Source organism: Asticcacaulis taihuensis, assembly GCF_900100255.1.
In the GTDB taxonomy this organism is placed as follows: domain Bacteria; phylum Pseudomonadota; class Alphaproteobacteria; order Caulobacterales; family Caulobacteraceae; genus Asticcacaulis; species Asticcacaulis taihuensis.
Window position 1 is genome coordinate 172,806 of sequence record NZ_FMTS01000003.1, and the last position, 115,343, is coordinate 288,148.

At 60.5% G+C, this 115,343-nt stretch carries 95 protein-coding genes and 1 tRNA gene (2 of these 96 cut by a window edge); 50 read left to right on the forward strand and 46 right to left on the reverse strand.

The window, feature by feature from the left end:
- Together BLO49_RS09805 and BLO49_RS09810 are read right to left on the reverse strand one after the other, a co-directional pair.
- On the reverse strand, positions 1 to 1,114 hold the 5' portion of the coding sequence (locus BLO49_RS09805) for an ABC transporter substrate-binding protein (protein ID WP_090647732.1). 26 nt of this gene lie to the left of the window's left edge; only the first 1,114 of its 1,140 coding nucleotides appear in the window; it begins with the start codon at positions 1,112 to 1,114; its stop codon lies off the left edge, out of view.
- Positions 1,111 to 1,713 carry an ANTAR domain-containing response regulator gene (locus BLO49_RS09810; protein ID WP_090647734.1) on the reverse strand — a complete coding sequence of 201 codons (603 nt, stop codon included), beginning with the start codon at positions 1,711 to 1,713 and terminating at the stop codon, positions 1,111 to 1,113. Before BLO49_RS09810 ends, BLO49_RS09805 begins: the two co-directional genes overlap by 4 nt.
- Before the next feature lie 162 nt (positions 1,714 to 1,875).
- On the opposite strand from BLO49_RS09810, the gene BLO49_RS09815 reads away from it, so the two are divergent.
- A complete protein-coding gene (locus tag BLO49_RS09815) occupies positions 1,876 to 2,976 on the forward strand; it encodes an ABC transporter ATP-binding protein (protein ID WP_090647737.1) in 1,101 nt (366 codons plus the stop codon).
- Here BLO49_RS09815 and BLO49_RS09820 read toward each other — a convergent pair.
- Positions 2,960 to 4,483: a tryptophan halogenase family protein gene (locus BLO49_RS09820; protein WP_090647740.1), complete on the reverse strand. Its 1,524-nt coding sequence runs from the start codon at positions 4,481 to 4,483 to the stop codon at positions 2,960 to 2,962. The genes BLO49_RS09815 and BLO49_RS09820 overlap by 17 nt on opposite strands.
- Positions 4,484 to 4,507: 24 nt before the next feature.
- The gene (locus BLO49_RS09825; protein WP_090647743.1) at positions 4,508 to 5,869 is read right to left on the reverse strand and encodes a GH1 family beta-glucosidase; all 1,362 of its coding nucleotides are present in this window, start codon (positions 5,867 to 5,869) and stop codon (positions 4,508 to 4,510) included.
- 146 nt (positions 5,870 to 6,015) lie between these two features.
- Between BLO49_RS09825 and BLO49_RS09830 the strand changes: the two genes are divergently transcribed.
- The 11 genes from BLO49_RS09830 (at position 6,016) to BLO49_RS09880 (ending at position 23,754) form a co-directional block, all read left to right on the forward strand.
- Positions 6,016 to 7,497: a glucoamylase family protein gene (locus BLO49_RS09830; protein ID WP_090647746.1), complete on the forward strand. Its 1,482-nt coding sequence runs from the start codon at positions 6,016 to 6,018 to the stop codon at positions 7,495 to 7,497.
- Positions 7,497 to 8,768, forward strand: a complete 1,272-nt coding sequence (locus BLO49_RS09835; protein ID WP_090647749.1) for a sugar ABC transporter substrate-binding protein — start codon at positions 7,497 to 7,499, stop codon at positions 8,766 to 8,768. The genes BLO49_RS09830 and BLO49_RS09835 overlap by 1 nt, the downstream gene beginning before the upstream one ends.
- Positions 8,765 to 9,658, forward strand: coding sequence for a carbohydrate ABC transporter permease (locus tag BLO49_RS09840; RefSeq protein WP_220083721.1), 894 nt, complete (start codon positions 8,765 to 8,767; stop codon positions 9,656 to 9,658). The genes BLO49_RS09835 and BLO49_RS09840 overlap by 4 nt, the downstream gene beginning before the upstream one ends.
- Positions 9,655 to 10,476, forward strand: a complete 822-nt coding sequence (locus BLO49_RS09845) for a carbohydrate ABC transporter permease (RefSeq protein ID WP_090647752.1) — start codon at positions 9,655 to 9,657, stop codon at positions 10,474 to 10,476. The genes BLO49_RS09840 and BLO49_RS09845 overlap by 4 nt, the downstream gene beginning before the upstream one ends.
- Entirely contained in the window at positions 10,473 to 11,183 is a 711-nt protein-coding gene (locus BLO49_RS09850) for a carboxylesterase family protein (protein WP_090647756.1), read from the forward strand. Before BLO49_RS09845 ends, BLO49_RS09850 begins: the two co-directional genes overlap by 4 nt.
- A 5-nt stretch (positions 11,184 to 11,188) precedes the next feature.
- Positions 11,189 to 13,459, forward strand: coding sequence for a glycoside hydrolase family 3 N-terminal domain-containing protein (locus BLO49_RS09855; protein ID WP_090647759.1), 2,271 nt, complete (start codon positions 11,189 to 11,191; stop codon positions 13,457 to 13,459).
- 187 nt (positions 13,460 to 13,646) lie between these two features.
- Complete coding sequence (locus BLO49_RS09860) at positions 13,647 to 15,167, forward strand: tryptophan halogenase family protein (RefSeq protein ID WP_090647761.1); 1,521 nt, start codon at positions 13,647 to 13,649, stop codon at positions 15,165 to 15,167.
- Between the two features lie 419 nt (positions 15,168 to 15,586).
- Positions 15,587 to 16,606, forward strand: a complete 1,020-nt coding sequence (locus tag BLO49_RS09865) for a LacI family DNA-binding transcriptional regulator (protein ID WP_090648282.1) — start codon at positions 15,587 to 15,589, stop codon at positions 16,604 to 16,606.
- Between the two features lie 87 nt (positions 16,607 to 16,693).
- The gene (locus BLO49_RS09870; RefSeq protein WP_090647764.1) at positions 16,694 to 19,561 is read left to right on the forward strand and encodes a TonB-dependent receptor; all 2,868 of its coding nucleotides are present in this window, start codon (positions 16,694 to 16,696) and stop codon (positions 19,559 to 19,561) included.
- Between the two features lie 78 nt (positions 19,562 to 19,639).
- Complete coding sequence (locus BLO49_RS09875; protein WP_090647767.1) at positions 19,640 to 21,907, forward strand: glycoside hydrolase family 3 N-terminal domain-containing protein; 2,268 nt, start codon at positions 19,640 to 19,642, stop codon at positions 21,905 to 21,907.
- 2 nt (positions 21,908 to 21,909) lie between these two features.
- Entirely contained in the window at positions 21,910 to 23,754 is a 1,845-nt protein-coding gene (locus tag BLO49_RS09880) for a family 43 glycosylhydrolase (RefSeq protein ID WP_170828284.1), read from the forward strand.
- On the opposite strand, the gene BLO49_RS09885 is transcribed toward BLO49_RS09880, so the two are convergent.
- Entirely contained in the window at positions 23,751 to 24,425 is a 675-nt protein-coding gene (locus tag BLO49_RS09885; protein ID WP_090647769.1) for a DUF6445 family protein, read from the reverse strand. The two genes, BLO49_RS09880 and BLO49_RS09885, sit on opposite strands and share 4 nt — an antisense overlap.
- 193 nt (positions 24,426 to 24,618) lie before the next feature.
- Between BLO49_RS09885 and BLO49_RS09890 the strand changes: the two genes are divergently transcribed.
- The 3 genes from BLO49_RS09890 to BLO49_RS09900 all read left to right on the forward strand — a co-directional run bounded on the left by BLO49_RS09890 (position 24,619) and on the right by BLO49_RS09900 (position 28,382).
- Complete coding sequence (locus tag BLO49_RS09890) at positions 24,619 to 26,943, forward strand: TonB-dependent receptor (protein ID WP_090647771.1); 2,325 nt, start codon at positions 24,619 to 24,621, stop codon at positions 26,941 to 26,943.
- A 148-nt stretch (positions 26,944 to 27,091) separates the two neighbouring features.
- Positions 27,092 to 28,198 carry a glycerophosphodiester phosphodiesterase gene (locus BLO49_RS09895; RefSeq protein ID WP_170828285.1) on the forward strand — a complete coding sequence of 369 codons (1,107 nt, stop codon included), beginning with the start codon at positions 27,092 to 27,094 and terminating at the stop codon, positions 28,196 to 28,198.
- A 108-nt stretch (positions 28,199 to 28,306) separates the two neighbouring features.
- A tRNA-Lys gene (locus BLO49_RS09900) sits at positions 28,307 to 28,382 on the forward strand.
- Between the two features lie 168 nt (positions 28,383 to 28,550).
- Here BLO49_RS09900 and BLO49_RS09905 read toward each other — a convergent pair.
- The gene (locus tag BLO49_RS09905) at positions 28,551 to 28,880 is read right to left on the reverse strand and encodes an EF-hand domain-containing protein (RefSeq protein ID WP_090647773.1); all 330 of its coding nucleotides are present in this window, start codon (positions 28,878 to 28,880) and stop codon (positions 28,551 to 28,553) included.
- 207 nt (positions 28,881 to 29,087) lie between these two features.
- Between BLO49_RS09905 and BLO49_RS09910 the strand changes: the two genes are divergently transcribed.
- From BLO49_RS09910 to BLO49_RS09925, 4 genes are all read left to right on the forward strand, one after another.
- Complete coding sequence (locus BLO49_RS09910) at positions 29,088 to 29,612, forward strand: RNA polymerase sigma factor (protein ID WP_090647775.1); 525 nt, start codon at positions 29,088 to 29,090, stop codon at positions 29,610 to 29,612.
- Between the two features lie 130 nt (positions 29,613 to 29,742).
- A complete protein-coding gene (locus BLO49_RS09915) occupies positions 29,743 to 30,732 on the forward strand; it encodes a FecR family protein (RefSeq protein WP_090647777.1) in 990 nt (329 codons plus the stop codon).
- Between the two features lie 4 nt (positions 30,733 to 30,736).
- A complete protein-coding gene (locus tag BLO49_RS09920; protein WP_139159661.1) occupies positions 30,737 to 33,094 on the forward strand; it encodes a TonB-dependent receptor in 2,358 nt (785 codons plus the stop codon).
- 202 nt (positions 33,095 to 33,296) lie between these two features.
- Complete coding sequence (locus tag BLO49_RS09925) at positions 33,297 to 33,494, forward strand: hypothetical protein (RefSeq protein ID WP_090647781.1); 198 nt, start codon at positions 33,297 to 33,299, stop codon at positions 33,492 to 33,494.
- A gap of 75 nt (positions 33,495 to 33,569) precedes the next feature.
- Here BLO49_RS09925 and BLO49_RS09930 read toward each other — a convergent pair whose 3' ends face one another.
- From BLO49_RS09930 to BLO49_RS09950, 5 genes are read right to left on the reverse strand one after another with little or no spacing between them, the layout of a single operon-like run.
- On the reverse strand, positions 33,570 to 35,609 hold the full coding sequence (locus tag BLO49_RS09930) for a protein-disulfide reductase DsbD family protein (RefSeq protein WP_090647782.1): 2,040 nt from the start codon (positions 35,607 to 35,609) through the stop codon (positions 33,570 to 33,572).
- Positions 35,606 to 36,511 (reverse strand): FAD:protein FMN transferase, encoded by a 906-nt coding sequence (locus BLO49_RS09935; RefSeq protein ID WP_090647784.1) that lies wholly within the window; start codon positions 36,509 to 36,511, stop codon positions 35,606 to 35,608. The genes BLO49_RS09930 and BLO49_RS09935 overlap by 4 nt, the downstream gene beginning before the upstream one ends.
- On the reverse strand, positions 36,511 to 37,884 hold the full coding sequence (locus BLO49_RS09940) for a DUF3570 domain-containing protein (RefSeq protein ID WP_170828286.1): 1,374 nt from the start codon (positions 37,882 to 37,884) through the stop codon (positions 36,511 to 36,513). The genes BLO49_RS09935 and BLO49_RS09940 overlap by 1 nt, the downstream gene beginning before the upstream one ends.
- The gene (locus BLO49_RS09945; protein ID WP_245678972.1) at positions 37,875 to 38,108 is read right to left on the reverse strand and encodes a DUF4266 domain-containing protein; all 234 of its coding nucleotides are present in this window, start codon (positions 38,106 to 38,108) and stop codon (positions 37,875 to 37,877) included. The genes BLO49_RS09940 and BLO49_RS09945 overlap by 10 nt, the downstream gene beginning before the upstream one ends.
- On the reverse strand, positions 38,098 to 38,574 hold the full coding sequence (locus BLO49_RS09950; protein ID WP_090647792.1) for a TlpA disulfide reductase family protein: 477 nt from the start codon (positions 38,572 to 38,574) through the stop codon (positions 38,098 to 38,100). The genes BLO49_RS09945 and BLO49_RS09950 overlap by 11 nt, the downstream gene beginning before the upstream one ends.
- A 175-nt stretch (positions 38,575 to 38,749) precedes the next feature.
- On the opposite strand from BLO49_RS09950, the gene BLO49_RS09955 reads away from it, so the two are divergent.
- A complete protein-coding gene (locus tag BLO49_RS09955) occupies positions 38,750 to 39,289 on the forward strand; it encodes a chalcone isomerase family protein (RefSeq protein WP_170828287.1) in 540 nt (179 codons plus the stop codon).
- On the opposite strand, the gene pdeM is transcribed toward BLO49_RS09955, so the two are convergent.
- Complete coding sequence (gene pdeM, locus BLO49_RS09960; RefSeq protein ID WP_090647797.1) at positions 39,290 to 39,964, reverse strand: ligase-associated DNA damage response endonuclease PdeM; 675 nt, start codon at positions 39,962 to 39,964, stop codon at positions 39,290 to 39,292.
- On the reverse strand, positions 39,948 to 42,404 hold the full coding sequence (locus BLO49_RS09965; protein WP_090647799.1) for a ligase-associated DNA damage response DEXH box helicase: 2,457 nt from the start codon (positions 42,402 to 42,404) through the stop codon (positions 39,948 to 39,950). The genes pdeM and BLO49_RS09965 overlap by 17 nt, the downstream gene beginning before the upstream one ends.
- A 43-nt stretch (positions 42,405 to 42,447) precedes the next feature.
- Here BLO49_RS09965 and BLO49_RS09970 point away from each other — a divergent pair, with 43 nt between their 5' ends.
- Both BLO49_RS09970 and BLO49_RS09975 read left to right on the forward strand, forming a co-directional pair.
- A complete protein-coding gene (locus BLO49_RS09970) occupies positions 42,448 to 43,455 on the forward strand; it encodes a ligase-associated DNA damage response exonuclease (RefSeq protein ID WP_090647802.1) in 1,008 nt (335 codons plus the stop codon).
- A complete protein-coding gene (locus BLO49_RS09975; RefSeq protein WP_090647806.1) occupies positions 43,452 to 45,029 on the forward strand; it encodes a cisplatin damage response ATP-dependent DNA ligase in 1,578 nt (525 codons plus the stop codon). Before BLO49_RS09970 ends, BLO49_RS09975 begins: the two co-directional genes overlap by 4 nt.
- Positions 45,030 to 45,047: 18 nt before the next feature.
- Here BLO49_RS09975 and BLO49_RS09980 read toward each other — a convergent pair whose 3' ends face one another.
- The 3 genes from BLO49_RS09980 to BLO49_RS09990 all read right to left on the reverse strand — a co-directional run bounded on the left by BLO49_RS09980 (position 45,048) and on the right by BLO49_RS09990 (position 49,966).
- A complete protein-coding gene (locus tag BLO49_RS09980; protein WP_090647809.1) occupies positions 45,048 to 48,236 on the reverse strand; it encodes an alpha-L-rhamnosidase in 3,189 nt (1,062 codons plus the stop codon).
- A 120-nt stretch (positions 48,237 to 48,356) separates the two neighbouring features.
- On the reverse strand, positions 48,357 to 49,202 hold the full coding sequence (locus tag BLO49_RS09985) for a hypothetical protein (RefSeq protein ID WP_090647811.1): 846 nt from the start codon (positions 49,200 to 49,202) through the stop codon (positions 48,357 to 48,359).
- Positions 49,203 to 49,423: 221 nt separating this feature from the next.
- Positions 49,424 to 49,966, reverse strand: a complete 543-nt coding sequence (locus tag BLO49_RS09990; protein WP_090648291.1) for a glutathione peroxidase — start codon at positions 49,964 to 49,966, stop codon at positions 49,424 to 49,426.
- 93 nt (positions 49,967 to 50,059) lie between these two features.
- On the opposite strand from BLO49_RS09990, the gene BLO49_RS09995 reads away from it, so the two are divergent.
- From BLO49_RS09995 to BLO49_RS10005, 3 genes are read left to right on the forward strand one after another with little or no spacing between them, the layout of a single operon-like run.
- Positions 50,060 to 50,413, forward strand: a complete 354-nt coding sequence (locus BLO49_RS09995; RefSeq protein ID WP_090647815.1) for a DUF1304 domain-containing protein — start codon at positions 50,060 to 50,062, stop codon at positions 50,411 to 50,413.
- Positions 50,410 to 50,946, forward strand: a complete 537-nt coding sequence (locus BLO49_RS10000; RefSeq protein ID WP_170828288.1) for a GNAT family N-acetyltransferase — start codon at positions 50,410 to 50,412, stop codon at positions 50,944 to 50,946. Before BLO49_RS09995 ends, BLO49_RS10000 begins: the two co-directional genes overlap by 4 nt.
- On the forward strand, positions 50,939 to 51,559 hold the full coding sequence (locus BLO49_RS10005; protein WP_342670333.1) for a pseudouridine synthase: 621 nt from the start codon (positions 50,939 to 50,941) through the stop codon (positions 51,557 to 51,559). Before BLO49_RS10000 ends, BLO49_RS10005 begins: the two co-directional genes overlap by 8 nt.
- Here the strand turns inward: BLO49_RS10005 and BLO49_RS10010 are convergent, their stop codons facing one another.
- Positions 51,560 to 52,258, reverse strand: a complete 699-nt coding sequence (locus tag BLO49_RS10010; protein WP_090647818.1) for an SDR family oxidoreductase — start codon at positions 52,256 to 52,258, stop codon at positions 51,560 to 51,562.
- 116 nt (positions 52,259 to 52,374) lie between these two features.
- On the opposite strand from BLO49_RS10010, the gene BLO49_RS10015 reads away from it, so the two are divergent.
- Complete coding sequence (locus tag BLO49_RS10015; RefSeq protein WP_245678973.1) at positions 52,375 to 54,426, forward strand: glycoside hydrolase family 2 protein; 2,052 nt, start codon at positions 52,375 to 52,377, stop codon at positions 54,424 to 54,426.
- A 74-nt stretch (positions 54,427 to 54,500) separates the two neighbouring features.
- On the opposite strand, the gene BLO49_RS10020 is transcribed toward BLO49_RS10015, so the two are convergent.
- The 3 genes from BLO49_RS10020 to BLO49_RS10030 form a co-directional block, all read right to left on the reverse strand.
- The gene (locus BLO49_RS10020; protein ID WP_090647823.1) at positions 54,501 to 56,177 is read right to left on the reverse strand and encodes an alkaline phosphatase D family protein; all 1,677 of its coding nucleotides are present in this window, start codon (positions 56,175 to 56,177) and stop codon (positions 54,501 to 54,503) included.
- 102 nt (positions 56,178 to 56,279) lie between these two features.
- Positions 56,280 to 56,630 (reverse strand): L-rhamnose mutarotase, encoded by a 351-nt coding sequence (locus BLO49_RS10025; RefSeq protein WP_090647826.1) that lies wholly within the window; start codon positions 56,628 to 56,630, stop codon positions 56,280 to 56,282.
- Positions 56,627 to 57,649, reverse strand: a complete 1,023-nt coding sequence (locus BLO49_RS10030) for a LacI family DNA-binding transcriptional regulator (RefSeq protein ID WP_090647828.1) — start codon at positions 57,647 to 57,649, stop codon at positions 56,627 to 56,629. Before BLO49_RS10030 ends, BLO49_RS10025 begins: the two co-directional genes overlap by 4 nt.
- Positions 57,650 to 57,950: 301 nt before the next feature.
- On the opposite strand from BLO49_RS10030, the gene BLO49_RS10035 reads away from it, so the two are divergent.
- From BLO49_RS10035 to lldD, 8 genes are read left to right on the forward strand one after another with little or no spacing between them, the layout of a single operon-like run.
- Positions 57,951 to 59,126, forward strand: coding sequence for an aldose 1-epimerase family protein (locus tag BLO49_RS10035; protein ID WP_090647831.1), 1,176 nt, complete (start codon positions 57,951 to 57,953; stop codon positions 59,124 to 59,126).
- On the forward strand, positions 59,126 to 59,872 hold the full coding sequence (locus tag BLO49_RS10040) for an SDR family NAD(P)-dependent oxidoreductase (protein WP_090647834.1): 747 nt from the start codon (positions 59,126 to 59,128) through the stop codon (positions 59,870 to 59,872). Before BLO49_RS10035 ends, BLO49_RS10040 begins: the two co-directional genes overlap by 1 nt.
- Before the next feature lie 27 nt (positions 59,873 to 59,899).
- The gene (locus BLO49_RS10045; protein ID WP_090647836.1) at positions 59,900 to 61,093 is read left to right on the forward strand and encodes a CaiB/BaiF CoA transferase family protein; all 1,194 of its coding nucleotides are present in this window, start codon (positions 59,900 to 59,902) and stop codon (positions 61,091 to 61,093) included.
- Positions 61,086 to 62,189, forward strand: coding sequence for an ABC transporter substrate-binding protein (locus BLO49_RS10050; protein ID WP_090647839.1), 1,104 nt, complete (start codon positions 61,086 to 61,088; stop codon positions 62,187 to 62,189). Before BLO49_RS10045 ends, BLO49_RS10050 begins: the two co-directional genes overlap by 8 nt.
- Positions 62,189 to 62,959 (forward strand): enoyl-CoA hydratase/isomerase family protein, encoded by a 771-nt coding sequence (locus tag BLO49_RS10055; protein WP_090647842.1) that lies wholly within the window; start codon positions 62,189 to 62,191, stop codon positions 62,957 to 62,959. Before BLO49_RS10050 ends, BLO49_RS10055 begins: the two co-directional genes overlap by 1 nt.
- Positions 62,960 to 62,986: 27 nt before the next feature.
- Positions 62,987 to 63,958 carry a 2-hydroxyacid dehydrogenase gene (locus BLO49_RS10060; RefSeq protein ID WP_090647844.1) on the forward strand — a complete coding sequence of 324 codons (972 nt, stop codon included), beginning with the start codon at positions 62,987 to 62,989 and terminating at the stop codon, positions 63,956 to 63,958.
- A complete protein-coding gene (locus BLO49_RS10065; protein ID WP_090647847.1) occupies positions 63,942 to 64,742 on the forward strand; it encodes a kinase in 801 nt (266 codons plus the stop codon). Before BLO49_RS10060 ends, BLO49_RS10065 begins: the two co-directional genes overlap by 17 nt.
- Before the next feature lie 21 nt (positions 64,743 to 64,763).
- Complete coding sequence (gene lldD / locus BLO49_RS10070) at positions 64,764 to 65,894, forward strand: FMN-dependent L-lactate dehydrogenase LldD (protein WP_090647850.1); 1,131 nt, start codon at positions 64,764 to 64,766, stop codon at positions 65,892 to 65,894.
- 41 nt (positions 65,895 to 65,935) lie between these two features.
- On the opposite strand, the gene BLO49_RS10075 is transcribed toward lldD, so the two are convergent.
- The 7 genes from BLO49_RS10075 to BLO49_RS10105 all read right to left on the reverse strand — a co-directional run bounded on the left by BLO49_RS10075 (position 65,936) and on the right by BLO49_RS10105 (position 75,662).
- Positions 65,936 to 66,781 (reverse strand): fumarylacetoacetate hydrolase family protein, encoded by an 846-nt coding sequence (locus BLO49_RS10075; RefSeq protein ID WP_090647852.1) that lies wholly within the window; start codon positions 66,779 to 66,781, stop codon positions 65,936 to 65,938.
- A 139-nt stretch (positions 66,782 to 66,920) separates the two neighbouring features.
- Positions 66,921 to 67,646 (reverse strand): SDR family oxidoreductase, encoded by a 726-nt coding sequence (locus BLO49_RS10080; RefSeq protein ID WP_090647855.1) that lies wholly within the window; start codon positions 67,644 to 67,646, stop codon positions 66,921 to 66,923.
- 254 nt (positions 67,647 to 67,900) lie between these two features.
- Entirely contained in the window at positions 67,901 to 70,624 is a 2,724-nt protein-coding gene (locus BLO49_RS10085) for a TonB-dependent receptor (protein ID WP_090647858.1), read from the reverse strand.
- A gap of 636 nt (positions 70,625 to 71,260) precedes the next feature.
- Positions 71,261 to 72,544 carry an MFS transporter gene (locus BLO49_RS10090; RefSeq protein ID WP_090647860.1) on the reverse strand — a complete coding sequence of 428 codons (1,284 nt, stop codon included), beginning with the start codon at positions 72,542 to 72,544 and terminating at the stop codon, positions 71,261 to 71,263.
- 11 nt (positions 72,545 to 72,555) lie between these two features.
- Entirely contained in the window at positions 72,556 to 73,383 is an 828-nt protein-coding gene (locus BLO49_RS10095; RefSeq protein WP_090647863.1) for an amidohydrolase family protein, read from the reverse strand.
- A 3-nt stretch (positions 73,384 to 73,386) separates the two neighbouring features.
- Positions 73,387 to 74,337, reverse strand: a complete 951-nt coding sequence (locus tag BLO49_RS10100; RefSeq protein ID WP_090647865.1) for an aldo/keto reductase — start codon at positions 74,335 to 74,337, stop codon at positions 73,387 to 73,389.
- A 185-nt stretch (positions 74,338 to 74,522) separates the two neighbouring features.
- A complete protein-coding gene (locus BLO49_RS10105) occupies positions 74,523 to 75,662 on the reverse strand; it encodes a mandelate racemase/muconate lactonizing enzyme family protein (RefSeq protein ID WP_090647868.1) in 1,140 nt (379 codons plus the stop codon).
- 288 nt (positions 75,663 to 75,950) lie between these two features.
- Between BLO49_RS10105 and BLO49_RS10110 the strand changes: the two genes are divergently transcribed.
- A complete protein-coding gene (locus BLO49_RS10110) occupies positions 75,951 to 76,685 on the forward strand; it encodes a FadR/GntR family transcriptional regulator (RefSeq protein ID WP_090647871.1) in 735 nt (244 codons plus the stop codon).
- A 109-nt stretch (positions 76,686 to 76,794) separates the two neighbouring features.
- On the opposite strand, the gene BLO49_RS10115 is transcribed toward BLO49_RS10110, so the two are convergent.
- Both BLO49_RS10115 and BLO49_RS10120 read right to left on the reverse strand, forming a co-directional pair.
- Positions 76,795 to 78,315 carry a rhamnogalacturonidase gene (locus tag BLO49_RS10115; RefSeq protein ID WP_090647873.1) on the reverse strand — a complete coding sequence of 507 codons (1,521 nt, stop codon included), beginning with the start codon at positions 78,313 to 78,315 and terminating at the stop codon, positions 76,795 to 76,797.
- Positions 78,312 to 80,423: a right-handed parallel beta-helix repeat-containing protein gene (locus tag BLO49_RS10120; RefSeq protein ID WP_181444858.1), complete on the reverse strand. Its 2,112-nt coding sequence runs from the start codon at positions 80,421 to 80,423 to the stop codon at positions 78,312 to 78,314. The genes BLO49_RS10115 and BLO49_RS10120 overlap by 4 nt, the downstream gene beginning before the upstream one ends.
- Positions 80,424 to 80,636: 213 nt before the next feature.
- Here BLO49_RS10120 and BLO49_RS10125 point away from each other — a divergent pair, with 213 nt between their 5' ends.
- Positions 80,637 to 81,212: a lipid-binding SYLF domain-containing protein gene (locus tag BLO49_RS10125; protein ID WP_090647876.1), complete on the forward strand. Its 576-nt coding sequence runs from the start codon at positions 80,637 to 80,639 to the stop codon at positions 81,210 to 81,212.
- Positions 81,213 to 81,287: 75 nt separating this feature from the next.
- On the opposite strand, the gene BLO49_RS10130 is transcribed toward BLO49_RS10125, so the two are convergent.
- A complete protein-coding gene (locus BLO49_RS10130; protein WP_090647878.1) occupies positions 81,288 to 82,544 on the reverse strand; it encodes a spinster family MFS transporter in 1,257 nt (418 codons plus the stop codon).
- A gap of 135 nt (positions 82,545 to 82,679) precedes the next feature.
- On the opposite strand from BLO49_RS10130, the gene BLO49_RS10135 reads away from it, so the two are divergent.
- Complete coding sequence (locus tag BLO49_RS10135) at positions 82,680 to 83,114, forward strand: OsmC family protein (protein WP_090647881.1); 435 nt, start codon at positions 82,680 to 82,682, stop codon at positions 83,112 to 83,114.
- Positions 83,115 to 83,342: 228 nt separating this feature from the next.
- On the opposite strand, the gene BLO49_RS10140 is transcribed toward BLO49_RS10135, so the two are convergent.
- The 5 genes from BLO49_RS10140 to BLO49_RS10160 form a co-directional block, all read right to left on the reverse strand.
- Positions 83,343 to 84,779 carry an ArnT family glycosyltransferase gene (locus tag BLO49_RS10140; protein ID WP_090647883.1) on the reverse strand — a complete coding sequence of 479 codons (1,437 nt, stop codon included), beginning with the start codon at positions 84,777 to 84,779 and terminating at the stop codon, positions 83,343 to 83,345.
- A gap of 26 nt (positions 84,780 to 84,805) precedes the next feature.
- Positions 84,806 to 86,821 (reverse strand): phosphocholine-specific phospholipase C, encoded by a 2,016-nt coding sequence (locus tag BLO49_RS10145; RefSeq protein ID WP_090647885.1) that lies wholly within the window; start codon positions 86,819 to 86,821, stop codon positions 84,806 to 84,808.
- 70 nt (positions 86,822 to 86,891) lie between these two features.
- Positions 86,892 to 87,356 (reverse strand): YdeI/OmpD-associated family protein, encoded by a 465-nt coding sequence (locus tag BLO49_RS10150; protein WP_245678974.1) that lies wholly within the window; start codon positions 87,354 to 87,356, stop codon positions 86,892 to 86,894.
- 18 nt (positions 87,357 to 87,374) lie between these two features.
- On the reverse strand, positions 87,375 to 88,895 hold the full coding sequence (locus BLO49_RS10155) for a carboxylesterase/lipase family protein (protein WP_090647887.1): 1,521 nt from the start codon (positions 88,893 to 88,895) through the stop codon (positions 87,375 to 87,377).
- Between the two features lie 13 nt (positions 88,896 to 88,908).
- Entirely contained in the window at positions 88,909 to 91,254 is a 2,346-nt protein-coding gene (locus BLO49_RS10160) for a glycoside hydrolase family 31 protein (protein WP_090648303.1), read from the reverse strand.
- A gap of 179 nt (positions 91,255 to 91,433) precedes the next feature.
- On the opposite strand from BLO49_RS10160, the gene BLO49_RS10165 reads away from it, so the two are divergent.
- Positions 91,434 to 92,042 carry a glycoside hydrolase family 19 protein gene (locus BLO49_RS10165; RefSeq protein WP_090647890.1) on the forward strand — a complete coding sequence of 203 codons (609 nt, stop codon included), beginning with the start codon at positions 91,434 to 91,436 and terminating at the stop codon, positions 92,040 to 92,042.
- Positions 92,043 to 92,280: 238 nt separating this feature from the next.
- On the opposite strand, the gene BLO49_RS10170 is transcribed toward BLO49_RS10165, so the two are convergent.
- Positions 92,281 to 93,954 carry a methyl-accepting chemotaxis protein gene (locus BLO49_RS10170; RefSeq protein ID WP_090647892.1) on the reverse strand — a complete coding sequence of 558 codons (1,674 nt, stop codon included), beginning with the start codon at positions 93,952 to 93,954 and terminating at the stop codon, positions 92,281 to 92,283.
- A gap of 249 nt (positions 93,955 to 94,203) precedes the next feature.
- Between BLO49_RS10170 and BLO49_RS10175 the strand changes: the two genes are divergently transcribed.
- The 7 genes from BLO49_RS10175 to BLO49_RS10205 all read left to right on the forward strand — a co-directional run bounded on the left by BLO49_RS10175 (position 94,204) and on the right by BLO49_RS10205 (position 100,302).
- Positions 94,204 to 95,313: an S-(hydroxymethyl)glutathione dehydrogenase/class III alcohol dehydrogenase gene (locus BLO49_RS10175; protein WP_090647895.1), complete on the forward strand. Its 1,110-nt coding sequence runs from the start codon at positions 94,204 to 94,206 to the stop codon at positions 95,311 to 95,313.
- A 295-nt stretch (positions 95,314 to 95,608) separates the two neighbouring features.
- A complete protein-coding gene (gene fghA / locus BLO49_RS10180) occupies positions 95,609 to 96,463 on the forward strand; it encodes an S-formylglutathione hydrolase (RefSeq protein WP_090647897.1) in 855 nt (284 codons plus the stop codon).
- A gap of 194 nt (positions 96,464 to 96,657) precedes the next feature.
- Positions 96,658 to 96,924: a type II toxin-antitoxin system ParD family antitoxin gene (locus BLO49_RS10185; protein WP_090647900.1), complete on the forward strand. Its 267-nt coding sequence runs from the start codon at positions 96,658 to 96,660 to the stop codon at positions 96,922 to 96,924.
- Positions 96,917 to 97,216, forward strand: coding sequence for a type II toxin-antitoxin system RelE/ParE family toxin (locus tag BLO49_RS10190; protein ID WP_220083722.1), 300 nt, complete (start codon positions 96,917 to 96,919; stop codon positions 97,214 to 97,216). The genes BLO49_RS10185 and BLO49_RS10190 overlap by 8 nt, the downstream gene beginning before the upstream one ends.
- Positions 97,217 to 97,424: 208 nt before the next feature.
- Positions 97,425 to 98,012 carry a hypothetical protein gene (locus BLO49_RS10195; RefSeq protein ID WP_139159663.1) on the forward strand — a complete coding sequence of 196 codons (588 nt, stop codon included), beginning with the start codon at positions 97,425 to 97,427 and terminating at the stop codon, positions 98,010 to 98,012.
- Positions 98,013 to 98,120: 108 nt separating this feature from the next.
- Complete coding sequence (locus BLO49_RS10200; protein WP_139159664.1) at positions 98,121 to 98,687, forward strand: hypothetical protein; 567 nt, start codon at positions 98,121 to 98,123, stop codon at positions 98,685 to 98,687.
- Between the two features lie 337 nt (positions 98,688 to 99,024).
- Complete coding sequence (locus tag BLO49_RS10205) at positions 99,025 to 100,302, forward strand: hemolysin family protein (RefSeq protein WP_170828291.1); 1,278 nt, start codon at positions 99,025 to 99,027, stop codon at positions 100,300 to 100,302.
- On the opposite strand, the gene BLO49_RS10210 is transcribed toward BLO49_RS10205, so the two are convergent.
- Together BLO49_RS10210 and BLO49_RS10215 are read right to left on the reverse strand one after the other, a co-directional pair.
- Positions 100,303 to 102,384 carry a methyl-accepting chemotaxis protein gene (locus tag BLO49_RS10210; protein WP_090647911.1) on the reverse strand — a complete coding sequence of 694 codons (2,082 nt, stop codon included), beginning with the start codon at positions 102,382 to 102,384 and terminating at the stop codon, positions 100,303 to 100,305. It lies immediately after the preceding gene.
- A 90-nt stretch (positions 102,385 to 102,474) separates the two neighbouring features.
- On the reverse strand, positions 102,475 to 104,454 hold the full coding sequence (locus tag BLO49_RS10215) for a ferritin-like domain-containing protein (protein ID WP_090647914.1): 1,980 nt from the start codon (positions 104,452 to 104,454) through the stop codon (positions 102,475 to 102,477).
- A 245-nt stretch (positions 104,455 to 104,699) separates the two neighbouring features.
- Here BLO49_RS10215 and rpsD point away from each other — a divergent pair, with 245 nt between their 5' ends.
- The gene (gene rpsD / locus BLO49_RS10220) at positions 104,700 to 105,317 is read left to right on the forward strand and encodes a 30S ribosomal protein S4 (protein WP_090647917.1); all 618 of its coding nucleotides are present in this window, start codon (positions 104,700 to 104,702) and stop codon (positions 105,315 to 105,317) included.
- Between the two features lie 55 nt (positions 105,318 to 105,372).
- Here rpsD and BLO49_RS10225 read toward each other — a convergent pair whose 3' ends face one another.
- From BLO49_RS10225 to purL, 4 genes are all read right to left on the reverse strand, one after another.
- Positions 105,373 to 106,968, reverse strand: a complete 1,596-nt coding sequence (locus BLO49_RS10225) for a tetratricopeptide repeat protein (protein WP_170828292.1) — start codon at positions 106,966 to 106,968, stop codon at positions 105,373 to 105,375.
- A 59-nt stretch (positions 106,969 to 107,027) separates the two neighbouring features.
- The gene (gene grxD / locus BLO49_RS10230; protein WP_090647923.1) at positions 107,028 to 107,363 is read right to left on the reverse strand and encodes a Grx4 family monothiol glutaredoxin; all 336 of its coding nucleotides are present in this window, start codon (positions 107,361 to 107,363) and stop codon (positions 107,028 to 107,030) included.
- A 72-nt stretch (positions 107,364 to 107,435) separates the two neighbouring features.
- The gene (locus tag BLO49_RS10235) at positions 107,436 to 108,347 is read right to left on the reverse strand and encodes an aldo-keto reductase family protein (RefSeq protein ID WP_090647926.1); all 912 of its coding nucleotides are present in this window, start codon (positions 108,345 to 108,347) and stop codon (positions 107,436 to 107,438) included.
- Positions 108,348 to 108,592: 245 nt separating this feature from the next.
- A complete protein-coding gene (gene purL / locus BLO49_RS10240; protein ID WP_090647928.1) occupies positions 108,593 to 110,812 on the reverse strand; it encodes a phosphoribosylformylglycinamidine synthase subunit PurL in 2,220 nt (739 codons plus the stop codon).
- Positions 110,813 to 110,915: 103 nt separating this feature from the next.
- Here purL and BLO49_RS10245 point away from each other — a divergent pair, with 103 nt between their 5' ends.
- Positions 110,916 to 111,761: a hypothetical protein gene (locus BLO49_RS10245; RefSeq protein ID WP_090647931.1), complete on the forward strand. Its 846-nt coding sequence runs from the start codon at positions 110,916 to 110,918 to the stop codon at positions 111,759 to 111,761.
- Between the two features lie 187 nt (positions 111,762 to 111,948).
- On the forward strand, positions 111,949 to 112,227 hold the full coding sequence (locus tag BLO49_RS10250) for a DUF4242 domain-containing protein (protein WP_245678975.1): 279 nt from the start codon (positions 111,949 to 111,951) through the stop codon (positions 112,225 to 112,227).
- Positions 112,228 to 112,239: 12 nt separating this feature from the next.
- Here the strand turns inward: BLO49_RS10250 and purQ are convergent, their stop codons facing one another.
- Genes purQ through purC form a run of 3 tightly spaced genes read right to left on the reverse strand, consistent with a single transcriptional unit; the run spans position 112,240 to position 113,919 of the window.
- On the reverse strand, positions 112,240 to 112,917 hold the full coding sequence (gene purQ, locus BLO49_RS10255; RefSeq protein ID WP_090647932.1) for a phosphoribosylformylglycinamidine synthase subunit PurQ: 678 nt from the start codon (positions 112,915 to 112,917) through the stop codon (positions 112,240 to 112,242).
- Position 112,918: 1 nt separating this feature from the next.
- Positions 112,919 to 113,158 (reverse strand): phosphoribosylformylglycinamidine synthase subunit PurS, encoded by a 240-nt coding sequence (purS, locus tag BLO49_RS10260; protein WP_090647935.1) that lies wholly within the window; start codon positions 113,156 to 113,158, stop codon positions 112,919 to 112,921.
- Positions 113,158 to 113,919 carry a phosphoribosylaminoimidazolesuccinocarboxamide synthase gene (purC, locus tag BLO49_RS10265; protein ID WP_090647937.1) on the reverse strand — a complete coding sequence of 254 codons (762 nt, stop codon included), beginning with the start codon at positions 113,917 to 113,919 and terminating at the stop codon, positions 113,158 to 113,160. The genes purS and purC overlap by 1 nt, the downstream gene beginning before the upstream one ends.
- A 298-nt stretch (positions 113,920 to 114,217) precedes the next feature.
- Here purC and BLO49_RS10270 point away from each other — a divergent pair, with 298 nt between their 5' ends.
- Positions 114,218 to 114,538 (forward strand): DUF1476 domain-containing protein, encoded by a 321-nt coding sequence (locus BLO49_RS10270; protein WP_090647940.1) that lies wholly within the window; start codon positions 114,218 to 114,220, stop codon positions 114,536 to 114,538.
- Between the two features lie 20 nt (positions 114,539 to 114,558).
- Positions 114,559 to 114,738, forward strand: a complete 180-nt coding sequence (locus BLO49_RS10275; RefSeq protein ID WP_139159665.1) for a hypothetical protein — start codon at positions 114,559 to 114,561, stop codon at positions 114,736 to 114,738.
- On the opposite strand, the gene BLO49_RS10280 is transcribed toward BLO49_RS10275, so the two are convergent.
- Positions 114,739 to 115,343: the 3' portion of a 2OG-Fe(II) oxygenase family protein gene (locus BLO49_RS10280; RefSeq protein WP_090647945.1), read on the reverse strand. It continues 76 nt past the right edge of the window; the window shows 605 of its 681 coding nt (coding positions 77-681); its start codon lies beyond the right edge, outside the window; it ends in the stop codon at positions 114,739 to 114,741.

Sequence of the window (115,343 nt, forward strand, 5' to 3'; positions counted from 1 at the left end):
CGAACAACTGGTTGGCGGGCATGAGGATATTGTGCGGTTTTGCGGGAATTTCCCAGCCGGCCGGCTGGCCACCCTCGGTTTTTTCGTCGGCCAGGGGGCAATCCAGTCCCAGCGGCGCGGCGGCTTCGCGCCACAGGTCGGGCCGGTAGACGTGCCGCGCCAGTTGGTCGAAATCATGGTCGGGTGACAGCATCCCCCAGCGCACCATCTGGCCCATGAACCACTTGGCGTGACTGATCCACGGGAAGGTGGCGGTCTGCGGATCAAAGGTCAGTCCGCTGCCATCCAGCGCCAGCTCGATGGCTTTCCACGGCGCATTGACCGAAGCCGTGCGGGCCAGAATGCGGATCAGGTCTTCGCGGTGCGCAGGTGTGCTGGCCCATTGTCCGGCACGCAGCAGGGCGCGGGTGAGGGCTATGGTCGCCTCCGGATTAGCTTCGGCCCAGGCGGCACGAACCCCCAGCACCTTTTCCGGCTTGAGCGTCCAGTAATCCGGATCGGAGAAGAGAATTTCGCCATGGCCGTTCAGTTGCGCCGCCTGTGGCCAGGGCGAGCCGGAACAGAAGCCATCGATCACCCCGTCCTTGACCATGTCGGCCATGCGGGACGGCGGCACGACAATCCACTGGATCTGGCGTTCCGGATCGAGCCCGGCCGAGGCCACCCAGTGGCGCAGAACGAAATGGTGGGGCGACCAGGTGAAGGGTACGGCAAAGACCAGCCGGCCCAGACCTTCCTTGCGGCGGCGTTCGACTTCACGCGCCAGCAGACGGGCGCTGCCGAGGAGCGAAGTATCCAGCTTGCCGCCATCCTCCAGCCGTGCCTTGAGCTTGGCCGAGACCAGCACCGAATTTCCATTGGCCCCCAGGGCCATCGGCGCGATGATCCGGCCCATAGAAGGACCCAGCCCCAGCGCCGCCGCGAACGGCATGGGCGCCAGGATGTGCGCGGCATCGATCATGCCATAGGCCAGCTTGTCGCGGATGTTCGACCAGTTGGCCTCGCGGATCAGGGTGACGTTCAGGCCCTCGCTGTCATAAAAACCCAGGGCCTCGGCTACCAGGATCAGGGCGGCGTCATTCAGCGGGCTGTAGGCGATTTTGAGTTCGGTCATTGGCTGTCACCCGGTTTCAACAGATCGCTCACCGCCAGGATGTCGGCGGCCACGGCCTGGATGGGCCGGCCGGTATCCATGGCATGTTTGCGAAGGGCCTTGTAGGCATCGTCTTCGGAGAGATTGCGCGAGGCCATCAGCACGCCCTTGGCGCGGTCGATGGTCTTGCGGGCGGCGAGGTCGGCCTTGGCCTTGTCGAGATCCTTGCGCAACCCTTGAGTCACGGCAAAGCGCTGTGCAGCCACGGTCAGGATCGATGAAATGCGCTTCGGATTGAAGCCATCGACAATATAGCCGGCCACGCCGGCCTCCAGCGCCTTTGCCGTGGCGTTGTCGTCGGAGCGGTCGACGAACATCACCACCGGGCGCGGCACCTGTTCGTTGGCCACCTGCAGGGCTTCCAGCATGTCGCGGTCCGGACTTTCGCAGGCGATGATGACCATGTCGGGATCGAAATCACGCAGCATCCGCAGTTCGAAATGCCGCTCCTGGCGGATGACGGTCTCCTGGTCGCCATTATCCGCGCGAACACCCTCCGCCACCTGTTCGGCGCGGGCTTCGTCGGGATCGATGATAAGCACATTGACGGTCTTGGCCATTCGGAAAAATGTTAGCGCCTGCAAAATAAATTTGGCAAGGCTGTTTGCGGCAGCCAGGGGCTATTCCGGTAACAGTTTGATTTACATCGTTTACATGATGTGATGAGCTTGTGAATTCTCGGTTCGCCGCGTAGTCTGGCCAAAAAGGCGGGAATATACAAAGTGGCGAATGTCGCGTTAATTGGGCTGGAAAAGGCATTCGGGACGCAGACCGCCCTGAAGGGAATCGACCTGGCCATTGCCGACGGTGAATTCCTGGTCATTGTCGGGCCATCCGGCTGCGGCAAGTCCACGCTTTTGCGCGTTATTGCCGGGCTTGAGGCGCCGACCGAAGGTGATGTCCTGATCGAGGGACAAAGCGCGTTGTCGCTGTCGCCCGCCCAGCGCGGCGTCGCCATGGTCTTCCAGTCCTATGCCCTCTATCCGCACCTCAATGTACGCGACAACATGGCTTTCGGCCTACGCATGGCCAAAAGACCGGAAGCCGAAATTACGGCAGCGGTGGGCCAGGCGGCGACACTGCTGGGTATCGAAGACCTGCTTGACCGGCGGCCAAAAGAACTTTCCGGCGGCCAGAGGCAGCGCGTGGCCATCGGCCGCGCCATTGTGCGGCAGCCGCGACTGTTCCTGCTCGATGAGCCCCTGTCCAATCTCGATGCCGGCCTGCGCGTCCATATGCGCCACGAATTCGCCCGTTTGCACCGAGAACTGAAAACGACGATGATCTATGTCACCCACGATCAGGTCGAAGCCATGACCCTGGCCTCGCGCCTGGTGGTACTCAATGGCGGCGCGATTGAACAGGTCGGCACACCGATGGAGGTCTATGAAGCGCCGCGCAACCTGTTTGTGGCCTCCTTCCTTGGGTCGCCGCGCATGAACCTGCTGGCGGGGGAAATAACCGCCATAACGAAGTCGGCGGTCAAGGTCAGGCTGGTGTCAGGCGATGTGGTGTCGGCGGCGGCCGAGGCCGGCCGGGCCCATATCGGCGACCGGATAACGCTCGGCGTGCGGCCGGATGCCTTGGCCATCGGCAAGGGGGCGAATGGGTTCAATGTCACGGCCGATGTCGTCGAGACCCTGGGCGGGATGCAGGCGGTCTATGGCCTGATGGCAGGCGTCGGCCAGACGGTCTGTGCGCTTTTGCCCGGCGGTCATCCGGTCAGGCACGATGACACATTGCGATTATGTTTTGCACCGAGCGATGCCTATCTGTTCGATGCCGACGGACAGGCCTTTACCCGGCTTAAAGCGCGCGCCTGAGCAGGGCGGAAAGCGCCGCCTCATGCGTGGGCGCCGTCAGGGCCGCCTGGCGGATGCCCTCGGTGACGTCGCGCAGGATCGCACGGGCCTTGTCTTGTGGCACGAGCGCCGCCAGCGGATCGGCCGCATCCGGTACGACGCCCAGTCCGTCATAAATGGCCATCCAGCTTGCCGGTTTGAAAAAGTCGTAATAGTCGGCGAACAGCTTGCCCTGCTGGCGGAAAACCTCGCTCTTGGCAGAGAGGCTGTCCGGAATATCCATACCTGTGACATATCGCCAGAAATCCGTGTCACGGCGCGGAGAGGCTTTGTAGTGCAGGATCAGGAAGTCGCGGATTTCTTCGATTTCCCGGACCGAACGGGCATTGAAACCCTGGCTCAGGGTTGCGCAGTCCACCGTGCGCGGGAAATAATCGAAGAAGCGGAACAGGTTGGCGAAGATCAGGTGGATGCTGGTCGATTCCAATGGTTCGAGGAACCCGGACGCCAGGCCGAGCGACAGGCAGTTCCGCAGCCAGGGGTGCCGACGCCTGCCGGGCGTAAAGCGGAGCAGCCGAGGTTCGGCCACCGGCGCGCTGTCGACCGCATCGGTCAGTGTCTGACGGGCCGTCTCGTCGTCGCAGAACCGACTGGCATAGACATAGCCGTTGCCGAGCCGCGACAGCAGGGGAATACGCCAGGTCCAGCCGGCGGCGCGGGCGGTGACCAGGGTATAGGGTGCGATCGGTCGCAGGCCCTGAGTCGGCATGGCGACGGCCCGGTCGCATGGCAGCCAGTGCGACCAGTCTTCATAGTCTGATCCCAGGGTCTTCCCGATCAGCAGGCCGGCAAATCCCGAGCAATCGATGAAGAAATCTCCGGCGATCTCACGGCCATCGGCCAGCCTCAGACCGGCTATGTCGCCCTGGTCATCCTGGGTGACCTCAATGATCCGGCCCTCGATGCGCCGCACGCCCTTGGCCTCGGCATAGCCGCGCAAGTATTGCGCCACCTTGCCGGCGTCGAAATGATAGGCATAGCCTGCCATATAGAGCGGTGAGTTACCGTTCGTCGTGGGCTTGGCGAAACGGTTATGCAGCGCCAGTTGCGCCGACATGCTGAGGTCTGACAAGGGAGGGACGGGCGCTCCGGCGATCTTTTCACGCAGCCAGTGCTGAAACAGCGGCAGATTGTCTATGGTCGGCCCGAGTTCACCGAAGCCGTGGAAAAAGTCGCTGCCGGGGCCGCTCCAGTCCCTGAAGCGGATGGCCAGCTTGTAAGTGGCATCGGTGGCGTCGACAAAATCGGCTTCATCGATATTCAGGTAACGCAGCATGTCCTGAATGGAGGGGACAGTGGCTTCCCCCACGCCGATGGTGGGGATATCTTCGGATTCGACCAGGCTGACCTTTTGGGGGCCTGGCGTGCGCAACAGCAGGCGCGCCAGGCAGGCGGCGGCCATCCAGCCGGCGGTGCCACCGCCGACGATGACGAAATGATCGGCGCCGCGCGCCTGTGCTGTGCTCATCTGTTTCCCCGGAAGACATGATTGTCAGGTGGTGTCGGGACTTTCGCCAAGGCATTCACCGTGGCTGGCGATCACCTGTGAATAGAAGCGGGCGCTGTCCTTTGGTGTGCGCGCCTGCGTCTCGAAATTGACATGGACAAGGCCGAAGCGCTTGGCATAGCCCAGCGACCATTCGAGATTGTCCATGAAGGACCAGGCCATGTAGCCGCGCACATCGACGCCTTTGGCGATGGCCTCATGCAGGGCCAGAAGGTGCGTACGCAGGTAATCGACCCGTTGTGGATCGTGTACCTGACCATGGGTAGCTGCGGGCGGATCAGGGAAGGCAGCGCCGTTTTCGGTGATATAGAGCGGGATGTCGCCATAGCGTTGCCGTATCCACAGGAGGGTATCGGTGAGCCCTTGCGGAAAAACCTCCCAGTTCGTCTCGGTATAGAGGGCGCCGGGTTGACGGACGGGCATAGCCCTCAGCAGGTCATCCGCCGCGTCATGACGCACCACGGCGCGGGTGTAGTAATTGATGCCGAGGAAATCGAGCGGCTGGCGGATCAGGTCGAAATCTGCTTCCGGCCAGTCGGGCCAGGCGGGGCCGAATATCTCGCGCAAGGGTAGCGGATAGCGGCCGAGCAGGGCCGGATCGAGATATTGCTCGTTCATGTAGGCCGAGGCGCGGTGGGCGGCCGCCATGTCTTCCGGCGTGGCGCTGGTGGCATATTTCGGCTCGATATTGACCGCCAGCCCGATCTCATGCCGGCCGGTTTCCCTGTAGGCTTTGACCGCCGCGCCGTGCGCCCGCATCAGGTTATGCGAGGCGATCGGCGCCTCGAAGCGGTTGCGATGGCCGGGGGCAATGGTGCCGCGCAGATAGCCGCCGTCACTGACGACCCACGGTTCGTTGATCGTGATCCACTTTTTCACCCGGCCGTCATAAGCCCCGAACGCCACGCGGGCATATTCGGCGAACCAGTCGGCCGAGTCGCGGTTGAGCCAGCCGCCCTTGTCATCAAGCGCGGCGGGCAGATCCCAGTGAAACAGGGTGACCATCGGCTCGATACCGTGGGCCAGCAGTTCATCTATCAGGTCGGAATAGAATTGCACGCCAGCGGCATTGATCCGGCCAGTCCCTTCGGGGAGAATGCGGGCCCATGACAGGCTGAAACGATAGGCCCGCATCCCCAGGTGTGCCATCAGGGCGATGTCTTCGCGGAAGCGATGATAATGATCGCAGGCGATATCGCCATGGTCACCGTTCGCCATCAGGCCGGGGGTGTGGGCGTAGCGGTCCCAGATGCTGGGGCCCTTGCCATCGGCTGCGGGCGCGCCCTCGATCTGGTAGGCGGCGGTGGCGCAGCCCCACAGAAAGCCTTTCGGAAAGCGCCGCGACATGGCCCCCACATCCTCCGTGTTTCAAAGTTCTTATGCGGCCTTGGTAGCACATATGTCGGCGTTGACAACAAATTTGTAAGCGTTTACAGCCGGAGGTCAAGCGGACCTTGAAGGGCCGTGGAACAGGCATCAGAACAGGGAAAACAATGGTTTCGCGTAGCGGCTTCAGTCGTCGTAACTTAATGCTGGGCATAGGCGCAGCCGGCCTGCTGGCGGCCTGCGCCCGGCCGCAGACGGCACCCAAGAATGTCGAATTCGATGCGCGACTGGCTGACCTGCATCGGCGCACCTTCACCTATTTCTGGGAAACGACCGATACCAAGACCGGCCTGGCGCCCGATAACTGGCCCAATCCCGATTTCTGCTCGATCGCCGCCACCGGCTTTGCCCTGACCGCTTATGCCATCGGCTGCAAGAGCGGCTATGTCAGCCGGTTCGATGCCGCCGAACGGACGCGCACGACCTTGCGCACCTTCTGGAACGGCCAGCAGGGACCGGCCGCCGAAGGGATGATGGGGCATAAGGGGTTCTTCTACCACTTCCTGCATATGGATACGGGGCTGCGTTACAATAAGGTCGAGTTGTCGAGCATCGATACCGCCCTGTTCCTCTGTGGCGCCCTGACGGCTGCGGCTTTCTTCGATGGCAGGAACGCCATCGAAACCGAGATCCGCGACCTGGCCATAAAGCTCTATGAGCGTGTCGACTGGACCTTTATGGCCCGTGAAAATGGCCTGGTCAGCATGGGGTGGCACCCTGAACCCGGCATGAAGGACCATGATGCCAAGGGCCTGATCAATCGCAATTGGGACCGTTATAATGAAGGCATGATGATCTATCATCTCGGCATGGCGTCGCCGACCCATCCCCTGCCGGCTAAGGCTTGGGAAAGCTGGACGGCCACGCTCGATACCTGGGGGAATAATTTTGGCGAACCGCATCTCGGCTTCGCCCCGATGTTCGGTCATCAGTACAGCCATGCCTGGTTCGATTATCGTGGCATCGCCGACGCCTTTATGCGCGGCAAGGGCATCGACTATTTCATCAATTCGCAGCGCGCCACGGCGGCCCAGCGCAAGTATGCTGTTAAAAACCCAGGCGGCTTCAGGGATTATGGCGCCGATATATGGGGACTGACCGCATGCCGCGGACCGGGTTACGTGAAGGCCAAGGTGAATGGCCGCGAGGTCCAGTTCCAGGAATATGCCGCGCGGGGACCACAGACGGGCGACAAGGAGGGAATGGACGACGGCACGATCGCGCCGACCGCCGCCGCCGGATCGGTAATGTTTGCGCCCGATATCTGCGTACCAGCCATCCATGCGATGCGTGACCGCTATGGCTCTGATCTTTATGGCCAGTACGGTTTCATGGACGCCTTCAACCCCAGCTTCCCGGCAGATCTGCCGTCGAAGACCGGTGTTCACACCGAAAAGGCCGGCTGGGTTTCAAAGGAACATCTGGGTATCGATCAGGGACCGATCCTGATCGGGCTGGAAAACTATCGCTCTGGCTTCGTCTGGGATATGTTCAACAGAAGCGCCGTCACCGGTCCGCTGGTGAAGAAGGCATTTCTGGCGGCGGGCTTCCAGCCCGTGGCCGAGGCAGGGAACTGGTTGAAAGCCTGATGAGCACGGACCGGCGCAGGTTTGGACTGGCATTGGCGTCGCTAGCGGCCGCCGCGCCTGTGGCCTGCGCCAAAAAGCATGAGCCGCTGCGTATCTGGGCCATGGGGCTGGAAGGTGAGGCACTGGGCGCGATCGCCGGTGATTTCGAGGCGCAAAACCCGGCCGTTCCGGTGCGGGTGCAGGCCCTGCCGTGGGGGGCGGCGCATGAAAAGCTGCTGACCGCTTTCGCCGCCGATAATCTGCCGGATGTAATTGCGCTGGGGAACACCTGGGTATCGGAATTCGCCGCCCTTGGCGCGCTGGAACCATTGAACAGCCGCCTGTCACGGAGCAGCATCACGCCTGACCGCTGGTTCGATGGGGCGCGCAAATCGGTTACGCTCGACGGGCAGGTGCTGGGCGTGCCGTGGTATGTCGATACAAGGCTGCTGTTTTACCGCACCGACCTGCTGCAAAAAGCCGGATTTGATGAGCCGGCAAACACATGGGCCGGCTGGGACGCGCAACTGGCGGCACTTTCCGGCGCGTGCCGCGGCGGCAAATATGGCCTGCTGATGCCCTTTGCCGAATATGAACCGCTGGTGGCCTTCTGCCTGCAGGCTGACGCGCCGATCCTGATTGACAGCGATACACGCGGCGGCTTCCGCCAGCCTGGCATCCGCGACAGTTTCGCCTACGCGGCATCGCTGTATCAGCGGGGCTATGCCGCGCGCCTCACCCATTCCGAGGTGACGGATGTCTATTCGTCATTCGCGCGCGATGATTTCGCCTTCATCATCACTGGCCCGTGGAATCTGGCGGAATTCGCCAGACGCCTGCCGGCCAACTTGCAGGACCGGTGGGCCACGGCGCCGTTGCCCGGACCGCACGGACCGGGGGAGTCCTCGGCCGGCGGGGTGTCGCTGTGCATCCCGCGCGCATCGAAACGTAAGGACAGCGCCTTCCGTTTTATCGAATATCTGTGCGATCCGCAGCGCCAGGCCGATTTTTACAGGACCACGAGCGATCTGCCGGCCGACCGGGGCGCCTGGTTACGGACCAGCCTGATGCACGACCGGCGGTCACTGACCTTCTTTGATCAGCTCAACCGCACCCGCCCGCCACCGCAGGTGCCGGAATGGGAGCGTATCGCCAACGAGATGGTGGCGGCGCTGGAGCGCGTGGTGCGCGGCATCACGACGCTTGATGCCGCCTTGAAAGGGCTGGATGAATTCGCTTGGACGCTTCTGGCCAAGCGGCGCGCCATGCTCGAACTGAAGGGCGTGGCATGACGACCTTGCGCGCCTTCATGCGGGAGATATCGCCGGGCCATGTCTTCGTGGCGCCGGCCATGTTCGTGCTCAGTGTCTTCTTCCTTATGCCGGTGTTGGGTGCGCTGGTGATGAGTTTCACCGATTTCGACCTCTATGCCCTGGCCGACCTTAAAAACCTGCGATTCATCTGGCTTGGCAACTATATCAACCTGATGCAGACGCCGCTGTTCTGGAAGGCGTTCGGCAATACCTGCTATTTCGCCCTGGTCGGCGCGCCCCTATCGATCGCCGTGTCGCTGGCCATGGCCATGCTGCTCAATGTGCCGGGCGTGGGGCTCAAGGCGCTTTACCGCACGGCCCTGTTCGCGCCCTATGTAGCGACGCTGGCCGCCGCAGCGGTGATCTGGCGCTATATGCTGGATGCGCAATATGGCTGGCTCAACCAATTCCTGATCGTCATCGGCCTGCAACCGATCGACTGGCTGGGCAATCCGCACTTTTCCATGCCGGCCATCATCCTGTTCTCAGTGTGGAAGAATTTCGGCTACAACATGCTGATCCTGCTGGCGGCCCTCCAGCGCATTCCGGATGATCTTTACGAAGCTGCCCGCGTTGATGGGGCAGGGGGCTGGGAACGCTTCATTCATGTCACCCTGCCGGGCGTGGCGCCCAGCCTGTGGATGGTGGCCTTGCTCACCGTGGCCGGCTATTTCCAGCTCTTCGCCGAACCCTACGTCATGACCCAGGGCGGGCCGGCGCAATCCACTGTAAGCCTGCTCTATTTCATGTACGAGGACGGCTTCAAGTGGTGGAACCTGGGCCATGCCTCGGCCACGGCCTTTATCCTGTTTGCGGTGCTGATGGGCCTGTCTTTCCTGCGGCCGAAATCGGAAGAGGTGTTCGCATGAGGAATGCCCTCCAGAAAATATCGACCACGGGCCTGTTGATTGCCGCCTCATTCATCGCCGTCTTTCCGTTGTTGTGGATGGTGTCTATGTCCTTCATGCCGGAGGCCGAGGCCAATGCCTTCCCGGCGCGGCTGTTTCCGCACGATCCGACCCTGGCCAACTATGCCGACCTCTTCGCCCATCAGCGCATGGGCCGCTTCCTGTTCAACAGCCTGCTGGTGGCCTCGCTGGCGACGGTCCTGTCACTGGCGTTCAATGTGACCGCCGGTTATGCCTTCGCCAAGCTGGACTTTCGGGGGCGTGAGAAGTTGTTCCGCTTCCTCCTGGCGGTGGTGGTCATCCCCGGTCAGTTGACCATGCTGCCCTTGTTTTTCCAACTCAAGACGCTCGGCCTGCTTAATTCTTACGCCGGCGTGGTGGTGCCCTTCATGACCTCGCTGTTCGGTATTTTTCTCGTCAGGCAATATGCGCTCGGCCTGCCCGATGAAATGCTGCAGGCGGCGCGCGTCGATGGCGCCTCGGAATGGATGATCTTTCGTAAGATTGTTCTGCCCAACCTGTCGCCCATTATCGTGACCCTGGCTGTGTTCACCTTTCTGGCCGCCTGGAATGATTTCCTGTGGCCGCTGATCGTGCTGTCGGACGATCACAACTATACCCTGCCTCTGGCCATTGCCTCGCTGTCGCAGGAACATATCCAGGATTCCGGCATGGTCATGGCCTGTGCCACGGTCACCATCGCACCGGTGATATTGCTGTTTCTGGCGCTTCAACGCCATTATGTAAGGGGACTGCTAGCGGGCAGTGTTAAAGGATGAGAGCTTTCATTATCGCCTTGGCGGCCCTGGCCCTGACGGGCTGCGCCACGACCCGGCCGGATATGCTGGCCAGGGGCGCGACGGCTGAAAAGGTCACGCTCAAGGACGGTTCGACCGTGCAGTACATGCAGTATGTGCCGGCCAGCTATCATGGTGGCAAGATGCCGGTGATTGTCTTCCTGCATGGATCGGGTGAAGCGGGCAGCGATGTTACGCGCGTTATGGGGCCGGGGCCGTGGGCATATGCCCGCGACCATGCCGACTTCCCGTTCATCATCCTGGCGCCGCAGCAGTGGCGCGACGAGGAATGGGAACCGAAAAAGCTGAAGGAATGGTTGGATAATGTCGAGGCGCATATCCCGGCGGACCGAAAGCGCATCTACCTGACCGGCCTGTCGCTCGGCGGCGGTGGCGCCTGGGACTGGGGCATGACGCAACCCAGGCGCTTTGCCGCCATCGCGCCGGTCTCCGGTTATTCGAACCTGAAAACCCCCTGCAAGCTGACCGGTAACCATATCTGGGCTTTCCACGGCGAGGTCGACGACGTGGTGCCGATCCGCGATGAGGAAGTGCTGGTCAGCGCCGCGAAAGCCTGCGGCATCGACATTAAATATACCATCTATCCCGGCGGCAATCACAACGCCTGGGACGCCACCTACGCCAATCCGGACCTCTACGCCTGGTTCATGGATCATAAAAAGGAGTAACGCTCATGACCGCCTTTACCCCCTCCCGCCGGTTTTTCCTGAAAGGTGCCGCCGCAACCGCCGCCCTGGTGCCGGTGGCAGCGCCCGGTTTTGCCAGGGTAACGCCCGCCGCCGATCCGTTCATTGAAAAGCTTATCAAAAGCATGAGCCTTGAGGAAAAAGCCGGCCAGCTTTCGATCTATGGCGACACCACGCGCTTTGACGGCCCGCCGATCAACCCGACCTCGGAGCAGGCGCAGGGTAAGGAAAAGGTCAAGGCCGATATCGCTGCCGGTAAAATTACCGGCCTGTTCAACGGCATCGGCGTGGCCGGCGGCCGCGAACTGCAACAGGTGGCCATCGAGCGGTCGCCGCACAAAATTCCGCTGATTTTCGCCGGCGACATCATCCACGGCGTCAAGACGACCTTCCCGATTCCGCTTGGTGAATCCGCCAGTTGGGATACCGACCTGGCCATGCGCACCGCGCGGGCCGCCGCTCTGGAAGCGACGGCCAAGGGGCTGCACTGGACCTTTGCGCCGATGGTTGATGTGGCGCGGGATCAGCGCTGGGGCCGCGTCGCTGAAGGGGCAGGAGAGGATACGTACCTCGGCATCCAGTTGGCGAAGGCGCGCGTCAAGGGCTTCCAGGGTGACAGCCTGAAGGCTGAAACCTCGGTGGTGGCCTGCCCCAAGCACTTCGCGGCCTATGGCGCCGTTCAGGGCGGGATGGAGTACAACACCGCCGATATCCCCGAAACCACTTTGCGCGAAGTCCATCTGCCGCCGTTCAAGGCCGCCTTCGATGCCGGGGCGCTGACCACCATGTCGTCCTTCAACGATATCGCCGGTGTGCCCTCGACCGGCAATCATTACCTGCTGACCGATATCCTGCGCGGCGAATGGGGCTTCAAGGGGCTGGTGGTTTCGGACTACACCTCGGAAGAGGAACTGATCCTGCACGGTTTCGCCGCTGATGGCGCCGATGCCACGGCCAAGGCGATCAATGCCGGTTGCGACATGGGGATGCAGTCGGGCCTTTATATGAAATACCTGCCGGACCTCGTACGCTCGGGCAAGGTAAAGCTGGCCGTGCTCGATGAGGCAGTGCGCCGGGTGCTTTACGTCAAGAAGGCGTTGGGCCTGTTTGAAAATCCCTATCGGTCGCTCGATCTCACGCGTGAGCAGACAGATATCCGCCGGCCGGAGACCGTGGCCCTGGCGCGCGAAGCCGGACGCAAGTCGTGCGTGCTGCTGAAGAACGAGGGCAACCTGTTGCCGCTGCCGAAGTCAGGTAAAAAGATTGCCCTGATCGGCCCGTTTGGTAATGACAAGGCCAATTGTCCCGGTCCGTGGGCGGTCTTCCCCGATGTGGAATCCTGCGTCACCTGGGAGGCCGGCTTCCGCGCGGTGATTGGCGATGCCCTGACCGTAGTGAAGGGCTCGGATGTCGAGGCGCCGATCGAAGGCGGCATAGACGCGGCGGTTAAGGCGGCGAAGGCGGCCGACATCGTCGTGCTGGCCATCGGCGAGGCGGCGAACATGTCCGGCGAGGCGCAATCACGCGTCGATATCTCCATCCCCGCGCCGCAACTGGCGTTGGCCGAAGCCGTGGCCGCGACTGGCAAACCGGTGGTGGTTCTGCTCAAGCATGGCCGCGCCTTGGCCCTGACCGGGGCGGTGAAAGAGGCACCGGCTATTTTGGCCACCTGGTTCCTCGGTTCGGAAGAGGGCAATGCCATTGCCGATATCGTCTTCGGCGATTATGCGCCGCAGGGTCGTTTGCCTGTCAGCTTCCCGCAGGCGTCGGGGCAGGAACCCTTCTACTACAACCACCGCATCACCGGCCGTCCGCAGATCAGCGACGACAAGAACTTCAAGGCGCGCTACCGCGAAGTGACCAATGAGGCGCTTTATCCGTTTGGCCACGGCCTGAGCTATTCGACGGTTTCCTACGGCACCACGGCGGTCAATGCGCCCACCCTGGCGATGAATGGTCAAATCAAGGTGACCGCGATCATCAGCAATACCGGCAGCCGCAAGGTGCATGAGGTGGTGCAGCTCTATATTCACGACAAGGTGGCCTCGATGACCCAGCCGATCCGGGCGCTGAAAGGCTTCCAGCATTTCGATCTGGAGCCGGGCCAGAACACGACGGTTGAATTTACCCTGACGGCCGCCGACCTCGCCTTTGTTCATCCCAACCTGAGAGCCTCGGCCGAAGCCGGCCGGTTCGATGTCTGGATCGCGCCGTCTTCGACCGGCGGCACGCCGGCTTCGTTTGATTTGATAGCTTAATCAAGGAAAGGGTTTATCCACAGATTGCACAGATTAACACAGATTAAGAGGGCGCCTGCGCCGTTCGGACCAATCTTCAAAGGTATGTTTTCGTGTCCTCTCAGGTGAAGGCGCTGACGCGCTTAAACCTTAATCTGTGCTAATCTGTGCAATCTGTGGATTCTCTTAAAATTCAGCACGGGGCCACATGACCAATCCTCCGATCAAAACCATCACCATTGTCGGCGGCGGCACAGCCGGCTGGATGACGGCCGCCTTGCTCTCCAAGCTCCTGATGGGGCGTTACGATATCACTCTGATAGAATCCGAGGAGATCGGCACGATCGGCGTGGGGGAGGCGACCATCCCGGCCATCAAGGTTTTCAACGAGATGCTGGAGGTCAATGAAGCCGAGTTCCTGAAGGCGACGCAGGGCACCTTCAAGCTGGGGATCGAATTTGTTGGCTGGCGTGATGGCCCGCACGACCCGGCCGACAGCTATATCCACGGCTTTGGCAAGATCGGCATAGACCGGCTGTGGCTGCATACGCACCAGTTCTGGCTGAAGATGCGCGAAAAAGGCGCGGTCAAACATTTCGATCATTACGCCATCTGCTGCGCCGCCGCCCGCAAAGGGCGCTTCACGCCGCCCGATCCACGGCGCGGCCCGCCGGTCAGCGATCTCGATTACGCCTATCATTTCGACGCCTCGCTTTATGCCCGTTACCTGCGGACTTTAAGCGAAGGACGGGGCGTGAAACGGATCGAGGGGCGGATTACGCAAGTGAATCTGCGGCCGGAAGACGGCTTTATCGACACGCTTACCCTGCAAAACGGGCACTCGATCGGCGGCGATTTATTTATCGACTGTTCCGGTATGCGCGGCCTGCTGATCGGCGAGGCACTCGGTATCGACTATGAAGATTGGAACGAATGGCTGTTGTGCGATCGCGCCTATGCCGTTCCCTCGGTCAATCCGGCCCAGATTACCCCTTACGTTACCTGCACGACGCGCGATGCCGGCTGGCAGTGGCGCATCCCCCTGCAACACCGCACCGGCAATGGCTATGTCCATTCGAGCGGCTATACCGATGATCAAACGGCGGTCGATACCCTGATGTCCACATTGGGCGGGCCCGCCCTGGCCGAGCCGCGCCTGGTGAAGTTCCGACCCGGCAAGCGGCATAAATCATGGGAAAAGAACTGCGTCGCCATCGGGCTTTCGGGCGGCTTCCTGGAGCCGCTGGAATCGACCAGCATCCACCTGATCCAGACCGGCATTTTGCGACTGTTGTCACTGTTTCCGGGGCAGGGTTTCAATGCCGCGGATATCAGCGAATACAACACCTATACCGATGACGAATACCGCGACATCCGTGACTTCATCATTGCCCACTACAAGGTGACGAACCGCGAGGATACGCCGTTCTGGAAGTACCTCAAACATATGCCGGTGCCGGAGTCGCTCGCCCGCAAGCTCGACCTGTTCCGCTCGTCGGCGCGATTCTTCAAGCGTGGCGCGTTCGAACTGTTCCGCGAGGAAAGTTGGGTGCAGGTGCTGTTGGGGCAGGGGATGACTGCCGGCTACGACCCCAATGTCGACCTGCTGAGCGAGGCGGAAATGATCGGTTTCCTGCGCGATATCGAGGCAGTGATCGACGGCAATGTCAACGCCATGCCGACGCACGACGCCTATATCGCCCGCTATTGCCCGGCGCCGAAAGTGTAAAAAAGAACCCCGCCGGAACAGGAACGGCGGGGCTTAGGGCGCATTCGCTGATAGGGCGGCAGCGTCTGCGTGTCTCTGGTTTGGTGTCCCGTTTTGTTACTCTGGCGCAACACTTGCGCGGTGTTTAGCCGGGATCTGTGGGCGGAACCGGATCGCAAAGGGTAGGGTGTCGGGAGTTGGCCTTGGTTACGCTTTTTATATTCCCTTTAAATTCAGCATATTGATCTGTTTGTTGAGCGTGACTTCAGGCGATTTTACGCCAAAATTTCGTGATCACAAGCGCCAATGTAAGCGCTTGCATAATCGTTGACAAGCGAAATGTAAGCGTTTACGGAGTGGCGTTATACGAGATGCTGCCGCCTTCCTGCCGTGTTTTACCGTGCGGACGGGGAGGCGAAATAACCACCACAGGAGAGATGATGCGGCGCGCCACGCTGAACGATGTTGCAAAGGAAGCAGACGTGTCGATCGCCTCGGCGTCGCGGGCCATCAACGGCCTCGACAACGTCGCCGAAGGGGTGCGGACGCGCGTGCTCGAAGCCGCCGCCAAGCTCAAATATATCCCGCATGGCGGCGCGCGCTCACTAGCCCTGGCCAGGACCAATACCATCGGCCTGCTGCTGCCGGATATCTATGGCGAATTCTTCTCGGAAATCATTCGCGGCGTCGATGTGGCGGCGCGCGCCAGGGGGCTGCACCTGCTGGTGTCTGGCTCGCATGGCGATGTCAAGGAAGCCGTGGCGGCGATCCTGGCGATGTCCGGCCGTGTGGATGGCCTGCTAGTGATGTCGCCTTTTGTCGACTCGCAGGATCTCGGCGCCGTGTTCCCGGTCAGCCTGCCGCTGGTCACCATAGCCAGCCGAATCGGTCAGTCGGGCTACGGCGCCATTACGGTCGATAACTATGCCGGCGGTAAACTGGCGGTCGAGCACCTGCTGGCGCAGGGCTGCACACGGCTGGCCCATATCAGCGGGCCGGAAAGCAATTTCGAGGCGCAGGAGCGCAAGCGCGGCTTCGCGACAGCGGTGGCGACGGCCGGTTCAAAGATCGCACCTGTCACCATTCATGAAGGTGATTTCACCGAGGAGAGCGGTTTCCGCTGCGTGAAGGACATTCTGGCGGCGGCCGATGGTGGCGCGCCCCTGCCGGACGGGATTTTTGTCGGCAACGACATGATGGCCTTAGGCGCCCTGTTCGCGCTCAAGGAAGGCGGCCTGTCGGTGCCGGATGATATCGCCCTGGTCGGCTTCGATGACGTGCCGATCGCGCGCTTCGCCCAGCCAGCCCTGAGCACCCTGCGTGTCGGCGTTTACGAGCTGGGCCGGCGCGGCCTGGAACTGCTGGCCGACGCGCTGGCGAACCCGGACGCCGAACCGGCCGAGGGCATAGTGATTTCACCGGAACTGGTCATTCGGGAAAGCAGCAAACGAACAGGCTGACCACCACACACGGGCTGAAACCTCAAGTCAAAGGCGGGGTTTCAGCCGGCACCAAGCACGACACACATATCTGTGGGAGGAACGATAATGAAATCTACAACGAAATTCCGGCTGGTCCTGGGGGTGTCGATTCTGGCGCTCACCGCCACGCTTGGCGGCGCTGCCATGGCGGCGGATTTTTCCACGGTGCAGGGGCATGTGGCCTCGGCTCAGGCGGGCGATACCGTCACAGCCACCGACACCAATACCGGCGCTGTCACCACCGGCAACGTGCGCCCTGACGGCACCTATGTCATCGTTGGCCTGCGCCCCGGTAATTACAAGATCGCTGTCGGCGCCACAGTTCAGGAAGTGACCCTGGCGGTGGGTGAAACCACCACGCTCGATCTCGATGCTGCCGCGGCCGCCGAACCGACCGCGACCATCACCGTCGTCGGCCGCCGCCGCAAGGAAGTGCGAACCTCGGAAGTGGCGACCAGCGTCTCGCAGACCCAGATCAACAGCCTGCCGCAGAACGGCCGCAACTTCCTGAACTTCGCCGCCCTGGCCCCCGGCGTGGCGGTGACGCCCGACGCCGAAAACAAGCAGTTCCGCGCCGGCGCCACCTCGGCCAACCAGGTCAACGTTTTCATCGACGGCCAAAGCCAGAAGAACCAGGTGCTGCAGGGCGGCACGATGGGGCAGGATTCGTCGCGCGGCAATCCGTTCCCGCAACTGGCCATCCAGGAGTTCAAGGTCTCGACCCAGAACTTCAAGGCTGAATACGAACAGGCGGGCACGGCCATCATCTCGGCTGTCACCAAGACCGGCGGCAACGAGTTCCACGGCAGCGCTTTTGCGACCTACCAGTCCAAGGACATGATCGGCCAGCCCTACTATCAGCGCAGCCAGCCGAAAGGTGACTACCAGAACACTGAATACGGCGTCGATATCGGCGGGCCGATCATCAAGGATGTGCTGCACTTCTACGCGGCTTATGAGCACCGCAAGGACCAGCGTCCGACGGATGCCGTCAACATCACCCTGCCGGGCTTTGAATCGGAAAATGGCGTTTATGCCAAGAACTTCCAGGAAGATCTCTATTTCGGCAAGCTGACCTGGACGCCGAACGAAATGAACACGGTCGACGTCTCCTTCCAGGACCGCGAAGAAGACGATGTGCGCGGCTTTGATCAGTTCACCGCCTATTCGCACGGCAATACGCTCGATCAGTATGTTCGCCAGGGGCTGATTTCGTGGAAGTATCGTGAGGAAAATATCCTCAATGAAATGACATTGGAATACCAGACCTATCACTGGCTCCAGACCCCTCTGACCGACGCGCCGGGCCAGACCATCATCAACAGCGCGACTGATTTCGGTGTACGGGCCACCATCGGCGGTGCCACCTACGCCCAGGAAAAGGGCCAGGACAACACTACTTTCCGTGACACCATGACCTTCACCGGTCTGGACTGGCATGGCCAGCATGTCATCAAGGCGGGCGTCAAGCTGGCGCTATATGAATACATTGCCACTGAGGCCGATCACTTCAATCCGGAGTTTTTCTACCCGGCCGATACCTATACCTATGGCGCATCGAACAATGTGCCCGTGCGCGCCATCATCGCCGATGGCAATCCGGTCGTCACGGGCAAGAACAACCAGTGGGGCCTGTTCATTCAGGACGACTGGACGGTTGATGATCACCTGACGCTGAATCTCGGCGTGCGCTGGGATTATGAAACCAACATGCTGAACGACAAGTTCGTCACCGATCCGGGCGTGGCGGCGACCCTGCGCGGCTGGGCCAATTTCAAGGCGGCTGGTTTCGATCCGGAAGACTATATCAGCGACGGGCATAACCGTAAGCCGTTCGGAGGCGCTCTGGCGCCGCGCCTTGGCTTCTCCTATGACGTGCATGGCGATCGTGATCTGGTGATCTTCGGTGGTTACGGCCGCTACTACGACCGTACCATCTATGACGACGCCCAACTGGAAACGCGCCGCACCCAGATTCATGTCGTGACGCTGAACATCAATCCGGAAGGCACCGTCGATACCAATCCGAATGACAACAACATCACCTGGGATCCCGCCTACTTCACGGATAAAAACGCGCTGATCGCCGCCGCCAAGGCCACCGGCCAGAAGGGGGAAATTTTCGCCCTCAACAACAACACCAAAGTGCCCTATTCGGACCAGTTCAATCTGGGGGTCCGCAAGCAGTTTGGTGATATCGCCACCAGCCTGACCCTGGCCGATATCGAGAGCAAGGATATGTTCAGCTTCGTGCTGGGCAATCGTAATCCGGATGGCTCCTGGTGTACCTACGGACCGCAATATGCCTGCCAGCCCTGGGGCTATGGCCTGCCGGGCTACGGCAACTTCATTATCTCAACCAATGACCAGCAGGCCAAGTACCAGGCGCTCTACCTGACGATGGACAAACCCTATACCCGTGCCTCGCACTATGGCTACAGCGGCACCCTGACCCTGACCAATGCCAAGGCCACCGGCCATAACGACCGCTTCATCTTCGACTATGCCATGCCGCACGATTCCGGCTGGCACGGCGCCGAGGGCGTCGACAAGTGGCGCTTCGTCGGTACCGGCATTGTTGACGGGCCGTGGGATACGCAGGTTTCGGCCTTCGTTACCCTGGCTTCGGGTGGCCCCTTCGATTACATCGATGCGACTGGACCGGCGGTGCGCATCATTCCGGGCGGCATCTATCCGAAGGACAAGATCGCCTATCAGAATGTCGATCTGCGCGTCTCCAAGGACTTCGACCTGCCAGGCGGCCAGACCATCACGCTGGAAGGGCAGGTCTACAACCTGTTCGATTCCGTCAACCGCACCTATTCCGGCTGGAGCGGCGGCTTTAACGGTGGCTCTGGCGCGACCGGCGCGGGTGACAATAACACGGTCGGCTCCGCCCGATCCTATCAGGTCGGCCTGCGTTACAAGTGGTAAACGCTTCCTGATGAGTGCGTAAACTGGAGAGGGGAGAGCCTTGGTTTTCCCCTCTTTTTTATTCTGAAAGCCTGAAACATGTCCCAGTCCCTTTCCCGGCGTGCCTTTTTCAAGGGCGCGGCCTCGACCTTCGCGGTGGCGGGCGCCGCATCGGCCTATTTGCCGGCGATCGCCGCGCCGAAGGATGCCTTTATCGAAGGGCTGATCGCCAGGATGTCGCTGGAGGAAAAGGCCGGACAACTCAGCCTTTACTCAGACTCCGTGCGCACCGAGGCGGCGTTTTTCAACCCGGCCATTGCCAGTCAGTCGAAGGACCAGGTGCTGGCCGATATCGCTGCCGGCAGAATCACTGGCCTGTTTAATGGCCGCGGCGTGGCGTTAAGCCGCGAATTGCAGAAGGTGGCGGTGGAAAAATCGCCGCACGGCATTCCGCTGATCTTCGCCGCCGACATCATCCACGGCATGACGACCATCTTCCCGATCCCCATGGCTGAAGCCGCCAGTTTCGATCCGGAACTCTCGCGCCGCACCAACCGCGCGGCGGCGGTGGAAGCGACAGCCAATGCCATCCACTGGACCTTTTCCCCGGCGGTCGATGTGGTGCGCGACCAGCGCTGGGGCCGTTCGGCGGAAGCGGCGGGGGAAGATACCTGGCTGGCCTGCCGGTTCGCCGCCGCCCGCGTGCAGGGCTTCCAGGGGGCTGACCTCAAGGCGCCGGATTCAATGCTGGCCTGCCTGAAGCATTTCGCGGCCTATGGCGCAGTTGAAGCCGGCATGGATTACAACACGGTCGAGATCACCGAACCGACGCTGCGCCAGACGCACTTGCCGTCCTTTAAGGCGGGCATCGACGCCGGCGCCTTGACGGTGATGAGCGCCTTTAACGATATTGGCGGCGTGCCCTCGACGGGTAACCGCAAGCTGCTGACCGATATTCTGCGGGGAGAGATGGGCTTCAAGGGCTTTGTCGTCTCTGACTTTACCTCGGAAGAGGAACTGATCGCCCACGGTTTCGCCGCCGATGGCCGTGACGCCGCGAAAAAGGCGATCCTGGCCGGATGCGATATGTCGATGCAGTCGGGTATCTACATGAAATATCTGCCGGATCTGGTGCGTTCAGGCGAGGTGCCGAAGACCGTGCTGGATGAGGCCGTGCGCCGGGTGCTGCGCATCAAGAAGGCCATAGGTCTGTTCGATGATCCGTATAAATCGATGGACGCGGCACGCGAGCGCAGTGATATGCGCCGGCCGGAAACCATTGCCCTGGCGCGTGAAGCGGCACGTCGGGCCTGCGTGCTGTTGAAGAATGACAATGACGTGTTGCCGCTGAAAAAGTCCGGCCAGAAGGTGGCACTGATCGGTCCGCTGGCGTCGGACCAGAACCAGCTCAATGGCTATTGGGTCGTCTTCCCGGATACGAAAGACAGCGTGACAGTCGAGATGGCCATGCGCGGCGTGATCGGGGATAACCTGACCGTGGTGCGCGGTTGCGACATCGACGCACCGATCGCCGGCGGCATAGACGCGGCGGTCAAGGCGGCGAAAGCGGCCGATGTCGTGGTGCTGTGTATCGGCGAAGGGCAGGAAATGTCCGGCGAGGCGCAGTCACGCACCGAGATCACCGTACCGGATGCGCAAATGGCGCTGGCGGAAGCGGTGAAAGCGACCGGTAAGCCGGTGGTGGTTTTGCTCAGTCATGGCCGCGCCATCGCTTTGGAAGGGGCGGTGAGGGACGCGGATGCCATTCTCTGTACCTGGTTCCTCGGTTCAGAAGCCGGCAATGGTATCGCTGACCTGTTGTTTGGCGATTACAGCCCGTCCGGCCGCCTTCCGTGCAGTTTTCCGCTGAAATCGGGGCAGGAACCCTTCTATTACAACCACCGCACCACCGGGCGGCCGCAAATCGGCGATGACGCCAGCTACCGCGCCCGCTGGAGGGATGCGCCCTTCGCGCCGCTCTATCCCTTTGGCCACGGACTAGGCTATGGTAAGGTTCATTATGGCGCCACACAACTGAGCGCGGAGACACTGCCATGGTCCGGCAAGGTGACCGTCTCGGTTGAGTTGACCAATGCCGGCAGCCGTCCGCTGCATGAGGTGGCGCAGTTATATATTCATGATCGCGTGGCTTCCATCACCCAGCCGGTACGATCGCTGAAGGGCATCCGGCACATCGATTTGAAAGCCGGTGAGACGCAGACCGTCAGTTTTGAACTGTCCCACGCCGATCTCGCCTTTGTCGGGCTTGACATGAAATGGCAGGCTGAACCCGGTGAGTTCAATATCTGGATTGCCCCGTCTTCTGCGGCCGGCATCCCGGCAAAACTGACACTTCTCAAGGCCTGACCATGAAAACCCTCGTATTCACCGCTTCGCTTCTGGCTCTGACCACGACCGCTCATGCCGAACAGACCACCTATGCCAATCCGGTCGATATCGATTACCGCTATAATTTCGAACAGCAGAACGAGGGCATTTCCTATCGTACCGGCGCCGACCCGGCGGTGGTACTGCATCAGGGCGCCTATTACCTGTTCCAGACCCTGGCCGATGGTTATTGGCGTTCGGAAGACCTGATCCACTGGACTTTCATTACGCCCAGCCGCTGGCCGTTCGAGAGCATCGTTGCGCCGGCGCTCGTTTCCGACGGCAAGACGCTCTACATCATGCAGTCGCATACGCGCCAGACCGCCCTGCTGAAAAGCGACGATCCGGCCTCTGGCAAGCTCGACTTCTGGGTGCGCCGCACGCCGCCGGTGCCGACCGCCGTGGGGGAGGGAACGGACGACAGCCATCTGGGGCCGGATCAGGTCCAGCCCAGTCCGTGGGACCCTGGCCTGTTTATCGACGATGACGGCAAGTGGTACATGTACTGGGGCTCGTCCAACATCTATCCGATCTACGGCATCGAAATGACGCCGGAGCCTTTTGCCTATAAGGGCAAGCCGAACCGTTTCATCTGGCTCCAGCCGAAAAAGCACGGCTGGGAGCGTTTCGGCCAGGATCATTCCGGCAAGCTGCCTAACGGCACACCGATCAGGCCCTTCACCGAAGGCGCCTGGATGACCAAGGTCAATGGCAAATACTACCTGCAATACGGCGCCCCGGGCACGGAATATAATGTCTATGCCAATGGCACCTATGTGGCCGATAAGCCACTCGGCCCCTTCACCTATGCCGATTACAACCCGGTGGCCTACAAGCCTGGCGGTTTTGTCGAAGGGGCGGGGCATGGCTCGACCTTCCAGGACAAATACGGCAATTACTGGAATACCGGCACGCCGTGGCTGGGCTATAACTGGACCTTCGAGCGTCGCATCGACATGCTGCCGGCGAAATTTTACGCGGATGGCCAGATGATGGTGTCGGCGCGCTTCGGCGATTTCCCGCACTATGTGCCCACATCCAAGATCGATGATCCGGAAAAACTGTTCACCGGCTGGATGCTGCTGTCCTACCGCAAACCGGTCAGCGTCTCGTCGCAGCACACGCCGGTCGAGGGCCAGAATTTCGACGCGAAGAACGCCACCGATGAGAACCCGCGCAGCTTCTGGCTGGCGGCGGATAACAAACCGGGCCAGACCCTGACGGTCGATCTGGGCGCCGAAAAGACGGTGCGCGCCATCCAGGTCAACTATGCCGACTATAAGTCCGGCCTCTATGCCGACAGCCCGGACATCTATACCGAATTTACGCTGGAGGCCTCGTCCGATGGCCAGACATGGCAGAAAATCGCCGAAACAGAAGCCCCGCGCCGCGATCATCCCAATGCCTATTTCGAACTGCCTCAGCCGGTGAAGGCCCGCTATATTCGTTATGTCCATGGCCATATCGGCGCACCCAATCTGGCTATTGCCGATCTGCGCGTCTTTGGTAATGCTGATGGCAAGGCCCCGGCAAAACCCGTTAACGTGGCGGCGAAGCGTGACAGCGACCCGCGCAATGCCCGCATCAGTTGGAAACCGGTGCCGGGCGCAGTGGGCTATAATGTCCGCTGGGGCATCCGACCGGATCGTCTGACGCTGACCTATCAGTTGTTCGCCGAGGACGATGATAAGGAGTTTGGCGGCCGCCAGCATGGCCATCAGCTGAATCTGCGCGCGCTCAATGTCGGCGTCGGCTATTATGTGGCGGTCGAGGCGTTCAACGAAACCGGCGTCTCGAAACTCAGCCAGGTCATCCGCATACGCTAATAGCCGCGCACAAACAGATTGGCAGTCAGACGACCGACCAGCGGATCGTCGCTCAGTGGCATATCCGGCGGAATAAGGCCGGAGTGCAGCAGGCAACCCTCATAGATGACCAGACGGTCCGGTTTGGCTTCAACCCAGCCGATTTCCTCGAACCACGCATTCGATCCGGTGATATAACCGTGGGCGTCAGTATTTTCGGCTTCCGCGGCGGCGACATAGCGATCGAAACTTTCCGCTGTCACGCGCTCAATGCCGGTTGAGCGCTGGCGGAAAAAAGCCGTGCCGGTGCCGGGCGTGTCGCTGAGATAATGCAGGATCGCCAGATATTTGGCTTCAACCGTGTCTATGTGTGGCGCGCGCTGGCGGGGCGTGAGTGTTTCCGGCTGTTGTGTCACCATCGAAAAGCTGCCCTCTACCCAGTCGAAACCGTCGATATCGAAGGCGCCACCGATATAGGGAGAGGCTTCGAGCAGCAGCCGTTGCATATAGTCATGCGCCGGCTGATCCGTTTCGGTGATCATCCGGCGCAGGCCGGGATAATATTGTAACTGAGGCGGGAAAGGCGCCAGATCGGCGGCCATGCGGCGAATCTGGTCATACGCGCTGGTAAAACCATCCGCGACCACCACGCGGCTTTGGCTGTTTCCCAGGATTAGCAGTTCCGGTTTCAATTATTTTTCTCTCTTGATTAAATGTAACCTGAAAAGCACATTATTTTTTATAATAAATTCAATACTTTGTTGGTTGTCATTTAATCGTTTCTTTCCTGACAAGATTGCGTCTTCAAACCTTGGAAAAACCGTCACTGAGCGGCGTTACGGCGCTTTTCCCAGAGGGCCACTGAGGCCCTGCTGGGGATATATCATGAAAATTGCACTCTTCACCTCCGTGGCCGCCTTTGCTCTCCTGAGCGCCGGCATGGTTCATGCGCAGGACGCCGCGCCGGTCGCCGATGCCGCCACAGCGCCGGCCGCTTCCGACCAGGTCACCGAAGTTATTGTCTACGGCCAGGGCCAGAGCCGCCAGACCCAGTCGGTCAAGGCCGATGACATCACCAAGCTGGCGCCAGGCACCAGCCCGCTGAAGGTGCTCGACAAGCTGCCGGGCGTCACCTTCCAGTCGGCCGATCCGTTCGGTGCCTATGAGTGGTCGGCCCGCATCTCGGTGCGTGGCTTCAACCAGAACCAGATGGGCTTCACGCTCGACGGCGTCACCCTCGGCGACATGAGCTACGGCAACTATAACGGTCTGCACATCTCGCGCGCCATCATCAACGAAGACATCGCCCGCGCTGACCTCTCGCAAGGCGCCGGCTCGCTCGATTCGGCTACCTCGTCGAATATGGGCGGCACCCTGAAGTTCGTGTCGCGCGATCCGTCCGAAACCCTCGGCGGCGAACTGGCCGGCACGGTGGGTTCCGACAACATGCACCGCGTCTATGGCCGCTTTGAAACCGGCGCAATCTCCGCGCTGGGTGGCCTGCGCGGCTATATTTCCGCGGTCGACATGAAGACCGACAAGTGGAAGGGCGGCGGCGAGCAGAAGCAGCAGCAGGTCGACGCCAAGGCGGTGCTGCCGATCGGCGAGGGCGCGCTGTCGGCCTTCGTCAATCACAGCCAGCGCCGCGAGCAGGATTACCAGGACATGTCGTTCGAGATGATCGACCGCCTGGGTTATGACTGGGACAATTTCCAGCCGAACTGGGCGCTCGCCAACCAGGTGGCGCAGCTTTACCAGACCCAGGCCACCCCGACCTATCCTGGCAAGATCACCACGGTGGATGATGCCTATTATTATGGCGGCGGCGTGCGCGACGATACCCTGTCGGGCATCAGTCTGAACCTGCCGGTTTCCGACACGCTGAAATTCAACGCCACCATCTACAATCACACCAATAAGGGGCAGGGCCTGTGGGTCACGCCGTACCTGCCGTCGCCCGGCGTCAGCTACTCGCCCTTCTACAATGCCGCCGATCCGTCGTCGGATGACGCCTATCTCTCCATCCGCACCACGGAATATGACATAAATCGCACGGGTGCCATCGGCGGCGCCACGCTCGATCTGGGCGCCCACCAGGTATCCGCCGGCTTCTGGATTGAGAACAACGACTTTAACCAGGCCCGTCGCTTCTACGGCGAAACCCTTGCCGCCCCGCATCGTGACAGCCTCGGCTTCCAGAGCAACCCCTTCTATACGCAGTGGGAATACGCCTTCAATACCAAGACGACCCAGCTCTATCTCCAGGATGTCTGGACGGTTACTGACGCCCTGAAGATCAATTACGGCTTCAAGTCGCTGGAAACCACCAACAAGGTCAATCAACTGGTCGGCGGCACCATCAATGCCGAACTGAAGTCTAAGGATACTTTCCTGCCGCAGGTCGGCGCGGTCTATAAGGTCAACACCCATTACGAAGTCTTCGGCTCCTATGCCGAAAACATGGATGCCTATGTGTCCGCCGCCACCTCGGGCCCGTTCAGCTCGCAAAGCCAGGCTAATATCGATTACGTCAAGACCAGCCTGAAACCGGAATCCTCCAAGACCCTCGAAGGCGGCCTGCGCATCCGCTTCCCGCAGTTCTCCGGCGTTGCCGCGCTGTATAACGTCAAGTTCGACAACCGTATCCTGGCCGTCACCCAAGGCGCCGGCATCCAGGGCAATGCCCCGGTTCTGTCGAACGTCGGCGGCGTTACCAGCCAGGGCGTCGAACTGGCCGGCACTTACCGCTTCACCCCGCAGTGGAAGCTGTATGCCTCCTACAGCTACAACGACTCCAAGTATGAAGACGATGTGCATTCGTTCGATGGCGCCGGCAATCCGGTGGTCACCCCGACGAAGGACAAGACTGTCGTCAACACACCGAAAAACCTGCTGAAGACCGAACTGGGTTACGACAACGGCGCGCTTTTCGGCAGCCTGGGCGTCAATTTCACCGGCAAGCGCTACTACACCTACACCAATATCGGCGGTGAAGTGCCTTCGAGCACGGTTTCCGATCTGACTGTTGGGTATCGGTTCGAGACTATCGGCACCACGGTCCAGCTCAACGTCACCAACCTGACGGACGAGCAGTACATCTCGACCATCGGCTCCAACGGTTTCGTCAATTCCGACGCTTCCGGCACGACCCAGACCATCCTGCCGGGCGCCCCCCGTCAGGTCTTCCTGAACGTGCGTAAAACATTCTAAGTGCTCATGCGCCGCAGGGCTCCTCGCATCAGCTCGGGCGCACGCTTGTGCTTGCCAAATCCCTTTCGGGACTTGGAGAGTTTATAACTTTCCCTTGGGCCAGCCGTTTCACCACAACGGCTGGCCTTTCTTTTTCTGCGGAGCTACCATGATGCATCTGAACCGCCGCCGCGTGATCGGCGCAGGACTTGCCACCATGGCCGCCGCTACCGTCGCCTATGCCGCCACACCGAAACGCCCCCTGATTGTGGGGCATCGCGGCGCGCCGGGCTATCTGCCCGAACACACGATTCCCGGCTATGAACTGGCCATAAAAATGGGCGCCGATTTCATAGAGCCCGATGTTGTTTCCACGTCTGACGGTCATCTGATCGTGCGGCACGAACCGCTCCTTTCCGTCACCACTGATGTAGCAGACCGCCCCGAATTTGCCGGCCGCAAGCGCACCCGCAAGCTGGACGGCATAGACACCACCGACTTTTTCACCTGCGATTTCACCCTGGCTGAGATTAAACGCTTGCGTGCCCGCCAGGCTTTCGCAAGCCGCGATCATAGTCATGACGGACTCTATCAGGTGCAGACGCTTCAGGAGGTCATTGACCTGGCACAGACGAAGAGCCGTGAAACCGGCCTCGTCATCGGTCTCTATCCGGAAATCAAGCATCCGACCTTCCACCAGCAACTTGGGCTGGCCATCGAGGACAAGCTGCTCGATACGCTGAACCGTGCCGGGCTGGACGAGGCATCCTCGCCGGTGATCATCCAGTCGTTCGAAACTGCCAATCTGAAATATCTGCGCCGGAAAACCACCATTCGCCTGATGCAACTGATTGATGGCTCCGACACCGATCCGGATACCGGCGCCATGATCCTGAAGGCCCCCTCCGACAAACCGTATGATTGGGTGGTGGCGGGCCGGGCAGGGGATAACCGCGAACAACTCTCCGCCGCTGGCCTGAAGGAAATCGCCACCTATGCAGATATCGTGGCGCCGTGGAAGCGGCACCTGCTGAGCTTCGCCAAGGGACAGCCCGTGCGCCGTAAGGACATCATCGATAATGCCCATGCCTGCGGCCTGCAAGTCCATACCTGGACCATGCGCAGTGACCAGCTTGATCCGTATTACAATGGCGATGCCCAGAAAGAGTATTTCGACCTGTTTGATCTGGGCGTGGATGGTCTCTTTACCGATTTCGCCGATGCGGGCGTAAAGGCGCGCGATACTTGGATGAGAGACGGAACGCCATCTGTTTAAAAACTTTGGAAAAAGCAAATTTAGCGCTTGTCATGGCAAAATAATTGGCTATGTTCCGCGCCTCACCGCCGGGGTCACCAAGCCCGGCTGGTTCCGAAGAATTGGTTCGGGTGTGTAGCTCAGTTGGTAGAGCAGCTGACTCTTAATCAGCGGGTCCACGGTTCGAGTCCGTGCCCACCCACCAATTTTCTAATTTTAAAGCAAAATTATCTGTATCTCACAAAAAGGTTTCGCTCCAGGCAAGGCGCCCGTCTGCTCATGTAATGCTGGCGGAAAGGAATGCCGGTGGCCTGACGACCGGCATTCCTCCTCGTCAACCCTCCGAAGGGGCCGGCGGGCTATTGACCCTTATCTATTTGCCGCCTTGAGAGGCGGCGTAGCCGCGCAAAGATGTCATCAGGCCGGTCATGGTCGAGACAAAGGCGTCCTTCGACACGCTGCCGCTTTGGTTCGGATCGAGCGCGGACCAGGTCTTGTCTACCCCATAGGCTTTAAAGTTCACCGGCGGGCTGAGCGTCTGGAAAGCGGTCTGCAACTGCGGCTTGGTGATGCTGCCGCTGTTCTGGCTGTCGATCTTGCCGAACAGGTCGGACATGCGTTTGGCCGGCGGCATGGGCGCGCTGGCGCCGGTCATGGCCCAGGCCGAAGACAGGCCGGCGGGACCGGAAACAGGAGACGTCATCACTATCCTTTTTAAGTCTGAAATCAGGGATGGTCACAGCCGGTATCAACGGCCCTGATGTATCGACACCGGCCGCGCCATCAGGTCGTAAAGCGTGTGGCGCTTTTTTTTCAAAGCCTGTGGCGGGGCCGGGGGCGAGCCACATTTTGACCCTTTTTAAAGGCCAAGCGATACCCTTGTAATCTGTCTTATGGTTCGCCGGGCTCGATGACTTCGCCTTTACTCAGCGCCTATCTGGAAAAGCGGACCCTGCTGGTGCGTTATTTCACGGCGCGTACCCGCGATGCCGGCGTGGCGGAGGATATCGTGCAGGAACTTTATCTGAAGATCGCCGCCCAGTCGGATGACTATACGGTCGATAACCCTTCCGCCTTCCTGTTTCGCGCCGCCAATAATATCTGGCTGAACCGCCTGCGCGGCGAAGGCCGCGACCGACGCCGCAATGGCGAATGGCACGACTCTGTGCGGCAATCCGTCGGCGAGGACGTGATTGTCGATGAACCCGATGCCGAAACCCGCCTGGCGGCGCGCCAGCAACTGGCACTGGTCATGAAGGGGGTCGAGGCCCTGCCTGAACGGACGCGCGATATTTTCCGCCTCCACAAGTTCGACGAGCTTAATCAGGCCCAGGTGGCGCAAAAGCTTGGCGTGTCGAAAAGCACGGTCGAAAAGCACCTGTGCGCAGCGCTGAAATCCCTGATGGCCCTGGCACGCGCTGGGCCTGGCCCCTGAAGGCGCCCCAAAATCGCCATTATGATGCAAATATTTCGCAGAAAATCACCTTGGCCTGTACGACCATCCCCTCCCGGTGGTGTCGTTATGATAGGCACAAACAAAACCGAAGCCGGAACCAGACTAAACCATGTCGAACGACGCCATCAGGACGCAGACGCTTCAGGACCAGGCCATTGCCTGGGTCGTGCGCGCGCACGCCTCCAATATGTCGGACGACGATATTATCGCTCTGAGCGAATGGCTGGAGGCGGACCCGGCGCATCTGGCGGCCTATGACGCGGTCGAGCGCGTGTGGATCGGCGAGACGCCGGTGGCCGAAACGGCCGAAGTGGTCGATCTGGCGGTGGCGCGCGCCGGAAAAATCAATAAGTCGTCCGCGCCGTCGCGCCGCCTGTGGCTGATCGCCGGCAGCCTGGCGGCGGGTCTGGCAGCTCTGGTCCTGCTGCCCGGCCTGTGGACGGCGCAGGCGCCGCTGATCTACGAGACGGCGACCGGCCAGACGCGCGAAGTGGCCCTGGCCGATGGCACCAAACTGCATCTCAACACGGCCACGCGGCTTGAGGTGCGCTATTCTGGTAAGCGCCGGGATATCGTGCTCGACAGGGGCGAGGTCGCGCTCGATGTTGTGCATGACGCGGATCGGCCGCTGAACGTTCATGCCGGCGATGCGGTGCTGCGCGATGTCGGCACGGTCTTTGATGTGCTGCGGCATGATGGCGCGGTCACGGTGACCGTCAGAAGCGGGGCTGTGGCAATGCTCCGGGCGGGCGAAACAGCGAAAGTCCCTGCGGCGGACAGGGTTTTACACGCGGGCGACCAGGCCGTCATCGATGAGGCAACCGGACAGGCACAAAGATCAAGGGTGATGGTGGGGCCGGGCTTCGACTGGCAGCGCGGGCAGGCGGTTTACCGCAACCGCTCTTTGGCCTATGTGGTCAGTGACCTCAATCGCTATTTCGACAAACCGATTGAGGTTGACGCCGAAACAGGCAAACTGAACGTCACGGCAGTACTCACCCTCGATTCGGAGGCTTCGGTTGTTCGTCACCTGCAAGACTTCCTGCCGGTCGAGGCTGCCGAAAGCGACAAGGCGATCATCCTGCGCCGGAAGCCTTAGCCTTGTGAGCTTTGCCACATTGATGCTGGCGGCGCCGGCTCTGGCCGCGCAGACAGTCCCCATAGATATTCCCGCCGAGCCCCTGGCGCAGGCCGTGGTCGATCTGGCCCGACAGACCGGCAGCAATATCGGCGGCGTTGATCCCGCCCGGTGTGCCGCGCCGTCGCGGGCTATTCGCGGTGCCATGACCGCTCGGGCAGCGCTGGACCGGCTGCTGCGTGGCAGTCATTGCCGGTTCGATCAGCCGGACGCCGATACCTTTGTGCTGAAACTGCGTCTGCCACCGCTTCTGCGCCTGCCTGCGCCGCACCACGAAGAGATCCCAGCGGACGCGCCGACCGAGGTTATGGTGACCGCCAATCGCCGGCTCCAGAACGCCGCCACGGCCGCCTCGGCGATCAGCGTCATCAACGCCGATACACTGGCCCGGCGTGGTGGCGACCTGTCCGATGTCGCCGCCCAGGAGGCCGGGCTGACCCTGACCAATCTCGGCGCCGGCCGGAACAAGATCCTGCTGCGCGGCCTGTCGGACGGCGTGTTCACCGGACGCACCCAGTCCAGCGTCGGGCTTTATCTCGATGAGGCGCCCATCACCTATAATGCGCCCGATCCTGACCTCCTGCTGGTCGATATGGCGCGGATCGAGGTGCTGAAAGGACCGCAAGGCGCGCTCTACGGCGAAGGCTCGATCTCCGGCGTCGTGCGTCTGGTGACGCGCGCGCCCGATCTGAGCCGGTTCGGCGGCAGTCTGAACGCTGGTGTGGGTTTGAGCGACCAGGCCGCCGCTTCTTCGCGCTGGGATGGCGTTCTCAACCTGCCGGTCATCAAGGACCGTCTGGGTTTGCGTGTCGTGGCCTACAGCGACGAGGCGGGCGGTTATATCCGCGATGTCTCGTCCGGGCAAACCCACATCAACAATGTGCAGCGCTTCGGATCGCGGGTTTCGGCGCTCTGGCGCGTCAATGCCGACTGGTCGGTGTCCGCATCGCAGGCCACCCAGCATATCAATGCGAAGGACAGCCAATATGTCTCCGGCAATCTCGGTGCCTATGCGCGTGACCTGATTGTCCGGGAACCCCACGACAACGATTTCAACCAGGCGTCATTCGATGTGCAGGGCCGCACCGGACTGGGCACGCTGAAGCTGTCGCTCAATCATCTCCATCATCATCTCGACAGCCGCTATGACGCCTCGCCACTGTCGGGGCAATATGGCCTGCCGGCGACCACGGAGCTCATCTATGACCAGGGTCAGGCGGTGGAACTGACGACGCGCGAACTGACCCTGGTGTCGCCATCGGACCAGCGCCTGCGCTGGCTGGCCGGGGTGTTCTCCGCCCAGAGTACCGAGCGCCTGACGCCGCGCCTGACCGAACTCACTACCCGGCGTCCGCTTTATAGCGAGCAGCGACATGACCGCATCACCACCCTGGCGGCTTTTGGTGAGTTGAGTTACGACCTGACGCCGCACTGGACGGCCGTAATGGGCCTGCGCCAGACCGATACCCGGCACGATCTTGACAGCCATATCGAGACCGAAACCATCGGCGGCGATCATGACGAACAGATAAGCGATCGCGCCTCAACGGTGCGCCTGTCGCATCAGGTGACCCTGCGCTACCGGCCGAACGATACGGCGACCTATTATCTTCAGTCGGGCGAAGGCTATCGCGGTGGTGGCTTCAATACCACCCACCTCTACGGCACGCCGGCTGTACCCGTCCGCTACGCCGGTGATGAGTTAAACTCCTATGAGGCGGGCGCCAAGCTGCGGTTTCCGGCGGCGAATCTGCAGCTCGACCTGGCGGTATTCAAGGCCTATTGGCGCGATCTGCAAAGCGATCAGTTGCAGGCGGATGGCCTGCCGGTCACCGTCAATATCGGCAACGGCGTCAATACCGGCCTTGAGGTCGAAGCGACATGGCGGCCGGTGCCTGCCCTGACGCTGAAGGCGGCCGGCCTGATCAACGAGCCCCGCCTGACCCGCCCGAATCCGGACTTTGTCACCAGCGAGGATTCTGGCCTGCCCTATATCGCGCGGCAGAGTTTCAATCTGTCTGCGGACTGGCAGCGACCGCAGGGCCAGGCGGCATGGCGCGCCGGCGCCGATCTGATCTGGCGCGGACGCTCGCACCTCAATTTCGGGCCGCTGCAAAATATAGAAATGGGCGGCTATGCCGAACTGGGCTTTTATACCAGCCTGGAATCGGACACGATGCGCGTAAACCTGCGGCTGGAGAACGCGCTGGGCGCCGATGGCAACAGCTTCGCATATGGCAATCCGTTCAGCCTCGGTCTGACGCCGCAACAGACGCCGCCACGTCCGGGCACCCTGTGGATCAGTCTTTCGCGGGATTTCTGACAGAGTCTTCTTAATCCCATGACACCGCCGCCGGCCTGACCTCGTAATGTGCACGTTTAAGTGATGCCGATTTTCTGGCAACCTATTGAAATTTAAATGGTTGTTAAGGGTGCTCGGCGCATCCTTAATGTGCGGTAAATCCGTTTGCCGCAGGGCTTTGGCCCTTGTTTCAGGGTAAAGAACTTACCGAAAGGATATCCAGATGACCTCTATCAGTGCGGTTGGCGCCTATAGCCAGACACCCGCGTCGCAACCCGTCGCCCGTGTGGACCCCGATCATGACGGCGACAATGACGCCGGCAAGTCGAAAGCCTCCGAAGCTGCCGAGACCTCGCGCGGCCCGGCCACGACCGTGACCCTATCGCCCCAGGCGAAGGCCATGATGGCCAGCCAGGGCTAAGCTGTAAGCGTCAGTATATAGTAAGCGTAGCGTACTCCGTATCGAGGGCGGCCTGACCCCTCGATATTGGCGCTTTTAGCGACCGGCCTGCAGGGCCTTCAGCACCACGCCTGGCGTCAGCAGTTGCGGCAGGATCACCGGCTGGGCCTGGCCCGGCCCGTAATAGACGTAAAGCGGCACACCTGACCGGCCATTCTGCGTCAGATAGCGCGTAATCTCCGCATCACGGTGCGTCCAGTTCCCCACCATATAGACCACATTCTGCGCCTTCAGCGCCGATCTGACACGCGTGTCCGCCAGGGCGACGCGCTCATTCACCTTGCAGGTCAGGCACCAGGCCGCGGTCATATCGACCAGAACCGGCTGCCCCTGGGTGCGCAGGGCGTCGAGCCGGGCTTGCGAGAAGGCGACCTGACCGTTTGTGGTGGCTATAACCGGTGCGGCGGGCGTCTGCATCGCCGAACCGATGCCCAGGGCCAGGCCGATGATGACCGCCACGGCGCGCCACCCGTTCGGCAGTTTGCGGGCGATGATGGCGGCGGCGACCAGCGCCATGCCGAGCACCAGAAGCCCTAGTCCGGCGGGGCCGGCCTGTTGCCAGAAAACCCATGCCATCCAGGCGGCGGCCAGATACATGGGGATGGCCAGAAACTGGCGCAGCCGGTCCATCCACGGACCGGGACGCGGCATGAGGCGCGCCAGTGACGGCATCCAGGTCAGGGTGAAGGTCAGGGCCACGAAGGGCGCGGCGAAGCCCAGGCCCAGGGCCGTGAAAATAGCTATGGAGGCAAAGCCGCCGCGCGCCAGCGCCACGCCGGTGGCCGTGGCCATGAAGGGCGCGCTGCATGGCGCGGCGACCATCACTGCCAGCACACCGGTCATGAAGGCCGCCAGATAGGGATGCCGGCCGATCGGCTGAGCCCCGGCAGCGGCTTGCAATGAGCCGCCGATTTCAAACAGGCCGGAGAGGTTGAGGCCGACCATCAGCATCAGCAGGCTTAAGGCCGCCGTGACATAGGGCGACTGTAACTGAAAACCCCAGCCGACCATGCCCCCGAGCGCGCGCGCCACATCGAGCAGGACCGACAAGGCGACAAAACTCAGGATGGCGCCCAGACCATAGATCAGGGCTTCGCGCCGCGCCAGCCGGTGATCATGGCCGGTGCGCGTCAGGGCCAGCAGCTTCATCGACAATACGGGAAAAACACAGGGCATCAGATTAAGCACAAGCCCGCCAAGAAAGGCCAGGAGGGCCGCCAGGGCTATGCCATTATGTGCCGACGCAACCGGTTTCGCGGGCGGCGATGCCGCCTCATGCGCGAGAACGCGCACCGCCGCGCCATCGGCAAAGCGCACCACCAGTGGCGCCAGGGCGGGCAGGTCGGTGCCGCTGGCCATCGGCAGGTTGACACTGAAGCCTTGCGGGTCGGTTGTCAGGGTTTGCGGGGCCGAAGGCGGGATCAGGTCTGCGATTTCGCTGAAAATGAAAGCGCCATCGGGATGCGTGAAGCGTGCACGCAGGGCCGGATTGCCCGGCAGTGAAAAGCGGATACGCAGCACGCCGCCCTCTCGGCTATAAGTGGCGGGGCGCTGGAGATCGACCGGCAGGGCGGCGGATGTGACGATTGGCGCCATTTGGGCGGACACACTCAGCCGTCCAGACAGATCGAAGCTGACGGGCTCGCAGCTATCTCGGCAGACCAGGGAGTCGATATGCAGCGTGTACGGGATCTGGCTGCCGATTTTCAGATCCGGCGCCGCGCGCACATGCACATAGGCGGTGACCGGCTGGTCATAGCCATAGGTGACGACCCCGTCATAGGTCAGTTTTTGCGGGGTCGGCCATTCAGTCCGTGTGAGGCTGAGTCCTGGTACGCCGGCCAGGCTGATGTCGGTCGGCAGGCCCGTATCGCCGGGATTGATCCAGTAGGTATGCCAGTCCCTGTCGGGCGTCAGAGTCACGGGCAGCGCGGCCTCGCCGCCGGGCGTGATGGTGGCGGGCGCGGGCCCAAGCGCGGCGGTCATATGGCCGGAACGCACTGCGGCCCATGACGGCGAAACCGGCATCAGGGCGACCAGCACCAGACTGAGCAGGATATGTTTGAAACGGATCAACGAACGCACCACGAAGCTATGCCTTCCTGTTTGAGAAATCTTTCCGCCCGACGGCCGTGCAGCATGGCCAGGGTGGAGATAAAGCCGGCCTCGATGCAGGTCGGGGCCGCCACGGTCACCGAGCGCGGCGGGTCTTTGACCGGCCTGGCCGTGCGTGGATCGAGAATATGCGAATAGCGGATGCCGTCCCTGAGCAGGAAACGGCGGGCGTCGCCGCTGGTGGTGAGGGCCCCGTCGTTCAGTTCCAGCCGGCCAGCCATTTCGCCCGGCCGGTCGGTGTCCTCTATGCCGACGCGCCAGCGCTGGCCATCCTGGCGCGGGCCGGTGACCCGCAGATCGCCGCCGAAATTGACCAGGCAGGCCCGGTCGGTCAGGCCGCGCAGGCGGTTGACCGCGCAATCGACGGCATATTCCTTGCCGAAGCCGCCGAAGTCGATCTCCTGGCCTTCGCCAAGGGTAATTTCGCCGGACAGCCACCGCACCTTGCCCCAGCCGATCAGCGGCCGACAGGCGGCGATATCGGCGCGCGACGGCACCTTGTCCGAACCGTCAAACCGCCAGATGCGCCTGAGCACGCCTGAGGTGATGTCAAAGCGTCCGCCACTGAGCCGCCAGGCCCGATCGGCGAAATCGATCAGGCTGCGTGTCTCGTTATCGACCCTGACCGGTGTTCCGGCCGCGGCATTGATCCGGCCGATGACGCTGTCCGGGCGATAGCGGCTGTAAGTCTTCTCAATGCGCAGGGCCTCGGCCGCGACCGCCCGGCCAGCCTCTTCGGCCAGCCGGGGATCGTCGGTTTCAATACGCAGTTCGCAGGGCGAATGCATGGCGGCAAAGCGATAGACAAAGCCGTCATCCAATTGTTCTGGCAGTTGCTCCAGCTCGCAAACGGTTTCCGTCATCAGTAGAAGGCGAAACTGTAGCCAAGGATCACGCTGGTCGCCTTGACGCCGGTGAACAGGTTTTCCTGCCTGAGGTCGCCGACCGCATAGGATGGATGGCTGGTGCCGGTCTGCTGATAGCTGGCCGCGCGCAGGTAAAGCTCGTCATTACCGCGCACCCGCATCCCGAGTTTCAGGCCGATCGTCGAGGCGTCGAAACTGGCCAGCCGGCTGTCCGAAGAGGCATTTTCGGGCAGGGCCTGACCATCGATCAGATAGTCGCGGAAGAAGTTGGCCCTGGTCTGGTGGTAGTAGCGATAACTTGGCTCGACATAGAGGAAGGAGGTCAGCGGGATACGCTCGGCCACTTCCAGGGTCTCGGCATTAATCCCCCAGCTATCGTGATAAAGCCGGGCAGAAACATCCGCGACTGTGCCCCAAAGCGCCAGCTTGTTGCCGATATAGAGGCTCTGGCGCAGGCGTGAAGCCGGCCGGCTTTCGTAGAGATATCTCACTGGCGCGCCACTCTCGCCATCGACCACCGAGATGATGCGGTAGGGATCGGTCTGGTAACCGGAGGTGTCGCCCAGCGAATAGTTGACCTGCATCAGCCAGTAGCGGTTCATCACCTGGCTGACCCCGGCGACCAGATCAACGACCGTTTTCTGCCGGTTACCGCCCTTTAGGGTGCCGCTCATCTGGGTCAGTGGTTCAGGCGTGCCGAAATAGGGTTTTGAAGTATCTGACTCAAAATTCAGGGCCACTGAGGCCGTGGTATTCTTGTCATTGAAGTCGCGGGCATAACCGACATTGGCCGACATCGAGCTGTAGTCGTGCTCGCTGGAATAGCTGCCCCCGAAACTCAGGCGGTCGCCGTTGTCGCGCGTGCCGGTATAGCCGAGATCAATCGCATATCTCTGGTCCCGAAAGCCGCTGTCCACCGGCAGGGTGTTGGCGGCGACGGTATATTGCCGCGCCGTGACATCGGTGCCGGGAATGGTGACCAGCGTGCTGTTGCCCGATGCGCTGGTGACCGTCGTCTTTTGTCCCTGGGTTTTGGATGGGGTAATGAAGGTCTGGTCATGGGTCCAGGGCGCGGCGCCATTTGGGGTGGCTCCGGTCAGGGTGTCGGCGGTCAGCTTGACATGCAGGACATCGCCGCTGTCGTCATTGAGCGTGAAGCTGGCGACGGGCTCCGTCGCCTTCACCCGCCCGCCGGCTTCCTGATAGAACAGGATCGCCGTATCGACGCGCGTCAGGCCGGAGTCGGTGGAGGTGTCGTCATTGATATTCTGGCTGGCCTGCTGGGCATGGGCGCCCGCACCGGCGAACAGGCCCGCGGTCATCAGGCCGAGTGCAGCCGTCAGGCGGCCTTTGCGTTTACTCAGTTGCATCCGCATCCCCCGCCATCAAAGGAGCGGCCGCCGGAAGCGCCTTCCTTGGAAAAATAGATATGATCGTCGGCGCCGGCGATCAGTGGATGGGTGACGGGCTGCATGGAACGCCGCGCCATCAGGTCGCGGTCCCAGGATTTGGCCCCCAGGGATGAGCAGCCGCCCAGCAACAGACACGCGGCGGACGTGGCCAGTGCGGCCATGTGCAAAGTCTTAATTTTCATGGACAAGCTCCGCGACCTGATTGTTGTAATTGGCAGCCTGTTCAGGGTGGAAACCCAGATGGGTATAGCGGATACGGCCGTCGCGCCCGATCAGCAGGCTGGTCGGCATGTCGTGGACCTTGTAGCGCTGCGCCAGGGTGCCTTCGGAATCGTAGACCACGGTCAGGTCGCTGCCGACACGCTTTAGGAAGCTGTTGGCGCGGTCGCGGCTGTGATCGACATTGACCGCGATGATCACCAGGCCGTCTGGCCCGTAGCGCGATTTAAGCTGTTCCATATAGGGGAAGGACTGTTCGCAGGGATGGCACCACGAGGCCCAGAAGTCGAGATAGACGACCTTGCCCTTGTAGGCGGACAGATCGAGGGGCGCACCCGCCATGACCGGTGGGGCGCTGGCCAGCAGGGTGGCGCTGGCGAAGAGGGACAGGCCGGCGAGCAGGCGCGGCAACAGACGTTTAATGACCACAATAGGTTCTCCGTGGGGTGGATCATCCAAACGACACCGCCGTGCCGGACAGGTCGTACTTGCGCGGGAAAATTTTTTGAGGGGCGGGATTACGGCTGCTTTCCTTGGGCGGTGTCACTCAGGCGAAGGGGCATCTGGCCGTCGGTGCCCGAACCGCTGATGGAGGATCATGGTCATGAACCGTCGCACTCTGTTCATCTCTGCCTTTTCCGCCGCGTTCCTGCCCGATATTGCCAGGGCGAGCGCGCCTTTGACCTTCGTGCCGCAGCCGGGTCTGGTGGGTTCGGGTCGACTGAACATCCTGACGGTCCCGGTGCTGGATGTATCGCTCTTTGCGCCGCTGTCACACTGGCGGCCTGACAAGCCCTACGCCTTGCAGGTCACTTTCCTGCGTGATTTGGAGGCGCGCAGGATGGCCGGTCACATCCGGGATGAGATGCGGCACACCGGCGCCGGAGATGCCGGGCATCTGGAGCTCTGGACGCGGGAACTGGAAGCGGTCCTGCCCGACATGCGGCGCGGAGACGTGCTGACCGGCGTGCGGGACCAGGGGGGCGCGGTCCTCTTTTTTCACGGTGACAGATCTTTGGGACATATCGCGGAAAATGGATTTTCCGAGGCCTTTTTCGGGATTTGCCTGGGCCCTCGGACATCTCAGCCGAAGTTGCGGCAGGCGGTACTTGGACTTGCCTCTCCAGAATACCAAGGGATGTGATCAGGATGGAAGGTCCAGGGCGGCAATCGTCCGGCCGTGGATGATATAGGGCCGCAGGGGATCACCGGCGCCAAGTTCGGCAAAAACAGGACCGCGCATCTCCAGGCCCCCGGTAAAGGCGCCGAAGGCCGGCATGATTAACAGGCTCTGATTCACGGCGAAACATTTACCGGTCAGGCGATGCCCATGCAGCGAGGTACGCAGCTTGGGATGAAAATGGCCGATAATCTGCGGCTCCGGACTGACTGCCGGCTCGTGGCGGAAGGTTAGGCCATCCAGTTCGATGCTGTCAGTAAAATTGAGGCCGCCTTCGCTCAGCAGGCCGATATCGTGATTACCTTCCACCAGATGACAGTATTTCACGGCGCTGCAGATGGTCCTGAATTGCTGGCGGACAGTCGCCTCCAGTCGTTCCCAGGCGTGGCGGTCGTGGAAACTGTCGCCCAGCATGACCAGGGATTGCGGGCGGTATTTTGAGACCAAAGCTTCCAGTCGGTTCAGGGTGTCCAGCGTGTCATAGGGTGCCAGCGGGGCGCCGAACTGTGCGAGAAACGTCGCCTTTTCCAGGTGCAGATCGGAGACCACCAGCATGTGCCGTGCCGGCCAGTAGAGCCCCAGGGCGGCGTCGAGCACGAGACGCTGGCCGGCGAAATCGATCTCAAGACTTGAGCGCATCTTCGACCTCATGCATCAGGCTTTCGGCGGTCTCGGCCAGGTTTTGCTGGGCCAGCAGGGCCTCCATGCCGCCACCGGGCAGACGCTCGGTGCGGACATCGAGAATGACCGGCAGGGAGAGCGGCGAGGGGCGCGGCAGGTCGCTGAACTCGATATGGCGCTGGAATTTCACGATCATGTCGGTCAGGCGGTCGAGGTCGAGCAGTTCGCGTTCGGCGTCGGAGCGGGCGAGAGACAACAGGACATGGCCGGGCTCATACTTGCGCAGCACATCATAGATCAGATCGGTGGAAAAGGTGACCTGTTTCAGCGTCTTGCGGGCGGAATTGTTGTTCTGCTCGACAATGCCGGCGATCGTGGCCACGCGGCGGAACGAGCGCTTGAGCATGGGTGATTCCGCCAGCCATTCCTCCAGTTCGTCGGCCAGGATATCCGGCGACAGCAGGTCGTAAACGCTCTCTTCGGTCACCGGCTGGAGGCTGTTGATGGCCAGGCCGTAGTCGGTGACGGTGAAGCTCAACGGATGGAGGCCGATGCGCTCCATGCGGCGGCTGATCAGCATGCCCAGGGTCTGGTTGGCGCGGCGGCCCTCAAAAGTATAGAAGATGACGCAATAAAGCTTGCCGCGCGGAAAGCTCTCGACCAGCAGGCTTTTGCGATCGGGGAGGACGGAAAAGCGCGATTGCAGTTGCAGCCAGTTGCGCACCACTTTCGGCAGCTTCTCGAAGCCTTCTTCATCCTGCAAAAAGGCCCGCACCCCTTCGGCCAGGAAGGTGGAGAGCGGCATCTGCCCCCCGGCATAGGTCGGGATCATTGGCTCCTTGGCAGCAGAGGCGCGGGCTTCCAGGGTCATGTCATGAATACGCTCGAAGGCCAGGACTTCGCCGGCAAAGTAGAAGGTGTCGCCTGGCCGCAAGCTTTGGCCGAAGGATTCCTCGATCTCGCCGAGATACTTCCCGCCGCGGCCATGGCGGCGCTTGACCTTCAGCTTGCCGGCCTCGATGATGACGCCGATATTCTGGCGGTGGCGCTGGATGACGGCCTTGTTGGCCGGAACCCAAAAGCCTTTAGTGTCGCCGTCATCCTGTTTGATTAACCGCTGCCAGCGGTCGTAATTGCGCAGCACATATCCGCCGTCGATGACGAACTGGAATAGTTCCTCGAATTGCTCATAGGTAAGGCTGCGATAGGACCAGGACTGGATGATCAGGTCATGCAACTGGTGCGGCGTTACCGGCGCCGAACAGGCGGCATTGAGAATAAACTGAATGGCGACATCCTGTGAACCGGGCAGGGGATGATCGCCGTCAAGCTGGCGGGCCTTGATGGCCAGCATAGCGGCCTCGCACTCCAGCACCTCGAAGCGATTGGCGGGCACCAGAAAGGCCTTCGACGGCACATCGACCTGGTGATTGGAACGGCCGATGCGTTGCAGCAGGCGCGACACGCCCTTCGGCGCCCCGACCTGAATGACGACATCGACATCGCCCCAGTCGATGCCCAGTTCGATGGCCGAGGTGGCGACCAGCCCGCGAAGCCTGCCCTCGGCCATCATTTTCATGGTTTTGGCGCGTAATTCGCGGGTCAGCGACGCATGGAAGATGGCGATCGGCAGGGCATTTTCGTTGACCTCCCACAGGAACTGGAACAGCAGTTCGGCCTGGAAGCGCGTATTGACGAAGACGATGGTCGAGCCGGCCTTCTCGATTTCGGCCATGATCTCACTGACGGCATATTGCGCCACGAAGCCTGTGAAGGGCACCGGTTCCTTCGTCTTCAGGATCGAGACCTGCGGCGGCTTGCCGGTGGACGGGCTGTTGAAATGATCGACCGGGGCGCCGGTCTTTCCCAGCCACAGGCAGAACAGGTCGGGCTCCGCCACTGTCGCCGATAGCCCGATACGGCGGAAGCCTGGCCGGTAGGCTTCCAACTGCGCCAGGGCGAGCGTGATCAGGTCGCCGCGCTTGCTGGCCGCCACCTGGTGGATTTCATCGATCACCACGGCCTCGATGCTGCCGAACATCTGCGCCGCTTCTGGGTAACTCAGCAATAGCATGAGCGATTCCGGCGTGGTCATCAGAATATGGGGCGGCCTGGCGCGCTGGCGCTTGCGGCGGTAGGCCGAGGTGTCGCCGGTGCGGCTCTCGACGCGCACCGGCAGATCCAAAGCGTCTATGATCGCCGTAACATTGCGTTCGATATCGTAATTTAATGCCTTGAGCGGCGATATGTAGAGAGTGTGAAGGCCTTTCGGCTGCGTTTCGCTGATCTCGATCAACGATCCCAGGAAACCGGACAGGGTTTTGCCGGTGCCGGTGGGCGCCGTCAGCAGGGTCGACTGGCCTTTCTGGTAACGGTCCACCATCTCGCGCTGGTGCGGCAATATGGTCCAGCCCTGCTGGTCGAACCACTGCCGGAACCGGGGAGGAATCTTCACCATGATCGAACTGTAACGTGGTCGGAAATAAAGACGAAAGGTGGAAATGCACCCCAGGGACTGGATAGAGGTGAGACCGCACGGCGTCTATTGCAAGGTGGGTGATTTTTACATCGACCCGATGCAGCCGGTAGAGCGCGCGGTAGTGACGCATGGCCATGCCGACCACGCCCGCGCCGGCCATGGCCATGTCTGGGCCACGGAGGCGACCCTGGCCATCATGCGGGCGCGCTACGGCGAGACGCATTACCTGATGACCGAAAACCCGCTGGCCTATGGCGAGGCGATCGAAATCGGCGGCGTGCGGGTGAGCCTGCATCCGGCGGGGCATATTCTCGGCTCGGCGCAGGCGCGGCTGGAACATGCCGGTGCGAGTATCGTTTTTTCCGGTGATTACAAGCGCCGGCCGGACCCAACCTGCGCGCCCTTCGAGCCGGTGCCTTGCGATGTCTTCGTTACCGAGGCGACCTTCGCCCTGCCGGTGTTCCGCCATCCGCCGCTGGAGGACGAGATCGCGCGGCTGCTGATATCCCTCGCGCAGTTTCCCGAACGCTGCCACCTGATCGGTGTCTACGCGCTCGGTAAGTGCCAGGGGATGATCCGCGCACTGCGCGCAGCGGGCTATGGCGAGACCATCTATCTGCACGGCGCCATGCAGAAGCTGTGCGAACTCTATGAAAGCTTCGGCATCGCGCTCGGCACGCTGGAACTGGTGACGCCGGAAAATGCCAGAACGCTTGCCGGAAAGATCGTCCTGTGCCCGCCCTCGGCGCTGCAGGATCGCTGGTCGCGCAAGCTGCCCGATGTGCTGACCGCCGCCGCTTCCGGCTGGATGCGCATTCGCGCCCGCGCCAGGCAGAAGGGCGTCGAACTGCCGCTGGTGGTTTCCGATCATGCCGATTGGGACGAACTGACCCAGACGCTCGTCGATGTCGGCGCGCCGGAGGTTTGGGTAACGCACGGCCGCGACGACGCCCTGGTCTATTACGCTCAGCAGCACGGCTTCAAGGCGCAGGCCCTGCACTTGCTGGGCTATGAGGATGACAGCGAATGAAGGCATTCTCGCAACTGCTGGAAAAGCTCTATTACGAGCCGGCGACCTCGGCCAAGGAACGGCTGCTGCTCGACTATTTCGCCACCACGCCCGATCCGGACCGCGGTTTTGCCGTGGCGATCATCGGCGGATCTCTGAGTCTGCCCAATTTCAAGCGCGGCATGGTGCTCGACCTGATCCGGGCGCGCGTTGATCCGCAACTGCTGGCCATGAGCCACGACTATGTCGGCGAACTGTCGGAAACGGTGGCGCACCTTTGGCCGACCCCGGCTATTCCGCCGAACGACCCGGAACTGCCGCCGCTGCATGAGGTGGTGGCTGGCCTGCGCCATACCCCCAAGGCGCGGTTACCTGATTATGTGGCGGGCCTGCTTGACCGCATGACCTCGCCGGAGCGCTGGGCTCTGCTGAAGATCGGCGCCGGCGCCTTGCGCATTGGTGTGTCGGCGCGGCTGTTGAAACAGGTGCTGGCGAAATACGGCAACCAGCCGATCGAACGTATCGAGACCCTGTGGCATGGCGTCGATCCGCCCTATGAGGCGTTGTTCGCTTGGCTGGAACGCCGTGCCGAAGCGCCGGTTGTCCACGAGCGGCTGACCTTTACGCCGGTCATGCTGGCCCATCCGCTGGAGGAGAAGGACTACGGCCTGATTGTGCCCGAAACCTATGTCGCCGAATGGAAATACGATGGTATCCGCGTCCAATGCGTCAAAAGCGCTATCGGCCGCGCCCTGTTTACTCGCACCGGCGACGATATCAGCGGCAGCTTCCCCGATGCCCTGGAGCACCTGAATTTCCATGCGGTGCTTGATGGCGAACTGCTGGTCCAACGCGGGATAGAGCTGGGGTCGTTCAACGATCTGCAACAACGGCTCGGTCGCAAGAGCCCATCAGGCAAGCTTATGGCTGATTACCCCGCCACCATGACTGTCTATGATGTGCTGATGCTGGAAGGAGAGGATGTGCGGCCGCTGCCCTATGAAAGCCGCCGCGAACTGCTTCAGGGCGCTTTACACAAATACCAGCCGGTCGGGATCAGCCTGTCACCGCAGATTCCCTGGCATGAATTCAGCCAACTGGAAGAGGCGCGGGCCAGCGTCGATAATTTGTCGGTCATAGAAGGGCTGATGCTCAAGCGGCGTGACAGCGCCTATGTCGCCGGCCGACCCACCGGCCCGTGGTACAAGTGGAAGATCAATCCCAAGCTAGTCGATGCCGTGCTGATGTACGCCCAGCGCGGCTCCGGGCGGCGGTCGAGCTTCTATTCCGATTTCACCTTTGGCCTGTGGCGAGACGGGGAACTGCTGCCGATCGGCAAGGCCTATTTCGGCTTCACCGACGCCGAACTTGTGGAACTCGACAAATGGGTGCGCCACCATACGCTCAAGACCTTTGGTCCCGTGCGTGAGGTCAGGAAAGAACTGGTGTTTGAGGTCGCCTTCGATGCCGTGCATCGCTCAACACGCCACAAGTCCGGCTACGCCCTGCGTTTCCCGCGCATCAGCCGCATCCGTTGGGACAAGCCGGCGTCCGAAGCGGATCACCTGACGGCGCTGGAGCGGTTAATGGGGTAGCCCGGATTTCCGGAGCCACTACGCGATACGAAAGCGGTAATCGCCTGAACCGATCTCAAACCTGACCTTGCCATTCTCCCGGTGCAGGTTGCGAATATCGGCATGGCCTTCGAGGGGTTTGCCGCCCTCGCGCCAGGTGTCTTCGGGCAGGATGACCTCGGCTGTGGCGTTAGGCGGCACGGTGAGGTCATAGCGTTTCAGGCTGGTGGCATCGCCTTCACAGCGTCCGGCCATCCGGCCCAGGCACGAGTCATAGGTGGCGCTGACCGTACCGGCTTTCGGCAGGAAGATGGGCTCGGCGTGCAGGATGCGGAAGCCGGCGGAGGCAGGGGAGAGGCCGGCCAGGCGGCGATACATGAAGCCGCAGACCGCGCCGTAGGCATAGTGGTTGTAGCTGTTCATCGCCAGGTCGCCGGTGTCGCCATCCCAGCGTTCCCACATGGTGGTGGCGCCGTGCAGGGGCATATAGCCCCATGACGGCTTCTGCGTTTGCAACAGCAGACCGGAGACAACTTCCAGTTGGCCGGTATCGGCCAGCGCATCGAGCAGATAGGGCGTGCCGAGGAAGCCGGTAGAAAGCTTCATGCCACGTCCGCGTATCTCATCGGCCAACACCTTGGACGCGCCGGCAATGCGATCAGTGGGCACCAGGTTGAAATGCAGTGACAGCACCTGCGAGGTCTGGCTGCCATTGCCGGCCTTGCCATTGGCGTCGATAAACTCTTTTGCGTAGGCCATGCCGATTTTGGCGCGCAGGTCAGCATATTTTGCCGCCAGTTCGCTGCGGCCTGTGGCGCGCGCCATGTCGGTCATCAGGTCGGCGCAATAGGCCCAATAGGCGGTGGCGCAGAGGATGCGCGGCGTCGTTTCGTCGTCGGGCTTGACGGCATCAACCGACAGCCAGTCACCGAGATCGAGCCCGCGTTCGTGACGCCAGATGAAGTCCGGATTGTGTTTCAGAAGGTAATCCATCCACGCTGTCATGGCGTTCCAGTTCTCATTGACCACTGCCGTATCGCCATAGCGCTTCCACAGGGTCCAGGGCAGGATGACGCCGGCTTCCGACCAGCCGGCCGTGACGATATCGGGGAAGGACAGGGGCTGCGGCACGACGATGGGGTAAGTGCCTTCGGATGTTTGCGCAGCGCGGACTTCGGTGAGGAAGCGGCGGATGAACGGATCGACCTCCATATTGAAGGCGGCGGCATCAAGGAAGACCTGGATATCGCCCATCCATCCCATGCGCTCGTCGCGCTGCGGGCAGTCGGTCGGCACGGCGAAGAAGTTGGAGCGCTGGCTCCACATAGCGTTGTTCCAGAACTGCTGGATCAGGGGAGAATCAAATTTCATATCCCCCGTCACCTGGCAGGCTGAGGTAACTACAATGCCTTCGATATCGGCCGTTTTCGGCACACCGGGATAGTTCTCGACCTGAACATAGCGGAAGCCGTGATAGGTAAAGCTCGGTTCATAGGTTTCGCCCTTTGTATCGCCGCGCAAGGTGTAGTGGTCCTGGCATCTGGCCATGCGCAGATTGGCCTGATCGACCTCGCCATCAGCCTTGAGGTATTCGGCGAATTTCAGCGTGATGGTCTGGCCGGCCTTGCCCCTGGCCATCAGGCGCGCCCAGCCGGCGAAGTTCTGGCCGAAATCGAAGACGTATATGCCCGGTTTAGGCTGTGTAATCCTGGCGGCGCGGCGTTTGCCGGCTGGCACCAGCAAGGGGCTGGTTTGCGCTATGATGCGTGTTTTCGGCGTTTCACCAGGTTTGACGCCAGGCCAGTCCGGCTTGAAACCGGGCATATCCCAGCCCGGCGTTTCAAGGCGCGCATCATAGACTTCACCATTATAGATTTCCGAGGTGACGATGGGGGAAGGCCCGATTTGCCAGGTCTCATCGGTCACGATCCACTCCGAGGTGCCATCGGCATAGTCTAGCCGGAGTTGCGCCAGCAGGCGGCGCGGGGCGGGGCCAAAGCCGTAACGTTCCAGTCGCCAACCAAAGGCGCCGGCGTACCAGCCATCACCAACCGTGACGCCAAAAGCGTTCTCGCCGACATGGATCAGTTGGGTGACATCGTAGGTCTGGTAGAAGATATGATCGCGCGCCACGCTGATTTCAGGAGATAGTCGAGCCGGCGAGACGCGCTCACCGTTCAGGCGGGCGTCATAGGCGCCCAGTGCCGTGGCATAGAGGCGAGCATTGACCACTTGGTCTTTCGGGGTGAAACCTGTGCGCAGGTGCAGGGCGGGTTCGGCCGGACGCGGATCGTTTTGAGCGTCGGAGCCGGATTTCTGTGCATTAGCCCAGCCGCTGGCATCGAAATCGGCCTTGGTCCATTCCTCCGGGGGCAGGGGGCGGACCTTCCAGTTCGGCCCACTGACAAGGCGCTTTATGCTGCCATCGGCCAGATGCAGCCGGATCAGCGCCGCGAAGGCGCCACCATCGACCGGAAAGAAGCCGGTCGTTTCGGCCTGCACCAGCACGCAGACGCTGTTGCGGCCGGGCTTGAGTCTGGCCGGCACCGGCACCAGCGTACCCCAGTTGGGCACGGGCTGATCGGGCAGGGGCAGGGTTTCACCGTTGGCCCACACACCCCTGATCCAGTCCTTGCCGGCGATCAATACCTCGGCGGACGCTAGATTGGCCGGCGCATCGAAATCGAGCCTGAAAGCGTGGAGACGGTCATCGAGCGCCTTGGGTGACCAGATCCATTGCAGGGCAGCGGCGCGATCACCGGCGGCCAGGTTGTCCTCGGCGATGATCCATTTTGCCCGCCAGTCGGCCGGATCGAGCAGGCCAGTCTCGAACCAGGTGGCGGAGGTAGCTTTGCGGCCTTTATTGTCGGTGATCTCGACCGACCACCAGACGCGCTGCATCGATTTGAGCGCCGCGCCCTTGTAAGGAATGTCGAAACAGTCGCTGCTGGTAATGACGCCGGAATCCCAAAGATCTGCCCTTGTCATATCTGGCATCGAGGCCGCGCGGATGCGGTAACTGGTCTGCATCAGGCTGCGTTCCGAACCGGTCAGCCGCCAGGAGAGGCGCGGCTCACGGACCTGCGTGCCAAGTAGCTCGGTCGTCTGTTCGGCGCGCAGGTCAGTGACGCCGAAAGAAACAGCCGTAGCCATAGCGGTCGATGCCTGGGTAGTCGCCGCCGCCAGTCCGGTAGCGGCAAGGAAATGGCGTCGGTTGAGTTTCGGCATCTGAGCGTTTCCTGTTTATATATAATACATCATACCTATTCTATGGTTTGATTTTGGGCAACAAAAAAGCCGAGACCGGATGTTTCCATCCGGGCCCGGCCGTATTGAAGTGGGTTGTGGTTAGTAGTTGTCGCGTAGCCTGCCGCCCAGTGCTGCCGCGACGGAGGCGATGAAGGCGCCGACCAGCAGGGAAATGCACAGGGCCGTATGGAAGGCAATCATGGCCTTGCGGGCCTCTTCTGCCGCCTGTGTGGCTTTCGCCTTGGCGGAATCGATCTGGGCCAGCGTGTTGTTGACCCGTGCTTCGGCCTCGGATTGGGACAGTCCGGTACGGGCGGCGACCTGGGCGGCCAGATAGGCGCGATCGGCGGGCGGAATGACGCCGGTTTTCGCACCATTGGCCAGGATGCGCGTGGTTTCCGCACTGACATCCGCCGCCGTTGCGGCCGTTGTCGGTGTCGTCGTGCGGTAGAGGCTATCGGCATAGTAGCCCAGGTCGTCGGCATTGCCTGCGGCGCCGGCGGCGGCGCCAGACGCCACGGTCGCACCTGCCTGGACGCCGGCATTGACCGCGCCCATCGCCACGCAGGCAGCAAAGGCGAAGGTGAACAGAGTGGCCACCGCCCAGGCGAGGAAGCCGTGCGCCGTATCGCGGAAGAAGACCTCGTCGCTGTGGGTGTCGGCCCATTTGACGCGCAGACGGCCGGCAATATAGCCGCCGACACCGGAAGAGGCCCACTGCATGACCACCAGCCAGATGGCCATGCCGGCGGTAAAGGTCACCAGGCTTTCGCCGGGATTATAGGCTGAGGTCGACGCGAAGCCGAGTGCCGAACCGAGCGGCAGGAGGATAGCTGAAATTGAAGCGGCCGCCGCTGCGCCGCCAAGGATAGACGCCCAGTGAATGGCGGATTTTGACGATTCCAGATTGGGACCGTCGGTCGCTATAGGATCGGGGAGTGCCATTCTGTGCCCTCCGATCAATGAAACAGAAGGGCCAGGATGATGATAACGGGGATCGGCACCCCCAGCAGCCACAACAAAATACCTTTACCCATAAAAACCTCCCATGATTTGAAACGATTATTCAGGGATAAGGCAGGGTGTATCGGGTCTAAATGCCGGATGAGCGTGTAAACTGTAATGAAGTCATAAGCTTGGCGGCGACTTCTGGATTGCCACCTGTTTTATTTCGCCAGTTCGCGCTCAATGGCCGCCAGCAGGCGCGGATCATCGGCGGTCACGTCCGGGGCGAACCGTTCGATCACCTGGCCGTCCTTGCTGATCAGAAACTTCTCGAAATTCCAAAGAACCTCGCCTTCTGGGCTGACCGGGATGCCGAACTTTTCCAGCCGTTCGCGCATTGGTCCTGCGCTGACCGCCTCAGGCTTTGCTTCGGTGAAAACATCATAGAGCGGATGCTTGTCTGCGCCCACCACGCTGATCTTGGCGAACATCGGGAACGTAACATTGTAGCTGGTGGCGCAGAAATCAGCGATTTCGGCGTCGCTGCCGGGTTCCTGGCCGAGGAAATTATTGGCTGGAAAGCCGAGGATTTCCAGGCCATCAGCTGATTTCTGGCGATAGAGGGCTTCCAGGCTCTCATATTGCGGGGTCAGTCCGCATTTCGAGGCCACATTGACGGCCAGCAGCACCTTGCCCCTGTAGTCGCCAAGGGTTGCCGGCGTGCCGTCGATGCGCTTCAGCGGGATAGAGTAGAGATCGGTCATGGGGTACTCCTTGGCAATGACGCCGAGAGTGCTTTTTTCATTGCGCTTTGGCAAGGGCTGGCCCACCCTGTTGTCAACAGCAGGGAGCCGATCATGCACATCATCGCCAATATTATCACCGGCCTTGTCGCCGCCCTGCATATCGGTTTCCTGATTCTGGAGATGTTCCTGTGGCAGACGCCGTTTGGACGGCGCATCTTCGGACTGACGCCGGAGTTTGCGGCGCAATCGGCAAAACTGGCCGCCAATCAGGGGCTTTATAACGGCTTTCTGGCCGCCGGCCTGATCTGGGGATTTCTGGCGCCGCACGACGGGTTTTATATCAAGATCTTCTTCCTGACCTGCGTGATCGTGGCCGGGCTGTATGGCGGCTTCACTGTCAAAAAGTCGATCTTGTTCATTCAGGGCTTGCCCGCGCTAATCGCATTGGTATTGCTCCATCTATGAGCTTTATCCTGCGTACCGCCGAACTGGCGGATATCCCAACCCTGAAAGACCTGATTACCGAATCCGTCATAGCCCTCCAGGCGGATGACTACAGCGAAGCCCAGCGCCGGGCCGCGCTCGGCACGGTGTTCGGCGTCGATACGCAACTGATCATGGACCAGACTTATTTCGTGGTCGAGACATCGGGCGAGATCGTTGCCTGTGGCGGCTGGAGCTTTCGCAAGACACTTTATGGCGCTGATGCCCTGGCGGGCCGTGAGGATAACCGGCTTGATCCGGCCGTGGACGCCGCCCGTATCCGTGCCTTCTTCGTCAAACCCGGCTGGACAAGGCGTGGCCTGGGCGGCCAAATTCTCAAGGCTTGCGAAGCGGCGGCGACGACTGCCGGTTTCCGGCGCTTCGAACTGGGCGCGACCCTGACCGGCATTCCGCTGTATCGCGCCTATGGCTACGAGCCGATCGAGACCACTGAGGCGCAGATGGCGGGCGGCCTGTCATTGGCCATCGTGCGCATGGGCAAGAACGGTGGCTGAGACCGTCATTTATATCGATGACCACATGCTGGTGGCCGAAAAGCCGGCCGGTCTGCTGAGTGTGCCCGGCCGCCTGCCGGAAAACAAGGACTGCCTGATTACCCGTTTGCAGGCAGACTATCCAGATGCCCTGACCGTTCACCGGCTCGACATGGCGACCTCCGGGCTGATGATCTTCGCGCGTGGCGCCGAGGCGCAACGGACCCTGTCGAAAGCCTTTGCCGATCGGCAAGTGTCCAAGCGCTATATCGCCGTGGTGGCTGGCCGGCTGGAGGGGCAGGGCGAGGTCGATCTGCCGCTGATCACCGATTGGCCCAATCGGCCGCGTCAGAAGATTGATCATGAGATCGGCAAACCGTCGCTGACGCGCTGGCGGGCTCTGGCGCAAGATGGGGCCACGACGCGTGTTGAACTGGAGCCGGTGACCGGGCGGTCGCACCAGTTGCGCGTCCATATGATGGCGATCGGCCATCCGATCCTGGGCGATGTTTTCTATGCGCCGGCGGACATCGAGGCGTTAAGTCCGCGTTTGCTGCTCCATGCCGAATGCCTGACCCTGCCGCACCCGGTCAGTGGTGAAAGGCTGAATTTCCGCTCTCCGGCGCCGTTCTGATCACCAGGGCAGGGGCTGGCCCGTATAGTCATAAAAGCCGCCGCTCTGATCGGGTTGCAATCCGTTGATGATGCTCAACAGGGCCTGGGCGGCTTCGGCCGGCGGCCGCACCGCCAGGCCGCTCTTGTGAAAGGGGGATGACAGGGCCGTTTCGACCGTTCCGGGATGCAGGGAGACGCAGATCGCTTGCGGGGCGCGACGGCGTAATTCAATTGAAGCGGTCCTGACGAACTGATTGAGCGCCGCTTTCGACGCCCGGTAACTGTACCAGCCGCCCAGTGCATTATCTCCGATGCTGCCGACCTTTGCCGACAGGGTGGCGAAGACGGAGCGGCCTTGGCGCGGAAGCAAGGGTAGAAAATGTTTCATCAGCAAAGCCGGGCCGGCGGCATTAATGGCAAAGGCCCTGGCCATGTGTGCCGGATCGAGCTGTTTCCAGCTCTTTTCCGGTTGAAATTGCGCGTCATGCAGGAAGCCGGTGGCGTCGATCACCAGGCGTATATCGCCCTGTGAGGCCGCCCAATCCGCGGCAGAGGCTATGCTGGCTTCATCGAGCAGGTCCAGCGGCGGCGCGGATGACCGCGACAGGGGAAGCACTTGGTCATAGCCGTTATGGGAGATCAGAGTGGTCAGCAGGGCGCCGCCTATTCCGCCACTGGCGCCGATAAGGATGGCGTTGCCTTTTGAGGATGTGGTCATGCCGATGTTACGCCGGTACGGCGTTTCCGGATTGCGTTAAAATTCATCATATGAATTTTAACTTGTCATGATACCGGTGTCAGAATAGGGTGAGGCCATAAACAGGAAACGCCATCATGAAACATATTGCCCGCCTGCTGCTGGCGCTTGCCGTCATTTTCGCCACGCCGGCCCTGGCGCGTGAGCAGATATCGCTGAACGATAACTGGCTGTTTATAAGGGCCGATGTGCCCGAAGCGAAGAACGCCGATTATCGCGCCGAAAGCTGGCAAGCCATCACACTGCCGCATACCTTCAACGCCGGCGACGCCAATCAGGGCGGCGACACCTCGCGCGGCGAAAAGGAAGGCGTCTATTACCGCGGGCCGGGCTGGTATCGCCGCCAACTGGAGATAACCCCGGTCGCCGGCCAGCGCTATGTGCTGCAATTCGATGGTGCGGCCCTGGTGACGGATGCGTGGGTCAATGGGAAAAGCGTGGGCCATCATGAAGGCGGCTATGCGGCCTTCCGCTTCGATATCACCGACGCCCTGAGGGCGGGCGACAATCTGATCACCGTGCGTGTCGATAATACGCGCGTGCCCCAGGTGGCGCCGCTGACCGGTGATTTCAACGTCTTTGGCGGGCTTTATCGCACTGTCTCGCTGATCACCACCGGCGACGTTCATGTCGATCTGATGGATCATGGCGGCTCCGGTGTTTATATGACCACAAAGGCGATCAGTGCTCAGAAGGCGGAGATCGGTGCACGCATTCTGCTGAAGAACGACAGCGCGCAGGCGGCGAAGATCGCTGTGAAAACGCGCATACTCGATGCCGATGGCAAGGTGGTGGCTGCGGCGAAAACGATGGCTTCTCTTACCGCCGGGCAGGCCCTGCCGGTCGAGCAGGCGCTGACCGTCCGCCGTCCGCATCTGTGGGCCGGCCGCAAGGACGCCTATCTCTACAAAGTGGTGGTCGAGGCGGGGAGCGACCGCGTGACCGTGCCGCTGGGCATCCGTACCGTGACGATCGATCCGGACAAGGGCTTCCTGCTCAATGGCCAGCCCTATCGCATCTATGGCGCCAATATGCAGCAGCCGGGCCGCAAGGGCAAAGGCACGGCGGTCAGCGACGCGGAAATCGACGAGGATATGCAGATCATGGACGACATGGGCGTTACCGCCCTGCGTCTGGCCCATATGCAGCACCCGCAGCGCGTCTATGACGATGCCGACCACATGGGTATCCTGCTCACCACCGAGGTGCCGCTGGTTGACGCGATCACAGCCGGCTCTGCCTTTCAGGATAATGCCGTCGAACAGATGCGTGAATTGATCGCGCAGAACTACAATCATCCCTCCGTTGCCCTGTGGGGGCTGGGCAATGAGATTCGCTCGACTGTGCCAGACGCCAATCCGGTGCTGGCCGCCTTGCAGACGACGGCCAAGGCGATGGACCCGACGCGGCCGACCGTATATGCCCATTGCTGTCTGGCCGACGATGATGCGATTGCCGGCCACAGCGATGTCATTTCTTATAACCGCTATTTCGGCTGGTATGGCGACACCTTCGCCGACATGGGCAAATGGGCTGACGCGCTCCATGCCAAGTACCCGAAGCGCATTTTCGGCGTGTCGGAATATGGCGCCGGCGCCAGCATCCGGCATCAGGAAGACGCGCCCAAGGCCGTGGTGCCGCAAGCCTTCTGGCACCCGGAGCAGTATCAGGCGCTTTACCATGAGGCGAACTGGCGGGAATTAAAGGCGCGGCCTTACCTGTGGTCGGAGTTCATCTGGGTGGCATTCGATTTTCCATCCTTCCGACGTAATGAAGGTGACCGCCCGGCCATCAATGATAAGGGCCTTGTGACCGAAGACCGGCAGACGAAGAAGGACGCGTACTACTGGTATCAGGCCAACTGGTCGGACCGGCTGATGGTTCATATCACCAGCCCGCGCGATATTCACAAGCGCATCCGCCATGTGAAGGCGAAGGTCTATTCTAACATGGATGAGGTGCGGCTGTCGCTGAACGGCCAGGCTTTAGGGGCGCAGAAAGTGGTCGATCATATCGCCACCTGGGAGGTCGATCTACGAGACGGCGAAAATGTCGTCGAGGCCTTCGCCGGCAAGGACCTGCACGACCGCGTGGTGTGGAACTACGAAGGGCCGATAGAAGGGAAGTAAGCCAAGTCTTGTACCTCCCCATCTCTGATGGGGAGGGGGCCGCGCCCGCAGGGCGTGGTGGTGGGGTTTCTTACTTAAATCCCCACCTTCAGCATCATCTCATCCGCCTTTGCCGAGAACTTCCGCAACGGGAAACAGGTGAACCGGCGCGAGGTAATGGTGCTGACCGACATCCATTCGCCGGTCATCTCTTCCGGCGTCAGGGTCAGACGGACAAAACCGTTATAGGCGTCATCCGCGGCCAGCACTTCGTCATTCTGATCGGCCAGGGTGGCGGCCAGTTGCAGGTCGGGCAGCCACGAATCGAGCCAGCGCGTCGGGCTGGAAATGGCGGTGACGCCCAGTTCGACGGCGACCGGCTGGCCCACGCCGTCGCGCAACTGGTTGGCCCAGGCGCAGTGACTGTCGCCGGAGACAACTACGGTGCGCGCGCCGGTCGTCTTAAACATAGTGTAGAGACGTTCGCGCTCGGCGGGATAACCATCCCAGGCGTCAAGATTGAACGGCAGGGGATCGGCGCTGTCGAACAGGGCAGCAAAGGTGTCTAGCTGTTTGCGCACACCTTCCGGCGAAACGGCGCGTAAGGTATTCACAGTATCCGCCCCCAGGCGCTTGACGATATCGGGGCCATTGACCCGTGCCATGACGATCTGGTTGCCCAGTACCTGCCAGGTGACGCCATCGCGTACCGTGGCGGTCAGGGTGTTCTCAAGCCACTGGCGCTGTTCGGCGCCCAGCAGTTCGCGGTTTTCGGCGTTTAGCTTTGTGCGGAAGGCCGCCTTGTCGGGCTTGCCATCGAGATAGCTCAGGTCTTCGGCATAGTCGAGCTGTTTGGTGCGCGCCAGCAGGCGGCTTTCCAGCATGACCAGTTCAGCCAGTTTGCCGAAGCGGAAACTGCGGTAGATAGCCTCGCGCAATTTACCAGGCGCCGGATCGCGGATCGGCATCCACTCGCTGTAAGCCTTGAGCGCCGCCGCCTTGCGCATGCCCCAGTCGCCTTCATCCGGTTGGTGATTCTCGGCACCGTCGCGCCACGGGTTGTTGCAGATTTCATGATCATCGAAGACGCAGATCCACGGGGCGCGGGCATGGGCGGCCTGGAGGTCTGCGTCGCGCTTGTACTGGGCGTGACGCATCCGGTAATCGGCCAGTGACACGATCTCGTGCGCCGGTTCGGGGATGCGCATCAGCATCCGGCCATTGCCCATGCCGTAATCGGTCAGGCCGGCGCCATATTCATAAATGTAGTCGCCGAGGTGGACGACGGCATCGACGCGGTCGAGGTCGGCGATGGCGCGATAGGCATTGAAATAGCCATTCGGATGCAGCGAACAGGAAACGACCGCCAGCACCACCTTGTCGGTTTGCAGCGGCAGGGTGCGCGTTCGGCCGATGGGCGAGATGATCGGGCCAGCCAGGAAGCGATAGTGGTATTCGGTATCCGGCGTCAGGCCGCGGACATCGACCTTGACCGTATAGTCGCGCCCGGCATCGGTGAAGACCTTGCCCTCAGCGATGACGTTGGAAAAGCTGTCGTCTTTAGATACCTGCCAGGCAATCTCGGCGCCGCGCTCAAGCCCACTGATCCGGGTCCACAGTATCACCGCGTCTGGCAATGGATCACCGGAGGCGACGCCGTGCTCAAAACGAACGGCGGAAGGTGTTTCAGGAAGCGCGGAGGCGCCGAGTGCGGGCGCGGCGGCGATTGTGCCTGCGGCAAACAGGACTTTCCGGCGGCTGACCATCCCCATAAGGCTCCCGCTGTTTCCGATAAGCGAGCCAATAGGTTGATTTGGTGACAGTCATTTTGCGATTAAGTGATGGTTTTTCTTCAAAAACCTTAACGGCAAAAATCAGGGCTGTTCCGACAGGCTGTAGATGCGCGCCATTTCCAGCCAGGTCGAGCCTTCCGGCCCGAAGGGCAGGGGCTTCTGAAAGGTGCGCATCAGGGCATCCCACGCCTGGACATCGGGATTATTGGTATCTCGCTGGGCCTTGGTCGCCGGGTCGAAATTGGGCCCTTGCTCCATAATCAGCATCATGCGATCGCCAACCAGCCAGATTTCCAGGTCGCGGATATCATCGGCGCGGATGGAGTCGGTCACGGCCTGCGGCGGCCCACCCGCGCGGTGCCAGGCTTTATAAGCCTCTATGCCCTCTGAATGGATGTCGACGGCGAAAACCTTGCGGATCGTGGCGCTCATTCTGGAATATTCTCCTTGAAGATCGCCTGGACACGGATCGGCATATAGGATTTCACGGTTTCGCCGCGCACTGTGCGGGCCAGTTGATCGATCGCCTCGCGCGCTTCGACGTGAGGGTTCTGGTCGATTACCGCGTCCATCACCCCATCCAGCAGGAACCTGCGCGTGTGGTCGGTCAGTTCGTGGCCGATAAAGACAATTTTCTGGTCGCGGCCGGAATCTTCCAGCGCCCTGGCAATGCCGCGATTACCGGCGCCGATATTATAGATGCCGGCCAGGTCGGGATATTGCTGGAGCAGGGTACGGGCCTCGCGGTAAGCGGCCTCGTCATCGTCATGCACTTCGCGCAGTTCGACGACCGACAGGTTCGGATAAGATTCACGCAGAATATGGCGGAAGCCCATTTCGCGTTCCTCATGGCCACGATAGGACAGTGAGCCGGCGAACAGGGCCAGCTTGGCTGGCGCCTTGGGCAGCAAACGACCGAGCAGATAACCGCTCAGTCGGCCCGCGGCGCGGTTGTCGATGCCGATATAGCCTTCGCGCGGCACATTGGAAATATCGGAAATCAGGGTGAAGACGAGGGTGCCGGAATTGCGTAACTGGCGCAGGGCTTCACGCACCACCGGATGATCGAGCGCGATGACGCCGACCGCTTTTGAATGGCCGGAAAGCTTCAGCAGGGCATCGGCCAGGGCGTAAGGATCGAAGCCTTCGGTCATGTGCAGGCGCAACTCGATATCGCCACGATCGGCGCTGATTTCCTCCAGCGATTTTGCCAGGTTGCGGATGAAGGTGTTGGCGCCATTCGGCAGGATGAAATCGAGCACTACGGGTGCGCGGCTGATCGAGACCTCTCCCGGCAAAGCGATATAGCCCAGACGCGAGGCCGTCTGGAAAACGATCTCGCGTGTGCGTTCACGCACGCCGGGGCGCTTGTTGAGCACCCGGTCCACGGTGGCGGTGGAGACGCCCGATTGTCTGGCGATGTCGATCAGGGTGGCGCGGGTGACGGCCATGGGATGCGCTCCTCCTTGGGATTCGCAACCCGGCGCAGGGGTGCGGTCTTTGACATCAAAATACATCGAATGCAGTCGGTAGAGTCAAGCTCTTTATGAGGCTGATGCATCCGTCTCATTAGGCGGTCAAATGTCACGCGACGCTAATCATATGATATTTAACAATTAAAATTTAAATAGCCCGCGCAACGTTAAAAATTACACATATGATGTATGATGATGCATTGACATCAAGTCTGATCAGTATATGACTGGTCAACAGCAAAAAAATATATCGCGTACAGGGATATGGAACTGGCTCATGGCTGAACTTTTCAAGCAGACCTATTCGCGTCGTGATCTGGCGGCGCATACCGGTCAGTTGTCGCAATTCGCCGGTGTGCGTCTGATGACACTGGGAGATGGTGTCGAGCGCGGTGTACGGATGCTGGAATTCCGCACCGGTTCAGGCCTGCGCTTCACGGTGCTGCTTGATCGCGCTATGGATATTGCCGATTGTGAACATAACGGCCGGGCGGTCGGTTGGCATTCCCCTTCGGGTTTCAAACATCCGGGTTTGCATGAGTATGAGGGCGAGGGCGGCCTCGGCTGGTTCCGCTCCTTTTCCGGCCTGATGGTGACCTGCGGCCTCGATCATATCCTTTTCATGGATGACGATGCCGCCGATCAGTATCACTACGGCGCCCGCAAGACCGTCTCTTCGTCCCTGCATGGCCGCATCGGCACCATACCGGCGCGTCTGACCGGCTATGGCGAGCGCTGGAATGGCGATGAATGCACGCTGTGGGCAGAAGGCGTGGTCCAGCAATCGACCGTTTTCGGCGAGGATCTGCACCTGATCCGGCGGATCGAGGCGAAGCTCGGCTCTAACGACATCCATCTGCATGACCGCGTGGTCAATCATGGATTCTATCGCACGCCGCATATGTATTGCTACCATATCAATGTCGGCCATCCGGTTCTGGCTGAAGGTTCGCGTTATGTGGCGCCGATCCGTGATGTCATCTGGGCTGCCCACGCTGATGATTACCGGAAGCAGGGCGTCGGCTATCATACCCTGTCCGAACCAAAACTGAACTTCCACGAACAGGTCTGGCAGCATGATATGCAGGCCGATGCGGCGGGCAGGGTCAATGTCGCTTTGGTCAATGAAAACATTGGCTTCGGTTTTGAAGTTGAGGTTCTGAAAGAACAGTTTCCGGCCATGTACGAATGGCAGAATCTCCAGGCCGGTCACTACGCGCTAGGGATTGAACCATCCACCAATCATGTTTTTGGCAAGCCATTTGCGAAAGAGCGCGGCGAACTCATCTGGCTCGAACATGGCGATGAACGCCACTACGACAGTGTCTTCCGTATCTTGCCGGATAGTGGGACTGTGGCGGATGCGGTTCGCCGTATCGAAGCGGTAAGCCATCAGCCAGCCGAGGAATACCCCGCGCCATCGGGCAGTTTTCCGCCGATCGGGGGCCGCTGATGCAGGGCCGGACGATCCTCTATACCGGCGCGGCTGGCGGTCTGGGGCTGCAAACCACGCTGAACTTTCTGTCGCGCGGCGCCACCGTAGTGGCCGTCGATCATGACGACACGAAGATTGCGGCCCTGACTTCAGCGGCTTCGGCTGTCACCAGTGGCCGCTTGCTGGTGACACGTTCGGACATGTCTGATCTCGAAGGGTTTCGCACCGCTATCCGGGCGCGCCGGGAAGAGACGGGCGGCTTCGATGTGGTCATCAATAATGCCGCCATCTATCCCTCGAAATCTTTTGAGGAATTTACCGTCGAAGAGCATCAGACGGTCCAGCGCATCAATGTTGATGCCGGCATTGTCGCCGTGCAGGAAGCCTTGCCGGGCATGAAGGCGAAGGGGTTCGGCCGCATCATCAATATTGCCTCGATCACGCTTTCGGGCGGCTGGCCGAATATCTACCCTTACGTCGCCTCAAAGGGTGCTCTGATCGGCCTGACCCACGCCTGGGCGCGCGAATTTGGCCCCTATGGCATCACCGTCAATGCCATTTCGCCCGGTGCCTTCCCGACCGATGCCGAGGCCATCAATCCCGATCCCGAAGGTTATAACCGCCACGTCCTGGCCCAGCAGGCGATCAAGCGCCGTGGCCATGTCGGCGATATCGCCAACGCCATCGCCTTCCTGAGCTCCGAAGACACAGGTTTCATCACTGGCCAGACGCTGAACGTCAATGGCGGCTGGGTGATGGATTAAAACAGATTCATAAGGACTTGATTTCACATGGGTATCTTAAGCGGCATTCGCGTTCTCGATTGCTCCATCGCCATGGCCGGGCCGTTCGCGGCGCAGCGCATGGGCGATATGGGGGCGGACGTTATCAAGGTGGAACCGACCACGGGGGAATGGCAGCGCCATGCCCCGGCCGGGGGCGCCTCGGGCAACGAGATCAATGTCTCCTTCCTGTCGCTGAACCGCAACAAGCGGTCACTGGCGGTCGATCTCAAATTACCGGAAGGCAAGGCTCTGCTGCTCGATCTCGTCAAATCGGCCGATGTTTTTCTACAGAATTATCGTCCTGGCGTGGCGGCGCGATTAGGTGTCGATTACGAGACGCTTTCGGCCATCAATCCGAAGCTGATCTATGTCTCGATGTCGGGCTATGGCGAGGACGGTCCCTACAAGAACTATCCCGGCCAGGATTTGCTGCTGCAATCCATGTCGGGCGCCATGATGTCGGCCGGATCGAAGGATACGCCGCCATCGCCGGCCGGCCAGTATCTCGTCGACGCAATCACCGCCTATACCGCCTTTGAAGGCGCGCTGGCGGCGCTGTTCCACCGTGAACGCACGGGTGAGGGGCAAAAGGTGGAAGTCAATATGTTAGATGCCATCACCACCATCCAGATGCAGGAACTGTCGGTCTTCACCGTTGGCAAAAAGCCACAGACGCGTTCGGTCGAGCCGCACGCCCATAGCTATATCCGCGCCCCCTATGGTGTCTTCAAGACGAAGGACAGCTATATCACCATCGCCATGGCCAATCTGAAAAAGCTGGGTGAACTGATCAATGAGCCCTTCTTCGCCGATCTGGAGGACCAGACGGATTCGTGGACCTACCGAGATGAAATCTACGCCATGACGCGCATCAAGCTGGAGGAAAGGACGACCCAGGAATGGCTCGATCTGTTCCGTCCGGTCGATATCTGGTGCGGCCCGGTCTATGGCTATGAAGATGTCGTCAATGATCCGCAGATCAAGCATAACGGCACCTTTGTCGAATATGACCATCCGACCGAAGGCCGTGTGAAGACGCCTGGCTTCCCGATCAAGTTTTCCAAGACGCCTTCAACCGTTGATCGCGGCGCCCCGCGCGTGGGTGAGCACACACGCGAAATCCTGTCCGCGGCGGGTAAATCCGATGCCGAGATCGAGGCCTTGTTGGCCAGCGGTGCAGTGAAGCAGGCAAATGTCTAAAGTCAAATACAGGGGCCTGACCTGGGATCATCCGCGCGGGTTCAATGCGCTGGATGCGGCAGCGAAGGCTACGCCTGAACTGGGCCTGTCCTGGGATAAGCATTCCCTGGAGGGTTTTGAGACGCATCCCATCGCCGATCTTTGCGAACAGTATGACCTGGTAGTGCTCGATCATCCGCATATCGGCGAGGCGGTGGCGGGTGATTGCCTGCGGCCGCTGGAGGATACCTTCACGCCGGAAGAGATCGTTGCCTGGCCGCGGGATTGCATCGGACCATCGCTGAAAAGCTACCAATTCGCCGGCAAGCATTGGGCGCTGCCGCTTGATGCCGCCACACAGGTCATGGCCTGCCGGGGCGGCATCGTTCCCCCTCAGACCTGGGATGAGGTGCTGGCTTTCGATGGGCCGGTGGCCTTGTCATTGGCCGGGCCCCACGCGGCGCTCAGTTTTCAGTCGATCTGCGCGGCTCTGGGCGAACGTCCGGCGATGAAAGATCCGGACGTGCTGATCAGCGAGGCGGTGGGCCTGACCGCGCTCGATATCATGCAGCGCCTGACCGATACATCGCCTTTGAGTGTGCGCGAAAAGAACCCGATCGGCATTCTTCAGCATATGGTCGATCATGAGGATGTGGCTCTTTGCCCGCTGATCTATGGCTATGTGAACTATGCTAATGATCTGACCTTCGCCAATGCGCCCTGTAGCGCCGGAGGCATAGGTTCGACGCTTGGCGGTACGGGTATCGGTATCTCGAAGCGGTGCGAAATCACGCCCGCATTGCTTGATCACCTGCGCTGGCTGATGTCTCCGCAGACACAGATCGGCTTCATTCCGGCTCATGATGGCCAGCCGTCGCTGCGGGCCGCCTGGCTGGATGCCGTGGTCAATGCGCGCTGGGGCGATTTTTATCGAAACACGTATCAAACGCTGGAAACCGCCTATGTCCGGCCGCGTCATAATCGCGCCATCGCCTTCCAGACGGCCGCGTCAGAAGCCATCCGCGACACGCTTTATAAGCAGCGGTCACACGATCAACTATTGACTCAATTGCAAACCCTCTATGCCGGGACACGGGTTCCGGGTTCGGAGCGCTAATGTCTGAAGAACTGTTATTCGAGGTGGATGGCCATGTCGCCGTCATCACCATCAACCGTCCGGCGAAGCTCAACTCGATGACGCCGGAAATGGCCTATGCCCTCGAAGCCGCCGTGGCCGAGTGCAACAAGAGCAATACCATCCGCTGCGTAATCGTCACCGGCGCCGGCGAACGCGCCTTCTGCGCCGGGTCTGATATCCGCACGCTCGACGACTACGCCACGCCGTGGGAGTTCCGTAATCGCGGCGATTATTGCGACGCCATCCGCCTGTGCCTGAAGCCGACCATAGCCGCGGTCAATGGCTATGCCTTCGGCGGCGGTCTGGAAACGGCCATGAGCTGCGATATCCGCATCGCCTCGTCAAATGCGCAGTTTGCCGCCCCGGAAATCAAGCTCGGCTGGATCGGCGGCGGCGGCATGGCGGCGGGGCTGGTCCATTCGATCGGCGCCTCCAATGCCTCGCTGATGATCCTGACGGGCGATGCCATCACCGCGCAGAAGGCCGAGCAATGGGGGCTGGTCAGCGAGGTCTGCGAACCGGCGGACCTGATGCCCCGCGCCCGCGCCATCGCCGAAACCATCGCCAGCCGCGCCCCCATCGCCGCAGAGACCGGCAAGCTCAATCTGCGCGCTGCCCATACCATGCCCTATGAAAAGGCTGTGGAATATGAGCGCGATCTGCAAACCATCTGCTTTGCCACCGAAGATGCCCAGGAAGGCCGCGCCGCCTTCAAGGAAAAACGTGCGCCGGTATTCAACAGGCGTTAGAAGAAGAAAAACCGAGAGATTCCCTGTATGACCCGTCCCAAAGTTCTGCTCACCCGCCCATGGCCCGAAGCCGCCCAAGCCTATATGCAGGCGCATTACGATACGACGGTCAACGACAGCGGCAAGCCGCTGACACCCGAGCAGCTCAAGGCGGCGATGACGGAATACGACGCCCTGTGCCCGACCGTCACTGACAAGCTGACGGCGGAAATCTTCGCCACGCCGAATGCGCGGGTAAGGATGATCGGTAATTTCGGCGCCGGCTACGAGCATATCGATATCGAGGCGGCGAAAAAGGCCGGGATCGTTGTGTCCAACACGCCCGATGTGCTGACCGAGGCCACCGCCGACATCGCCCTGATGCTGATGCTGATGGCGTCTCGCCGCGCCTCCGAAGGCGAGCGCCAGTTGCGCGAAGGCGGCTGGAAGGGCTGGGGCACCACAGCGCTTATGGGGCAATCCCTCGAAGACAAGACCCTGGGCCTGGTCGGTTTCGGCCGCATTGCCCAGGTGACGGCGCACAAGGCACGGACGGCGCTCGGCATGAAAATCGCCTATTTCAGCCGCCGTCAAACCACAGCCGATATCGAAACAGCGCATGAAGCGCGCTATGTTGGTAGCCTCGAAGACCTGGCGGCACAGTCTGATGTGTTGTCGCTGCATACGCCGGGCGGACCGGAAACCTATCATATGGTCAATGCGCGTCTGCTGGGGCTGATGAAGCCGACCGCGATCCTGATCAATACGGCGCGCGGCTCGGTGGTCAATGAGGAGGATCTGGCGGCGGCGCTGAAAGCCGGCACCATCTGGTCGGCAGGGCTTGACGTCTATGAACGCGAACCGGTGGTCAATCCGGCCCTGCTGCCGCTCAATAATGTCGTCCTGTTGCCGCATCTCGGCAGCGCCACCATCGAGACGCGCAACGCCATGGGGATGCGCGCGGCGAAAAATGTCGATCAGTTCTTCGCGGGGGAGCCCGTCGGTGACCGGGTCGCTTGAAGCGGTTGAAGTGTGCGTTCAGGGCTGGCTAAAGTCAGCCCGAAAACCTTTTGTTTTGGGCATCTGCGGCGCGCAGGGCTCCGGCAAATCAACCTTGAGCGACAGACTGGCCGCGCATCTGGAAGGCGAGGGGCTGAAGGTTGCGCTCCTGTCGCTGGATGATCTCTATCTGGCGCCGGAAGCCCGGCCGGTCGATATCTCACCTTTGTTCGCCACGCGCGGTGTACCGGGCACGCATGATGTCGCCTTGGGAGAACGCATATTCGCCAGTCTGAAAGCCGGACAACCGACACGCCTGCCGCGTTTCGACAAGGCCAGTGACCGGCCTTTCACGGAAGAGAACTGGCCGGAAATCGCCGCGCCGGACGTGGTTATATTTGAAGGCTGGTGCGTCGGGGCGAGGGCGCAATCTGACACAGAGCTGACTGAGCCGGTCAATGATCTGGAACGCGAGGACGACGGCGCCTGGCGGCGGGCGGTGAATGACTCGCTGAAAGGGCCTTACGCTGATCTGTTCCGTCATATCGACCGGCTGATCCTGCTGGCCGCCCCCGGTTTCGAAATCGTGCGCGACTGGCGGATCGAGCAGGAAAATGCCTTGCGCGCGCGCCTGTCAGCCGAAGGGCGTACTGGCGCGAAGGTGATGAGTGATGAAGAAGTCGGTCGGTTTATCCAGTATTACGAGCGCCTGACCCGCCATATCCTGCAAACCATGCCCGCCTATGCCGACCTGACCTTGCAACTTGATTCATCTCGGAATATGAAACCAAGTCCGAAATACTGACCAGACTGCGTTGAGACACACATGATCATTTCCGCCGCCACCGATTATCGCGAAGCCGCCAAACGCAAGCTGCCGCGCTTCCTGTTCGATTATCTCGACGGCGGCTCCTATGCCGAAATGACCCTGCGCAACAATGTGTCGGACCTATCGTCCCTGGCCCTGCGCCAGCGCATCCTGAAGAACGTCGCCGACCTGTCGCTGGAAACCGAACTGTTCGGCGAGAAGATGGCCATGCCTGTGGGGCTGGCGCCGGTGGGCTTAGGCGGCATGTATGCCCGCCGCGGTGAGGTGCAGGTAGCTAGAGCCGCGAAGAAGGCGCGCATTCCCTACATTATTTCAACGGTTTCGTTGTGCCCTCTTGAGGAAATCGTTGAGAAGTCCGGCTGTGATATCTGGTTCCAGCTTTATGTGCTGAAGGATCGTGGCTTCATGAAGCACGCGCTCGAACGGGCGCAGGCACTCGGCGTCACCAAGCTGGTCTTCACCGTCGATATGCCGGTGCCAGGGGCGCGCTACCGCGACAAGCATTCCGGCATGAGCGGCGATTTTGGTCCGATCCGCCGCATCATCCAGGCGATGATGAAGCCGGAATGGGCCTATGATGTCGGCCTGCGCGGCACGCCGCACGATCTGGGGAATGTGTCGAAATATCTCGGCAAGGCCACGGGGCTGGAGGACTATATCGGCTGGCTGGGCGCCAATTTCGACCCCAGCATCAACTGGTCCGATCTCGAATGGATCCGCGACATGTGGAAAGGGCCGATGATCATCAAGGGCATCCTCGATCCAGAAGACGCGAAGGACGCGGTGAAATTCGGCGCTGACGGCATCGTGGTCTCCAACCACGGCGGCCGTCAGCTCGATGGCGCGCTCTCGACCTGCAAGGCCTTGCCGGCCATCGCCGATGCGGTGGGCGACGACCTGACCATACTGGCGGATTCCGGTATCCGTACAGGTCTGGACGTGGTGCGGATGCTGGCATTGGGGGCGAAAGGCGTGCTGCTGGGGAGGGCCTATATCTACGCCCTGGCAACGCATGGCGAGGCGGGCGTCACCAATCTGCTGGGCCTGATCGAAAAGGAAATGCGCACGGCCATGGCGCTCACCGGCGTGAAAACCATCGCCGAAATCGATCGCAACCTGCTGGCCTGATATGAAAAGGGCCTCCGGATTGATCCGGAGGCACTTGGTTTTTATGCAGCGCCTACGGTCTGCTTCTGGGTGCCCAAACCTTCGATGCCCAGTTCCATGACATCGCCGACATTGAGGTAGATCGGGTCCGGCTTCTGGCCAAGGCCGACGCCCGGCGGGGTGCCGGTCGAGATCACGTCGCCCGGATGCAGCGACATGAACTGCGAGAGGTAATGGACCAGGAAGGCAGGCTTGAAGACCATGGTCGACGTCGAGCCATTCTGGAAGCGCTTGCCGTTGACGTCCAGCCACATGTGCAGGTTATTGACATCGCCGGCCTCGTCCTTGGTCACCAGCCAGGGCCCGATCGGGCCGAAGGTGTCGCAGCCCTTGCCCTTGTCCCAGGTGCCGCCGCGCTCGATCTGGAAGTTGCGTTCCGAAACGTCATTGATGGTGCAGTAACCGGCCACATAGTCCAGCGCTTCGGCTTCGGACACATAGGACGCCTTCTTGCCGATAACGAGGCCCAGTTCGACCTCCCAGTCGAGCTTGGTCGAGCCGCGCGGCTTCAGCACCTCGTCATTGGGGCCGACGATGGCTGAGGTCGCCTTCATGAACAGGACAGGCTCGTCCGGCACCGGCAGGTTGCTCTCGGCGGCGTGGTCGGCATAGTTGAGGCCGATGCAGATGAACTTGCCGACGCGACCGACGCAGGGGCCATAGCGCGAACCGGCCGGGGCGAGGGGAAGCGTTGACGGATCGATGGCGGCGATCTTCACCAGGCCCTCGGCGGAGAGCACGTCGCCGGCGATATCATCGACCACGCCTGAGAGGTCGCGGATCTGGCCTTCGGCATCGAGGATACCGGGTTTTTCAGAGCCCGACGGGCCGAAGCGGAGCAGTTTCATTGGGGAGGAATCCTTCAAGTATATTAAAGCAAGATACCCCACCACCACTCGCTTCGCTCATGGTCCCCCTCCCCAGTAAACTGGGGAGGTACAAAGGTGCGGCTTGCGCTGTCGAGTTTATGGTCCCAGGGGCTTGCCCCTAGTTTAACCAGCCGCCATCGATAATGTGTGCCTGGCCGGTCGTAAAGCTGGATTCGTCGGAAGCGAGATAAACGGCGAAGGCGGCCAGTTCTTCTGGTGTGCCGAGGCGGCCGGTGGGCTGGCGTGACAGGAACATGGCGCGGCCCTTTTCATAGTCGCCGGTGTCGCGCATCCGCTGCTGAAGCGAGGGCGTGTCAATGGTGCCGGGGCAGAGGGCGTTGCAGCGGATACCCTGCGCCACAAAATCGGCGGCGACCGATTTGGTGAGGCCCACCACGGCGGCCTTGGAGGCGCCATAGGCCAGACGATTGGCCACGCCCTTGAAGGCGGCGACGCTTGCCATATTGATGATCGAGCCGCATTTGCGTTCCAGCATCTTGGGCAGGAAAGCCTGGATGGTGTGGAACATGGCGGTCACATTGATCGAGAAGCTGAAGTTCCACGCGGCTTCGTCGGTGGTCAGCACCGTGCCGGCATGAACATAGCCGGCGCAGTTATAGAGCACGTCGACCTGCGGGAATTCGGCGGCCAGGGTCTTGATGGCGGCCGGATCGGTGGCATCGAGCTGGCGGCAGATCGCCCCTTCCAGACCCTCCAGAAATTCAAGCTTTACGTCGGTGGCGATAACGGTGGCACCCTCGGCGATAAAGGCTTCCGCGGCGGCCCGGCCCATGCCCTGGCCGGCGGCGGTTATAAAGGCAGTCTTGCCGGTAAGGCGTCCCATAAATGGCTCCATTACATAATATGTATGATGAATTATTTTAGAAAAGACCTGTCTCTAAGTCAACCCCCAAACCCGCAAGTGATATTTAATCTCCTGCGGCGCCAAAGCTTACGGGTGAAGGGACGCGTCCCTTCAAAAAAGACCCGCCGCTTCCGGAGAAGGGCGGGTTAAGGGGCCTCTGTCACCGGACCTGTAAAACGGGTGAATACAGGTCCGGACAATTACGCAACAGACAGCAGGTCGGGGGAGAAAGCTTAGTAACGGAAGCGGATGCCAGCGGAGATACGCTTGCCGGTGGTGCGGTATTCCTTGGTCCGATCGGGCGTCACCGAGTAGATGAACTCGTTCTCGTCCGTCAGGTTCAGGCCGTCGAGATAGACGGTGAAGTGGTCGTTGATGTCGTAGGAGACGCCGGCATCGAGCTGGCCATAGGCGTCGAAATATTCCGGCTCGCCGTTGCGACCTGAAGCGACCTGCAGGAATTTGTCGCGCCAGGTGTAGGCGAGGCGGGCCTGGAAGCCATACTTTTCATAGAAGCCCACCAGGGTGTAGCTGTCCTTGGAGAGCCCTTCGAGGCCGTAGGAGACATTGGCCACGGCATTGACGTAGTTGGCGTCGCTTTCGGCATAGGTGTAGCTGACCTGGGCGCCCAGACCGTCAAACGGCGAGGGCAGGTCGGAGAACACCTGGCGGTACCCCAGTTCGAAGCCCTTGACCACGGCGCCATTGCCATTGGTCGGCACGGTGACCTGGAAGGTGACCTGATCCACCTTCTGCGGGGTGGTGGTCAGGGTCACGAACGAGTCGATGTTCTTGTAAAAGGCGTTGAACGACAGCAGGGAGGTGCGATCGAAATACCATTCCAGGCCGCCTTCGATCTGCGAGGCGCGGAAGGGTTGCAGGTCCGGATTGCCGCGCTTGATCGTCTCATTGCCGGGGTTGGTCTGGATCGACTGCTTCGGCGACAGGTCCGACAGGGTCGGCCGGGTCAGGACGCGCGAGGCGGAGAAGCGGGCGATCAGTTCGTCGGTCAGGTTCAGCTTGGCGTTCAGCGACGGCAGGATATCGGTGTAGTGACCATCGAAGCTGACCGGCACAACGTCCGATACGGTGATGATGTTCTGGCCGGCGCCGTTCGGCACAGCGGAAAGAACCGTGCGCGAGGCGCCGGACGAGGTGTAGTTGGTATCCTCGACGCGGACCCCGGCATTGATCGACAGCGGCATACCGCCGATTTCGGTGCGGATATCGCTCATCAGGTAGCCGATGGTAACCTTTTCATCCACGACCGACGAGCCGGAGGGGTCGAAGACGCCGGGGGCGAACGCCTTGCCGTCCGCGTCGGCGAACTGCTTGACCTGATTGATCAGGGCGATCGGATCATAGGCCACCCAGTCGCGGATGATATTGCCGCTGTGGCTGGAGAAGAAGTTCATATTGGTGTTCGAGAACAGCGATTCCGGCAGGACGCGATCGGAACCGCAATAGGCGCATTGCTGACCGAAAGGCATGGAATTGGTGGTGATCGTCTTGGTGCGCTGTTCGCTGGCCAGGCCGGCATAGAGGGTGACTGCGCCTTCGGGCGCCCACTTGGCGTCGAGCTTGAACTCGTTGGTCTTGTCATCGATATCCGAACCGCCACCCCAGATATAATAGTGGGCGGTGATGCCCTGCGGGTTGGTCGAGGCGTTATCGTAGTTCGGCGACGAGAAGCCATAATCATAGATCGGGCTGCCGCTGCGGCGGTCGAACCACAGGTCCATGTTCTTGCGGCGGATAGTGGTGAAGTCGCTGTCTTCCTTGCCGCGGCGCTGGGCTTTCGAGGTCGAGGCGTCGAAGCTGAGGGTCAGGGTGTCGGTGGCCTTCCAGGCGGCGTTGAAGCCGACCATGGTGGTGGTCACGTCGCGCGTATCATGCTGCAAAATCTGGTCGACCGTGCCGCCGGTATAGCGCTGGTAGACCGCTTCATTGCCCTGCACAACCTGCTCGACCAGCGTGCCGCCGGAGAAGTCATAGGCCAGGCCGGTCTGATCCTCGGTGATATCCGCCTTGGAATAGAGGGTATCGAGGGTCAGGGTCAGGTTTTCGGCCGGCTTCCACTGTAACGAACCGTTGAGGCCGGTCATCTTCTTCTTACGGACGAAGAAGAAGGGCGACAGGTTCGACGGCATGGAAATGTGCGTGAAGGGTGCCACATCCGGACCGATGCGGGCACCGGCGACGCCGCCGGCATTGTAGTAGCTGTCGGTCGAGGAGCGGTAGACGTGGCCGGCGCCGATGGTGAACTCATCATCGCGGACTTCCTGGTCCATATAGGAGGCGGAGAGGGCGACGCCGAAGGTGCGGGCGTCGTTGCGCCAGCTCATGACGCCGGAGGCTTCCGGGTTCTGCGTATCGGCCAGTTCGGCCCACTGGCTGCCGATCGAGCCGGCGGCGGTGAAGCTTTTGGATTGATCGAGCGGACGCAGGGTGCGGACATCGACCGTGGCGCCGATCGAGGCGCCGTTGATATTGGCCTGGGGCGACTTGTAGACATCGGCGCCGGCGATCAGTTCGGAGGGCAGGACGTCGAAGGAAAATTCGCGGCCGTTATTGTCGGTGGCCAGCGTTCGACCGTTGACGGTGACGGCGTTGAACTTCGGACCGAAGCCGCGCACCGAAACATAGCGGCCTTCGCCACGGTTGCGCTCGATGGTCACGCCGGGAATACGTTGCAGCGATTCGGCGACGTTCTGGTCGGGCAGCTTGCCGAGATCCTCGGCGGCGATCGAATCGACCGTATTGATGGCGGCTTTCTTGATATCAATGGCGGCCTTCATGGAGCGGCGGATACCGCGAACAATGACGACCTGGGATTCATCTGGCGAGGCGGCGGCCGGCGCGTCGGTTTGCGGGGCGGCATCCTGAGCAAAGGCCGGCGCGACGATCACGGCGGCGGACAGGGCTGTGGCGGCCAATAATACGAGTTTCCTGGACATGATTTCCTTCCTTGGTCGCCCCCTTATGCGAGGGCTGATGTCCTGACACTATTTCATGGTAATATGTGTGTCAAATGATCATCATATGTCCGACAATATGGCGTTTTGGGAAATTTAACCCAGGAAGAGTGGAAATAAGACAATGCAGGGCAGGCCCTGCCGGAGGCAAGGGCGGACTCACCCTTTGAAAGATGTCCTGAGTGCGTTTTCAACTCTCTGTATTCAATTGCTTTTTATGTTACGATTTTAAAAGGCCGCAGGTCGGGATCATGATTTCAAATACGAAAATCGGCTGTCCGATGCGGCTTTTATATATTTTAGCGCATTTGCCTCATGTCGGCGACTAAAAAAGAGGTGTATGTCGATGACGCCAAAACCCTCTGCAAGGGCGTGTTTTTAAGGGGAATTATCATTTCTATGAATTCCCGCCAGGATTTATCCTCGAAATGTAAATGACAGAAAATTTGTGACCAAATGATCACATCTGTGATTTTAACATATATAAATACATCATTTTTTGATTGAATTTGATTTATTATCAAATATATTGTCTGAGTTATGTTGTCGGTTTAATAAAAAAGCCGCCTCTGCGAAATGGCAGAAGCGGCTGAAATGGTCAAAGGAGACAAGAGCAGGTTATTTCACCGAGCGGATCGGCAGGACAAAGAACGAGCCGGCGAAGACGAAGACCAGGGCGGCGATGAACAGCATCCGGTAGTCGGTATTAAAATATTTCAGTAGTTGCGCGGCCATGACTGGCGAGATGATCTGGGGGATATTGACCGCGGTGGTCAGCAGGCCGAGGTCCTTTCCCGCTTCGCCGGTGTCCTTCGGCAGCACCTGGGTCATCAGCGCCATGTCGATCGACATGAAGGCGCCATAGCCAATACCGATCAGGGCGGCATAACCATACATGCCTTCGAGGTTCGGCATGAACAGAGGCACCACCAGGGCCGCGCCCATAATGAGGCTGGCGGCGAAGACGAAAGGCTTGCGGCGTTTGATCCAGTCCGACAGCACACCCGACAGGAAGGACGAGGTCATGACGCAGACAAAGGTGATGGCCGAGACCGTGCCGATGACGATATTGGCGCGATCGGTGCCGAGGCCGATATAGTCCTGCAGGATATAGAGCAGGTAGGTGACGATGGCCTGGTAGCCCATATAGATGGTGAAGCGGCCGGCAAAGGCCCACCAGAAATCCGGATAGGCTTTCGGATCGATCCAGAACCCTTTCAGGAAATCGCCGGCCCGGAATTTGGCCAGCGGTTCGCCCTTGGATGATGTGTCGTGGTTGAGGATCACGAAGGCGATGCAGCAGAGAGCTATGGCGCCGGCAAAAACGGCATAGGCCAACGGCATGTTGTTGGCCAGGCGACCGGCGACGATCATCCCCACCGTGCCCCCGGCGGTCATGCCGGCGCCGACAAAGCCGGAGGCTGTGCCGCGGGCATGTTCAGGGAAGCGGTCGGCGACCACGGTGGTCAGGGCCGGCTGCATCGAATTGAGTGCGATGGCCGCGATGACCCACATGGCGGTGATGCTCCAGAAGGTCGGCATATAGGCGACGCTGGCAAGCGTTATGGCACCGATCACCGAACCGGCGACGATCCACGGCGTACGGCGCCCCCATTTCGAGCGGGTACGATCAGAGAAGGCGCCGGCGATCGGTGTCGTCAATGTTGAAAAGATTGAGGTGACGAAGAACATCAGGCCGAGATTTTCCACCTTGTGCGCCGGGTCGAGCGTGGCGATCTGGTTGGGCAGCAGCACGGCCAGCACGCCGCAATAGAGCGCCAGCAACGTGAAGAAGCACACGAACAGAGAGCACAGCAGCAACCAGCGGCGGCCGCCTTCGACATGAGGGATGCCGGACAAGGCGACGGCGGGCGCTTCTGTCAGGGTGGGTTGCTGGTCCATTATTTCCTCTTTTATACTTGATAGACGGTCCGGGCCGTACCTGACCAGACCTCTGTTTGCTGATCCTCCGGCAAGTGACTCACGGCCGAGGCCACGACCGCCTGCCAGCGCGAATACCCCCCGGCGAGATTGACCACCGGCCAGTCGCCGCCGAACAGGCAGCGTGAGGGGCCAAACAGGTTCAGGGCATGGTCGAGCCAGGGGCGGAGTTGTTCGGGGGGGCAGTGGTCCCAGTCGGCTTCGGTCGGCAGCCCGGAGAGTTTGCAAAAGACATTAGGCATCTCTGACAGGGTCTTGATTTCATTCGCCCAATCGTCACCGGAAATGTCCGCGCCATGTGTCCTTATATCCGGCTTACCGAGATGATCGAGAACGATGCGCGCCTCCGGTACGGCCTCGAGCAGGCGCGCCAATGCCTGACGTAGTTCCGGTAACTGTCTGGCGCGGATGCACATATCCAGGCTGAAACCGGCGCGGGCGGTGGCAATCATCCCCGCGATATAGCCTTCGGACGTCATAAAGCCATCGGGCTCATTCTGGGCATTGCGGCGGATGCCGACGACCTTCTGTTTGGCTTTCAGGGCCTGGATATGCGGTGTATCGCCAAGCTCAAGCGGCGCATAGGCGACAATGCCGAGGATGGGAAAGCTAAGGCTATTCACCCAGTCCACCTCTTCCAGGGCCTCTTCGCAATCGGCCTGGACGAAGATCGCGCCTTCCAAATCCGCCACGCCTGCAAACTCTTCCGGCCCCATGCGACCGCTGATCGCCGGCACATATTGCAGCCAGTCATAGGTCAGGTGTTCCGGGTTCCAGAAATGCAGGTGGGAATCGATCATTGATTATTTCCCGGCCTTACCGCCATTGCCGGGCAGAACATCCCAGCCCTGGTTCAGTACCGGCGCCAGAATGGCCTCGACCCGCGCCAGCAAATCCGGGTCGATCGGTTCGGAAAGCGCCGCCATATTGTCGCGCATATTGGCGGGGCTGGAGGAACCGATCACGGTTGTCGCCATACCGTTTTTTACCGCACCCTGCAGGGCGAATTGCAGGGCCAGTTTCGAGATGTCGCTGCCGGCTTCCGTGCATATCTGCGCGGCCTCGGCGGCGGCGGCATGAACGCTGGGATGGCCAGGATGCCAGTCAGGCGGCCCGCGCCGGGTCAGCAGACCCATGCCGAGTGGCGAGGCATTGAAAACGCTGATGCCATGACCTTGCAGGCGTCTGGCTACCGGCGCCAGACGCTGATCCTGGAGCGTATAGGTGCAGTAGGCCATGACCGTATCGACACGCTGCTCGACCGCGACCTTTTCCAGCAGGGCGAGATCATAGCCGGTGATGCCGACAAAATTGATGACGCCCTGGCGCTTGAGGTCGTGCAGGGTGGGGAGGGCTTCATCGATCAATTGTTGATAATCGCCCATCTCGATGTCGTGGCATTGCAGGATATCGATATGGCCACATTTGAGGCGGCCAAGGCTGGCATCAAGACTGCGCAGCGTGGCCTCGCGCGAAAAATCCCAGTCCTTGTCCCCATAGCGGCCGATCTTGGTGGCCAGCGCGTAAGCCTCACGCTGTACACCCTGTAAGGCATGACCAAGCGCGGTCTCCGCCCTGGTCAGGCCGTAATAGGGGGCGACATCGATGAAATTGACGCCCAATTCCAGCGCCGTGCGCACGGTCTCATTGGCGTTTTGCTGCGAAACCTCGGAATAGACACTGCCCAGCGATGCCGCGCCAAGGGCGAGAGCGGATATGGCCGGGTCTTTGATTCCGAGTGAAGTCGTTTGCATCCCTGCTTTACTTTCTTAGACGCCACTTCTGGGTGGCTTTAGCTGAAGAAAAGGGAATCCACAGATTGCACAGATTAACACAGATTAAGCGGCGCTTCGCGCCCGATACGTGGAAGTCTGCCCTGAACCTCGACGCTCAAAGCCCTGAAAAATCTGTGTTAATCTGTGCAATCTGTGGATTCTCTCTAATTTTCCGGCACCAGCCTCAGACCCGCACGGCTTGGCCGCACATGCGGGCCGCCGGTGACATTCCACTGCCCGGACTGGCGCTTGGCGGCAATCGCCGCCTCGTCGATCTCGATACCGAGGCCAGGCGCATTGCCCAAAACAACACCGCCGTCGGCAATCTCCTGGTCGATTGTCAGGCCGTAGGGCACCTTCCAGTCCTGCACCTCTACCGTCAGCAGATTGGGAACAGCCGCCGCGGCATGGGCCACCGGATTGCCGTTATAACCTACCGGCGAGACCGGCAGGTTATGGGCATGAGCGGCCACGGCAACACGGTTGAAATGCGTGATGCCCCACACCATGCCGGCCTGGACGACATCCACTGCACCGGCCGTGAAAAGCGGCAGATATTGATCAAGCCCCGTGAGGTTCTCGCCAGTCGCCACCGCGCACTTTGAAGCACGGGTAATGACGGCGTGACCCTCGGCATCCCAGCGGCGAACCGGTTCCTCGATCCAGGTCAGGTCAAGATGGTGTTCGATCTCGGCGATATGACGTACGGCCTGCTTACGCGACCAGGATTCATTGACATCCAACATAATAGCCGGGCGCGGGCTGTTACGCTTCAGGACTTCACGGACCCCCAACATCCGGCGGATATCGCGCTCGATGTCGCGGCCGCCCTTGATCTTGGCGGAGGTGTAGCCGCGATCAGCCCATTCGCCATAAAGGGCGTAAAGCGCATCGTCTTCCAGACCCATGCACAGGCCGGAGGCATAGCCCGGCACGAAGCGGTCGCGTGCGCCCAGCGTCCGCCACAGCGGTTCATTGGCCATCTTGGCCTTCAAGTCCCACAGCGCCATATCGACTGCACCGATGGCGCCATAGGTGGCACCGGCGTGGCCGCTCTTGAACACATGAGCGAGCATCCGGTCATAAAGCGTTGTAACGGCTCGCGGATCTTCACCTTCCACGGCCGGGAAAACACGTGCGATATCGCCATGGGCACCGAGCCCGACACCGGTCAGCCCACTGTCGGTTTCCAGCAGCAGGATCGGCACATCGGTAATGCCGGACCGCACCAGTCCGTTGACATCACCAATCGGCCGGCCCCAGTCATGGACCGTGGTGAGGCTGCGATAGCCGGTAATCTTCATCTGTGGTCTTTCTCGTCAACGCCGCCACAGACGGTAAATCCCGCGATGTGGAGTTATAATATGTATGATGAAAATTAGCATTGGCGGTTAAGCTTGGCAAGGGCTGAATTGGGCGGCTCTTGGGTTTGTAATAATAAGCCTTTGAATTGCCTTGCAATAAGACTTGCAAGGCTTTGAAAAATATATGACATATGCTGAATGCGCGTGGTGAAGGCATCGGGCGAAATCCCTGCGAATTTGCGCGATCCGTGTTACGCTGACCAAGAATCGACTTTTGAGGTAAGACGCTTGAATACCACTGCTGCCTTTTCCGCCCGTAATGCCCGCCGCCGTCCGCGCCTGGCCGTCGCTGTCGTTGAAGACCTGGTGACCGCCATCGTGACCGAGGTCTATCCGGCCGGTTCGGCCCTGCCGCCGGAAAACGTGCTGTGCGACATGTTCGAGGTCAGCCGCACCGTCATCCGCGAGGCGACCACGGCCATGACCGAAAAGGGGCTGGTGGTGTCGCAGCAGGGACGCGGCACGATTGTGCAGGATTCCTCGCACTGGAGCCTGCTCGATCCGATGGTGCTGAGCGCGCTTTTCCAGCGTGACGACGGCCTGTCCTATCTTGATAATCTGGTCGAGATCCGCGTCACGCTCGAATCGTCCATGGCGTCCAAGGCGGCGCAGAAGGCGACGAATGAGGATATAGCCGAGCTCACCGCCCAGATGGAAAAGCTGGAAAGCCTGATCCAGACCCCGGCGGCCTATGTTCATGAGGATGTGAAATTCCATGATATCATCATGCGGATTTCGGGCGATAAGCTCAGTGAAGCCATCATCAACAGTATTCAGGGCAAGGCTCTGAAAAACCTAAACTATTCAGGTAAACTAAATGTTGAGCACATCCGCGAAACCCATGCCGCTCACACCGAGGTCTATCAGGCAATCCTGAAGCATGACGGCGAGGCGGCGGCCAGGGCCATGCGTGACCATATCGAAGGGTCGTGGAAAAAGCGCCGGCCAACTAGTCTTAGGTAAATTCCCATCCTTGGGCATTTAGTACGCAGTCTGCGCTTGCAGGTACTTTAGTACCTGCGGCGCTTGCCGGCTACTATCTGCCTTAAGGCTGGAAATTTCCCGCGTCGGTTCAGGAAGACGTAAAAACGTCCGAACTATTCCTCCGAACAACCTGACTAGCGCCAAATCCTTCAATCCGCCCGCCTTTGACATCATCCAGCATGATCGCTGGACGGGCGTCGGGTGTCTCAACGTCGAAGGTGCAGTCCCTGATATTCAGGCCCCGCACATTCCGCCCATAGAAACCATAGGCGGGCAAGGTGCCCATGAAGCTCACCTCCAGGCTGGCCTCGCGCTTTTCCTTCGGCGTCCGCGCCGCGTCTTCCGCCGTGCCGCCGCCCGAACTGACGACATGCACGTTCGAGAAACTCACATCCATGACCGGAGCATCGGGAATGCCCTGAACGCCGCACGGATAGCGGCCATCGGCGTCGGACACCTGGATATTATCGAAACGCACCCGCCGGCAGGCCCCGACCGTCGTGCCTTCCGGCGCCCGCAAACGCGCCGCCTGCCTGACGAACAGCGGATGATTGACCGGATTGCGTAAGATTATGTTCGAGACGACAACATCCTCCAGCACGCCGCCATCGACCACGCCAACCAGAATGCCACGCGTGTTTTCACAAACGCAATCGCTGATCAGGATATTACGGAAGCCGCCATTGCTCTCTGTGCCGAGCTTGATGCGGCCGAGCACGCCCATATCATCGACCGAGCGATAATCCGACAGGCGATAGCTGCCATAAAGCACCGAGCCAGTTTCAAAACCTGAAGTCTGGCAATTAGTTATGCTGATATTCTCACAGACAACCTTACGGCCCAGTGCATAACTGGACTTGACAACGATGCCGTCATCATGCGGGGCATTGACCTGGCAATGGCTCACCCGCACATCGCGGCAACAGTCGATATCGATGCCGTCGCGGTTGGTATCGATGCTAATATTATCGATCGTGGCATTGGTGCAGCCGAGCAGATGACAGGCAAAATGCCCGCCTTGCAGGATGGTCACGTCACGCACCAGCACATTGCGGCAGTTCTTAAGGCCGATGGCACGGATGCCCTGGCCCTGCATGGCGATTTCCTTCGGGTCGGCATTGCGCGGTGCAATCCAGCCGGTGACGCCATGCCAGCGCGCGCCGGGATCTTCACGCCGCAAGCCCTTGCCGAAAATCATCCCGCGTCCGATGATCGAGACATGATCGGCGCCATCGGCATAGATCAGGCTGCAATGGAACTGGGTGATGCCGAAATCCTGGAACTGCTCCGGTATATCGGCCTCGGCGAAATCATAGCCGCCTTTGTGGACCGCCGGATCGGCAGCCTCCAGCACGCAGCCTTCGGCAAGCAAAAGTGTAATATTATCAAACAGACGCAGTGAAAAGCTGAGATAATGCCCGGCGGGCAAAAGCACCGTGCCGCCACCGGCCTGGCGGGCGGCGGCAATGGCCCTGTTGATCGCCGGGCTGTCGAGCGTGACGCCATCGCCGCGCGCGCCGAACTCGCGGACGTCAAAGAGTCCATGTGCCGCGAGAGCAGGCAGGGCAAACAGTGCCGCCGCGCCGGTGAGCAATGAGCGACGGATCATTCCTTGCGCGTCTTTTCGGCGACCGGCGAACCATCCGGTTTCGGCAGCCCGGCTGGACGCGCCAGCGGTTTCACGGCGCCGAATTCCACCGGTCCGGCCTCCGGCATGATGCCGGCATTGGCCATGACCTGTTTCGCCTCAACGGGCCACTGACCGTCAGTGATCAGGTGGTCATCGAGGATCAGGTCTTCCTGATAAGCCGTCCAGATGCCGCCGGTCTTGCTGGTGTTGTGCCAGTTGCCGCGTGCGGTGTTATTGACCGAGGTGCGCAGGGGCAGGGCGGAACGCGCCGTATTGATATTCAGCCAGACCCCGGCGTCTTCCACCACATTATTGCGCGCCAGGATGCCGCGCGAACCTTCATCGAAATAGAGGGCGATGCGGTCGCCGATATCGAAGACGTGATTTTCGGCGAAGACACAGTCCGGGCAGGCGCCGAGATTGTAGATCGCCCCGCCGTCATTGAACAACTGCTTGACCTTGTAGACGCGGTTGAAGCCGACAAAAACATCCCTGTGCGTGGTCGGGGTCTCGTATACCGGCTGGCCGCCGCCGCCCTGGGCCACGGCGTCATAACCGCGCTGGCGGGTGCGGTAGTTGGGATTGCCACCGGCATCGACATAGCCCCAGCCATAGCCGACGTCGATCGCGTCATAAGGCGCGCCGGAAATATCGTTGTGGGTGATCACCGTATTCCACACATAGGTGGAAAGAATGGCCGAATTGTCCTTGTAGTCCTGGCTGACGTTCTGGATCAGGTTGTTGTCGATCACCAGTTGACGGTTGGTCAGGTTGCCGCTCGATGGGTGATGCGCGTCCGGAAGCACGCCACCGGAGGAAATGGCCCCGCCGGCTAGGTCGGTAAACACATTACGCGAGACGACGATATCGGCCGTCGCCAGGCCCTGGCCGGTGAGGTTGGCATTGGCATCATTGCCGATGCCGAGCGCGTACTGGCCGAGATGGGCGAAGACATTGCCTTCAAGCACAATATGCTGGGCGGCGGCGAATTGGACGGCCGCCGGCGTCTGGTGCCATTTGTCGCGCACGGTCTCGAATTCCGGGCAGCCCGTCTTGCAGACCTCCAGCACATTCTTCGGATAGGCCGCAGCCCGGCCGGTCAGGAAGGAGCCGCTCTGCTGGCTGGCGAAGCCTTCCGGTGAGGACGGCCCCATCCATGAGCTGTAGGAGAATTGCAGGCCGGAAAATTTCAGGTCGGTGACCGGCGCCTCGGGCGTGCCGGCGGCGCTGACCAGCACCTCCAGCCGCGGCAGGATGACCTTCGCCTGCTTCATGTCCATACCATCGGCCGGCTTGTAATAGAGCTTGCCGGCGGTGGGGTCGAGATACCACTGATTGGCTTTCGTCAGGAAGGCCAGGCTGTTTTGCAGATAGAGATGCGACCATTCCGGATGGAACGGATAGGGTATGCTGTCATAGCCCCAAATATTGTTGGCCCAGGCCGGCTGCTGCATGGTGAGCGTGTTGCCGCTGATGCGTTCCACCGGAGAGAAACGCGAGGTGAAGAAGCCCTGGCTTTCGATTTCGATACGGTGCTGATCGGGCAAGCCGGCCAGCCACGCGAAGGTTTTGTCCTTCAGCACCATGCCGGTTTCGGTGAAGGTGACGGCCTCGCGCGGCAGTTCGATCTGGGCCCGTTCGGCCAGGGTGTCGTTAACCCAGAGCTGGCGGCTGTCGGCCCCCTTCGGCACATCGGCGACATAGATATGCTTTTTGGCATCATGGACGCGCCAGCCGGTGACGGGCACGCCGCCGGACAGGACCGGATGGGCCTGCGCCGCCTGCCAGGTGACGGTAAAGCCCTTCTGGCCGCCATCGGCCTGGGTGAAGACGAGCGGCGCCGTCAGCGGATAGGTGCCTTCAGCCAGAATGACGGCCACATCGCTGGTGGTGTTGAGCTGACGCACGGCAGTCTGGGCGCGCGGCAGGGTTCTGAACGGATGCGCCGCCGAGCCATCGCCTGCGTCATCGCCTTTGGGGGAAACGTGGACTTCGCTGCGCGGATGTTCCCAGCGTGTCTGGGCATGGGCCGGCAAGGCGGTGAGGGCGAGTATCGCAATAAGGGTTAGGCGACGGTCTATTGGCATTATCCACTCCCACGGGACTGTGTTTTTTGTTTTATGCACCACTTTTCAAACATAATACATCATATGTCAAGGGTGCGTTTGTCTTCACAAAAGCTTACCTGATCCTGATTTTTTGCCCCGACGCCCCGAATGGAAAGCCTCATCACGCCGGCGATAAAGAGGGGACATCAAGCCACCAGGCTTTTCACAGCCTTATCATCTGAGGTATTGAATATGTTCAAATTCCCCACCTTCAAAGCCGGCGGTTTTGCCCTCGCCCTGGCCCTGACCACCACGGCTCTGGTGCCGGCCGTTATCCCGCAGGCCGCCGAGGCCGCCACCAAGGCCGATATCAACGCCGATTCTCAGGCCGCGCTGAACTCGCTCTATGCCGGCAACCCGACGGCCAAGCTGATCGGCTCGAAAGCCAAGGCCATTCTGATCTTCCCCAGCATCGTCAAGGCCGGACTGGTTTTCGGCGGCGCCTATGGCGAAGGCGAACTGCTGATGAATGGCGGTGTGGCGGATTACTACAATTCCTTCTCCGGTTCGTGGGGACTTCAAGCCGGGGCGCAATCCTACGGCTATGCCGTCTTCCTGATGACCGACAGCGCCGTAAAATATCTCAAGGACAGTTCGGGCCTGGAAATCGGCGTCGGCCCGACCGTGGTGGTGGTCGATGAGGGTGTGGCGCGCAACCTCTCGACCTCGACCCTGAAGGACGACGCCTATGCCTTCATCTTCGATCAAAAGGGCCTGATGGCCGGTGTCTCCATCGAAGGCACCAAGATATCCAGGATCAAGCAATAGCTTAAACAGACTTGATCCTGTTCATGAGCCCTCCGGTGTCCCCCGATCGGAGGGCTTTTTTTACAAAATATCCGCTTACTCCACCCAGTCCTTTCGGATGGTCTTAGACGCGAAGAACAACAAAACCGCCGCCACCAGATAGAAGCCCAGGCCAATCACGAAGGCCCATTTGATCGAGTCCGCGCCATATTCCGGTTTGAGCAGGTCCGACACCTTGCCGAAGAAATAGGGGCCCGCGCTCAGGCCAATCAGATTGGTGATGAGCAGGAACAAAGCCGCCATCTGGGCGCGCGCCGAGGCCGGCCCCAGATGCTGTATGGCGTTTACCAGCGGGCCGAACCACATCAGAGCCAGCGCCTGCGGAATCAGGATCAGCAAAAAGGCCTCATGCGGCGTCTTCGCCATGACGCACAGGGCATAGAGCGGCACCGACAACACAAAGGCAAAAGCCGGGATCAGCGGATAGGCGCCTTTGCGGTCCGGGCCGAGTTTGTCGCCTAATATCCCGCCCCCCAGAATGCCGACAATGCCGCTGATCAGGAAAGCGCCGGCGAACAGTTCCGACCGGCTGACAATATCCATGTGCAGGGTACGCGCCAGAAAGGTGGGGAACCAGTACAGGAAACCGTAGCCGACCAGAGAGGCGAAGGACGCGCCAAACGCCATTAGCCAGAAGCTCGGCTTGCCGAAGGCAAGGCCGGCGACCTGGCCGAACGACAGGGGCGCGGCGGGGGCTTTATCAAACTGCCCGCGCACCGGATCCCTGACCAGAAGGCGAAACAGGGGCGCCATCAGCACGCCCAGTCCGCCGATGACCAGAAACGCCCAGCGCCAGTTGACCGCCGCCGCCATCAGACCGCCGAAGAGAATACCGGCCGCGCTGCCGATAGGAATGGCGAGCGAATAGACCGACAGGGCGCGGGCGCGCTGCTTGGGTGGATAAAGATCAGCGATCAGGCTGTAGGCCGGGGGCGCGCCGCCGGCCTCGCCAATGCCGACCCCCATGCGCGCCAGAAACATTTGCGGGAAAGTCATGGCCAGTCCGCACACCGCCGTAAAGCCGGACCAGATGGCCAGGGACGCCGTCATGATCCAGACGCGGGAATACCGGTCCGCCAGCCAGGCCACCGGAATGGCGAGGATGCTGTAAAGCATGCCGAACGCCAGGCCGCCCATCCAGCCGAGTTGCGCGTCATTGAGGTGCAGTTCGGTCGCGATCGGTTCCTTGAGGATGCTCAATATCTGCCGGTCGAGGAAGTTCAGCGCGTAGACAATGATCAGCAAAAACAGCGTGAACGATCGGCCTTTCGCAGGCATGGTTTCCGATGACATGGTCCGTCTCCCCATCTTTGCCGCCTTCATAGGCGCTGCCGCCGATTTCGACAAAGGAAAACGGGAAGGTTCATTGAGTTGTCGCATAAGCGGGCGTAAGAAAAGGGCGCATTTCACCGCAAAGGAGAGTTTCGCATGATCCGTACCGCACAGGCCCACTGGGCCGGCAATGGCCAGCAGGGCGAAGGCAGCCTGACCACGCAGAGCAAGGTGCTCAACAACCAGCCCTACAGCTTCAAGCTCCGCTTTGAAAATGCCGACGGCCAGGCCGGCACCAATCCGGAAGAACTGATCGCCGCGGCCCATTCCGGTTGTTTCTCCATGGCTCTGGCCTTTGCCCTGGGTGCTTCGGGCTTCACGGCCGACAGCATCGATACGGAAGCCACGGTAAAGCTCGATCCGGTCGAAGGCGGCTTTGCCATCACCGGCATCACGCTGAAACTGACGGCGAAAATCCCCGGCATCTCGAAAGATCAGTTCGATGCCATCGCCGCCGGTGCGAAGGCCAATTGCCCGGTCTCCAAGGCGCTGTCATCGGTGCAGATCACGCTTGAGGCGACGTTGCTTTAAGAGTCTTGAACCACGAATGGACACGAATTTACACGAATAAGATTCAGGGCCGCATTATTTGCATGTGATGATGCAGGCTGCCATCCTTACCCCTCCGCCTCGACGCGCTTCGACCTGCGGTCGGCGCTTGCTCGGCACCTCCCCTCCAAGAGGGGAGGATAAGAGATGGCCGCCCATTGGTCATCAGTCACTCGTTCTTATTCGTGTAAATTCGTGTCCATTCGTGGTTCATTTTTCCTGATCCACTTCACAGTCCGCAGACTTCAGAAGCCCGGTATAGAGTCGGAAATCCGACTTCTTGCCGAGCTTTTTCAATCTGGAAACCGTGCCGACGTCGTGCAGATCGGTAAAGCATCGGGCAAGATCGGGCGTATGGCTGGCATTGACCACGATCAGAGCGCGGTCTGTCATAGCCGGTTGCGGCCAGTCGTAACGGTCGCGTTCCGACATGGGATAAACCCCGCCGTACCATTGAAACTGCCCGTGGTAACTGAGTTCACTCTGGGTATTGTAATCGGTGGTGGCGATCCACTTTGCGTCTGTCTCAGCTTGTTTAGAAGCGATATCGAAAGTGAGTTTTTTCCAGCCGAGCCCCAGAGCTGCCGTACCGCTTTGCTGTGGCAGGACATTGCCAAGGGCCATGACGATAAGTGCCAGCGCGCTCAAGCCAATGCCCAACGGTGCGGCCCACTTCCGCGCCCAGCCAAACTTGCCGCCATCTGCTGCCACAGCCGCGAGCAGGACGAGACCAGGAAAGATCGGCGCCGGCCAATTGCCCTGGATGCGGTCATGGAAGACATGGACCAGCATATAGGCCAGCAAGGGCAGGGGCAGGGCGACCAGCAGGGCCAGAGACGAACTGTCGCGGTTTTTCCACCACGCCCTCACGCCCAAAACCACAAAGACGAAGATCAGCGGATTGAGCAGCAGGGGTTGCGAAATCAGGAATTCCAGCAGGTATTGCGTCGTCAGGTGCGCGCCTTCGATGCGGCCGAACTGCTTGGCGAAGGTGATCCAGTGGTGCTGCGCGTTCCACATCAGGTTGGGTGCCATGGCTACCAAGGCGACCACGCCGCCGAGCCACGGCCACGGCGTCAGCAGCCATTTCCGCGCCGGCTTGTCGAGCAGGAACCACGCCAGCACACCTAGGCCAAGAAAGAAATTGGTATATTTGGCCTCGACACCCAGTCCGGCGAAAAGACCGAATACCAGCCACCAATGGCCTTTGCCGGTGGCCTGCAATTTCGCCAGTGCCCATAGCCCGCCGGCCCACATCAGCACCGACGGCGGATCAGGCGTGGCGACAACGGAGCCGATGCTCAAAAGCAGGCAGGCATTGAGCCACAACAACGCACGGCGGGCGACGGTCTCATTGAAAAGGGTCTTGCCGGTGTCATGGATCAGCCAACTCAGAACCGCGAAGCTCAGCACAAACGGCAGGCGCACCAGCAGGGCGGCATCGGACAGTCCGGTAAAGGTGCCGATACACCAGGCCACCATCGGCGGATGATCATAATAGCCAAAGGCCGGATGCTGCGCCCACAGCCAGTAATAGGTCTCGTCCGGCACCAGCCCGGCGCTTCCGGCCGTGATCAGCCGCAGGATCATCAGCGCGGCAAGCAGAGGCAGGTAGGGAAGGCGGCGGAGGCGGTCAATCAGGCTCATGCGCCTTATTGGCCGGTTTCGCCCAATCAGACAAGCTTCATAACCGCCGAGCCGCCCAGGGCCGGATCGGTCATAGAGGGTTGGCCAGTTTCGATATGGCCGGCGAAGCGATGGCTGAAGCCGTCTCCGCTGACACTGATGTCGTACCACTGGCTCGTCAGATCGACCGGCAGGGTTTGGGGTTGTCCGGCCGACAAGGTGATCGTTCGTTCCGGCTGGCCATAGGCTTCGTCGCGGAGAACCACCTGACCTTCGCCGGTCAATGTCAGGCTGTTGCCGTGCCATTGCGCAGGCACCGCTACGCCCGTCTTGCCGGCAAAGCGGCGGTGGAAGCCATTCGGGGCGTAGAGCCACAGGTCGTAAGTCTCGCCCGCCGGAATCAGGGCGGTTAGTTGCCCGCCGGCCTTGACCGTATAGCGGCGCGGTGGCGAGGCCGGCGACAGGCGGTCATAGATATGGAAGACCACGGCGGTCTCAGGGCTTTGATTGGCCAGATCGAGGACGACGAAACCGGGTTTCGTGGCCGCATTGGCCTCAAAGGCGTATGGCAGGGCGCGCGTCGGCCGCTGGCCCTTTTCCTGGACCGGCGGGGTGATCTGTGCCGGCGGTTTGGGTGTGGGCTGGCCACTCAGCTTGCGGGCGCGTTCCGCCGTGGCGGCGGTCGCCGGCAAGGTCTGGAAGAAGGCGTCGGCATTCGGATTGGCAAAGTCGAAACAGGTCGTCAAATCGCCGCAGACGGCGCGGCGCCACGGGCTGATATTGGGCTCATGCACGCCGAAGCGCGTTTCCAGGAAACGGATGACCGAGGTGTGGTCAAAGACCTGCGAATTGACGAAACCGCCCTTGCTCCACGGCGATATGACATACATCGGGACACGCGGCCCCAGGCCATAGGGCCGGTCCTTCCAGTCCTTGTCATTGTGGTATTCGCCGCTGGTGTCGATCTGGCTCTCGCCATAGGCGACGCCGTCGTGCTTGGCGGGCACGGAGGGCGGCGGCACATGGTCGAAATAGCCGTCATTCTCGTCGAAATTGATCAGGAAAACCGTCCTGGCCCACACGGCGGGGTTCGCGGTCAGGGCATCGAGCACCTGGGCGGTATAGTCCGCGCCCTGCGCTGGCGAGGACGGTCCGGGATGCTCGGACCCGGCCGCCGTGGCGACGATCCACGACACCTGCGGCAGTTTATCGGCCAGCACATCCTCTTTCAGCTTGTCGAGCGCGCGGGTGCGCAAAGATCGCGCCGCCAGGTCCGCCAGCGGGGCGGATTTCGACGTATCGGCCATGCGGTAGAGCTTGAAACCGGCCAGGGGATTGTCGGTGAAGTTGTCGTCCATATCCTGATAGATCTGCCAGCTTATGCCGGCCGAGGTCAGGCGCTCCGGATAGGTGACCCATTCATAGCCGCCGTGGCCCTGCGGATCGGATTTCAGGTTATCATAGCCGTTGTCGATCGCCGGGCCGTGATGCGTGCCGGAAGGATCATTGGTGCCGGTCCAGATGAACAGACGGTTCGGATTGGTGCCGGCATGGATGGCGCAGTGATAGGCGTCGCAGAGCGTGAAGGCTTCGGCCAGGGCGAACTGGAAAGGGATATCCTCGCGCGTGAAATAGCCCAGGCTGTGATTACGCTTGGCGCCGGGCCAGTTATCCAGCCGTCCTAAGTCCCAGGCATCCTGCGCATTGACGAAATTATGCGGCGTACCTTCCGCGCGCATATATTTGAAATCCTGCACCGTATCGAAGCGGAACGGCGCTATCAGGTGCTTTCTGTCATGTTCATTGGGCTGAGACCATACGGTGCCGTTGACGGTCGGGATCGGGAAGCGGTCGGAGAAGCCGCGCACACCGGAGAGCGTGCCAAAATAGTGGTCGAAGGCGCGGTTTTCCTGGGTCAGGATGACGACATGCTGCACATCCATGATCGTACCGGTGCGATTATCGGCGGGGATATCGAGCGCGCGGGCGATCGAAGCCGGCAGGCCGCCAAGCGCTGAAGCCAGAACGCTGGACAGAAGGAAACGGCGGCGATCGATGGTCATGGCATTACCCCTGAAGACTTTTCTTTCGGGGCATATCAGCCAGTCATGACGGTTTTATCAAGGCCGCGCCTTAATTGAGAGTTGTCAACACCTTGGCAATGCGGCGGGCGCGGGTTTCGGCCGCTTTGGCCTCCGTGACGGAACGGACATGTTCCTTGCGGTAGGTGAAGGCCAGTGTGTCGAAGGCATCACGTTTGCCGGCCGCGTCCAGGGCGGCGGCCAGGTCGTCCGGCACTTCGACCGTGCGGACTTCTGTATCCAGCGCCAGGTGTATCTCGACCTCATCACCCGCACTGACACCCGCAGGCTTGCGATTTTCCATGCTGAGCGGCAACAGATAGCGGCCCCCCATGACGGCAATGGTCGAGCGATAGGTATAGCCATTGATCGTTACCCTCACTGGCGGCCGCTTGCCTTTGCCCAGCGCTTCAACGATTTCTGGAGGTACGACGATGCCCGCTGTATCACGGGCTTCAGGCCGGTCGACGACGGTGCGGAATTTCAGAGTTGTCGTGGTATTTTCTGTGTTTTCCACTGCGGCTTCCCTCTTTTATCATTGTTTAAAAAGGCTAAAATCCGGCATAGCGTCACGCCGCTTGATTTCATCCTCATTACCGATGCGGAAAACCGAGGCATTCGAACCATCGAAGGCTTTCCAGGTGGGCAGACCCGCGCCATTCGGATCGCCAGTCCTGGCGAAATTGCTCCAATAGGTCGCCAGCCGGTCGGCCAGTTGCCGGTCCTCGGCGTTCCACGGTCGCGGGTCCTGATCAAGCTGGTCGAAGACAAACGGAATTTCCGCGCCATGGCCGGCCTGGCAGCCATAGCCGCAGGGCGTGGCCGGCTCGGTCGGCGAATGGATGAAATAGTAGAGGTACGGCTTTTGCAGGCCATTCCTGGCCTGAAGCGAAGTCCAGTACCACATCCGCCAGCCCCACCAGTCGGTGGTCAGTTGATTGATGGACGCAGGGGCCTGCGCATCGGTCTTACCGGGATAGGCCGTCAGCAGGGCATCGGACGGCGCGTGGCCGAGCAGCTTCTCCACCAGCACCTTGTGATTGGCGGCGGTGAAATCGCCGGTCGCCAGGATTTCCGGCGCCAGATCCTTGCCCTCGTCGGCATTCCACCCCACCAGGATCGGCACATCGTTCTGCCGGTGGTGACGATAGGTCGTGGTCATATCCTCGTGCAGCACATGGCCATCGACGATGACGCGCGGCGCCCAGGTCTGGCGGATCAGGCTATCGGCATCCATGCGGCGCAGGTCGGCAAGACTATTGGCGCCTTGGGCCTTGAGGAAGGCCTGCCCCTCAGTCTCGGCCATCGTTCGCTCCGCACGGGCGGTTTCGCCGGGATCAAGCGGCACGCTGTAATTGCCGCTTTCGGCTATGGCGCGCTGGAACAGCCCCTTGGCGGCCGGTGAAGCGACCAGCACGGCCACAGAATTGGCGCCGGCGGATTCGCCCATGATGGTGACACGGTCCGGATCGCCGCCAAAGGCCGCGATATTGGCCTTCACCCATTGCAGCGCGGCGATCTGGTCTTCGATGCCCTGATTACCAGAGGCGTGGACCGGGGACTCAGTGGAGAGTTCCGGCGTGGCCAGGAAGCCGAAAACCCCCAGACGGTAATTGATCGTGACGACGATCACGCCTTTTTTCGTCAGGCGCGTGCCGTCATAGAGCGGTTGCGCGCCGGTGCCGCCGAAATAGCCGCCGCCGTGTATCCACACGATAACCGGCAGCTTCTCAGCTTTTTCCGGCGCCCAGATATTGAGATAGAGGCAGTCCTCGCTCTGCGGATTGCTGATCCAGGTCACGGTCTGGCGGCAGGCCGGGGAGAACGCAGTCGTCTCCATAACGCCCTGCCATGGCACGACCGGCTGCGGCGGCTGCCAGCGTAAGCTCCCGACTGGCGGGGCGGCAAAGGGCACGCCAAACCAGGTGCGCACCTCTCCATTATCGCTGCCCGATATCTGCCCGCCGGTCACGGAAACCGGCGGGGTCGGCTGCGCCGATACCGGGGCCGCGAGACAGGCGAGCCCAAGACAGACTAAGCTACTCAGGACTCGCATATCCGTACCCTGTTTATTTGGCGATCACCTGAACCAGTGACGGGGCCGACTTGGCGAACGCCTTATCGGAACCGGAGGCGGTCAGGCTTTGCGTGGCGTCGTTCCAGTGCAGGGTGGTGGTCACAGCCCCCTTGCCCTTTTCGTAGTCGTAGCTCACCCCGTCGTCGTCATAAAGCGTGAAATCGCCATCCTTGCCGGGATAGACCTTAAGCGCGGTGATGGTCTGTTTGGTGGCGGTTGACTGGATATCCGAACCCACCGGCACGATCGAGCCGGCCTTCACAAACACGGGAATCTGATTGATCGGCGCGGCCACCTTGATCCACTGGCCACCAGTCAGCTTTTCATTGGTCCAGTAGTTGTACCAGTCGGCGCCGGCCGGCAGATAGACGTCCTTTTCCGTCTGGCCCTGCTTCGTCACCGGGGCGACGAGGAAGGCCGGGCCGAACATATATTGCGTGCCGATATCGGCGACGTTCGGATCATTGGGGAAGTCCATCCACAGGGCGCGCATGAAGGGCGCGCCGGTGTCATAGGTCGTCTTGGCCGAAGAATAGAGATACGGGATCAGGCGGTAGCGCAGCTTGTCGTAATCAGCCAGGATCGCCTCTGCCTGCTTGCCAAAGGCCCAGATTTCGGTGTGCTTGCGATCGCCGTGCAGGCGTAAGGTCGGCAGGAAGGTGCCGTACTGGAACCATCTCGTAAACAGTTCCGGATAGTCGTTGTTCTGGCCCACCGTCTCGCGCGCATCCGATGGATCGAGCAGCGGCGTGCCGGTGAAGCTGGTGGTCTGCGGCAACCATTGCCAGCCGCCGATGTCATTGCCCCAGTAGGCGATGCCCGAGGCGGTCATGTTCAGGCCGGTCGGAATTTGGCGCTGGAGCGCTTCCCAGCTCGGGTTGATATCGGACGACCAGAAGAGGGCGCCGGTGCGCTGCGAACCGAGATAGGCGGCACGCGACAGGATCAGCACGCGCTTGTTCGGCTTCCATTCGCGCATTCCTTCGGCCACACCCTCGACGTGCAGCAGCGGGAAGACGTTATGGTAGCGGTCACCGGAGCCGATGGAGAAGAAGTTGCCGTCCGGCACCAGGTCCGGCTCGGTCTCGTCCAGCCACGGATAGTCGAAGCCGTGGCTCAGAATATTGTCGCGGGCGTGTTCCCAGAACCACTTGCGGGCTTCGGGATTGGTGGCATCGATCAGGCCGCCGGTGCGGTCGGAGCGGAAGGGCAGGCCATCGACCGTCTTGCCATCCTTGTCCTTGAGCAGGAAACCCTTGTGGTCCAGTTCGTTGAAATAGCGGCCGGCCGTCTCGTAGCGCGGCCAGATAGAGACGATCGACTGCATCCCCATGTCGTGCAGTTGCTTGTTCATGGCATCCGGATCGGGGAACTCGGCCGGATTGATGTCCATCTGGCCCATGCGCGTCCAGTAGAACCAGTCGAGCACCATGATATCGAGTGGGTACTTCTTTTCGCGGTAGGTATTGGCGACTCGCAGGATTTCGTCCTGGCTGTCATAGCGCGCCTTGGACTGGATCAGGCCGAAGGCGGACTTCGGCGGGATCGGCGTCTTGCCGGTCAGGCGGGCATAGCCTGAGTAAATTTGTTCCGGCGTCGAGCCGGTGATGACGAAGAACGACACGCGTTCGCCGACCTTGGACTGGAAGCCGAGGCGGCCGTTGACGCCACCGATGAAACGGGTTTGCGAGGGGTTGTCCCAGACAATGCCGTAGCCCTTTGAGGAGACCATGAAGGGCACGCACACCTGTTCGCCGGCGGGTGCGTCATACCAGTGCTGGCAATCAAGCACGCGGCCGCGCAGATCGAGATCGTTCAAGCTTTCCTGGTTCTGGCCCATGCCGTAATAGTGCTCGCCATCCGGGGCGGCGAAGGCGGCGCCGACCTGGTAGGTCTGCTCGCCATTGACCTCGTGCGGCGACATTTCCCAGCTATTCATGGAAAGGACGGTCTCGCCCTTGGCATTCTGGATTTGCAAGGCCACCGGGGCGAGGGACGGCGCGAAATACTTCTCGCCCTGGGTCGGCACATGAGGCGCCGGCGCGGCATTGACGTGCAGGGTCAGGCCATTGGAGCTAAAGGTATCGCCGTTGGCATCGCTCGTCTGTTTGAAGGCGGCGTTGTCGGCGTGATCGGCCAGGATACCGTAGCCCGGACCTTTCAGGGTTTCGGCCTTATCCACGGCAATGGTGACATGGACGATGTTCGGGCCGTAGGCTTCCACCGAGACATAGGCGCCGTTGCGATCGAGCGTGGAAAGCGGGGCGGCGGATACCGCTGTGGCCAGTGCCAGGGCCGAGGCCACGCCAAAAAGGGCCGTTTTTAAAAGGTGACGCATGATCTTCTCCCACATGTCAGTGCGCAATTGATAGCGCTATCATTTAAGTCACGGCTAAGCTCTGCCTGCGGACTCGTCAAGTCCAATAATCATACAAAACGCCGGACATGAAAACAGGGAGACAAAGTTTTCACCGGCTAAACCGGCGACCATAGACTTGAGGCTTTATCGGAGCATTCATGCCTATTGACCGCAAGATATTTTTTGACCAGGTCCGTGTCTCGCTTTTTGCCGGAAAGCTGCTGGCCGGACGTGTGGAAGGCCTGAGTCATCTGCTTGATGCCTGGGAGACACGCCATTCAGGTGAGGATACTCGGTGGCTGGCCTATGCCCTGGCCACAGCCTGTCATGAAACCGGCTTTACCATGCAGCCGGTAAGCGAGCAGGGCGGGGTGCGGTATTTCACCTATATGTACGATCCGCAAAGCCCCAATCCAAAACGCGCGGCTTTGGCGTTGGCAAACGGAAATGTCCATCCCGGCGACGGTGTGAAATACTGCGGGCGTGGCTATGTCCAACTGACCTGGGCCAATAATTACCGCCGCATCGGCGACCTGATCGGCATCGACCTGCTGGCGCATCCCGAACGCGCCCTGGAACCTGAGATCGCTGCGCGCATCCTCTATGAAGGTATGATCGGCGGCTGGTTCAGCGGTGCCGGTCTGGGGCGTTATTTCAATGCCAAAACCACCGACTGGAAAAACGCCCGCCGCATCATCAACGGCGTCGATTGCGCCGACAAGATCGCGGGCTATGCCAGGGCATTCTATGCGGCGCTCCAGGTTTGAACGGGCTCCGACGATAGCGGTAGCGTGTCTTCGCCATGAATATCTGCGTAATCTGTGGATACCCTTCTGGCTGTCGTCGCAGCGGGCGATAGGGTTCGTTTTGTGATCCACAGATTACACAGATGTCCTTGGTCATCCCACGCTACCGCTATCGCCGATGGATGAAGCCTATGGCGGAAAAGAAAAAGCCCGGTCAGCGGAACTGACCGGGCTTTTCCGTAAAGCTGTAGTGAGTTTTTTACGCCGCGCGCAGGCGGCCGACAAAGGCCATGACCTCGTGTTGCAGGTCTTCCGAGCGGGTTTCGAGATCGGAGGAAAGCCCCAGCAGGGCCTGCGCCGCTTCGCCGGTCTGGCTGGCCGCATCGCCGACACCCGCCATATGGCCGGTGACCTCGCGGGTGCCGTCGGCGGCGCGGTTGGTGTTGCTGGCGATTTCCTGCGTGGCATAGCCCTGCTGCTCGACCGAGGCGGCGATGGCCGTCGTCAGGCCGCCGATCTGCTCGATGGTCTTGACGATGGTATCGATGCTGGACACGGTCTCATTGGTCGCCGACTGAATCTCGCCGATCTTGTTGCGGATATCGTCGGTCGCCTTGGCGGTCTGCTGAGCCAGTTGCTTGACCTCGGAGGCGACCACCGCGAAACCCTTGCCGGCTTCACCGGCGCGGGCGGATTCGATGGTGGCGTTGAGCGCCAGCAGATTGGTCTGGGCGGCGATGGCCTGGATCAGGTTGATGACCTCGCCGATCTGCTGGGCGGCCGTGCTCAGGGTCTGGATGGCGGCCTCGGTCTTGGCGGCTTCCTCGACGGCGGTACGGGTGACCTGCGAGGTGCGGGTCACCTGCTCGTTGATCTCGTTGACGCTGGCCGACAGTTCCTCGGTGGCGGCGGCAACGCTCTGGACATTATTGGCGGCGTCTACCGCGGCGGTATTGACCGACTGGACGCGCGCGGCGGCATCATCAGCGGCATGGGTCAGGCTCTTGGCCGAGTCGGCGACGGTGCGCGACGAGGCGGCGAAGCGGCGGGCCAGTTCGCCCATGCTGTGCTCGAACTCGGTGGCGATGCGGTTGCGTTCATCACGCATATTCTCGGCGATGCGCATTTCCTCTTCCTGCTGGTGCGCCTTCAGGGTTTCGCCTTCCAAAGCTCTGTCGCGCAAAGTGCGGATCGAGCGCCACAGCGAGGATATCTCGTCGCGGCCTTTCGCGTCCGGCACGGCGGTATCGTAGGCGCCTTCGGAGATACGCATGACGCTGTCCGTGACGTGGTGCAGGGGGCGCGAAATCGACCGGACAGCGACCCACAGCGAGGCGGCAACCAGAAGCAGGGTGCCCGTAGCGGCCATCAGCAGGAACTGCCAGACGCGAGTTTGTTTATACTTGGCCATGTCAGCCTTGGAGGCGGTCACATCGCTCTTGATGTGTTTGACCATGGCGTCGATCGTGGCCTGGAAAGCCTTGCGGTTTTCGCGGTTGGCATCGTTATTGCCCAGTGCGCTGGCATCGGCCGGCGTGGCTTCGCGGCCCAGTCGCGCCAGTTCGCGGCGCAGGGTGATGAACTCGTTGGCCTTGGTTTCCACGGCGGCAAATTCCGGCAGTTCACCCGCCTTCATGCCGGCTTTCCAGGATTTCATCAGGCTGTCGATATCGTCCAGTTGCTTGTCGACGCCATCGGCGAATTTGGAGGCTTCGGCGGTGTCCTTCGACATGTAGACGCCGCGCGAATCCATGACCACGCCGGTGACCAGGCGGTTGAGGTGCTCGCCATTATAGGCATTGTCCTGCGCCCGGTCGGCGCTTTGCAGCATGTGGTTGTAATCATTGATTGTCATTAGCCCGAGGCCGGTAATGGCCGCCGCCATAAGGGCGAAACAGGCAACGAGGGCAAGGATGCGCGCCTTGATGGTCATGTGGTACTCCAATACTCATCCGTCTGAATGATAAGGGAGTTTTACCCCGACTCTGGTTAATGGACTCTAACCGTCGCTCTTAAGGATTGTCTCGCGTTTGCGAAAAATGGCTACCCGAAGGTGTGCAAGCCTTTGTGGGTTTCCCTAAGGTCAATAGCCGCCGATAATTCCCTGCATGAGGCGCATAGTCTCTTGTCAAAAGCGGCAAAGCTTCGCACAAAGGCCGCACTGAATTTAAGGAGCCTCCATATGAAGACCCGCGCCGCCGTCGCCTTTGCCGCCAACCAGCCGCTGGAGATCGTCGAGGTCGACCTGGAAGGGCCGCGCTACGGCGAGGTGCTGGTCGAGATCAAGGCCACCGGCATCTGCCATACCGACGCCTATACGCTCGATGGGCTGGACTCAGAAGGCATCTTCCCGGTCATCCTCGGCCATGAAGGTGCGGGTGTGGTGCTCGAAGTGGGCGAGGGCGTCACCACCCTCAAGCCCGGCGATCACGTCATCCCGCTCTACACGCCGGAATGCCGCCAGTGCAAATCCTGCCTGAGCCGCAAGACCAATCTGTGCACTGCCATCCGCGCCACTCAGGGGAAAGGTTTGATGCCGGACGGTACCACACGTTTTTCCTACAATGGCCAGCCGATCTATCACTATATGGGGTGCTCCACCTTTGCCAACCACACCGTCCTGCCGGAAATCGCCTTGGCCAAGATCCGTGACGACGCCCCGTTTGACAAGGCCTGCTATATCGGCTGCGGCGTGACCACAGGCGTCGGCGCCGTGGTCAATACGGCCGGCGTGGAGCCCGGTTCCAATGCGGTGGTCTTTGGCCTCGGTGGTATCGGCCTCAATGTCATCCAGGGCCTCAAAATGGTCGGTGCCGACAAGATCGTCGGGGTCGATATCAACAATTCCAAGAAAGAGTGGGGCGAGCGCTTCGGCATGACCCACTTCGTCAACCCAAAGGAAATCGAAGGCGATATCGTCGCGCACCTGGTGGCGCTCACCGATGGCGGCGCGGATTACACCTTCGACTGCACTGGCAATACCACGGTCATGCGCCAGGCGCTGGAAGCCTGCCATCGTGGCTGGGGCGAGAGCATCATCATCGGCGTGGCCGAGGCCGGCAAGGAAATTTCCACTCGCCCGTTCCAACTGGTCACCGGCCGCGTCTGGAAGGGCTCTGCCTTTGGTGGCGCGCGCGGCCGCACCGATGTACCGAAGATCGTTGACTGGTACATGGACGGCAAGATTGAGATCGACCCGATGATCACCCACACCCTGCCGCTGGAACGCATCAACGAAGCCTTCGACCTGATGCACGCCGGCGAAAGTATCCGCAGCGTAGTGGTGTTCTAAAGATTTAATCCTCCCCTCTTGGAGGGGAGGTGTCACGGCTTGTCCGTGACGGAGGGGTAATAACGCGTGTTTAAGTTTGTGGCTTTTACCCCTTCGCCTCGACGCACTTCGTTTGCTCGGCACCTCCCCTCCAAGAGGGGAGGATACAAACAACTGAAGTATGCTTCATCCCCCTCCGTATTTTATTGAAATTTAGCTTTCCGTTCGCGTAAACCCAACTGACAGCCTCGCCTGTCCGCACCACGATGATGGTTCCGCATCTGAGGCTGCTTCATCATGAACAGGGACCAAGGGAATGTTTTCAGTGGAATTTATCTCCCAGCACCGCGTCTATGACGGCATCCTCTATTTCATCCGTCATGACAGCGCCGCCACACAGTCGAGCATGAGCGCCAGCATCTTCGTGCCCGATGTGGCCGAGGTCCGCACCGACGCGCCATTCCCCACGCTTTACTGGCTCTCCGGCCTTACCTGCACGGCGAACAATTTCACCGAAAAGGCCGGCGCCTATCGCAAGGCCTCGGAACTGGGCCTGATCATCGTGGCACCCGATACCAGCCCGCGCGGCGGCACGATCGCCGATGACGAAGCCCACGACCTTGGGCAGGGGGCCGGCTTCTATATCGATGCCACGCAAGTGCCGTGGAAGCCCAACTTCCAGATGGAAACCTATATCACGCAAGACCTGATCGCCGGTATCGAGGCCAATTTCCCGGCCGATCCGAAGCGCCGCGGCATATCTGGTCATTCGATGGGGGGACATGGTGCGCTCACCCTGGCCATGAACCATCCGCATCTCTACAAGTCGGTCTCGGCCTTCGCGCCGATTGCGTCACCCAGCCGCGCGCCTTGGGGGCAAAAAGCCTTCGCTGCCTATCTCGGCAATGATCACGCCGCCTGGGAACGCCACGACGCCGCCATCCTGATGGCGAAGGGTATGGCCACGCCGTTCGATGATATCCTCGTCGATCAGGGCCTGAGCGATCCGTTTCTGGAAAAGCAACTGATGCCGGACCTCCTGGAACAGGCCGCCGCCACCGCCGGCCAGAAACTGACGATGCGCTACCATGAAGGCTACGACCACAGCTATTATTTCATCCAGAGCTTTATCGACGACCATATCGCCTTCCACGGCGAACGGTTGCGGTAAGGATAGACTTAATTTGCTTTTACCTCCCCAACTTGTTGGGGAGGGGGACCGCGCCGCACTTGCGGCGGGGTGGTGGGGTTTCTTGCTTAGAATATTTATGCAATTGATATTGTGTCATCGTAATTCCATTATTGTCAATATTTGACAACAATGGCGTTCGGACTTACCTTTGCGTCATTCTCCAGGATTTCGCTATGACGCTGAACGTAAACCTCACGCCCAAACTCGAAGACATGGTGCGCCAGAAGGTCGCCGGTGGCCTATATAACAACGTCTCTGAGGTCATTCGTGATGCCCTTCGTCTGATGGAGGCACGGGATCGCCTGCAATTCGCCCAGATCGAAGCCTTGCGTCAGGACATAGCTGTGGGGCTGGAAAGCGGCCCGCCCGAAGAACTGGATGTCGAGGATATCAAACGCCGGGGCCGTGAACGCCTCCGCAAGGCCGAGAGGCGTGGGTAAGATTTTCCGGTCTCCGCAGGCGATAAAGGACCTCGATGATATCTGGTTCTATATCGCTCAGGATAATGTGGCCGCCGCAGACCGCTGGATCGACCACTTGCTTGAGAAGGCCCTGATGCTGGCAGAGCAACCTCTTATGGGGCGCCTGCGACCAGAATTGGCACCTCAGATCAGAAGCCTGCCGGTAAAGGCATATATGCTCTATTACCGACCGATTGAGGGCGGCATTGAACTGGTCCGCGTTTTGAATAGCGCGCGAGACATCGATTCAATTAGGCTCACTGATATTTAGAACGCTTTCCGAAACGTTTGTACCAAGTTGCGAAGACGGATTTGCGGGGGAATTACGGCGATGACGCTGATGGCTGTTGAAATGTTATAGTATTAATTTCAATGCAGTTTATTTTGACCTTGATGTAGCGCGAATAGTTCCTAATTTGATATATATTGTGCCGTAATTCATCGGACGCCATATGATAATGGGGGAGGTTCATTACCCAATGAAAAATATCGTTTTAACAGTCTTTTTTGTTGTGGCGGCAACATTGCTATTTGCTTGGTCGAAATCAACAGAGCACCTGCCTTTTGGTGTTTACGATTTTGGTGGTCCCCTGATGGTAATTGACTATGCTCATCAGAGCATTACTTCTACATCAGATGGTGAGCCATCAGTAGAAAAATTACTTTCATTTTCGGCTGAAAACCCTGGGCAACCAGCTTTCATCGTTCAAGAGAATTTTAAACGCTGCGAGTTTGCCGTCACGAACATGCCCGCTTATAGGTTTATCATACCCAAGGGACACGAGTACCGCGAAAACGGAGTACTATACCGCCGTTTGCAAGCTAAAGAACCTTTCAAAAAAATGGCGAGATACAACGATTTAAACTTTGAAATCGAAGCATCTAAGGGCAATAAAGTCTTAAGCAAGTTTACCTTTGACGAAAGGATAGGTATTCGCGAGTTCGTAATATTTGATTCCGCCGGAAATCAGAGCATCCACGCTTACCTGACAGGGGGTGAAGGCATGTTATCGAATTGTACAATTCTAAACAGATATTTTCCCACTATTGAATTATGGTGGCATTGAATTACGAATTACTGTCGAATTACAGTGACATGACGTCATTGCGTAATGTGCCGTAGCCCGATCGCCCAAATCTATCCCCCTGCCAAATTCCCGGTGCATCCTATTCGTATGTCTCAGGATAACCGTACAGCACAGGAACACCTTTCCCCCGAAGAGCGGCGCAAGCTCCTGCGCGCCTTTGCCGACCGGATGCTGCTGAAGGTCACGGCCATGGACGATCCCGAAGACCTGCCGGGCGTCGAGAAGGCCGTGCGAACCGCGGCCATGATCGAGCGCATCTACAGCCGCTGTGACCGTGCCGAACGCCAGACAACGGAGCCGCGCAAGGTTGACGCCGAGCGCGCCACCCATGAGGTGGCCGCGATCAAGGCGCAGGTGTCCCTGGCCAGCACGCTGAAATGGAGCGAGGAACGCCGCCGCGATCTGGGGCAATGGTGGGAGGCCGCCGCGAATGCCACAAAGGCTGCGGCTAAGGCGCCGGTCGTTCCGCAAACCACCGCCACGCCGGAGAAGTCGGCGGAAATACCGCTGAATAGCCCGCCGTCCTGGCAGAAGGTCACCTACACAGACATGACCGAAGCTTTCGAGGCGGCCGGCGCCGAACTGGCTTTGCAAAAGCGCGCAGCGGCGAAATCAGCGCAGGTTCCGCGCCCGCCGTTTCGCGGCCCACCTTAGGACGGACCGACATTTGGCGCTCTGGGTCAACTTTAAGAAGTGATCCGCAGATTACGCAGATTTTTTAGCGCTTTATTGGTGCCGTTCAATGTCGTCCGATCGAGTGTTTTCGGCGCGAAGCGCCAGTCTTTTGCGGCCATGCCTATACTCAAAAGCAAACCGTTTCACGCTGAAAAATCTGCGTAATCTGCGTAATCTGCGTAATCTGCGTAATCTGCGGATAAAACTTCCCTGCCTGCCTTCACGCAGATGTCAAAGGGTATCCATTGCTTATAATGGCCAACCCCGTTAGCCTGAATCCGTGACCGCATAAGGTCTCGTTCGGATTCCCTTTCCAATGTTGCTCTTTGCTGGTGCTGTTGTCCTGCTCCTCGTGGTGCTGAACGGCATCTTTTCCATGTCCGAACTGGCCGTGGTTTCTTCCAAACGTCCCAAATTGCAAAGCCGTGCCGAGCGCGGCGACAGAGGCGCCGCCGAAGCGCTCAAACTGGCTAACGACCCCAATCGCTTCCTTTCCGCCGTCCAGGTCGGCATTACCCTGATCGGCATTCTGGCCGGCGCCTATGGCCAGGCCACCGTGGCCGGTGAACTTGACAAGCTGATCAATCCCATTCCTTTCCTGACACCTTATTCCGAAGCCATCTCCACCGGCATTGTCGTGGTCGTCCTGACCTATCTGTCGCTGATCGTCGGCGAACTGGTACCCAAGCGCCTGGCCATGCTGTTTCCGGAACGCATCGCCGGCGTGGTGGCGCGGCCGCTGAACCTGATGTCGGTCATATTGGGGCCGTTCGTCAGCCTTTTGACCGGCTCGACCTCTCTGGTGCTCAAGCTGATGGGCATTCGTGATGAAAAAGGCGAGGCCATCACCCAGGAAGAGGTCGAAACCACTCTGGCCGAAGGCATGGGCGCCGGCCTGATCGAGCCCGGTGAAAAGCAGATGATGACCGAAGTCATGCGCCTCGGCGACCGCACCGTCCGCGTGGCCATGACGCCGCGCACGGAGGTCTATCGCGTGTCGATCGATGAGGCCGATGTCATCAGCCAGATCCGCGATTGCCCTTATTCGCGCTTTGTCGTGGTGCGCGGCCAGGACATGGAAGAGCCGGTCGGCGTGGCACACAAGCGCGATATCGCCGACGCCCTGCTGGCCGATAAGCCGCTTGACCTCGGCGCCATGGTGCAGGAACCGATCTATATTCCCGTCACCACCTCATTGCTGGTGGCGCTGGAACGCTTCAAGGAATCGCGCCTGCACATGGCCTTCGTGATCAACGAGTATGGCGGGTTCGAGGGCGTGTTGACGCCCACCGACCTGTTGGAAATGATCGCCGGCGACCTTAACGAGACCCATGACGACGGCCGCCTGATGATCGTGCGCCGCGAGGATGGCTCCTTCCTGGTCGATGGCCGCGCCGATCTGGTCGAACTGGGTGACGCCATCGGTGAGGATTTCGAGACCGGTGCCGGCTACCATACCGTCGCCGGCTTGATCCTGCATAAGCTCGGTCGCTTCCCGAAGGAGGGCGAGATCGTCACACTGGGCCGCTTCAAGGTCGAGATTGTCGATATGGACGAACGCCGCATCGACAAGCTCCTGTTCCACAATCCTTGATCAGCCGGCCCGAACCTGCGCCACAAACTGCGTGATCTGTTCGCGCATCTGGGCCGATTGCTCGACCAGCCGCGACGCCGTATCGAGCGCCAGGTTGGAGGCGTGACCGGTTTCCTGGGTGGCCTCGGCCATGGCGTGAACGTGGCTGGCGACCTCATCCGTGCCTTGCGCCGCTTCGTGGACATTGCGAGCGATATCGGCGGTGGCCGCGCCCTGCTGCTCCATGTTGATGGTAATGGCCTGGGCGATCTGGTTCATTTCGTCGATGGTGGCGCGGATCGACTGGATGGCCTCGACCGTACCGCTGGTGGCCGACTGGATGGTGCCGATGTGCGAACTGATGTCCTCGGTCGCCTTGGCTGTCTGGGCGGCGAGTGTTTTCACTTCGGTGGCGACCACGGCGAAACCCTTGCCGGCGTCACCGGCGCGGGCGGCTTCGATGGTGGCGTTGAGCGCCAGCAGGTTGGTCTGCTGGGCAATGGCCTGGATCAGGTTGACCACTTCGCCGACCTTGCCGGCGGCGGCTTCCAGGTCGCGGATACGGGCGTCGGAGAGGTTAGCCTGCTCCACCGCCTGCTGGGCGATGGTGGAGGACATCTGCGCCTTCGAGGTGATCTCGTGGATCGAGCTCGACAGTTCTTCCGAGGCGGCGGCCACGGTGCGGACATTGGTGGCGGCCTGTTCGGTGGCCGAGGCGATGGAGGTGGTCTGGCCGGAGGTGCGCGAGGCGATGGCGTTCAGCGCCTCAGCGGAGGTCTTCATTTCGCCGGAGGCTTCCCCGACCGCCTGGACGATGGAGCCGACCGAACGCTCGAATTCGGCGGCGAGCGCGCTCATGGCTTCGTGGCGTTCGCGTTCGCTTTGCGCCTGGCGGGCGATTTCGGCCTCGGATTCGGCGTGGGCCTTGGTGCGCAGACCTTCGCGGAAGGCCATGACCGCCTTGCCGATCAGGCCGATTTCATCGATGCGCCGGGCTTCCGGCACGTCGGCATTGTGGTCGCCGCCGGCCATGCGGTCAAAGCTGCCCTTGAGGCTGTTGAGCGGCTTGCCGACCAGTGAATAGAGGACGAAGAAGATGAGCGCGGCCGAGACGAGGATGCACAGCAGCGAAATGCCCAGCATGAAACGGTTATTGTGATCGACCTGGGCATTCAGCGTGGCGACCGGCACTTGCACGACGACGGCCCATGTATCCGCGGTTCCGGCGGCGGCGATCGGCGAGGCGAGATAGCGCCACGGCTTGCCGTCAGGCCCCTTGGCATCGAACTTCACGGTCTTGTTGGAAGCGATGGCCTTGGCGGCGGCTTCGGCGGTGCCCGCGTCGAAATCCTTGATCGCCTTGCCCGCGGCCTTGGCGTTCGGATAGCTGACGACCAGTCCGCCCTTGGAAATCAGGGCCACGAGACCGGTATCGAAGGGCTTGATGGCGCCCAGTTCGGTATTGAGCGAGCCGAGATCGACATCCACCCCGGCGATGCCGACAAACTGGCCGTCTATGGTCAGCGGACGCGTGAAGGAGGTCATCAGCACGTCCTTGCCGGCGATCGGGTAGACGTAAGGCTCCATGGCGACGGCCCGGCCTTCGTTTTTCGGGCGCAAATAATAATCGCCGGCGCCGGGCTTGTCATAATCGAGCAGGATTTCACGGATCACGCTGCCGGTGCCGCGGTTCCAGTAGGGGACGTAGCGGCCGGAGGCATCATGACCGGGTGTGCCGGCGAACTGGGCGTCCTTGCCGTCCAGCGCATTGGGCTCCCAGGCCGTATAGGTGCCGAGGATGTCCGGGTGCTTTTCCAGCAGGGATTTCAATAGGGCGTCCTGGGCGCTGCGTTCAGTAAGGCCGGTCGATTTGATCGCCAGGGCACTGGCGGCGATATCATCGGCGACGGTGGCGGCCTGGTCGAGCCGGTTACGGACCGTATTGGCTTCCTTTTCGGCCACATCAGCCTGGAGCGCGTCGGTCTGGCTGGTAAGGCTGTGGCTGGTGCCCTGCGATAATATGAAACTGCTGGTGCCAAAAACGAGCGCGAGCGCGGCGGCGGAAATCAGCGCGATTTTCACCGGCAGAGAGCGAGACAGCATAGACAACCCCTGAACTGATACACATGGTCAGGGCCAAACTGTGGACAGAATCGGTTGCTTAAAGATTAACCATAGCCATTTCGCGCATGTCTACTCACTGACGAAGCCGACACGGGCATGGCTGCCGTCACAATAGGGCTTGTTGCCGGAATGCCCGCAGCGGCAAAGCTGAAGCGCCTGGGCCTTGCGGATGGTGCGGCCCGTGCCGCTCAGCACTTCCAGATTGCCGGAAATGCGCAAAGGGCCGTTCTTCTGCGGATTGATATTGACGGGGCCATCGCGCACTTCCAGCGCCGTGACATCGCCGGTTTCCGGTTCGCCCGTGGCCAGGAAGGGACCGTCGCCCTCCTTGTGAGACTGGTCGCAAAAAGGCTTGTTCTTCGAGCGGCCGCACCGGCAAAGCGTGGCGCGGTAGCCGATCGGCTGGCCATCGAGCACCAACTCGCCGCGGAAGGCATTGGGGCCATTTTCGCGCACCTGGATCAGATTGACCAAAGGCGGCAGTTCCTGTGGTCGTCCGTCCTTGCGTTTATACTGGATCGCGCCGGAGGGGCAGTTCTGCGCCGTGGCCACCAGGTTGTCGGCGCAGTCGGCATCATCGGGGGCTATCCACGGCCCCACCACATTGGCCTTGAAGACGCCGGGCTGTTGCAGCACGCAGAAGCGGGCGTGGATGCAGCGCTTCGCCTCGAATTCAATGATCACATCCTGGCCCTCGGCATATTCTACTGCCGGTGCCTGGCCGTTCTCATACCCCTTTGTTTCGGCTTTTCCGGGTTGTGGTTCAGCCATGACGGTTTTTTCCTTCGGTGTCGGGGCATGGATATCGCGCAATTTCTTCGCCAGCGTTGCCAGCCGGCTGGCGGTCCCTTCGGCCAGTTCGCTGTGCAGCGCCTTACGGGCGCCTTCGGAAAGTTCTTCCAGCCGTTCGGCGATAAAGCGCAGCGAAGGCTTGCCATCGGGCAGGGGCGTCACGTCGCGCAGGGTGGCGAAGCTCATACCGGCGGTGACATCCGGCACAGTGGTCGACGCCTTCAGGCGGGTCAGGTGTTCGGCCACGGGCGACAGGGCATACATGCCGTCGATCGAGACGTCGATGAAGGCGCGCTTGCGCACCGGATCGTTGTCGGCAAAGCCCTGGGAGAGGGCGCGGAGCATGACGTTATAGATGGCGTTGGCCAGGTCCATCACCGCCGCGGCTTCCGGCGCATCGACCCACACGGCACGGCTGCGTTCAGGGCCCTTGCGCATCAGTGGATTCTTCGCCACCGGACGGGCCGGTGTAAATGTCGGATCGGCGGCCTCCATCTGGTGATAGGCGTCACACATGGCCATGAAGCGGTTATAGTGCGAGCGCGCGTTTTCTCCGGCGGCGCCTTCGCCCTGGTCGACAATGGTGTCGCAGGCCGCCAGGGCCGTCTTCAGGCATTTGACAATCTTCAGGCCGGGCAGGGGCGTCAGGTCGGGGCCGACCTGGAGCGACATGTCGCCGATGAACAGGTTTTCCTCGCCCAGCCGCGCGCTGAGATCGGCCAGTCCCTTGCGGATTCCGCGATAGACATGGCCGACCGTGGCATAGTCCTGACCGTTCGGCATCAGGCGATCGCCATCCATATTGCGGTCATAGGACTGCTTGACGGCCTCGAAACCGGCGCCATCGGGCCGGGTTTCGCCTTCGGGCCGTTCGAGATAGATGAAGTGATCGAGCGTCGATTTGTTGAAGGGGTGCAGTTCGACCACCACGCCCGAGGGATGATAACCGGCGGCGATGGGGAAGTTCGGCCGGCCGAAATGCGGTGTGCCGCCGACCGCTATGGTGATATTGGCGACCAGGGCCAGGTGGCCCATTTCCTCGATGGCAATGGCAATGATGTCGCGCCGCCAGCCGGCCACCACTTTCGCCTGTTCAGGCGTCAGGCCATCGGCTTCGGTTTTCAGGGAGAATGCCGCGAAGAGGTAGCAGCACATCAGGTTGTGCTCGATCTCCGCCGCCTCGGCCAGCAGGAAGATCAGTTCCTCGCGGGTGCGGACATCGATGATGGGCTCGGAAACGGAGGTATCTGCCGGCATGGATAGCTCCCGTCTTGGATGTAAGGGCGGATCAGTTAAGTCTGCCGAGCGGTCGGGCGCAAGCCTTGATTGCGATTAAAACGCCTTATGGCGCTTGACTCCCGCTCACCTTTCCGACATAAGCCGCCACTTCAAGTCCCGGCCACTGGCCAGGGGCTTATTACGGGTTGATCCTGAGCCGCCGTTGCAATCGCCTTTCGCACTCTCGCGGGAAGCCGGTCAGGGTTAGATATCGAAGGTACGATATGTCGAAGCGCCACAGCGCCAAGTACAAACTCGACCGCGTCATGGGTGAAAACCTGTGGGGCCGTCCCAAGTCCCCCGTCAACAAGCGCTCCTATGGCCCCGGCCAGCACGGTCAGCGCCGCAAGTCGAAGATCTCCGACTTCGGCACCCAGCTCCGCGCCAAGCAGAAGCTGAAGGGTTACTACGGTAACATCACCGAAAAGCAGTTCCTGCGCACCTACGAAGAGGCCGATCGCCGCAAGGGCAACACCTCGGAAAACCTGGTGGGCCTGCTGGAATCGCGCCTGGACGCCGTCGTCTACCGCGCCAAGTTCGTGCCGACCGTCTGGGCGGCCCGTCAGTTCGTCAACCACGGCCACGTCCTGGTGAACGGCAAGCGCGTCAACATCGCTTCCTACCGCGTGAAGGCGGATGACGTGATCGAAGTCCGTGAGCGTTCGCGCAACATGGCCCTGGTTCTCGAAGCCCTGCAATCGCCCGAGCGCGACGTGCCGGACTATATCGAACTGGACGCCAAGGGCATGAAGGCCCGCTTCGTCCGTATGCCGGAACTGGCCGAAGTGCCGTACCCGGTCAAGATGGAACCGAACCTGATCGTCGAATATTACTCCTCGTAATCCGAGCGACGATATAGAATTAAACCCCGGAAGAGCGATCTTCCGGGGTTTTTGTTTATTCGTCGGTGCTGGTGTATCTGGCGAACAGCGGCAGAATATCCGCCTTGGGCTTGCGCGCCGCCAGGCTGTCATGCAGATCATTGAGAATTTTTACGCAGTCCTTGTTCGTTTCCTTGGTCACGAGGGTCAGAGCTTTATCGACGATTGTCTGCGCGGCCCCATAGTCTCCCTTGCGAAGATCCAGTTCGGCTTCGTACATGTCGTAGCTGCCACCGGAATAGTCCTGTGCCAGCAGTAAGGCATTCATTGTATTTTCGTTCGGATAATCCGGCTTGTCCGCGAAGGCCCGTGCATAAAAATACAGGGTAGGCGCCGACGACGGATTCAACTGGTAAGCCTTGCCGAGTTCGCGCCGGGCACTGGCATAGTTTTGAGTGCGCTTCTCTTCCGGGCCATGTTCGGCGAGTGCGATATACAGCCGTCCCAGAAGAAACTGCGCGTCTATGTCTTTTGGATTGGCCGCCAGTCTCTGCGTTAGATATGGCAGGGCCGCCTCCGGATCGCCAAAACGGACTTCGGCTCGCGCCAGGGCCATCTGTGACAGGCTGTCATCGGGAAACTGCGGCGCTACCTTGTGCATGGTGGAAAGAAGCCTGAGGCCGTCGTCCTTTTTCGGGCAGGTTTGCAGCGCTGCATCGATGAGCGGGACATTGTAATTGTAATTTGGCAGGTCGCTTATAGTGACGGCCGCATCGCTCAGGGAACTGACCTTGTATTTCTGGTAGGTAACACCTGACTTGACATAGGTCTTTAGAATGTCGCCGTAGCTTTCGGGTTCAATCGCAATGGTTTTATTGTAGGCTTCAAGCGAATCCATCCCGCTTTCGACCAGACGCAGATAGGCCACCAGCTTTTCACGACGTGTCGGGTCGCTCATCAGGTACGATACCATCACCCAGTTCTGGAGCGCCACCATATCCGCCTTACCTGGCGGAACGGCCTTGCCGGCAATGCGGTCGGCGTAGGGCGTGAAGTTCTTCCTGTACGTCAGGTCATCCGTGCCGAAGGCCGTGAACGACATGGCGATATTAGGAGGCGGCTTGCCAATGAATATTTCTCCGTCCTTGAAGACGGCGGTCATGAAGTACCAGTTCAAGCCGCTCCTGACCCACGACGGCAGCTTGGCGAAACGCTCATGCAGAACGTGGTCATTATAGGCAAAGAACATATAGGCCAGGTTGAGGTCTATATCCGGATCGAGCAGGCCCTGGCCATACAGGTTGTTGTTGCTCTGGGCGTCGGCTGTGGAGAAATACTGGGTGCCTTCGGTGCAATAGAGGGAAGGCGTAAAGGCATGACCATCGAGATCCGGCCGCACAACTCGAAATTCCGATATGTCGTTGAAATAATTCAATCGTGTTTTCTGATAGGCCGGCAAAACCGAGTCGCTCATCTGATCATAGAAGGCGCCGGTGACCAGATAAAAATTTTCGAGCTTGCTGGCATAGGCGCGCGTATCCTTGACGCTCGCATCACTGTAGATGATGAAATGCTCGGATTCGGCGATACCCCATCCAACCGCCTGAGCGCCTGAAGCCGATAAAGACGCTGCAACAGCCAGCGCCGCGCTAAACAATTTAATAAATTTCATGATCATCCCCCGATTTTATCCGACGATAGGATAAAAACCGGGGGTTGAAAAGGGAGGGCTTAAGCTTCTATCAGACCCTGACCGGCCAGGGCCGTCTTCAGTTCGCCGGACTGGAACATTTCGCGTACGATATCGGCGCCGCCGATAAATTCCCCCTTGATGTAGAGCTGCGGTATGGTCGGCCAGTCGGAATAGACCTTGATGCCTTCGCGCAGGTCGTTGTCCTGGAGTACGTCGACCCCGATATACTGTGCGCCCAGATGATCGAGCACCTGCACGACGAGCGAGGAGAAGCCGCAACGCGGCTGGTCGGGCGTGCCCTTCATGAACAGGACAATGTCGTGCCCCTTGATGGTGGTGTCGATGAAGGTATTGACGTCTGACTCTGCGCTCACGGTACGCTCTCCTGAAATGACTAGATGGCATATAGGCGAAGCGTACCTGCAAATAAAGAGCCGCGAGCGAAATTAACCGCCCGCCAGTTTATGGGCACGTTCGTTGAAGCGGGCCATCTCTATCTGGGCCGGCACCGAGGAGGGCAGGTGGCGTTCCGGCACCTCGGCCAGGGCTTCCAGGTGTTCGGGGCTCTCTGCATCGATCAGGATGCACGACATGCTGGGCTGGGAAAGCGCGTACCCCAGGCATAGTTCTTCCGGTGTCCAGTCGGGCGTCTGGTGCAGGAAGGCATGGGTGCCGGCGCCAGCCAGCGGGTTCTTCGCCTTGCCGCCGAAAAAGCCGCGGCGGGCTTCCTTTGGCACGACGTCAGATGCCTTGCGATAGGTGGCCGGGTAGAAATCGGTGGCGATGACGTTCATGTCGCGTACCACGGCGTCATCGATTTTGCGGCGCTTGTCCCAGCTTGAATCGATGTCGAAACTGGTCTGGATAACACTGTAGAGCCCGGAAGCGATCAATTCCGACAGATCGTCCGTCTCTCCCATCCCGCCCAGAAAGCGCAGCATTTTCGACTTTTGCAGGCTGTAGAGGAAGTTCAGGCTGTCATCTGGCAGGCGGCCGGCACCCGGCTGGCCAAAATAGAGCAGGTCGAGCCATTGCAGGCCAGAGTCCTTTATGGCGCCGCGCAGACGTTCCTTCAGGGGCGCCAGGGCATAGGCAACCGGATCGCTCGTTTGGAAGGGCTCATGCGCATTTGCCGAAATGAACAGCAATTTGCGATCAACCACGGAAAAGGCGTCGGCGGCGACCCGCAGAAAGGCCGGATCTAGACTGTCGAAATGGTAAGTATTGATGCCGTTTTCCAGCGCTGTGATGATCAGCTTCTGCATCAGGACCGTGTTACGGTCCAGAAGTTCGGATTTCAGCCGCAGGCCAATGGTGGAAAGCGCCAGTCCGGAACGGCCGAAGGGACGGTAACGCATGGCTACGGTCTCCTGTCCGCGGGCCGGACCGCGGGCATCGTCATGGTCATGTCAGGCCGCCCCTGGTTAGCCGGTTGCAGATATACGCTGAAAACAACAGGATTCGTGTCGTTTCAGACTAGGCCGCAAACCGGTTAAGAGAGATTTAAGCCTGTTATTGAAATCGTGCTCTGGTCACGATCTCACACACAAAAAAGGCCGCCCAGCTTTGAGCGGGGCGGTCTTCTATCGGGCGGGTGGATCGTTTAGGCCTTGCCGGCCATATAGTTCGGCAGCCAGTCTTCGTGGGCCTTGCGCAGGGCCTCGATGCCTAAGGATAGACCCGTATAGCTGAGGTCGGTGCCGCCGGCGACACCGATAACGGCGGCATGGACATCGGCCTCTGCCGCCTGGGCGATGACGAGGTGGGCTGAGGCTTCATCGACGGCGATCAGGTAGCGTGCCTGGTCTTCGGCGAAACCGAAGACATGATCGGCCAGTTCGGTCGGGTTCTTCAGTTGCAGGCCAACCTTTGATGCCAGAACGACATCGACCGCCGCCGACAGTAGCCCGCCATCGGAGAGGTCGTGGACGCCCTTGGCGACGCCGGACTTTATCAGGCGGCGCACCAGGGTGCCGTTGTTCTTTTCGCAAGCCAGGTCGACCTTTGGCGGCGCACCCGCCTCGATGCCGAAGACTTCACGCAGATAGAGCGACGAGCCCATTTCGCCTTTGGTTTCACCGATCAGAATGATGACCTGGCCCGGCTGGACCTTGTTGAAGCCGACGCGCTGGTCGTAGTCCTTGATCAGGCCGACCGCGCCGACAGTCGGCGTGGGCGGGATCGAGACGCCGTTGGTCTCGTTGTACAGCGAGACGTTGCCGGAAACGACCGGGAAGGACAGTTCGCGGCAGGCTTCGGCCATGCCGTCGATGGCGCGGACGATCTGGCCCATGGTCTCGGGCTTTTCCGGGCTGCCGAAATTGAGGTTGTCGGTGATGGCGATCGGCTCGGCGCCGACGGCGGTCAGGTTGCGCCAGGCCTCGGCCACGGCCTGCTTGCCGCCTTCATAGGGGTTGGCCTGGACATAGCGCGGAGTGCAGTCCGAGGTGACGGCCAGGGCCTTCTTCGTGCCGTGGACGCGGACCATGCCGGCGTCGTGGCCGGTCGATGAGTCAGCCAGGGTATCGGCCATGACGTGACGGTCATACTGTTCCCACAGCCAGCGCTTGGACGCTTCATCCGGGCAGGAAATGATCTTGAGCAGGGCATCGTTCAGATCATGCGTCACGGGCACGTCGGCTTCGGTCAGTTCCGGTTCCTGCGCCGGCTCTACCCACGGACGGTCATAGAGCGGCGCATCGTCGGAGAGAGGGGCCAGGGGCAGGTCGCAGACGACCTCGCCCTTGTGCTTCAGCACGATATGGCCGGAGGTGTTGGTCTCGCCGATCACGGCGGCATCGAGACCCCACTTCTTGAAGATGCGGTAGCCGTCTTCCTCGCGGCCGGGTTTCAGGATGGCCAGCATCCGCTCCTGCGATTCCGAGAGCATCATTTCGTAGGCCGTCATGTTGGTTTCGCGCTGCGGCACCTTGTCGAGGTCGAGCGTGATGCCGAGGCCGCCCTTGCCGGCCATTTCCACGGAACTGGAAGTGAGGCCGGCGGCGCCCATGTCCTGGATGGCAGCGACTGCGCCGGAGGCCATCAATTCGAGCGTGGCTTCGATCAACAGCTTTTCGGCGAAGGGATCGCCGACCTGAACGGTCGGGCGCTTTTCTTCCGAATCCTCGGAAAATTCGACGGAGGCCATGGTGGCGCCATGGATGCCGTCGCGGCCGGTCTTCGAGCCGAAGTAAACGACCGGCAGGCCGGGCTCAGGCGCGGCGGAATAGAAGATCTTGTCGGCATCGGCCAGGCCGACGCACATGGCGTTGACCAGGATGTTGCCGTTATAGCCGGCGTGGAAATTGGTCTCGCCGGCCACGGTCGGCACGCCGACGCAGTTGCCATAGCCGCCGATGCCGGACACAACGCCTTCGACGAGGCGGCGGGTCTTGGGGTGGCCGGGCTCGCCGAAGCGCAGGGCGTTCAGCAGGGCCACCGGGCGGGCGCCCATGGTGAAGACGTCGCGCATGATGCCGCCCACGCCGGTCGCCGCGCCCTGGTAGGGCTCGATGAAGGACGGGTGGTTATGCGATTCCATCTTGAAGATACATGCCTGGTCGTCATCGATATCGATGACGCCGGCATTTTCGCCAGGGCCGCAGATGACGCGCGGGCCGGTCACCGGGAACTTCCGCAGATGCAGGCGCGAGGACTTGTAGGAGCAGTGCTCCGACCACATAACCGAGTAGACGCCCAGTTCGACGTCGTTCGGTTCACGGCCGAGACGATCCAGGATGACCTGATATTCGTCTGCCTTGAGGCCATATTCGAGGGCCTTTTCGGCCATGGTTTTTGCGGGGGCGGGGGCTGCTGTGCTCATGGCTGCGCATATAGGGGATTCAGAGGCGGATGTCAGCCGAAATCCTATTGGAATATGACAAAGCATGAAGCATTTAGAAAGCGCAGGGTTTTAGGGACAGCACATGAAGGAAAATTACGTATTTCATATTCTGACTGAATACCTGAACCTCTTAGCGCCAGAGGTTGATGTCAAAATTTCAGAGAAAAGTGCCGTGCCAATCAAGGCCGTTTCGGGTGATGCGAAATTCGCAAAAATAAAAAAAATCAGCGAACAACTTCAAAGGGAAAATAAGTATCTGTTTTTCAGTTGGGGGCAGAGGCGGCATTACACCAAGGACGAAATCCAAAACGCCAAGCTTTTCCATCTTATTCCCAGGGCGCGGGTAGCCCCTGAAGGAGATCGATGTGGCACGGTTTACGATGAAACTTATGCCTGTCCACATTGCGGGGCAGGCGCATGCATTGACGGAGACTTGTATTTAAGTCTTACCCGGCTGCCGAAAACCTCTGATATTGCCATGAGTATATCGGGCGAAATTATTGTAAGTCAGCGTCTTGTTGACGTGTTCACAAGTGCGGGCATCTCGGATGCAATATTCAAGCCTTTGCATAGGAAAAAACGCAAAGACACAGACTTTTGCGGTTGGTCCGAGTGGCAAATGTCGTCGTCTGAGGTCGATATTGCGCCGCAAACCTTGGTTGGCGACAAAATATTTGGGTTGAAAGCGGATGACGAGAAATACGTGTGCCCTTTAGGGGATACAATTGGTCTGAACCTATTGTCTGAACTCTCGGTATTCGCTGCCTCATATTGCGGGAAGGATGTGGGCCAAACTCGACAATATATTGGAAGGCGCAGCGGAGTAATTCATCCGCAAAGGCAGATACTGGTATCTCCCAGAGTTCGGAACATATTCGTCAGCCACGGTTTGAAAGGTGCAGACTTCGAGGTTGTTCATCTCGTATGACGAGGCGGTTTAGAGGAGCTGCCGCATTGCGCTGGAATAGTCATTTGCGTAACGAAAAACGTATCCGGGGCGCGGAATTGCCAAAAGCCCTGCGCAGGCGTAGGTTTCACGTCGGTTAGTCAGCGTACGGGTAAGCGACGGCCGGTCAAATCGTCGCGTACAGTTTTCCAGCGAAGGAAAGCCCGCCATGATGAAACGCTATGTGATCGAACGCGATATCCCCGGTGTCGGCAAGCTGGACGGTGAAGGGCTGCAAGCCGCCGCCTGCACCTCCAATGATGCTCTGGCCAAGCTGGGCGGCAGGGTGCAGTGGGTCGAGTCCTTCGTGGCCGACGACAAGACCTTCTGCATCTATCTTGCAGAGAGCCCGGAAGCCGTACAGGAACACGCCCGCATAAGCGGTTTTCCGGCGAATAAGGTGACCGAAATCCACAGCCGCATCGATCCGATGACGGCTGTGGGATAGGACTCTGACGACTTAAGCCGTCTGGAGGGCGTTGACCAGGCTCTGGAACAGCGGTGCGCCGTCGGCGGAACCCAGCGCGTCTTCGAAGGCGCGGTCGGGGTGCGGCATCATGCCCAGCACATTGCCTTGCTTGTTGATGATGCCGGCGATGTCATTGACAGACCCGTTGGGGTTTTCAACGTAGCGGAAGACGACCTGGTTGTTGTCTTCGATGTCCTTCAGCACGTCCGGCTCGGCGAAGAAGTTGCCGTCGCCATTGCCCTGGGTCATCCACACCGTCTGGGCATTGCCATAGGCATTGGTGAAGCGGGTGTTGCGGTTTTCGATCTTCAGTTCGATCGGCTTGCAGACATATTTCAGGGCGGCATTGCGCAGCAGGGCGCCCGGCAGCATCCCGGCTTCGCACAGAATCTGGAAGCCATTGCAGATGCCCAGAACCGACACGCCGCGCTCGGCCTCGGCCTTGACCGCCTGCATGACCGGCGACAGCGAGGCCATGGCGCCGCAGCGCAGGTAATCGCCGTAGGAGAAGCCGCCGGGAATGACGATCAGGTCGAGGCCGGAGGGCAGGGTGCTCTCTTCATGCCACACCATGTCGACCTTGCCGTTGACGGTCGTCTCAACGGCGGTCTTGCAGTCGCGGTCGCAGTTGGAACCGGGGAATACGAGAACCGCTGCCTTGAGTGCCATGTTACGCGACCTCAACCTTGTAGGATTCGATGACCGTATTTGCCAGGAGCTTTTCGCACATGGCCTTTAGCTCACCCTTGGCGGCTTCGGCATCCGCGCCATCCATGTCGAACTCAAGCAGCTTGCCGACGCGAACGTTGGAAACGCCGCCCCAGCCAAGACCATGCAGGGCGCCTTCGACGGCCTTGCCTTGGACATCGAGCACGCCGGGCTTCAGATACACATGAACCTTGGCTTTCATTACTGCACTCCGCCTTCAATCACTTTTGGCATGTCGCCCATGATGCCGAGACGCTTGGCGACCTCGGTATAGCTCTCGATCACATTGCCCATGTCGCGGCGGAAGCGGTCCTTGTCGAGCTTCTCGCCCGAGGTCGAATCCCACAGGCGGCACGAATCCGGGCTGACTTCGTCGGCCAGGATGACGCGTGAGAAGTCGCCTTCGAACAGGCGGCCATATTCGATCTTGAAATCGACGAGGGTGATGCCGACCGCGGCGAACATGCCCGACAGGAAGTCGTTGACGCGCAGGGTGGTGGCCAGGATGTCGTCGATTTCCTGGGTATTGGCCCAGTTGAACGCCGTGATGTGCTCCTCGGTGACCAGCGGGTCATTGAGCGCGTCGTTCTTGTAGTAGAATTCGATGATCGAGCGCGGCAGTTGCTGGCCTTCCGGCAGGCCGAAGCGCTTGGCCATCGAGCCCGCCACCACATTGCGGCAGACGACTTCCAGCGGCACGATCTCGACTTCGCGGATCAGTTGCTCGCGCAGGTTCAGGCGCTTGATAAAGTGGTTCTGGACGCCGATATTGGTCAGCTTGGTCATCACAAATTCGCTGATGCGATTATTGATGACGCCCTTGCCTTCGAGCTGGGCCTTCTTTTCGCCGTTGAAGGCGGTGGCGTCGTCCTTGAAATACTGGACGAGCGTGCCGGGCTCGGGGCCTTCATACAGGATCTTGGCCTTGCCTTCGTAGATTTTCTTGCGGTTTTTGGTGGTCATCTTGTGTTCCAGTCGGAATGTCCAAAACGGCGGTCGCGCCGGGAAGGCGGGGCCTTGCGAGGCGTTTCGGGAGACAGCTCGAAGGCGGGAATATCGGGCGGCATCCTAAAGGACGCGCTTTCGCGCCGCAAATAAACAAAAATGTCCGTTCTGTATAGGGCGGACACGGACATTTCGTGTCTTTTTTAACCGGTCCGGTCTGCCTGCGGCTAAGAATCTGGTGGTTATCTGTCAGATGTAGTTGCGTCAGCACGAAAGGGGAACTAGAACCGGTTATACCTGAAAGGTTTTCTACTCTATGCCGATGTCCGATACCCAGCCTGCCGAATCCAACGAACCCCCGCTACAGGGGAGTGAGGCTTTTGAATTTCAGGCCGCTGCGGCCCGCAACCGCATGATGGCCCTGTGGGGCGCCGAAAAGATGGGCCTGACCGGCAAGACGGCGGAAAACTATGCCGCCGCCGTGGTCCGCGCCAATGGCGAGCAACCCTCGGAAGAAGACGTGATTCGCAAGGTTCTGGGTGACCTGACGGCCTCCAATATTGCCGTGCGTGAAGCCGAAGTCCGCACCAAGGCGGCGGAATTCCTGGCCCAGGCCAGAGAAGCGTTGAAAAGCTGATCATTTAGAAGGCGATGATTATGAAAAAGGTTGTTACAGCGTTCATGATCATCGGTTTTGCTGCTTTGACGGCTTGCGCCACGGTTGAACCGTCGCCGGGTCTCGATACCCAGCCGATTGGCGCGCCGCCACCCCCGCCGCCGCTGGATACCCAGCCGGTCGACGCACCGCCGCCGCCGCCACCAACAGGCGGGAACTGATTAGCCGAACCTTCCGGTAATTGAGAAACGTGGGCCGCCGGCATAGGGGGCGACGCTGGCAATGGAACGCGGCTGATCGCCGGCACAGAGCGACAGATCGTTGAAGCGCGGCATGATCCCGCCTTCGATATCGCCCGATGGCGAATGGAACAGCATCTGGCCGCCCCAGTCCGAACGCCAGCCCTGGGTGAAGTTCCATTCAAAGCACAGGCGGGCTGAGTTATCGGTATGCTGAGTGAAGAAATCGCCATTGCGGTAGCAGACGGCGTCGAGCGAGGCCAGTTCGAGCCCTGACAGGCCGGTAAGCCGGCCGCAGAAGGCCGCGAAGGCTTCCGATTTCAGCAGATTAGCAAATGGCGCCAGAGCGATGGTGTCGGCTTCGATCAGGTCGAGGCCGAGGCGCAGGTAGGAGAGGCCGGTCTGGGCGCGTTCGGCGGCATCCTGCAAACGGGTCTGGATGATTTCCGGCGACAGGGTTTCCAGTTCGGCACGCGACAGGATGGCCGGCTTGCCGTCTTTGGTGACGATCTGGAGATCCCAGGGCGTCTGCTGTTCGAGTGCGTGGTGGACGCGCTGGGCGTGGTCTTCGGGCAAAGCCCCTTCAA

Coding starts and splice junctions, on each gene's coding strand:
- BLO49_RS09875 (WP_090647767.1), top strand. CDS start 19,640: ATGTCCCAGTCCCTTTCCCGGCGTGCCTTTTTCAAGGGCGCGGCCTCG.
- BLO49_RS10105 (WP_090647868.1), bottom strand. CDS start 75,662: ATGAAGATTACCGGCTATCGCAGCCTCACCACGGTCCATGACTGGGGC.
- BLO49_RS10075 (WP_090647852.1), bottom strand. CDS start 66,781: ATGAAACTGCTCCGCTTCGGCCCGTCGGGCTCTGAAAAACCCGGTATC.
- BLO49_RS09870 (WP_090647764.1), top strand. CDS start 16,694: ATGAAATCTACAACGAAATTCCGGCTGGTCCTGGGGGTGTCGATTCTG.
- BLO49_RS10160 (WP_090648303.1), bottom strand. CDS start 91,254: ATGCGTCACCTTTTAAAAACGGCCCTTTTTGGCGTGGCCTCGGCCCTG.
- BLO49_RS09910 (WP_090647775.1), top strand. CDS start 29,088: ATGACTTCGCCTTTACTCAGCGCCTATCTGGAAAAGCGGACCCTGCTG.
- purL (WP_090647928.1), bottom strand. CDS start 110,812: ATGAGCACAGCAGCCCCCGCCCCCGCAAAAACCATGGCCGAAAAGGCC.
- rpsD (WP_090647917.1), top strand. CDS start 104,700: ATGTCGAAGCGCCACAGCGCCAAGTACAAACTCGACCGCGTCATGGGT.
- BLO49_RS10045 (WP_090647836.1), top strand. CDS start 59,900: ATGGGTATCTTAAGCGGCATTCGCGTTCTCGATTGCTCCATCGCCATG.
- BLO49_RS10195 (WP_139159663.1), top strand. CDS start 97,425: ATGAAAAATATCGTTTTAACAGTCTTTTTTGTTGTGGCGGCAACATTG.
- BLO49_RS10205 (WP_170828291.1), top strand. CDS start 99,025: ATGTTGCTCTTTGCTGGTGCTGTTGTCCTGCTCCTCGTGGTGCTGAAC.
- BLO49_RS10100 (WP_090647865.1), bottom strand. CDS start 74,337: ATGCAAACGACTTCACTCGGAATCAAAGACCCGGCCATATCCGCTCTC.
- BLO49_RS09895 (WP_170828285.1), top strand. CDS start 27,092: ATGATGCATCTGAACCGCCGCCGCGTGATCGGCGCAGGACTTGCCACC.
- BLO49_RS10200 (WP_139159664.1), top strand. CDS start 98,121: ATGTCTCAGGATAACCGTACAGCACAGGAACACCTTTCCCCCGAAGAG.
- BLO49_RS10155 (WP_090647887.1), bottom strand. CDS start 88,895: ATGCGAGTCCTGAGTAGCTTAGTCTGTCTTGGGCTCGCCTGTCTCGCG.
- purC (WP_090647937.1), bottom strand. CDS start 113,919: ATGACCACCAAAAACCGCAAGAAAATCTACGAAGGCAAGGCCAAGATC.
- BLO49_RS10270 (WP_090647940.1), top strand. CDS start 114,218: ATGCCGATGTCCGATACCCAGCCTGCCGAATCCAACGAACCCCCGCTA.
- BLO49_RS09965 (WP_090647799.1), bottom strand. CDS start 42,404: ATGGTGAAGATTCCTCCCCGGTTCCGGCAGTGGTTCGACCAGCAGGGC.
- BLO49_RS10095 (WP_090647863.1), bottom strand. CDS start 73,383: ATGATCGATTCCCACCTGCATTTCTGGAACCCGGAACACCTGACCTAT.
- BLO49_RS10135 (WP_090647881.1), top strand. CDS start 82,680: ATGATCCGTACCGCACAGGCCCACTGGGCCGGCAATGGCCAGCAGGGC.
- BLO49_RS09985 (WP_090647811.1), bottom strand. CDS start 49,202: ATGGCACTCCCCGATCCTATAGCGACCGACGGTCCCAATCTGGAATCG.
- BLO49_RS10055 (WP_090647842.1), top strand. CDS start 62,189: ATGTCTGAAGAACTGTTATTCGAGGTGGATGGCCATGTCGCCGTCATC.
- BLO49_RS10235 (WP_090647926.1), bottom strand. CDS start 108,347: ATGCGTTACCGTCCCTTCGGCCGTTCCGGACTGGCGCTTTCCACCATT.
- BLO49_RS10025 (WP_090647826.1), bottom strand. CDS start 56,630: ATGAGCGCCACGATCCGCAAGGTTTTCGCCGTCGACATCCATTCAGAG.
- BLO49_RS09825 (WP_090647743.1), bottom strand. CDS start 5,869: ATGTCGCGGCGCTTTCCGAAAGGCTTTCTGTGGGGCTGCGCCACCGCC.
- BLO49_RS10130 (WP_090647878.1), bottom strand. CDS start 82,544: ATGTCATCGGAAACCATGCCTGCGAAAGGCCGATCGTTCACGCTGTTT.
- BLO49_RS10000 (WP_170828288.1), top strand. CDS start 50,410: ATGAGCTTTATCCTGCGTACCGCCGAACTGGCGGATATCCCAACCCTG.
- BLO49_RS10030 (WP_090647828.1), bottom strand. CDS start 57,649: ATGGCCGTCACCCGCGCCACCCTGATCGACATCGCCAGACAATCGGGC.
- BLO49_RS09830 (WP_090647746.1), top strand. CDS start 6,016: ATGGTTTCGCGTAGCGGCTTCAGTCGTCGTAACTTAATGCTGGGCATA.
- BLO49_RS09915 (WP_090647777.1), top strand. CDS start 29,743: ATGTCGAACGACGCCATCAGGACGCAGACGCTTCAGGACCAGGCCATT.
- BLO49_RS09845 (WP_090647752.1), top strand. CDS start 9,655: ATGAGGAATGCCCTCCAGAAAATATCGACCACGGGCCTGTTGATTGCC.
- BLO49_RS09935 (WP_090647784.1), bottom strand. CDS start 36,511: ATGACGGAAACCGTTTGCGAGCTGGAGCAACTGCCAGAACAATTGGAT.
- purQ (WP_090647932.1), bottom strand. CDS start 112,917: ATGGCACTCAAGGCAGCGGTTCTCGTATTCCCCGGTTCCAACTGCGAC.
- BLO49_RS10215 (WP_090647914.1), bottom strand. CDS start 104,454: ATGCCGGCAGATACCTCCGTTTCCGAGCCCATCATCGATGTCCGCACC.
- BLO49_RS09880 (WP_170828284.1), top strand. CDS start 21,910: ATGAAAACCCTCGTATTCACCGCTTCGCTTCTGGCTCTGACCACGACC.
- BLO49_RS10210 (WP_090647911.1), bottom strand. CDS start 102,384: ATGCTGTCTCGCTCTCTGCCGGTGAAAATCGCGCTGATTTCCGCCGCC.
- BLO49_RS09905 (WP_090647773.1), bottom strand. CDS start 28,880: ATGACGTCTCCTGTTTCCGGTCCCGCCGGCCTGTCTTCGGCCTGGGCC.
- BLO49_RS09975 (WP_090647806.1), top strand. CDS start 43,452: ATGAAGGCATTCTCGCAACTGCTGGAAAAGCTCTATTACGAGCCGGCG.
- BLO49_RS10185 (WP_090647900.1), top strand. CDS start 96,658: ATGACGCTGAACGTAAACCTCACGCCCAAACTCGAAGACATGGTGCGC.
- BLO49_RS10040 (WP_090647834.1), top strand. CDS start 59,126: ATGCAGGGCCGGACGATCCTCTATACCGGCGCGGCTGGCGGTCTGGGG.
- BLO49_RS10085 (WP_090647858.1), bottom strand. CDS start 70,624: ATGTCCAGGAAACTCGTATTATTGGCCGCCACAGCCCTGTCCGCCGCC.
- BLO49_RS09850 (WP_090647756.1), top strand. CDS start 10,473: ATGAGAGCTTTCATTATCGCCTTGGCGGCCCTGGCCCTGACGGGCTGC.
- BLO49_RS09995 (WP_090647815.1), top strand. CDS start 50,060: ATGCACATCATCGCCAATATTATCACCGGCCTTGTCGCCGCCCTGCAT.
- BLO49_RS09955 (WP_170828287.1), top strand. CDS start 38,750: ATGAACCGTCGCACTCTGTTCATCTCTGCCTTTTCCGCCGCGTTCCTG.
- BLO49_RS10080 (WP_090647855.1), bottom strand. CDS start 67,646: ATGGGACGCCTTACCGGCAAGACTGCCTTTATAACCGCCGCCGGCCAG.
- BLO49_RS10225 (WP_170828292.1), bottom strand. CDS start 106,968: ATGAAATTTATTAAATTGTTTAGCGCGGCGCTGGCTGTTGCAGCGTCT.
- fghA (WP_090647897.1), top strand. CDS start 95,609: ATGTTTTCAGTGGAATTTATCTCCCAGCACCGCGTCTATGACGGCATC.
- BLO49_RS09840 (WP_220083721.1), top strand. CDS start 8,765: ATGACGACCTTGCGCGCCTTCATGCGGGAGATATCGCCGGGCCATGTC.
- BLO49_RS09810 (WP_090647734.1), bottom strand. CDS start 1,713: ATGGCCAAGACCGTCAATGTGCTTATCATCGATCCCGACGAAGCCCGC.
- purS (WP_090647935.1), bottom strand. CDS start 113,158: ATGAAAGCCAAGGTTCATGTGTATCTGAAGCCCGGCGTGCTCGATGTC.
- BLO49_RS09945 (WP_245678972.1), bottom strand. CDS start 38,108: ATGAAAATTAAGACTTTGCACATGGCCGCACTGGCCACGTCCGCCGCG.
- BLO49_RS09970 (WP_090647802.1), top strand. CDS start 42,448: ATGCACCCCAGGGACTGGATAGAGGTGAGACCGCACGGCGTCTATTGC.
- BLO49_RS09980 (WP_090647809.1), bottom strand. CDS start 48,236: ATGCCGAAACTCAACCGACGCCATTTCCTTGCCGCTACCGGACTGGCG.
- BLO49_RS10090 (WP_090647860.1), bottom strand. CDS start 72,544: ATGGACCAGCAACCCACCCTGACAGAAGCGCCCGCCGTCGCCTTGTCC.
- BLO49_RS09940 (WP_170828286.1), bottom strand. CDS start 37,884: ATGCAACTGAGTAAACGCAAAGGCCGCCTGACGGCTGCACTCGGCCTG.
- BLO49_RS09860 (WP_090647761.1), top strand. CDS start 13,647: ATGACCAATCCTCCGATCAAAACCATCACCATTGTCGGCGGCGGCACA.
- BLO49_RS10120 (WP_181444858.1), bottom strand. CDS start 80,423: ATGCCAATAGACCGTCGCCTAACCCTTATTGCGATACTCGCCCTCACC.
- BLO49_RS10125 (WP_090647876.1), top strand. CDS start 80,637: ATGTTCAAATTCCCCACCTTCAAAGCCGGCGGTTTTGCCCTCGCCCTG.
- BLO49_RS09865 (WP_090648282.1), top strand. CDS start 15,587: ATGCGGCGCGCCACGCTGAACGATGTTGCAAAGGAAGCAGACGTGTCG.
- BLO49_RS09835 (WP_090647749.1), top strand. CDS start 7,497: ATGAGCACGGACCGGCGCAGGTTTGGACTGGCATTGGCGTCGCTAGCG.
- BLO49_RS10175 (WP_090647895.1), top strand. CDS start 94,204: ATGAAGACCCGCGCCGCCGTCGCCTTTGCCGCCAACCAGCCGCTGGAG.
- BLO49_RS09820 (WP_090647740.1), bottom strand. CDS start 4,483: ATGAGCACAGCACAGGCGCGCGGCGCCGATCATTTCGTCATCGTCGGC.
- pdeM (WP_090647797.1), bottom strand. CDS start 39,964: ATGCGCTCAAGTCTTGAGATCGATTTCGCCGGCCAGCGTCTCGTGCTC.
- BLO49_RS10010 (WP_090647818.1), bottom strand. CDS start 52,258: ATGACCACATCCTCAAAAGGCAACGCCATCCTTATCGGCGCCAGTGGC.
- lldD (WP_090647850.1), top strand. CDS start 64,764: ATGATCATTTCCGCCGCCACCGATTATCGCGAAGCCGCCAAACGCAAG.
- BLO49_RS10250 (WP_245678975.1), top strand. CDS start 111,949: ATGATGAAACGCTATGTGATCGAACGCGATATCCCCGGTGTCGGCAAG.
- BLO49_RS10245 (WP_090647931.1), top strand. CDS start 110,916: ATGAAGGAAAATTACGTATTTCATATTCTGACTGAATACCTGAACCTC.
- BLO49_RS09890 (WP_090647771.1), top strand. CDS start 24,619: ATGAAAATTGCACTCTTCACCTCCGTGGCCGCCTTTGCTCTCCTGAGC.
- BLO49_RS10140 (WP_090647883.1), bottom strand. CDS start 84,779: ATGAGCCTGATTGACCGCCTCCGCCGCCTTCCCTACCTGCCTCTGCTT.
- BLO49_RS09855 (WP_090647759.1), top strand. CDS start 11,189: ATGACCGCCTTTACCCCCTCCCGCCGGTTTTTCCTGAAAGGTGCCGCC.
- BLO49_RS10145 (WP_090647885.1), bottom strand. CDS start 86,821: ATGACCATCGATCGCCGCCGTTTCCTTCTGTCCAGCGTTCTGGCTTCA.
- BLO49_RS10020 (WP_090647823.1), bottom strand. CDS start 56,177: ATGGGGATGGTCAGCCGCCGGAAAGTCCTGTTTGCCGCAGGCACAATC.
- BLO49_RS10015 (WP_245678973.1), top strand. CDS start 52,375: ATGAAACATATTGCCCGCCTGCTGCTGGCGCTTGCCGTCATTTTCGCC.
- BLO49_RS10050 (WP_090647839.1), top strand. CDS start 61,086: ATGTCTAAAGTCAAATACAGGGGCCTGACCTGGGATCATCCGCGCGGG.
- BLO49_RS10060 (WP_090647844.1), top strand. CDS start 62,987: ATGACCCGTCCCAAAGTTCTGCTCACCCGCCCATGGCCCGAAGCCGCC.
- BLO49_RS10170 (WP_090647892.1), bottom strand. CDS start 93,954: ATGACCATCAAGGCGCGCATCCTTGCCCTCGTTGCCTGTTTCGCCCTT.
- BLO49_RS10165 (WP_090647890.1), top strand. CDS start 91,434: ATGCCTATTGACCGCAAGATATTTTTTGACCAGGTCCGTGTCTCGCTT.
- BLO49_RS09990 (WP_090648291.1), bottom strand. CDS start 49,966: ATGACCGATCTCTACTCTATCCCGCTGAAGCGCATCGACGGCACGCCG.
- BLO49_RS09925 (WP_090647781.1), top strand. CDS start 33,297: ATGACCTCTATCAGTGCGGTTGGCGCCTATAGCCAGACACCCGCGTCG.
- BLO49_RS10035 (WP_090647831.1), top strand. CDS start 57,951: ATGGCTGAACTTTTCAAGCAGACCTATTCGCGTCGTGATCTGGCGGCG.
- BLO49_RS10115 (WP_090647873.1), bottom strand. CDS start 78,315: ATGATCCGTCGCTCATTGCTCACCGGCGCGGCGGCACTGTTTGCCCTG.
- BLO49_RS10275 (WP_139159665.1), top strand. CDS start 114,559: ATGAAAAAGGTTGTTACAGCGTTCATGATCATCGGTTTTGCTGCTTTG.